Origin of the sequence: Blautia faecis (genome assembly GCF_027662325.1) — a bacterium.
GTDB lineage: Bacteria > Bacillota > Clostridia > Lachnospirales > Lachnospiraceae > Blautia_A > Blautia_A faecis.
Genome location: NZ_JAQDKY010000004.1, coordinates 1 through 115,343, shown reverse-complemented (window position 1 = coordinate 115,343; position 115,343 = coordinate 1). Strand labels below are relative to the sequence as shown.

Sequence of the window (115,343 nt, the reverse complement as noted above, 5' to 3'; positions counted from 1 at the left end):
TTCTTATATTATGAATGAGCGTAACAACCTGGTTTCTGCTTCTAGTGATTCTCTCGCCGGAATTTACTGGCTGGATTACGACAAGATCATGGAGTCCTACATGTCCTCCAACAGTTTCGTGGAGCAGGATATTCTGGGGAAAACCGTTTACGTTGGTTTCTACCGGATCAAACAGCCAGGCTGGTTTATGGTGACGGTACTTCCCTCCCAACCCCTGATCAATCAGAGTAATATCCTGGTTCTGCAGTTTTTGTCCATTTATATTGCGGTACTGGCGCTTGCCTTTTTGCTCGCAAGTACCTTGTCCAAATCCATTACAGGGCGAATTTCCTCAGTTATCAGTCAGATGCGAACAGTCCGTCACGGTCCTCCGGTCCCTATGGACAGCCCAAGTGCGCACGATGAAATTGGTGATCTTATTGATACTTACAACTATATGACACGCAAAATGAACCAGCTTATGGAAAAACAGGCCCAGGCTGCTGAGGATCTGCGAATTGCCGAGTTTAATTCCCTGCAGGCTCAGATCAATCCCCATTTTCTTTATAATACCATGGATATGATCAACTGGATGGCCCAGCAGGGACGTACCTCTGAGGTCTGTAACGCAGTGCAAAGTCTTTCCAGATTCTACAAGCTGACACTTAGTCGCAAAAAGGGAATCAGTACTATCGCCAAGGAAGAAGAACATGTTTCCATCTATGTGCACCTGCAGAATATGCGCTATCATGACAGCATTTCCTTCATTTCCGATATTCCGGATGAACTGATGGAATACCAGATTCCAAAGCTGACCCTGCAGCCTGTTATAGAAAATTCCATACTTCACGGAATTCTGGAAAAACCTTCCAAGTCTGGAACTATTGTACTTACCGGATGGATGGAGGATGGGGATATTGTACTTCTGATTTCTGATGACGGAGTTGGAATCGCGCCGGATAAACTGCCCATGATTCTTTCCGGGGAGGGAACCAGTATTTCAGGTGGAACCAATATTGCGATCTATAATACTCACAGACGGCTTCAAGTGCTTTATGGCGCAGATTATGGATTGACTTATTCCAGCGATGTAGGAAAAGGAACCGAAGTACAAATCCGAATTCCGGCGAAGAAGGATGCGGAAAACAAATAGCAGTTTAATCTTATCATCTACAGCAAAAGAGAGAGTCTGACGACTCTCTCTTTTGCTGAATATGAATATGTGTACAAACCATATAGATGGTCTTATTCTTGCTATTATTTGCACAACTTTGAAAATTATCTTGTTACGATATCAACCGGTACATTGAAGATCTTTGCAACCTTCAGAATGGTATCAATATGTCTGCCTGTTGCAGCTGCCATATGATGTGTCGGGCCAGCTTCGCTCCAGCGGTTTACAAACTCTCTTGCACCACATGTAAAACGGGTTCTCATGTTCGTATCGCCAAAGGAAAGGATTGGTCCTTCCTCGTTGATTCCCTCAGCAACAACGAATTTGAAGCGTCCGTCGCCATCCTGTGTGATTGCAAGATAAGTAACCGGACCGGTGTATGGATAGAACTGTGTCAGATATCCACCGCCTGTTTTGCCATGGAACACTGGTACGATCTTCATGGTAGGTTTCTTATCAGAAATATCAGCATCACCACTTCCGGAATGACCGATAATGCAGATGTCATCATTGAAATCAATGGAATACATCTCGGAAAGCTGGCCTGTGCCGGAAATTGTCTTCAGAATACTCATTGCCATGGCAACCTTCATATCACCCTCAACAGCACATGCAGTACCCTGTTTGATCAGCATAGAGAATGCCGGAATCAGCATACTGTCAAGGACACCAGCCTTGCCCTGTGCAAATCCGTCATAATGGGAAGCGATCATTCCAAGATGCTCATCCTTTACCCATTTCTCAAATGCTACAACATATTTTGCCATATCCCATACTTTCTCAATTGTTCCGCCGCCCTCAATATCAAAGGTGTCCAGAATATCCTGAGCTTTTGCACGAATTGCATCCTCATCTGTGATATCATCCGCAATTGCCCACATTTTTTCCCAGTCAAACTGTTTGGTATAAAGGAACATTCTGTTGTACAGGTTGGTCTCATCAATGTAAAGATCCATCATACCTGGGTAAGGTCTTCCAATCTGGGCAATATTTGTGTCACGGAATCTTCTTCTTACCTGAGCAGCTTTACACCAGTCTTCAATCTCAGCCTGAACGCCTGGATCTCCGCCTTCGACAACACCAGTGATAACAGCATGTCTCTTTCCGGCTCTCTCAAGGTCAGCAACAGCTTCTCCAACAGCACCGCATGCATATCCTTCGCCGAGCCATGTAGCAATGTCTGTGTGATCGTAATCCAGAGCTTTCAGCTTCTGAACATTTACCAGAACAACCGGAACATTCAGGTCACGAATTGCAGGAAGCATGTTGTAGGATGTAGCGTAGGTTAACATTTGAAGGAAAACGAGATCAACGTCTGCTGCACGGAATTTATCCCCAGCAGCCATAGACTGCTCTTTTGTTGTTACCATTCCTCCATCGATGATCTCTACGGTATCCGGAATTGTTTTCTTAAATGCCTCGTACTGAGCCTCAAACTCTGGTACCAGTGAAGGGAACTGAGGCAGATATGCGCCTAAAGCAATAGAAAATACACCAACTTTTGCTTTTGTGTTTACTAACATAGTAGTACCTCCTGTTTAATTTGATATATTATGCAAATGATCGTATATCCCGGCTGTTTTAACTTTTCATTAAGCCTGATATACCTTAATGCCAAAGGACTCATGAATGGTAGTACGAGCCTCTTCGATTGATTTAAACTCTTCTGCTTTTAACATCTGAGCGGTAATATTACCGATTGCAGTTGCCTCTCCAGGACCTGCATGAACCTCTTTGCCTGTTGCTCTCGCAGTCAGCTCATTAAGATAGCCTGCGTTGGAACCACCGCCAACTACATGGATACGGCTGAAGGTTCTTCCTGTCATCTCTTCCAGTTCCTTTGCTGTCTTTGCATAGCACTCAGCAAGACTGGTATAAATAACAGTAGCAATTTCTCCTAAAGTTTCCGGAACCTTCTGTCCGGTTCTTCTGCAGTAATCTTTAACCTCTTCGATCATGCTTTCCGGAGAAAGGAAGCACTCATCATTTGCATCTACTCTGGATGGGAAATCTTTCGCTTCCTCTGCCATCTGACAGATTTCTGCAAATCCATATTTATCATCATATTCATGACGAACAGACTGGATCATCCAAAGTCCCATGATATTCTTCAGATAACGGAATCTTCCTGCATAGCCGCCCTCATTCGTAAAGTTCATCTCGCAACTCTTCTTGGAGCAGTCAGCTTTTTCTCTTTCAATTCCCATCAATGACCATGTTCCGGAGCTGATATAAATAAAATCGTCGTCGTTTGCAGGAACTGCAAGAACTGCGGATCCGGTATCATGTGTAGCCGGTGCTACAACTTCCACATCAAACCCAACTTCTGCTTTTACCTCTTCTGTAAAGTGTCCAACACTGGTACCAGGCATGATCAATTTCTGGAACATTTTTCTTGGATATCCAAGTTTATCAATCAGTTCGTAATCCCAGTCCTTTGTTTCTGCATTTACCAGCTGACCTGTTGTTGCCTCTGTATACTCACAGGTTTTCTTGCCTGTAAGAAGATAATGGAAGTAATCCGGTACATGAAGCATAGTTTCAGCCTGTTCCAGATATTCCGGATGTTTTGTCTTCACAGCCATCAGCTGATATACCGTGTTAAAAATTGCTTTCTGAATACCGGTACGTGCATAAAGATCCTCAAGAGAAATTGTCTTATATACTTCCTCATCCATACCTTCATTTCTGTGATCACGATATCCAACTGTATTTCCAAGGACCTTATCGTCCTTATCCATCAGTACAAAGTCAACGCCCCAGGTATCAACGCCCATGCTTACCGGAATCTTGCCGATCTCTTTACATTTCTTAAGACCATTCTTAATTTCCTGGAAAAGTCTGTCAAACTCCCAGCAAAGCTCGCCGTCTTTCTTTACCATTCCGTTCTCAAAACGATGAACTTCCTCAAGCTCCATTTTTCCATTCTCAAGATGTCCAAGGATCAGACGTCCGCTGGAAGCACCGATATCAACTGCTAAATAATACTTTGTCATTTTCTGAAACCTCCTCAATTGTAAAATTACGCTGTATGTATCAAGGTTCCTGTCTTATTGTCCTACACAAATGTCTCATCAAACATTTTCCATAAACAATAACGTTACTGTTCACTCCGTTCACAGTAACGCGCTTCGCGATGCACAGAAATCATGCATTCGCATGATTTTGCCACGCAATTCTCGGGTTTTCTGTGAACTTTGTTCACAAAAAACGCCTCGCGGAACGTTACCAGTGAACAGTAACACAATAACGTACCAATCCTGATATTCCTTATACAGCGGCTTTTCTAATTGATGATATCATAGTACTATAATATTCATCAATAAATAAGAACCTTGTTTGTCTAAAAAAGTGTCCTTATTTGCAAACAGAATGTTCTGCCCACTATATTCACAAAAACCTCTTACATAAAGTATCCGGAAGATAGTGACAATATTTCCGTGCTGCAATAATTCCTCTTTCACCCAGAAAACCCCCGGGGCAATGCCCCAGGGGTCTGTTTCATTCACAGTTTATAAACCTGCAAACATTGGACGTTGTGTCGTCTCTTTACTTTTTAATTAGTCGTAAAGGTTTGGAGCGATGTTTTCATCGTCGATGTTTGTAGAATCATACCAATAACCAGCTGTAGGAACATCCTCAAGCTCAGCTCCGTTAGCAGCTGCTGTCAGAGCGTAGATTGCATAATATCCCATCATCAGAGGAGACTGTGTAACTGCACCAAGGAATGTGCCATCTGTTACAGCTGCTTTAATGATAGAACCAGCGTCGAAACCAACACCGATAACGTCGCCGTTAGCTGCGTCAGAACCAAGAACGTTCAGGTTAGCGTTAGCTGCAAGAACACCCTCTGCAGAAACCTGGTTGGAACCGAAGATTGCGATACAGTTTTCCTGGGAAAGGATAGCCTGAGCCTCTGTGGAGCAAAGCTCTACAGTTGTCTGTGCCGGAACTGCAACCTGGATAACAACGTCTGCGTCAGCTTCTTCTGCGTCAGCACCCTCTGCTGCGTTTACATAGAACTCATTACCTTTAACTGCTACTGTTTTTCCATCAGCTTTAATCAGCTCGATCATCTTATTGATGAATCCTGTACCACGCTGCTGGATGTTAAGAGCTGTAGCATCCTGGTTAACCTCACCGATGATAACCTGTCCGTCAGCGTTAGCGATAACGTCTTTGATTGCCGGATACATGTTCTCAGCTGCTACAGAACCAGCCTGATTGTTGTCTGTGCAGACTTCGCAAACTACAGATCCTTCCGGAGCATCAGCGATACCTGTATCAAATGTAACAACCGGGATTCCTTTGTCAACACATGTCTGAAGAGCTTTCTGAACAGAAGATGTATCACAAGCTGCAAGTCCTAATCCAACAGGATTAGCTGCGATAGCTGTATTGATCATGTTAACCTGATCAGCGATATCGGACTCACTGTTTGGTCCCTGTGCTGTATAGGTAACACCTAATTCTTCAGCAGCTTTGTCCATACCTTTCATAGCTGCTTCCCAGTATGTAGACTGGAAGGATTTAACCATCATAGGGAACTCATAAGCTTCGTTAGCTGTAAGTCCTTCAAACTGATCTTCCGGAGCTGCCATAACAGTTGTTGCTGCTAAACCAGATACCATTGCTGCACAGAGTACCAATGCCATAACTTTCTTTGCTTTCATTTACTACTTCCTCCTTGAAATAAAAATTATATAGTTTTTATGATGATACGTCGCTACACTCTCCGACGCTTCACATCCGTTATGAAATTGTTGCTGTTTACCAGCTGTTCTGCTTATAAACAGAATTCTGCTTTTCTTCAGGCTGACTGTCTGTAAGCCAGCCTGTATGTTTCAGTTATTAGTGTGCACTTTTTTTCTCTTTCAGGATATCGATCAATACTGCAACGATCAATACAACACCTGTGATGATCTGCTGCCAGTTTGCCTGCAGACCGACATATGGAAGACCGGTCTTTAACAGCATGATTACGAAAATACCTACCAGAGTTCCTACTACAGATCCATAACCACCGGAAGCTGCAACACCACCAACGAATACACCGCCGATTGCGTCCATCTCAAGTCCGGCACCAGTACCAGGCTGTACAGTAGGAGTTACTGCTGCGTATGCGATAGCTGCAAGTCCGGTAAACAGACCGCAAACTACGTATACCATTACATGGTAAAACTTAACATTGATTCCGGAAAGAGCAGCTGCTTCTTTGTTGGAACCGATTGCGATGGTGTAACGTCCGAATTTTGTATGATTCAGAACAAACTCCATCAGGATTACCAGAAGGATCATCCAAAGGAAACCGAGCGGGTAACGGGAAGCGCTTCTTCCCTGTCCGATTGTCAGTTTAAAGATGGAATGGAACCATCCGCCTGGCTGATTCAGTGTTGGCCATGGTGTAGCACTGCAAAGAGAACCAGCACCACGGGTAATCATACAGGTACAAAGAGTAGCAAGGAATGGCGGCAGGTTCATGATACCAATGAGAACACCGTTCAATGCGCCGATTGCAATTCCAAGCACTACACAGAGCAGCATTGCTGCTACTACTGGAACATTGTTGCTTCTTACAAGTGTTCCGCCGATCAATGCGTAACATACCATACCAGTTCCGATTGACAGGTCTACACCGCCTGTGATAAGCGGGAATGTAACACCGATTGCCATCAGAAGGTCATAATATGAGAAATCCAGCATACTCAGGATTGTGGTGTACTGTCTGAACTCCTTACTCATAAAGGAGAAAACAGCAGACAGTGCAATGATAACCAGCAAAACAATAAATCTCTGATCACTTAAAATACTTTTTTTCTTCTTAGTCATGACGTCCTCCTTAATCGATATTCCGTGTCGCCTTATTCATGATGTGTTCCTGTGTAGCTTCAGAAATATCAATATTTCCTGTCACCTTACCTTCACACATAACGATGATTCGGTCACTCATTCGGAGAATCTCGGTCATTTCAGAGGAAATCATAATAATAGATTTTCCTTCTGCTGCAAGCTTGCTCATTAACTTGTAGATCTCGTTCTTCGCACCAACGTCGATACCTCTTGTAGGCTCATCGAAGATCAGGATCTCACTGTCACGAGTAAGCCATTTTGCAATAACTACCTTCTGCTGGTTACCACCGGAAAGATTCACTACCAGCTGGTCTGTAGAAGGAGTCTTGGTTGCAAGCTCTTTTACATATCTCTCTGTAACTTTTTTCTCTTTGGCTTTGTTGATGAATAAACCGTTGCAATATTCTTCCATGGTAGCCAGGGTTGTATTCTCTGTTACAGATTTCTGAACAACAACTCCATATCTTCTTCTGTCCTCAGACAGATAACCGATACCATATTTAACAGCATCCTGTGGGCTGTTGATGGTTACTTCATGGAGCTGTCCATCTTTACCCATAATGGAAATCTTACCGCTCTGTTTCGGATCTGCCCCAAACAGTGCTCTGGCTGTCTCGGTACGTCCTGCTCCCATCAATCCTGAGAAGCCAAGGATTTCACCTTTACGAAGCTCGAAGCTTACATCCTGAACCATCTTGCCTGCGTTCAGATGCTCTACCTTCAAAACAACCGGGGCATCTGGGGCAACCATGCTATGATCCTTCGGATCTTCGTAAATAACACGACCAACCATCATGTTGATAATATCTTCTTTTGTACTGTCTGCTGTAATCAGGGTTCCAACATAGCCACCATCTCGCATGACAGTTACACGGTCTGTGATGACCTTGATCTCATCCATACGGTGTGAGATGTATACAATACCCAGATTCTTCTTACGAAGGTCTTTAATGATTTCAAATAAATCCGCAATCTCCTTCTCAGTAAGAGCAGCTGACGGCTCATCAAAAATGATCACCTCAGCTTTGTGGGAAATAGCCTTTGCAATCTCACACATCTGCTGCTTACCAACAGTAAGATTACTCATTTTTTCTCTCGGATTGATCTCAATATTCAGATCCTGAAATAATTTCTTGGAATCTTCGATCATCTTCTTGTCGTCTACACGGATTCCCTTCTTCGGTTCACGTCCGATAAAGATATTCTGTGCAACAGTCAGATCTCCGATCATATTTAATTCCTGATGTACGATTACCACTCCGGCATCCTGAGCTTCACGGGTATTGTGAAATTCTGTCTCTTTGCCTTTATATGTAATTGTTCCGGAATCCTTCTGGTAAATACCGGTAAGCACCTTCATCAGTGTGGACTTTCCGGCTCCGTTCTCTCCCATAAGTGCATGTACTTCACCGCGTTTCACTTCGAAATTAACATGATCCAGGGCATGAACTCCAGGAAAGGACTTATCAATATCCTTCATAGTTAAAATAACTTCACCCATTGTCGAATCCTCCCTTATGATCAGTTCTTTCTGCGTCTTGCAGAAACGTCAGCGTAAACTGCTACAATAACAATGATACCTGTAATTATCATCTGCTGTCCTTTGCCAAGACCAAATGCCATGATTCCCTGCTGAAGAAGAGAGATGATAAATACACCGATTACAGTACCGCCGATGGAAGCAAGTCCACCAACCATGGATGTACCACCCATTACGCAGCCTGCAATTGCCTCGTTGTTATACTGATCGCCATATCCTGGCTGAACGGTTGTATAAGTAGCTACAAAGAACAGTGCTCCGATTCCTACCAGGAATCCACAGATCACATATGCAAGCATTCTCCATTTTCTGGTATTGACACCAGAAAGACGAACTGCCTCGCTGTTAGATCCAAGACAAAGGATATAACGTCCTGGCTTTGTATTGTAAAGAACAATACCGCAAACCACTGCCATTCCAAGGAAGATCACAAGACCAACCGGGAATCCATTATAAGATGTGATATTACGGAACCATCCGTTTACCGGATCAGAACTCTGCGGCCAGCTGACTGACTGTGTCTTGGTAAATACAGAAGCAATACCTTTTGCAATGTTCATGGAAGCCATGGATACGATAAATGGCGGAACTGACATATAAGAAACCAGCCATCCATTAAATATACCAAATGCAAGACCAATGAGCACACACAGAACCATGGCAGCTGCACAAGGAACTCCATAAGAAGTCATGCAGTAACCGGAAACCAGTGCACAGCAGAACATAACCGGTCCGATGGAGAAATCAATTCCTCCCGTAGCAATTACAAATGTTACTCCAAGTGATAAAAAGCCCAGGAAGTATACATAGTTCAAAGTAGATTTGATACTGTCGCCAACAGGGAATTTACTTCCGAGTACTACCTTGAAAACTACGAACATAAGAACAAGAATACAGACAAGCATGATTCTGTTCAGGCCGAGCTTTTTCACAATTGGATTTTGTTTTAACTTTTCCAACTTTTCACCCTCCTTGATTTTTTGTTATTGTCCAGGTTTACCTCACTCTTCCTGAGCAATAACTTTTTGCACTCTCTGCGTTTTCTATATAATACCTTGAATTCTGCACAATTGTAATAGAATATTTTCCAGAAAAAGGTTAAATATTTACGGTATGGTCATAAATTTTTAACCTTTTATGTGAAATATGCACTAACACTTTACCGTGTAAAATCAAAAAACCTCAAATTCAATCCTTTTCATACGTAAGAAACGCAAAAGGATCGAACCTGAGGTCTCATTTTATCTGACAGAGTATATTAAAAAGATCTGGTACAGCATAAATCGGGTAACTCTTCCGCAAAACGTGCAGCTGTGAAGATACAGAACAGCTACAAAGTCTGTTTTATGGTATTAAATGGGAAGATCAGCTTTTCGATTTCGCTGGAATACATATTCTCCGGAGTTACAAGCTGACAGCCGGAATTTACATTCTCATCGTAAGGTTTGCCCTGCAGCATACGCACAGTCTCCGTTACACCCAGATAGCCCATCTTAAACGCTTTCTGCACAACAATTCCCTTGAAGACACCCTTTTCCATAAGCTGAACTGCTTCCTGGGAGCTGTCTACCCCCACTACCTGGATTTGGTCTTCCATATCATGTTTCTGTACCGCCCGTGCTGCGCCTACAGAGGAATATTCATTCATTCCTGCAATCATTTCAAGATTCGGATATTTCTCCATCAGTTCTTCTGTAAGCTGGGAAGCCTTATCAAACTGGGAATTACAATATACTACGTCTACAACATTCTTATTATAATCCCCCAGACCTTCCCGAAAGCCCTGTTCTCTTTCGATTGCAGTGGAAACACCTTTTACATGGCTTACAATTGCAATCTGGGAATCCTTATTTAAAAAAGTTCTGGCATATTCCCCCAGTTGCTTTCCTGCTTCCAGGTTATCTGTGGCAACTGTCATATCCTGAATATTGCTTTCTGTATAGGAATCTATAAATGTGATCTTGATTCCCTTATCTTTTGCCTCCTGCAATAATTCATCGGAAGCATCAAAGCTGGAAGGGGAAAACAATATTGCATCCGGATTTTTCTCAATGGCCTCTTCCAGAAGTTTATTCTGTACCTCCACATCCTGTTCTCTCTCCGGTGCCAGCACTTCCAGTTCTGCACCGCATTCCTGCGCCGCCATTCTTGTCCCTGAAATCAGGGAGGTCCAGAAGTCATTGGTTCCATCCTCTGTTTTCGGTATGTAAATTAATGACCACTTTTTGTTATTATTTTTTTGACGAATATAAAGCATTCCTCCGGAAACCAGACACACCGCCAGCGCTATGCATACAAGCATAAGCCATTGTTTACGCTTTTTCATGATGTTCCTCCTGCTCGATCGGAATTACCACTGTAACAGTCGTACCTTTTCCTTTTTCACTTTTATAGCTCAGACCATATTCCTTTCCATAGTACATACTGAGACGTCTTTGAACATTGTATACACCAACACCATTAGAACGATAATTGACTTTATGCTTCTCAAAAATCCGGTTCAGGGTCTCCTCATCCATTCCCACACCGTCATCTGCTATTTCGATAACTGCATTTCCATCTTTCTGGTATCCATTAACAGTAAGCATCCCTTTTGATTCCTTATATTTAAGACCATGATAAATTGCATTTTCCACAATTGGCTGAAGTACAAGTTTCACTATATGCACACTGTTAATAGATGGATCCACATTGATCTCAAATTCCAGTTTATCCTTATAGCGCATTTTCTGAATGGTGAGATAACTCTTTACATACTGGATTTCCTGGCCGATGAGGACCGTTTCATCTTCGTTGCTGATACTTTGCCGCAAAAGTCGTGCCAGAGAAGCGGTCATCAATACTACATCTTCATATTTCTTCCCTTCCGCCATCCAGATAATGGAATCCAGCGTATTATAAAGAAAGTGGGGATTGATCTGGGACTGAAGAGCTTTCAGTTCGCTCTTTCGCTTCAGTTCCTGTTCATGGACATTCTGTGCCATCAGATCTTCAATCTTATGGGTCATCACATTGAATGATGTGGTAAGACTTCCAATTTCATTCTGGGAAGGTATAACCAGATCATCTGCTGCCTTGAAATCTCCTTCCTGAACCCTTTCCATAGAATCACGAAGCTTCTGAATCGGAAGAGTTATGCTTCTGGCAATAAAGCTGGAAATAAGCATGGCGATCACAACCAGTACAATGGCCGTCATTACATATATGTTATTGGCCTCTTTACTGCTCTTTAAAAGCTCTGCCATATTCATGCAGCCAACAATCGTCCAGCCAGTTATCTCAGAGCGGGCAAGTGTATAGATTTTTTCGTCATCTCCCTCTCCTGTTACTACCGTATCTGTGTCGGCATTCATAACAATATCAATGTTCTCCGTCTGAAGCTCATTATACAGCTGCTGCTGGCTTGGATGATAAACGATGTTCCCATTCTGATCCAGAATAAATACATAACCCTTATCCCCAATGCTGTTCTGGTCACAGAGCTCACTGATAGCGCTGTAATTCAAGTCAATAAATACAACACCGTCACTGTTTCCCGTGCCATAGAAATTGTGGACTTCGCGGCTTAATGTAATCACCCACGGACGCTGGTCCTTAATCACATGCTGGACATGGGAAGAACTGAGACAATACTGATTATAATTATCTACTGCATTGGTGTACCACTCCTGAGTGGAAAGATCCAGATCCGGATTGGTAGCCTGATATCCGCTGTTTATAAGCATAACTCCATCTTTTTGCACGATTCCAATGTTGCAGATGTCATCACGGCCTTTCAGTATCGTACTGAATTGTTCCAGGAGACGTTTCCTGTGTCCTTCTTTTACAGCCTCATCCTCACCGATGCGCTGGTACAATAGCTGATACGCATCCTGGCTTTTTGCAATAACTGAGGCAATATTATCCATATATGTAATATACGAATCAACATTCTGATTCAGCTGATGTATAATTGTCTGGGTATAAATGGCAGAGTTCTCATAAACTGTAGAATTCGTATATCTTACTGATACTGCAGTCGCTGCAAGCACCGCACAGAGAACCAGAGCAGAAACAGCCACAAATATAGTGCTTTGAATACTTTTAAAGCCTTTAAGAAATTTTCGCTCTCTTTTGTTTTCATTCATAGGCTGCTCTCCCTTGCATTTTTCTCATTCATTTCAACTTTTTATTTTTCATACCTTTCATTACTGATTTCTGCAGAAATAATTCACCTGCTGTCAACAACTCTTTTATAGCTGCAATTATTCACTTTCGGATTCAATCATTTCCAGATCACATTCTGTCTGAAAATTTTCCTTAAGATTCTCTGAAATATGAATCTTCCCATCATCTGTTACCAGGATCACATTGAATTCTTCCCTGTGCTGCCGCCAGAATTGACAAGCTTTCTCATAACCCATGATATAAAGAGCCGTGGACATTCCATCTGCAAGTGTACCATCCCTTGATACGATTGTCACAGACAGCAGATCTCCATCTGCCGGATATCCTGTCCTGGGATTGATGATATGAATATAGGTCTTCCCATCTTCTTCAAAATACCGCTCATAACCGCCAGAAGTAATTACGGCCTGATTTTCCACAGATAAAACACCAATATAATCCTGCTGTCCGCCTTTTGGATCACGTATTCCCACTTTCCAGCTGCTGCCGTCTGGCTTCGTCCCTATCGCCTGAATGTTTCCTCCAAGAGAAACCAATGCGGAAGAAACGCCATATTCCTGAAAAAGCTCTGCCAGCTTCTGACCTGTATATCCTTTTGCAATTCCTCCAAAATCAATCTGCTGATCTGCTCCAAGCGTTACAAACTTTGCTTTTTCTTTGCTGTCCCTGCCCTTTTCATCAGAGTCCCGGGTCTGTATTTCTACTTTATTTTCATCCACCAGTGCCAGTTTTTTTTGTACTTCTGCAGCTGTAGGCACATGATAATTACCTGTAGGAAATCCCCATAGCTTCATCACCGGATAAATCGTATCGTCAAAAAGTCCGTCTGTCTCCTGATAAATCTCTTTTCCCCGGAGGATCAGTTCTGCCAGATCATCTGTTGCCTGCAGATTTCCCTGTTCGTTTAAGGCATATACTTCACTTTTACTGTTTTCTGCTGATAACATCGCATCCAGTTTCTGTACTTCTTCTATAGCTGCATCTACAGCTTTTTCGCTGTTTTTACCATATGCGGTAAACTCCATATAGGTGTCCATCGCAAACAGCTGCTTCTGGCATTTCTGATTCTGAACAAAATACCTGCTGCCTTCTGTAAGAATCAAAATTCCAATACATATGCCGGCTGCCGTCAGTACTTTTCTTTTCATATGGATCTTTTTTCCCTCGCATACTCGGTAGGAGTCTTACCTGTCATTTTCTTAAAAGAAATTCCAAAATAATGGGGATCTGAAAAGCCCACCTTCTCCGCAATCTCATAGTTCTTAAGTGCAGTCTGTTCCAGGAGTTCCTTTGCCTTTTCCATACGGGTCTTACTGAGGAATTCCAGGAAAGTGCCTCCTGTGGCTTCCTTAAAAATAGTACTGAAATAGCTTGTACCAATATTCAGATAGGAGCAGATATCATTCAATCCTAATTCCGGCTCATTGTAATGCTGGCGAATATATTCCATAGCAAGTACCGCCTGCTTCTGACCGCTGGAGCTGTTCAGGGAAGAGCACCTTTCGAATACCTCGTGAACATAGTCCTCTGCCATTTTAAAAGCTTCCTTAAAAGTTTTCTGTTCGGTTACCCGTCCCATGAGAATTTCTCTTTTGTGGAACAGATCTTCATTCTCAGAAGAAAGAGCTTCCCAGCAGCTTCCTGCATGGCGCAGAATCATCTGAAGGCAGACACAGGCCTGACTTTTATCCACTCTGGCCTTTTTGATCTCAGATTTCATAACAGAAAGAGCCTGATTCATCTCAGCTTCATTGCCTTTCTTGATTCCATCTACCATATCGCTTAATGGCTGCTGCAAAGAAATACTTCTCTCCGGATTCAGTGTTTCTGTGTCAATGAGCAGATTTCCGCCCAGTAAATAGCGTAGTTCAATCGCCTTCTCAGCCTGGTTATGAGACTGGATCGTATCTCCGGGATTCCTTACCCAGCCCCCAATTCCTGCTGAAGCTTCAATGCCGATCACTTCTTTTACTTTTTTCTGGATTTCCTGACAGATTTCCTGTATTTCTCTGGAAAACTCCCTGCTGCGGTTTCCCATAAAGAGGATACACACCCGGTTATTTCCTTCCTGATAGGCAATTCCTGCATTACGGTCTGTCACGATCTCATCTGCAACATTAAATAAAACAAAAGCCATTAATGCGCTCTCCTGGCGTTTTTCCATATCAATCTGATGAATATCGGAAAACAGATCCATGTCAAATAACGCAACCCGATAAGATGCTGCCTCCAGATTAATTCCCATTCCAGACAATTCCTCCAGGCTCTCCTGCACATCCCGCGTACAGCTTACCAGAGATTCAATCGCTTTCGAACGAATCACCAGAGCATTTTTGTGATAATCCTGAGATGTCTTTGTGAGGGATTCTATTTTCTTCTTTTCTTTTCTCTGCAGATCTACTTTTTCTTTCATTTTGCCAATAACTTCTCTGAGCTCCATAGCAGTTACCGGCTTCAGCATGTATTCGCTTACATTATACTGAATTGCTTTCTTTGCATATTCAAATTCCCCGAAGCCACTGAAGATCACAATTACGATCTCCGGGTAATTATCATGCAGAAAATGGCTCAGTTCCATTCCATCCATATACGGCATCAAAATATCTGTGAGAACAATATCTACCGGATGGCTCTTCACAAAATCTGCTGCCTGCTTTCCGTTTTCGCAGTCTCCTACAAGCTGGCAATCCATGGACTTCCAGTCAATATTCTCCTTTATGGCGTCACGTACCAGGATCTCATCATCTACAAGTAAAATTCGATACATAGTTTTCGCTTTCCCTTTCTATACACAGCATGTACCTCATCGGCTCCCCCCCCCGGTGCCTGTTTGCACATGGTATTCTATTAATTTCAGCTAAATATTATATTATCACATACCATAAAATCATGCAAACTAAACAAACAATTCCAGAGTTTGTTTAAAAAACATTGGTTACTGTTTACTAGTACATCGAAAATTAAGTATCTGCTATATTGACGCAGGATGATTTCTTCATATGCAAGGCGGAGGAAAGAGGCGCAGCGGTGGCTACGGCGACCGACGACAACGCAGCAGATGAAGAAATCAGACAAGTCAATATGGCAGTTACTTAATATTCGATGTACTAGTAACAAAAAAAGCTGCAAAGTTATAAGCATTATAAACCCTGCAGCTTTTCTGCTGTGTAAGATATTCAAAGAATCTTTGAAATTATAACCATTATTTTACAATCACTCCATCCTCATCCCAGAGATCGTGCCAGTCCTTTGCACCTTCCCACAGGAATACATGGCCTTTGATCAGACGGTTATTCTTATCAAGGGAACGGATGGTTTCCATCTCTTCTTCTGTCAGAGGATCCTCCGTGACACATTTCAGGTTCATGGTGTAATTCTTCTCTTTCAAAGAGAATGGAATTGGGGAAGCACCTCTCTGTACAGCCCATTTAATGCAGATAACTGCTGGATGTACACCATGTGCCGCTGCAATTGCTTTCAGCTCTGGCAGTTCAATATCCGCAATATCTTCTGGCATTTTATCACGTTCCGGACGTTCAGGAGAACCAATTGGGCAGAATCCTACCACTTCAATACCATGCGCTCTGCAATAATCAAACAGCTCCGGCTGCTGGAAGCATGGATGAAGCTCCATCTCGATCGCAGCTGGTTTAATTCTGCAAAGTGGAAGTACTGCCTCCAGTTTCGGGATTGTCATATTAGACATACCGATATGTTTCGTCAGACCCATATCTACCAGGCGCTCCATCTGGCGCCAGGTTTTCATAAAGCGCTCTACTGTAAACGGTTTGGAATCAGGATTTCTGGAATCCACATCACAATGTGGTGCATGATAGTTCGGGAATGGCCAGTGAACATAATACATATCCAGATAGTCAAGCTTCAGATCCTTTAAGGTCTTCGCACAGGCAATCAGTACATCTCCGTCACCATGCATATCGTTCCATACTTTGGAGGCAATAAAAAGTTCTTCTCTTTTTACAATACCTTCTGCAAATGCATCTGCGAAAATCTTTCCGATCATATCTTCATTTCCGTAACATGCAGCACAATCAAAAGAACGGTAACCTACGCGAAGTGCACCTGCAACAGAAGCAGAAACTGCGTCTGCATCTGCATGGTCACTTCCAAAAGTACCCATTCCAACAGCTGGCATCTTAGCGCCAGTATAAAGTGTTCTCTGCGGAACAATTGCCGGATCAATCATTGTCATTTTCTTATCCTCCTTAACATTTCTTTTGCACTATGGCTTTCAATTACAACGCAATTTACTTTCGCTTAATATCTTTTACTACATTTTCTTATAATTTAGTAACCTCAATCTGTGGAAGCAGTTTTTCCATATCTTCCATCACAAAAAATCCAGTCTCCTCGCGCATGGCTGCTGCCGCTGAAATAGCACTTGCCAGTTTCATTGTCTCAGGAAGTGAAAGTCTCCTGGATAAACCCAGTGCGAATCCTGCGATCATAGAATCTCCACACCCAACTGTGTTCACTGCATTTATTCTCGGAACCAGTGCACGGAAAATTCCTTCATTACCTACTGCAAGAGAACCGTCAGCTCCCAGGGAAACAGCTACGATTTCCACACCTTTTGCATGAATCTCTTTCGCCGCATCTATAATATCCTGAATATTATCACATTTCTTGCCTGTGAGCATGCGGATTTCATCAATATTGGGTTTGATCATAGTAGGTGCTGCTTCAATTCCCATTTCAAGAAGTTTACCACTGGTATCCAGAATAACCGGAATTCCTGCCTCTTTTACAATCTTTATAAGTCGCTGATAAGCAGTTCCATCAAGTCCTTTCGGAACACTTCCTGACATTGCAACTACTTTCGCTTCTTTTACAAGATTACAGAATTTTCCCTCAAATCCGGCAAAATCCTCTTCTGTAAGGGTAAACCCAGGTTCCAGAAATTCTGTCTGAACTTTATTAACTTCATCCCAGATATTAATACAGGATCTGCTTTCTGCAGCTACATGATAAAAAGCACTTTTAATACCAAACGGTTTCAATGCATTCTCAATATAAGCTCCTGCATAACCACCTACAAAACCTGTGGCAGTCACCTCTGCTCCGTAAATTGAAGCCGGCTTGGATACATTCAGACCTTTTCCACCAGGAACATAAGTACATTCCTTTACACGATTCACTTCTCCAGTCTTAAAGTTATTTACCACATACCGCTTATCAATGGCTGCATTTAATGTTACTGTCAGTATCATATGCTCAATCCTCATTCATCAGAAGAATCTTCCCCTTTACAAGACCAGGTGTCTTATAGAGCTGGAATGCTTCCTGAGCCTGACTCATTGGCATTTTGCGATAAATAAATCCCGGATCAAATTTCAGCTGACCGGTTGCAAAATAATGAGCTGTAAGATCCCACTCTTTGCCTGGGAACGGGGAACTATAGGACATCCAGGAGCCTGTAAGTTTAAATTCTTTACGATTCATATTCTCCCACTGCTTTGGTGTAAATGTAAGATCTGCATGAGGTGTTCCAATGAAGCATACGTGTGCCTTATTCGCAGCAAGTTCAAATGCCATATGCATAGTGGGAACCTGTCCGGCTGTTTCAAACACATATTCATAGCCCTTACCACCGGTAATTGCCATAGCCTCTTCCATATAATTCTCTTTGGTTGTATTGATAACTGCATCTGCGCCCATTCTCATGGCAAGATCCAGGCGTTCCTCACTAATATCAAATACGACAACCTTCTTGGAACCAAAGATCTTTGCCCACTGCATTGTGAATATGCCAATTGTTCCACATCCTAAAATTGCTACGCAGCGACCGCCCTGATAATCATTCTGAAGGAGTCCATGAAGAGCAACTGTGGATGGCTCGAACATTGCACCCTGTTCATAGGAAATAGACGGATCAAAAGGAATCGCATTCTGCTCTGGAATTACTACATAATCCGCATTACTTCCCTGCTGCCTGGAACCGATAAAACTGTAATGCTTACATAAGGAGAAGTTTCCATTCTGACAATCATCACACTTCATGCACGGAAGAAGCGGAGCCCCGGAAACGCGGTCGCCAACTTTCACCTTAGTGACCCCTTCGCCAACTTCTACTACATCACCAGAAAACTCATGTCCAAGAACGATAGGATAAAAATGAACACCATGATTCAATACTCGCGGAACATCAGAGCCACAAATGCCGGAAGCTTTTACTTTAATCTTTACCCAGCCTGGTTTTGCCTGCGGTTCTTCGATTTCCTGGTACTGTACATCCTCGTTTGCAACTACAACTGCTGCTTTCATCTTGAAATACCTCCTTACTTCCGTACCATCATAGCTTTCAGAGATTCATATAAATCCCTATATGTACGGTATGTCTTATTATAAACTTCTTTATTCTCAGGATTGGGCTCATGGCGTCTTGTCTCTTTCACTGTCATGGAAACCGCTTCCTCGTAATCTTTATAAAATCCAACTCCTACGCCAGCCAGGATTGCAGCACCTAATGTGGTTGCTGTATCGGAAGCAGGGACCACCACTGCCTTGCCTGTCACATCAGCCTTAATCTGAGTCCAGAGAAGGGAATTGGCTGAACCTCCCATAGCACGAAGAACTTCTGCTTTAGCACCTGCTGCTTCAGCCACCTCCAGATTATGGCGCAGGGAAAATGCTACGCCCTCCATACAGGCTCTTACCATGTGTCCCTTGGTCTTAGCAAAATCAAGTCCATAGAAAACGCCTTTGGCGTATGGATTCCAGACAGGGGATCTCTCCCCGGACATATATGGAAGGAACACAACGCCTTCACTTCCGGCTGGTACTGCCTCGGCAATTTCATTCAGTTGTTCCAGAGAGGATTTCCCGGTATCCGCCTTGCGGCTCCTCTCATAAGCTGCAAATTCTCTCTCAAACCAGCGCATGACACCGCCGCCTCCGGTAGTTCCTCCCTGAAGAAGCCACTTGCCTGGCACTACGTGATATCCTAAGATCAGACTTGGATCTGCTTTGTATGTATCTGTGCAGATGCTCATGCCACCAGCCTGTCCACCCTGCTCCTGGGTCTCCCCCGGATGGATCACACCTGCACCAAGTGTCCCACAGGCTGCATCCAGACCGCCGGCCACTACAGGAGTTCCGACAGTCAGTCCACTCTGGGTTGCCGCCTCTTCCGTCACAGTTCCCACTACCTTATCGCACGCAACAATCTCCGGAAGAAAATCCACAGGAATTCCCAGTTTCTCACACATCACTTCATCCCAGGTACCAGTACGCATATCAAAGCAATGCAGGCCATATCCCTGTGAAAGATCCTGTGTGATGGCACCAGTCAGTCTGTAAGCAATAAAGCTGTTTGATTGAAGGATCTTGTAAATCTTATTATATACTTCAGGCATATTCTCCTTATACCAGAGAATCTTCGCTGTGGTATAAGAAGGCTGAAGAGAATTACCTGCAACATTGAAAATATTCTCACTGCCGATTTCATTATTGAGTCTGTCGCAGATTTCCTGGGCTCTTGTATCCATCCAGATAGGTGTATCTGTCAGAACATTTCCCTCATGGTCAATGGCAATAGCCGACCAGCTCTGCCCATCAATTCCCACTCCGGCAATCTGCTCTCCTGAAATATTACCTGTCTCCAGGCATTCGCAAATAGCGCCGCAAACCGCATGCCACCATTCATCCGGCTTCTGCTGCGCCCATCCCTCATGAGGATAATAAACAGGGTAATCCCCATTGGCGGAAGCCATCACCTTTCCGTTCTTGTTAAATATGGCAACCTTGCACGCGCTGGTTCCAATATCAATTCCTAATAAATAGTCTTTGCTCATCCTTGTCTCCTTATGGATTTCCCCATAAAAATATCAGTCTGAAGTTTCCGTACAATATGGTCAGGAAGCTCATCTCTTCCTTCAAGCCGTTCCAGCATGATCTGTGCTGTTTCCCTTGCAATTTTCTCTGTGGGCTGTGAAACAATGGTAAGTGCAGGTCTGCATGCACGGGCAAAAGGCAGATTGTCAAATCCCACCAGGGAAATCTCCTCTGGCATGGATACCCCCATCTCGTTAAGCCCGATCACTGCCCCCATAGTCATCTCATAGTTCGTCACAAAAACAGCTGTCATATCCGGATTCTCTTTCACCAGCTCTTCTACTGCCTGAACCCCTCCCTGGATCGTGTAATCACCATGACAGATCAGCTTTTCATCAACCGCAATTCCATGAGCCTTAAGTGCTTTCATATATCCTAACATACGCTGTCTGGCAGTGAATACCTCATCCGGTCCACCGATCAGACCAATCTTCTGATGCTGTTCTTCTACCAGCATGCCAACAGCCTTCTCAGCTGCATTTACATTATCCACCAGCACACAGTCGCAGGATATTCCCTGGATCATACGGTCGATAAGCACAATGGGTTTACCTGTTTTCTGAAATTCATTCAGATGGGCTCCAGTCATATCTACCGGCATATTGATAATTCCATCCACACGTTTCCGGGTAAGGAAATCCACTGCTTCTTTTTCAAGCTTCTTATCTGTTCTGCAGTCACAGACAATCGCTGCATATCCATGGCTTCGGAGGATATCCTCCATTCCACTGATGATTTCTGCGCAGAAAACATTGTTCAGCTCTGGAATCACAACCCCCACTGTCTTGGTCGCATTGGTCTTCAGACCGCGGGCAACTTCATTTACTTCGTAATGTAATTCTTCGATGGCTTCTTCGATCTTGATACGGTTCTTCTCTCTTACATTCCCCCCATTGAAATAAGAGGAAATCGTTGCCAGACCAAGTCCTGTCCGTCTGGCAATATCTTTCATCGTCGCTGCCATAAATCAGCCTCTTACTCAGCCTTTCCGTCACAGCCGCAAACTTTCATACGGGCCATTACAAGCTCTTTCACAGCTGCAATTCCAGCCTTGCCATATGCCTTAGGATCAAATACCTTCTCATCCTCAAGTGTCTCTCTGACAGCCTTGGAGTATGCTGCACGAAGCTCGGTGGCAAAATTAACCTTACAGATTCCTCTCTTTACGCAATCCATAACATCCTCATCGCTAAGGCCGGAAGCGCCATGAAGAACCAGAGGAATATCTACAACTTCACGAATTTCACTTAAACGCTCCTTATCAAGAACAGGAGTTCCCACATAGAAGCCATGTGCTGTGCCGATTGCTACCGCAAGAGAAGTAACGCCGGTGCGCTCTACAAATTCTCTGGCTTCCTGTGGATCGGTATTGGTATCTGCAACTGCAACCAGGTCGTCTTCCTTACCACCTACCTTACCAAGTTCTGCCTCGCATGGGATTCCCATAGAAGCTGCTACGTCAGCCACCTTCTTGCTCACCTCAATGTTTCCTTCATAATCCAGCTTAGAACCGTCAATCATCACGGAAGTATATCCAGCCTTCAGAGCCTTCATCGCGAGATCAAAGCTACTGCCGTGGTCAAGGTGCAGGCAAACCGGAACGGAAGCCTTTGCAGCTTCTGCTGCAACGATTGCCTGATAGGTCTCAAGAGTGCCATATTTAATAGTAGATGGAGTAGTCTGGATCATAACAGGTGCTTTCAACTCCTCAGCTGCCTGAATGATAGCTTTCACCATCTCCATATTCTCTGCATTAAATGCACCAACTGCGTAACCGCCCTGCTGAGCCTTCAACAACATTTCCTTAGATGTAACAAGTGGCATATTCTCCTCCTTCTGCCTGCTGATACAGGCCGTGAATCTTCTGTTTTTCGAGAAACCGAAACGTTTCTGTTTTAATTCATATTAACTCTTTTCCAAATTTCTGTCAACAGTAAATATTTCATCTTTTTGCGTAAAATTTTACCTTGAAAAATCCAGCAAAGAAAGGTAACTTATAGAGTAGAATACTTTCGGAACCGGTATCAGTTTTTATAGATTACTGTGCCAGATTTCTGAGAAAGAACGAAGGGAGAATATATTATGTTAAAAGGAATTCCAGAAATACTTTCACCACAGCTTTTAAAAGTTTTATGCGAGATGGGACACAGCGACCGCATCGTTATCGCGGACGGCAACTTCCCAGTAGAATCAATGGGTAAAGATGCAATTGTTGTTCGCTGCGACGGACATGGAGTTCCAGAACTTCTGGACGCTATCCTTACTGTTATCCCTCTTGATTCTTATGTAGAGAAACCAGTTACCCTGATGGAAGTTATGCCTGGCGATCCGGTAAAAACTCCAATCTGGGATACATACAAAGAGATTGTTTCCAAACATGATGAACGTGGCGCCGAGGCAGTTGGAAATATCGAGCGTTTCGCATTTTATGAAGAGGCAAAGAAAGCATATTGTATTATCGCTACAGGTGAGAAAGCTGTTTACGCAAACGTTATGCTTCAGAAAGGTGTTGTTATCAACAAATAATTTTTTATTTCAGCTAAAAAGCTCCGTCGGATTCCCGGCGGAGCTTTTATTATTCATGTTTATTATGATTCACTATTTTTTCCTTTTTTCTTAAGGAGCCAGATTACCACTGCGATGCCAATGATAATAACTACAACCAGAATCCAGATAACAGAATTCATTCCTTTATCTGTGCTCTCCACATTTTCGCTGGACGCTTCCTGTTCTGCACTTTCTGAAGGAGCAACTGTTACTGCTGCCTCTTCTGTAGGCGCCATAGTCTCACTTGGCTCCGGGGTGGGAGTACTTGTCTCAGTTGGTTCCGGAGTAGGAGTACTTGTCTCAGTTGGCTCTGAAGCTGCTGTTGCTTTCTTAGTCGGTTCCGGAGCAGGAGTACTCGTCCCGGTCGGCTTCGGAGCAGGAGTACTTGTCTTCTCAGGCTTCGGGGTAGGAGTGCCTGTTGGCTCTGCCTCCACATCACTGCTGTCTTTGCCTTCGGTACCTGCTTTTCCAACTTCAGAAGTATTCTCTCCATCCTGAACAGATTGGGAACTGTCTTCCGCTTCTTTCTCAGTTTCAGGAACAAGTTCTACTGTACTCTCTTCCGTATTGGTGGCTTCTGCAATATTTACCCAGCCAGAAACATCACCAGCCTCTGTGTGTCCCCAGATACCGTCTTTACCAGTATCTACTTCTGTATCAATATATAATTTCTCACCATTCGCTATATTACAGCCTCCGGAAACTGTGCCGTACTTTTTTCCAGGTCCTTTATACAGGCAAACGGAACCGTCTTCCTTAGCATTCACTGTAATACTGTAATTCTCATCCTTACTTCCGTATAAGGCAAGCTCTGATGCCACTGCCTCGGCAAGAGTAGCCGGCTTCAGATAATTCTCTTCCAGGAAACCAAACATGCCATGAAGCTGAGCATATACCCATACCTTTCCAGCTTCATCTGTGGTCTCTCCTTCTACATGGATCGCAGTTCCATTAGGAATCAGCTCATCATTCAGCTTCGGGCTGGAAGCATCTGCCTCTGAATACATGTCAACACCGCCATCAGGCGATTCTACAATCATATAGTAATCTGTTTTATAATCAACCTGCTGTGTCTTTCCTGCATCTGCAAAAACTCCCACAGTCATGCAAAAAGTAAGAAGCACAGCCAGCAACATTCCCAGCTTTTTCTTCATATATATCCTCTTTTCCCTCTTATATACATTTTCTGTTTTTCATTGTAACACACCAGGAAAAACTTGCAACCATTTTTCTCATATTTTCCCATTATTTTACAGCAACAGTTACTATTCACCGGTAATGTTCCGCGAGGTGTTTTTATAAACAATTTCACAGAAAAATCGGGAATCCGGGCGTGAAATCATGCGAATGTATGTCCGATAAAGAGCCCCAGACAATAAAAGAGCGAGACAAAAGTCCCGCTCTCTCAGCTTTCCTTCATTGTCCTGGGGGAGTGAAAGAAAGCAGTTAAATTATAAAAAGCTAATTATTTATAAAGAGGTCCATAGTTCTTGCAAGCTCTGAAATCTGCACCTTCTTTATCCATTCCAAATGCATTCCAAGCTGCCGGACGATAGATATCTTTCTCCGGAACGTTATGCATGGATACCGGGATACGAAGCATAGAGCACATTGTGATCAGGTCAGCTCCGATATGTCCGTAGGAGATAGCACCGTGGTTAGCTCCCCAGTTGTTCATTACATCATAAGCTGTCTTGAACGGTCCCTCTTTGCCATCGCATCTTGGAGCAAACCATGTACATGGCCATGTGTAGTCTGTACGTTTCCAAAGTTTGTCAGATACTTCTGCTGGAAGAGCAACTGTCCATCCTTCAGCAATCTGCAGAACCGGTCCAAGTCCTTTAACAAGGTTCAAACGGATCATTGTTGCAGGCATCTGAGCTTTTGTTTCATAACGGCTGGAGTATCCGCCTCCACGGAAGTATCCGTTGTCAGCCATACACCATTCAGTGTTTTCCATGATAGCTTTCTGGTCTTCTTCTGTGATATCCCACCACTGTTTCATAACAGCATTGCCGTTTTCATCTTTAGCTTCGCCGTTAGCGTCAAGGCAAGCAGCACCGGAGTTGATCAGGTGAAGGAATCCGCCAGCTTCTTTAGCTACGCCTTCAAGGTCATATCCTGTAGCTTTCTTAACAGCCTCTGGGCTCCAGTATGTACGAACATCAGCGAAGATCTGAGCTCTGTTTGTAAGAAGTTTCATGAACATCATTCCAAGTCCGTTGAGAACGTCATTCTCTGTAGCGAGGATGTATGGCTCACGAGCTCCGTTCCAGTCGAAGGATGTGTTCAGCATAGCTTCTGCAAAGTCACCGTTTGGATAGAAATCTGTCCACTGTCTCTGTCCCTGGAAACCAGCTGCCAGAGCGTTGTGTCCGATTGCTTCCTCGGAGAATGCAGGATCAAGGTTATCGCAGCCGTTCATCAGCTCTTTGATGATAACTGCCATTTTAACTACGAACTCAAACTGCTCTTCTTTCTTCTCTGGGGAGAACTGCAGTTCTTCAGGGTTCTTGTCCCAACCAATCTTACAGGTCTCTTTCGCCCATTTGAGAGCTTTCTCAAATTCTGCGTGATCGTAGATGCCTTCTGTCATACGACGGATGATTTCTACCTCATCAACGGATTCAACACGCATTCCAAGATAGGATTCGATGAAATCGGAATCAATGATAGATCCGCCGATACCCATTGTAACGGAACCGATCTGCAGATAGGATTTGCCTCTCATGGAAGCAGCTGCAACTGCTGCACGTCCGAATCTGAGTAATTTCTCTTCAACGTCTGCCGGGATAGATGTGTCATCAGCTTCCTGAACATCATGTCCATAGATACCGAATGCCGGAAGACCTTTCTGTGCATGTGTAGCAAGAACGGATGCAAGGTAAACTGCTCCTGGTCTTTCTGTTCCGTTGAAGCCCCATACAGCTTTGATTGTCTGAGGATCCATATCCATTGTCTCTGCGCCATAGCACCAGCACGGTGTAACAGTAAGTGTGATGTCTACACCTTCTTTACGGAATTTGTCAGCACATGCAGCACTTTCACCTACACGTCCGATTGTTGTATCAGCGATAACAACTTTAACAGGCTCACCGTTGGAATATCTCAGGTTTTCTTCAAAAAGTTTCGCAGCGGATTTAGCCATATTCATTGTCTGCTCTTCAAGAGATCCTCTGACATCGAGTGCTCCTCTACGTCCGTCGATTGTTGGTCTGATACCGATAACCGGATAGCTACCTACTAATCTGCTCTTTGCCATGATTCATTACCTCCATAATAAATATATTCTTTTTAAGAGGTTTCACTAAAAAACCTCTCTGTTTCCTATAGTTCATAGTATACAATTGCCAAACCGTAATTACTTGTGATATAATGGCAAAAAATAGTACAATATTCACTTTTTTGATTATTTTGTAAAAAATCCATCAAATTAACCTAAGGAGGAATTTATTTTGCAGGATCTGGACCATAATGAAGACCGTTTAAGGGGAACATATGATTTTCCTTTTGAATTTCATCATATTGATCAGACTCATCCGCGCTATGTAATGTCCTATCACTGGCATGTAGAATATGAAATCATTCGTATTCTTGAGGGCTCTCTCACTGTCACTTTAGACGAAAAAAGTTTCATTGCAACTGCCGGAGACATCATTTTTGTACATAGTGGAATACTTCACAGTGGAATTCCTGATAATTGTCTTTATCAGTGCATTGTTTTCGACGGAAATGTTTTCCTCAAAAATAATTCTGTTTGTGCAGGATATATGCAGAAGATTATTCATCAGGAAATTCTGATCTATCATCATTTTACACCAAAGCATATGGAAGTCTACAATACAATAAACAGTCTTTTTGATTCTCTTTGGAAAAGAGAACCTGGCTACGAGCTCACTGTAATTGGACAATTTTACCACTTTTTTGGTATTGTTTTTAGTAATCATTACTATCTTGATAGTATAACACGCGCAAGACGTGATTATAAGAGAATTTTACAGCTGAAACAGGTACTTGATTTCATTGAGCACAACTATACGGGGGCTCTGACACTAAAACAGCTTTCGGCCTCCGTATCCATGTCACCCAAATACTTTTGCCGTTTTTTCTCCGAAATGACCCATCAGACTCCCATGGATTATCTGAACAGGCAGCGCATTGAGAGAGCCTGCTATGAAATCTCCACAACCGATGATTCTATTACAGATATTGCATATCGAAATGGATTTAATGATCTGAGCTATTTTATACGTACATTTAAAAAATACAAAGGAACTACACCAGGAAAATATAAGAAAAGCTGATTAGGAGGGCGAGCATTGGCCGGACGCCCGCCCACAAAAAAAGAATTGACTTCTTTTTCTCTTATTTCTCAGATATGCTAAAGATGTGATTTTTTTCGTCGTAAGAAAAACGACAGAGAATCATTCCTGTATTTTTTACAGGCTACGTTGACGCATTTTATGCGTTTTCTTTTGCTGTTAAGACTCGAAAAAAGCCATAGCTTATTCTTGTTTTCGCTATATATGCCATTTTTCCAGAATGGTCTCTTATTCCAGGACCCTTATGTAGCAGGTTTTCAAGTAACCGGATGATGGAATTGCTGCTGATCAGGCAGATTAGCCCATGGCAGAAAACTGTCCGCACATACTGCTGCAGAACGCCGCAGAAAATCAGAAATTGTTTTTCTCTTTCGTTTCTTTTATTCTAACAAAAGCCGGTTGCCATTACAACGAAATTCGGTCGTAAAATTCTCACATAATTCGACACTTAAATGATAAATTTTATCTGTAACTGAAGTTTTCTTTTTTCTGAAACGTGCTATAATATTTTCAATTAGAAGCAACTAACATAAGTATGACGAAAGGAAGCTGTTGAATCATGGGAAGATGTTATCATTTATCAAAAACTGTTACGGAAGACCTGGCAAATGAAATCATAAAAGAACTGACAGAGCGAGGCGATGTGAAACACGCCAGAATCTCCGCTGACGGACGTTATCTTCATGTGGATACTATTGACGGAGAATTTTCCGTGGTAATGTATTCAGCAGTAAATATCTGCAGCCGTATTGCAAACTGCGAGCTGTCCTTTGTGAAATTTGATTACACAGCTTAGAGCGTGTTTGAAAACATACCGCCAGGACATTTATGGCAAATCTATTAAAAAAGGGAGATTAAATTATGCAGCAGATTACATTAAAAATAGACGGAATGATGTGTGGAATGTGTGAATCCCACATTAACGAAAGTATTCGTAATAACTTTTCTGTAAAAAAAGTCACCTCATCCCATACAAAAGGAGAGACGATTATCCTTACAGAAAATGATCTTGATGAAGCAAAACTGAAAGAGACTATTGATAAAACAGGTTATAAACTGCTTTCTGTCTCAAAAGCTCCGTACGAAAAAAAGAAAGGCTTTTTCTCTTTCCTGAAAAAATAGCCTTTCCCTGTCATAATCCTTGTACTATATTCCAACTACAATATTTCCGGTAATACGGACAATGCATATTCTGCCAGGCTGTGATCTTCCTCTCCTGTGCCTCCGCTTATACCAAGACCTCCGATAATCGTATCTCCGGATTTCAACGGCACACCGCCTCCGAAAATCACGATTTTTCCACCATCCATCTTATCTACGCCATAAAAAGTTCCGCCTGGCTGAGCCAGTTTAGATAATTCCATGGTGGACATTTTCACCGCAACAGAAGTATAAGCTTTTTTCAAAGCGACATCAAAGCTTACCAGAAATGCTCCGTCCATTACATGAACGGCAATTGGATTTCCTTCCGGACCACAAACTGCAATCACCGCTTTCTTACCGCGACGAAGGGCTTCCTGTTCGATTTTCCCGATCAGCTTCTTCGCTCCATCCAGTGTAATCTTATTCTGCATACCCATGCGGCGCAGTACTGCCTGAATTACAGCTTCGTCTACAGAATCAGAGGTACCAGATATGAGAGAATTTTCAACTTTCGTATCCACGCTCACGCTTCCTCCTGCCACTTTCTCAGTTCCACTTGCATGTAGTTCCGTATTTTCAGAAGATGCGTCAGTTTCTACAAGCTTTGACGTTCCCGTCTTCTGACCTGCTGCCTCCGCTTCTTCGTAGCGTGCAAGCACATACAGATAGTCGGCCAGACGGTTCATATATTTCTTACTTCCTGTGTCAGAACCAAACTTTACACTTACAGCGGCAAGATCACGCTCCGCTCTTCTGGCCACAGCCCAAGTCACATCAATCTCAGCAGACAAGCGACAAGCCCCAGGTAATGAGGACTCCTTCGGCATATGAAAAAGCCCCGTCAAACGGTCAATCTCTTCCTCTAAAAGCTCTGTCTTGTCATCATTGATCTTATACTCTCTATTATATGGATCTGCCACTCCTGCATCAATTCTGGTCAGATTTTCCTGGATCTTTTCCAGGAAACGGATGGTATCTCCATCTCTGATCATGGTTTTCAACACTCCAATATGGCAGGAAAGTTCATCTATGGTTCCCTCCAGCTGGATTCGGTCATCCGCTTTGGAAACGTTTTTCGTATGGACAAGATTGGTAGTTCCCTTGTCACCATTCTTTGTATAAATACTCATACGACTTTCTCCTGACATTTTACCCATCCGGCAAAATGGATTTTATTATGCACCAATACACTGAATATAAGACAAGGTTCGTGCAAGAGCAGGAAATAATCCACATTATCTTACGTTCACTACATTAGTTATAAACAGACTCTGGACAAATACACGCAGTTCCACCGTATCTGTCCAAAGTCTCTTATATGTTACCGGGCACAAAGTGAACAGCAACTCTTAAATTCATTAAAATGACCACAATTTCCTGTAGATCTTCACAATATCCTCTTTTGTTGGGACTCTTGGGTTGGCAGTTGTGCAGGCATCAGCAAGCGCCAGGTTTGCCATTTTGTCAATTGCTGCAAAATACTCATCCTCAGAAATAGTTCCCATTTCTTTAATCGTAAGCGGAATATTCATTTCCTTCTGCATAAACTGAATCCAGTTTACAAGAGATCTTACAGACATTACTTTGTTGTAGTTACTCAGTCCAAGAATATGTGAAATATTGGCATATCGCTTTACTGCCGGAAGATATTCCTGCTGGCTTCTGCTATGTTTGTTGATATTTGCATTAAATTCTACAATATGCGGAAGCAGCATTGCATTGGCACGTCCATGCGGAATATGGAAAATAGCTCCCAGCTGATGTGCCATACTATGTGTGATTCCAAGTCCTGCAGCATTAAAAGACAGTCCGGCAAGACAGGAAGCTACATGCATTTTCTGACGGGCATGCATATCGCCGCCGTCAAGGTATGCTCTTAACAGAAAGACTCCGCAGATTTCAATTGACTTTTCAGCAAGAGCAGATGAAAATTCATTGTGATTGATACTTACATAAGACTCAATTGCATGAGTCAGTACGTCCATACCTGTATCTGCTGTGATAGAGGGCGGAACGCTCTTTACCAGTTCTGCATCCAGGATTGCCTCATCAGCTGTAAGGCTGTCTGAGATCAGCGGATACTTCACATGATTATCTGTATCATTTACAACTGCAAAAGAGGTAACCTCAGATCCGGTACCACTGGTAGTAGGAATTGCAATAAGACCTACTTTGCCGTAATTGTTGATCTTCAGGGCAAACTCACGGATTGCCTTGGATGAGTCAATTGCAGAGCCACCTCCGACAGCTACTACAACCTCCGGCTGATACTCCAGGAACTTCTTTACACCTTCTGCGATTTTTCCTACCGGTGCATCCGGCACAACATCACTGAATACTTCAAACTCCTTGCCACCGCGTCTCAATGGGTCTGTGATCAGCTCGATCATTTTCCCTTTTGCGATGAATGGATCTGTGATCACCAGAACTTTTTTGTATGGCAGTTCTGCCAGTCTATCCAGGGCATTGTCACCAAAATGGATGACTGTTTTCATTTCAAAAGTTTTCATAATTCAATGCTCCTTTATTGCAGCTTTCTTTTGTAAGCAGAAAGCTTCTATCGGACAGATTCCGGATATCTGCACTCCACGCCCTCTTCTTTAAAAAGCTTCAGCCATTTTTCAGAAGGCTTCGCATCTGTCACGACGATATCAACATCCCGCAATCTTCCGGCAACGGAAAATGCGGTCTGGTCAAATTTCGTATTGTCCACAACCAGGATTTTCTTACGTCCTGAATCCAGCATTGCTCTCTTTGCTGTTCCAAAAGCTTCCTGTGATTCCATTACTCCCCAGTTCTCATCAAGAGCCTTACAGGAAAAAATAACGGTATCTACAAAATAAGAGCGAATGACTTCTTCTGTCCGGGATCCAAGGAAAGCCAGATAGCCTTCCTTCATCATCCCACCTGTGGAAATAATATTCCATCCTGACACATCTGCCAGTTCCAGAAGGATCTCCATGGAATTGGTGATCACAGTCAGACGCTCCTTCTCTTTTAATGCCTTTGCCACAAACACTGCAGTAGTGCTGGCGTCCAGAAGCAGATGTTCCCCGTCATGCACAAGAGAGGCTACAATTTCCGCCATCTTCTGTTTCCCAACTACATTCTGATTCTTGCGCACATTAAAAGGGAGATCAATGCTCACATCTTCATTGATCACAGCTCCGCCATAGCTTTTAATGGCAAGCCCTTCCTTCTCCAGCTTGTCCAGATCCCGTCGGATGGTTTCCTCAGAGACTCCGTATAACTGGCTCAGTTCACTTACTACTACGCGCTTCTCATTCTGTAATTTCTCAAGGATCAGATTCCGTCTCTCTAACGCAAGCATGTTCAGGTCCCCTCCGCGTTCATTTTATTGGTCAGACCAGAATTACAGAAGGCTGTCGATCATTCTCTTATCCGGATGTGCAATAACAGAGGAATCCAGATACATGCCTTTTTCAGCAACAAGCTCTTTCGCTCTGTCGATTGATGCGGATACAGCAGAAACCTCACCAGTGATCATCATGTAAGATTTTCCGCACATACCTTTTGCAATACGAAGCTCGATAAGATCTACAATTGCAGTCTTTGCAGCCTGATCTGCAGCCTCAATAATGGAAGCTGCATCATATGTTTCAAGAATTCCCAGCGCACTGATCTCCTCAACCTGAGTAGTTCCATAAATAGCCGGGAAAAGAGACTCGTGCGGATTACCCAGTACAAAACTGTCAATGCACTTGTCCTCATATGTTGTTACAGCTGTATCTACGGCAGCTTTTACCGCACTGAGATCACCGGTAATAATTGCAATATATTTACCCGGACACACGGTCTGCGCCTCAACGATTTCTACATCAGATGTCTTAACCATTGCATCTGCTGCAGTAACGCCGGTAGCTGTAGTTTTGAATTCAATCATTCCGATTGCTTTACTCATTTTCTGCACGTCCTTTCTAATTCTTTGCAACTACGATCCAGCGGTCTGTCACCTCGGTAACTTTACCGGAGATGGTTGCATGGATACCAACACTTAAGCCCTGGGCAGGAGAAGCGATCATCTGACCTCTTGTCACCTGATCTCCAACTTTTACAATTGCCTGAGCAGGTGCTCCGATATGCTGGCTAAGAAGAATTTTAACCTTTGGAATATCAACCAGTGTCTCGTCCATCGGTGCGTCCTTGTCATATTTTGTAAGACCAAGACGTGCCATCAGGCGTTCTTCCGGAACCTTGCGGTATTCTCGGGATTCCTTAACTGGTACTGGCTGTACTCCCTGAGGAGGACGAATACCTGCCTTACGAAGTCCACCCTTCATGTCTGCAAGAAGTGTTCTTGGAGCAAGGCTCTGAGGACATGCATACATCTCACAAACGCCACAGGAGCTGCAGAAGCTTGCATTGATGTATGGATTAACATCTCTGAAATCCTGATTGGAAGCTGCACGCATGAAGCGGGCTGGATCAATCGGATGTCCCAGATTGTTACGTGGGCAAAGATCTGTACAAGTATTACACTGGCAGCAAATAGATGCTGCACGTTTTAAATCTATAGCAGAAGTCCGCATCTTCTTCTGTACGATTAAATGGTCTTTTGGCAGAACCAGAATCGCATTTGTTGTCTTCGTCACAGGGTCAGAACCTTTTCCGATTCTTCCCATCATCGGTCCACCAATAAAGTAAACCGGGTCTTTTACAGTAGTTCCGCCTGCCTGGGCAACAACATCATCCATAGTACATCCAAGAGGTACTTTTACAGTTACCGGATGATTTACCTCAGCTACAACAGACACATATTTGGCTGTTACAGGCTCTTTTTTCTCTACTGCCTGGTATATATTATACAATGTCTCTACGTTAAACACAGCAACTCCCTGCTCAATAGGAAGTCCGCCAGGTCTTACAACTCTACCAGTTGCTTCGTAGATCAGTACAACCTCATCTCCCATCGGATACACTTCATCCAGAAGGTGGATGCGCATTCCCGGGAACTCTTCGATATGCTGTTTCAGAGCATTTACTGTCTGAACATAAGATTTTTTGATTCCAATAATGGCCTCAGAAGCTCCAACTGTTTCCTGAACCATATGGAAGGTTTTCATTATTTCGTAAGCGTGCTTCTCTAATAACTGTCTGTGTAATTTCAGTAAAGGTTCGCACTCTGCACAGTTCATAAGAATGGTATTTGCTTTATCTGTCAGCTTCATGTATGTAGGGAATCCTGCACCGCCGGCACCAACTACACCATTCTCCTGTATAATATTCTGTAATTCTTTGATATCCATGGCGTTACTCCAATCCTGCACCGTCATCAACGATACCTACAATGGCGGCATCTACCGGTGCTGTTTCTACGCCGCAGCCAATTCTTGCCGCGCTTCCTTGTGCCACCAATACATATTCTCCGATTCCTGCACCGATAATATCGATCGCAACAATCTGACTGAGGTCACCTTTCATGTGATGAACCGGTTCCACGATCATAAACTTATTGCCGATCAGCTTTTCGTTTTTTCTTGTGGAAACAACGCTTCCTACTACCTTGCCAACTATCATGTGAACCTCCAAATTTTATATCAGTTCAGCCATGCATCTGTCATTTTCAGAACCAGCATGGCTGAACACTTTATTTTAGTAATGAGGAAATGATTTCCAAAACATTACTTTATAATTGTAACTGTATTGCCTGTGGCAATTTTTGCTGCATTTGCTTCATCTGTATCAATGTGCATCTCCAGTGTAAAGCTGTCGTCTACACGGATCTTCACCTGATTGAAAATGGTTCCTCTCTCATTGTCTGCTTTAACAGATACGATATCTCCATCCTTCACACCGGCTGCCTGAGCATCCTTCGGGGACATGTGAATGTGACGCATTGCTACGATACATCCCTCTTTCAGATAAATCGCACCTTTCGGTCCGACAATTGCAATAGGAGCACTTCCCTTAACATCTCCAGACTCACGCACCGGTACTTTCATACCAAGCTTGATTGCGTCTGTAGCTGATACTTCAACCTGTGAAGCCTTGCGGACCGGTCCGAGAATACGTACATTCTCAATTGCACGGAGCTTCAGTCCAACGATAGTTACTGTCTCATTGGAGGCAAACTGTCCGCCCATCAGCTCTTTCTTCTTGGTGAGCTGATATCCTGGTCCAAATAAAGCTTCAACATGTTCCTGCGTCAGGTGGATATGTCTTGCGGAAACTCCGATGGGCACCATGAAGCCATTGCCTTTTTCTTCTTTTTTATTGAGAGCATCCAGTACCATTCTGGTAATCAGCTCAACATTATTGGTTTCCAAAAGTACACCTGCTTTCTTCCTGAAATTCGGTAATGTCTGCCATAGCAGACATTATAAAAGTAAGGAGCATCCATGAATTCGCTCATGCAAGCACAGCTCATTCATGGCTGCTATCTGGGACTTTTATATTATTTCAGAACTGGAAGGATTTTCTCAACATCTGTATGAGGTCTCGGAATTACGTGTGTAGCTACAAGCTCTCCAAGTCTGGATGCTGCTGCGCTTCCGCTCTCTACTGCAGATTTAACTGCTCCAACATCTCCACGAACCATAACAGTTACAAGACCGGATCCGATCTTCTCTGTTCCAACTAATGCAACGTTAGCTGCTTTGCACATCTGGTCAGCTGCCTCGATAGCTGCTGTAAGTCCTCTGGTTTCTACCATTCCTAATGCTTCCTGTGTCATGATTTTTTCCTCCTTATGAATTGCTGGTTTCTCAGCTTCTGTATGTTTGGTTTCTGTAATCTCTTTGTCAGCTGCAGTGGTCTTCGGCTCTTCGGCCTTTACTTCTGCTGCTTTTGCTCTGGTTGTTCTGGCCGTTCTTCTCGGAGCGGCTGCCTTTTTAGGGGCTGTTTTTTTCGCTGTCTCTTTCTTTTCTTCGTCAGCCATTATTCATCCCCCTTTTTCTTTCTCCATCGACTTGCGCTAAGCTCCACCATTTTGACGATTTCCTCATGGGGATTGGCAATTACTGCATAGCTTGCCGGTTTCTTGATGGCATTTGTTGCTGCCGCTTCCACAGCTTCTGTAACAGCTGCCACATCGCCTTGTACAATAATGGTCACCAGTCGTCCGCCCAGCTTACGCTCCCATGACGCCAGCTCAACGTCTGCCGTTTTACACATAATGTCCAGGGCATCCATGGCCGCTACAACACCTGTGATTTCAATAAAACCATATGATTTACTCATGAGCGAACTCCTTATAGTTCATTAGATGCTTGGAAGGATTTTCTCCACATCTGTATGAGGTCTTGGGATTACGTGTGTAGCTACAAGCTCTCCAAGTCTGGATGCTGCTGCGCTTCCACTCTCAACTGCTGCCTTAACAGCTCCGACATCACCGCGAACCATAACAGTTACAAGACCGGATCCGATTTTCTCTGTACCAACCAGTGTAACCTCTGCTGCTTTTGTCATTGCATCTGCTGCCTCAATTGCAGCTGTAAGTCCTCTGGTTTCTACCATTCCTAAAGCTTCCTGTGCCATGATGAATTCCTCCTGATATATCTCGACTTTTCAAGTACGCTCCAGCGTACTTGCTGTGAGGTACCTGCCATGCTCCGCATGACTTTGTTCGTTTTTATTATAGACTTAAATTCACTGGTTAGCAATCATTAATCCTTATCCAGTGCGCTGATTTTCAGCATTTTTTGTGTACCGGGTTCCGGATTTGGTATTACGTAGTGCTGTACCACACCGGTCATACTCTCTGCTACTCTGATTCCAGCTTCCACAGCCTCTGTTACATCAGAAACGCTTCCGCGGAACTTGATGCAGACAAGGAGCGGTACCGGCAGACTGTCCGCATTTGCAGGTTTATTTTTATCAAAAACCTCCAGATGGACATTTGCTGCCTTGCAGCCGGCGTCGGCCGCCACAAACGCTGTTGCCAGTCCGAACACCTCCAAGATTCCTACAGCTTCTGCCATCTTGATTCTCCTTTATCCGGCAATTATTTATTTACAACTGCGATCTTAAGACCGGTCATTGCAAGGTTCTTCTTTAATGCTTCATTGATCTCCTCAAGCGGATACTTGTCTGTGATCAGCTCAGACATTGGAAGTCCGATTGCATTTGCTCTCTTAAGGAAATCAAATGTTGTAACGTAATCTCTTAAGGTGTATACCCAGGAGCCTACGATTGTGATCTCTTTGGAGCAGATGTCAAAGTGCGGGTTAATTGTAGCATCTCCACCATTGATGAAGAAACCAAGCTCGCAAAGGCCACCGCCGTTACGGATGAATTTGTAGATGTTTGCATGAGCAACAGGTGATCCTGTACACTGGAATGCAAAGTCTGCAAGATGTCCGCCAAACTGATCTTTAACAGCTTCAGAAAGTGCTTCGATTCCTTTGTGCTCCATGAAGTTTACACTCATGGTAGCGCCCATTCTCTTAGCGAAATCAAGACGCTGCTGATTTCCATCTACAGCACAGATGTTCTCGATACCCATGGTACGAAGAACTGCAATACAGATCAGACCGATTGGTCCGCATCCCTGTACAACAACTCTGCTGTTGAAACGAAGGATACCAGTTGTTTTTGCTCTCTCAACTGCATGTACAAGAACTGCACATGGCTCGATCAGGATACGGGAGTCCAGATCAAGATCACTTACGTTGAAGAATGTGCTTCCAAACTCTCCACCTCTGATAAAGATGTAATCAGAAAACCATCCGTTAAGATGAATGTCATCATCTGGAAGAAGTCCGTATACGTCAGCTCCTCCAACGTTTTTCTTGTTTAAGTCGAACATTGTGATTTCAGGATCATCCTTGAAGATCATACAGGTAACGACTTTGTCACCGATCTTAACCGGTTTTCCAGCTGTATCAGTCTTAACATTTTTACCCATGGCAACGATCTCACCAGTTCCCTCATGTCCAAGTGCAACCGGGATCAGGTTGAATGGGTCTCTCTTGAATTCGTGAGCATCAGTACCGCAAACGCCGCAGCCTTCTACTTTAACAAGGATGTCGTCATCGCCAATTGCCGGAATCGGGTACTCTTTAATATCAAAATGCTCTTTTTCAGTAAGTACTGCAACGTGTGCAGTTTTCGGAATTGCGCCTGCCGGTGCTGCAGCTGGTGCTGCCGGTGCTGCTGATGCAGAAGCTGCCGGTGCTGTTCCAGCCATTCCAGCAAGAACCTGTTTTACGATTTCTTCGATATTTACGTTATTCATATCCATTTTTATGTTTCCTCCTGTCAGCGAATGCAAAGGCTGTCTGCCATTACGCAGCGTCTTCTCTTGGTGAATGTACTTGCACTTGTAAGTCCTTCACCAGTACGGCTTGCGATTGTGAATGTACAGTAACCTTCTCCGCCGAATCCAAGTGCTGCATAGGAAGGTGCATTCTTAACAAGGATTGCGGTGTCGATTGCTTTCGCATATTTGGTGATATTGTCAATGTTCTTGGAATGAATGTGTGCAGAGTGGCGGTTGCCATGCTCAAGCCATACAGCCTGCTCTACTGCATCATCAAAATCTTTTGCCCTTACAACGCCAAGGATCGGCATCATAAGCTCTGTAGCGATAAGTGGATGTTCCTTCGGTCCTTCAAATACGATGCAGCGGATATTTGCAGGAGCATTTACTCCGATCATGGAAAGTAATGTTCTTGCGTCACGTCCAACGCATTTACGGTTCAGCTTGCCGCCTGCAAGAACAACTGCTGTAAGTTTATCCTGTTCTTCTTTGGAAGCAAGGTAACAGTCATTCTCACTTACCAGATAATGCATAAGCTCATCTGTAATAGAAGCAACTGCTACGATTTCCTTCTCTGCGATACACGGAAGGTTGTTATCGAATGTACATCCGTTTACGATATCCTGAGCAGCTTTTCTTACATCTGCTGTCTCATCTACAACTGCCGGAGGATTTCCTGCGCCAGCGCCGATTCCACGTTTTCCAGAGGAAAGGACTGCTGTTACAACGCCAGGACCGCCTGTTGCTGCGATAAGCGGGATATCTTTATGTTTCATCATAATATTGCTTGTCTCTAATGTAGGTTTCTCTACTGTTACTGCGATATTGTCCGGGCCACCTGCTTCCAGGGATGCCTCATTTAAAAGATTAATCGCATAAATAGAGGTTTTGATTGCTGCCGGATGTGGATTAAATACAACTGTATTTCCACCTGCCAGCATACCCATTGTGTTGCACAGAATGGTCTCACTTGGGTTCGTACACGGAGTGATTGCTCCGATTACGCCAAACGGTCCCATCTCGATCAGAGTAAGTCCTCTGTCGCCTGACCATGCTGTAGTGCTGAGATCTTCTGTACCAGGGGTCTTATCTGCTACCAGATGATGTTTCAGGATCTTATCTCCTACATTTCCCATTCCGGTCTCATCAACACCCATACGTGCAAGGATTTCTGCATTTTCTTTTGTTTTTCTTCGAATGCAGGTAATAATTTTTTCTCTCTGGTCCAAGGACATTTTCCGAACGATCTTCTGGGAAGCTTTCGCAGCCTCAATGGCCTCGTTCATATCTGTGAAAATTCCATGTTTACCGGCCGGAGCGTCTGCAATCTGCATTTTCGCCATAACTTCCTGTACAATATCCTGTACCATGCTCTCGCTGATTGGCATGAGATTGTTCCTCCTTAACAATTGCCCGCAGCTGCCTGATTCTCTCACAGCTGCGGCCTTTATATTTTCTGATTATTTCAGTCCTAACTGAGCCATAACCTGTTTGGTGATCTTAGCTACTAACTCTGCATCTGCATTAGCTGTATCTGCTGCCGGAGCATCGCAGTTGCCGCCAACGAAATCATACTGATATCCTGGGAACTGTTTATAGTCTTCGTTGTGACATGCACCACCGCAGTTATGGCAGTTCATGCCATCTTTGTTCTGGCAAAGGCTTGCCGGATGTTTTCCAGGCATACCGAATTTACGACGGATCTCATAAAGTTTCTTAATGTTCTCTTTATCAAATTCCTTCGGGCCTCCAAGAAGTTTGCTCTGATACAGAAGCTGTGCATAGAATTCTACGGACTCCATCTTCATGTATGCAGCGTTCAGGTCTGTGCTCCAGGTAAGAGCTCCGTGGTTCTCAAGAAGAACTGCATCGAAATATGGAAGATATTTCTCAAGGTTATCCGGAATCTCCATTGTAGAAGGTGTACCATACTCAGCGATCGGAACACATCCAAGAGCGATAACTGCCTCTGGCATGATTGGCTGTGTAAGCGGAATACCGGCAATAGCAAAAGATGTTGCATAAATTGGATGAGCATGTACAACAGATCCTACATCAGGTCTCTTCTCATATACTCTCATATGCATCTTGATCTCAGATGATGGTTTGAATCCCGGGTTAGCCTGAAGAACATTTCCTTTGGCATCTACTTTACAGATGAACTCTGGGGTCATGAAACCTTTGGATACACCAGTAGGTGTGCAAAGGAACTCGTTGTCATTCAGTTTTACAGAAATGTTTCCATCATTTGCTGCAACCATGTTGCGGTTATAGATTCTTCTTCCGATGTCGCAAATCTGTTTTTTGATTTCGTATTCGTTTACCATGCTTTTTTCCTCCTTAAGCACATTCAGGTGCGGTGGATTATGTAAGTTATAGTACCGCACCGGGTAACTTATCATGGCTAGGCATAGCTAGCCTGTTACTTTTTAGGTTATGTTGTAAGTTTACACCATTCCACATTATAAGTCAAGGTTTTTCCGTTGTTTTATGTTGTTTTATGTGGATTTTTTTCTGGATTGCTATGTTGTTTTTCGTGGTTTTACTGTTTTTCCCCATTTGGCAGGTATTTTCTAATTCACAGGATCAGAGGCATCTTTTTCCCATGGCATTACATCGCCATCTTCCCTAAGATATTCCAAAATCTCCGGAATGCCCTCCTGCTGCCTGGAGTCTACATAAAAGATTTTTTTACAGCCGGCAAGCTCCAGCCAGGACGTGGCAAGTTTTACATTTGCATCCGGATTGTGGATTTTGGTAACAATTCCAATTACTTCACGGTTGGCCATACAGGTAATGCAAGGTGGAAAAAGGCAATACGGTTCCGTGGCAGATACCAGCAGCCCTACCACATCTGATTCATATGTATACAACGCCAGGGCGTGTCCCAGACCTTTCGTCTGGGCATACTCTCCTGGCGTATCTACGATCACATCAAAATTATTTACATATTGTGTTTTATGATAATGTATTTTTTCACCACGCAGGGCCTGGGTCAAAGTAGTTTTTCCAGCCTCGCTGCGACCGATCAGAACAAGTTTCCTCATATTCTGTCAAGTCCTTGTAATGGGGCATAAAGTAAAGCCCAGTTTATTTCCCACATAGTCCAGAATTGCGCTAGTAGAAGCTTCTACTTCCGACACAGTACCTGTGATGATCAGGCTTCCGCTGAAACGATCAACAAACCCCAGTTCAACGCCAGATGATTTCATCGCAATATCTGCCATAATGATAGCAGTTTCTGCCGGACTTACAGTCATGATCCCAATGGCCGCTCTTGAGTAATCCAGAGATGGATCAAGACCCAGCTTGGTGTAAAGAATCTTATCCGGATTGGCAATGATATGTGCCAGGGAAATCTGCTTGCCTGGCACAAGCTCCTGTACAATTCTCTGTTTCATTTCCGGAGACATATTATCTGTGTATCCCATTTTCTCCTCCTGAATAAAGAGTTTTTATTTTCTGATTTGATTATACCTTTCTGATTTCCAAGTGTCAACAAAAAGCAACACTTCTCTGCATGCGATGTGTGGTTTTTCTTGTACTGTAATGTTGTTTTTATTTGTTTTCTCTGTTTTTTCTTATTTATGATTGACATGTTTTTTGCCCTCTGGCATACTAAAGTTAACTGTAAATGGCTTTTTAAAACACTTTTATAGTGAAATTACCAGCTGCATATATTCACGTAATCTTGATTAGGAGATGATTTTATGTATCTTTCTGATATACACACACATTCTATTGCCAGCGGACACGGCACGACCTGCACCATCAGTGACATGGCAAAGGCAGCTTCCCAAAAAGGGCTGAAGCTTCTTGGAATCACAGACCACGGACCAGCCACTCTGGCTGCCGGAACTTCTTCTTATTTCCGAAGCCTGATCTATTCGCCCAGGAAGCGTTTCGATGTGGAATTATTATATGGAATTGAACTGAACATTCTGGATACCGATGGAAAAACAGATCTGCCACAGGAGCTTCTTGATAAGCTGGACTACGCAATCGCCAGCATGCATTATCAGAATTTCCGGCCAAAGACCAGGGAAGAAAATACTGCTGCTTTTCTGAACGTAATGAAGAATCCGGTTATAAAGATCCTAGGACACATTGATAATCCCCAGTATGACATAGATTACGACGCAGTTGTAAAATCTGCCAGTGAAAACGGTGTTATCCTTGAAATCAACGAAGCTTCCCTGGCGCCTTACGGATATCGGGGCGATACCCATGCCAACTGCGCGCAGATCCTGTCCTGCTGCCGGAAGTATCTGGTTCCAATCGTGCTTTCCAGTGACAGTCATGGAACAGAGCATATTGGAGACTTCACTTATGCCGCTGATTTCGTTCATAATGCTATGTTTCCAGAGGGTCTGATTCTCAACAACCAGATTCCGAAATTAAAGATGCTGTTAAGCATACGATAAAAAGGATCCAGCTTGCAGAATTCCAATGGAATTTTGCATTACGCAAAAACTCTCCGAGAAATGTAAATACGTAAGCTTAACTTCGTATATATTCCGGAGAGTTTTTTATACTTATTTCTTTGATTACTCATTTTCATTTTTATGATCTGCTTCTCTTACTTTCTGCATCATCGCAGCAAGTTCCTGATATTTTCCTGTCACATAACCGTAGTTTTTCTTCTTATGAGGGAGCTGACAATTCGTACAATCTTTAAATCCCTTCTCATTATATTTGAAATTTCCGCCGCATTTGTCTCCAAGGGCATAAAGCGGGCAATAGCAGAACAGACAGTTAAAGTCCTCTGGATCAGCTCCTTTATGGCATGGAAAATACTCACATTTCTTATGACTGAAATAAGCGTATTCTTTGTCTTCCCAATATTTTTTCTCCATATTTCTCTCCTTATCTCATACAGCTCAAAACAAAATATTCTTTATATTCTATTTCGTAATGCCCCAAAATCAAATGCAAAAAAAGAATCCCGCTTACAGGAATAGAATACGGCCAGAGCGTGTTTAAAAAAGGCTTTCTGTAAGATGTGCGTCACACCCTGCAGGAGATTACGGGAATAATTCTACAAACAGGCTCAGGAAAAGTGTAAAAAAAATACCGCATATGCGGCTTCTGAATCATCATTATTTAAGAGGGAGCGATGCTACTCCGGGGTAGAATATGATCCGTTCATATATACGCGGAGGGAACGGTTTCATCCGAAGTAGTATCGCCTGCCATTTAATCTGTATAATTCTTCTGAACAGGCGATCATTCCATAAAAAATGTCCACTCACAAAAGCGGACAACATCTCAGGGCTGCGGATTCCCCAAAACTGGTTGTTACACTTTCATCGGAAGTTTAACCTCGCCATACCAAGCAGGTTTCCTGGCTCCAGGATCATCACATCCTCTCTCCTTCTCATGCGCAAGCACAATGGACTATGAGATTCGCTCCTCTGTTACAGTGACCGGATCGCTCAGGTTTCTCACCTGATTCCCTCTTTCTGCCAGCTTATAGCTGTCAGCACTTAATATGTTCACTATGGAATTATACTGACATCATATTACCACCGGTCACTGTCTTTGTCAACCATTTGAAAGGATTTTTTGTTATTTTTTTATCAACCTGATGGTGCTGTCACGGCGTGAACAGCAGCGTCAGCTTCTCCAGAATCTTCTCCATCAGGATTTTCGCTGTTTTTTCATGAGATCTGTGCCCAGGGTGCTGCCTTGATCCAAATTCTCCTTCCTGTGTATCCGGAAGCTTCACAAATTCCACGCGCTCATCCCCTGTTTTTCTTTTATAATTCCCCACCGCTTTCTCAAGCGTAGGCAAAATCTCAGCTCCAAGCATTCCATAACACCACAGAATATAGCTTTCCGGATTACATACGCGCAGTTTTCTCAAAAAGTCTTCCACAGCCTTTCCAACTCTGTCCATATTCTTCGTGCCGCTGCTGTCGTTTGTCCCCAGATTCACTACGATCACATCAGGCTGAAACTTCTGGAAATCCCATTTTTCCATAGCACCCAGTTGTTTGTTTCTTTCTCCATTTAAAAGACCGCACACCTGCTCATAATATAGCGGGATTGCCTGCTGCTCATTGCCTTCCCAGGAACAGAAAACGCCCCAGCCGCTCTGACTGATGCAATTGTACACCGCGCCCAGTTCTTTTGCTGCCATATATGCATAATTATCCACGGCATTGAAGCAAAAGGAATTCCATGTCATTTCTTCTCCTGCACCGCTGCCGCCCTCACCAGAGGTAATGCTGTCCCCTATTACCTCCAATCTGAGCTTTGGTGTTTCAAGAGGTAAAAACTCACCGTCAGTTTCAACCTCCAGAAGCTGAAGCAATGTTTTTTCATCTGTGGGAAACGCAGGGGTATCACGAAGAAGCTTTACATTTCTTACCTTATCCCTTTCCATATTACGGAAAAGACAGATTTCCTGTTCTCCCTTATTTACCATAAGCCGTTGGGACAATACGCCGTCTACGATCACATCCACCCATGGCTCAAAAACATCATAATCGGAGCGGATTTTCACCCATATTTCTGTTGCTTTTACATTCAGTTCAATTCCGGAAGCGGTCCAAAATAGTGTTACCGGTTCCAGACTGCCATTCGTTCTTCCTAATATTCTTAAATATGGAATTTCCTTCATCTGATAATGGCTAAGCATTTTTCTCCACCTCTCATCTGGCTATACGAAATATTTATGTTACGATTTTCAGACAATACTTTTATTCTTACTATACTTCTTTTTTCTTTGCTTTTCCACATTATTTTCAGTAAAAAGCCCCTTCCGGATTTTCATCTCCGGAAAGGGCTCACAAATTCATTTATTCAGATTACACAAGACGTCTTACAGAAGTAATCGTTCTGTATGCAGCATTATCGCTGACCTTGATGCCATCTCTGGCATTGGATGCATGGACAATCTGTCCATTTCCCATATAAATTGCAACATGTCCGCCATAGCAGATCAGGTCGCCTGGCTGAGCATCCGCATAGGATACTTCATATCCGGCATTCTGCTGCTCATAAGATGTTCTTGGAAGACTTACGCCAAAGTTTGCATATACACTCTGCACAAAGCCAGAGCAGTCAGCACCACTGGTAAGGCTTGTTCCACCCCATACATATGGGTTTCCAACAAACTGTGTTGCATAGGATACAACAGAAGAGCCGGAACCTGAAGAACTGCTGGCTGATGAACTGTCAGAAGAACTATCTGAGGAACTGTCGGAGCTGCTTGCCTCGGAATTGTAATCAACTGTATTGTCAGTATCAATTACATTACCATACTCATCGTATTCATAATCAGAAGATCCATCAGAAGAACCACTTACAACATTTCCATCTTCATCATACTGAACATCTTCTGAGGAATTATCTCCGTTCTGAGCTGCTTCCTGTGCTGCTGCAGCTGCTGCGGCCTCTGCCTCTGCCTGACGTCTTGCCTCTTCTTCTGCTGCAATACGTTCTGCCTCAAGCTGCTCAATTTCTGCCTGCTGCTGTTCCAGAAGGTTCGCATACTCAGTAGCCTGCTGCTGTGCGTATGCGATCTCATTCTCGCAATCAGCACTGTTCGCACGGGTTACATCCAACTGATACTGAAGGTTAGACTGCTGAGCCTCATATTCTTCCTTCATGGTCTCAAAATCAGCTTTCTCCTGCTCATACTGATCTTCTAATTTCTGAACCTCCTCAATCGTTCTTGCATATTTCTGAAGGCTCTCTCTGTCCTGCTCATACATCTGCTGTGTATACTCAGCTCTGGTAAGAAGGTCTGCAAGGTTATCTGCATTTAACATCATCTGGAACCATGCATTGTTTCCACCTTTTTCATAAAGATACTGAATACGTTTCTTCATGGCGCCGTACTGTTTATCCTTGGCATTCTGAGCCTTGGTCAGGTCACCCTGTGTTTTCTCAATTTCTGCTTCCTTGGAAGCGATATCACTTTCAAGAGTCTGAATGGAAACCATTACATTTACAAGATCAGAATTCAAAGATTCGATCTGGCTCTCAAGCTGCTGCTTCTGATCCCACAGGGCACTCATGCGTGCGTATGTAGCATCCAGCTGCTGGCTTGTCCAGGCCTGCTCTTCTCTTAAATCGCTCTCACGGTCAGCCATTACGCTTACAACCTGTGAGCCGCACATTAAAATTGCCAGTGTCAGACATACAATTCTTTTCTTCATGTTTCATCACCCTCGTTAATCTTTTTGATAATCTAAAAAGCTCAATTTGTAATATGTTTGCAACATTTCATTCAATCTTGCTACATATTAGCACACTCTCGCAAAGATTTCAACCCTAAATCGCAATAAATTTTAAAACTTTGTAACATTTCGTAATACATTTGTCTAAATAAGAGAACACAGAGCGTGTTTGTGCAACAGAGGGGGAATTCAAAGATTTCCGCTGTTACATAAAAAGAGAACCAGTATTTTCACTGATTCTCTCTTGTATATTACTTAACCATTATTTTCCAAACAGATCGTACAGAATCTGGTCTGCTGTCATATTGTAATAACCATCCGGATCAGAAAGTGTATCTCCATTCCATCTCAGATAGTTTCCATTTCGGATATAGTTTCCAACGGATGGATGATAGTTGAAGATGCTGTATCCGGAATACAAGGACATATATTTCTTCGCAAGGGCTGCCGCCTCACTGGAATAGCTTCCTGTAGGTGTGGTAGTTCCAGAAATCTGGACACCTGCCTGCGGAGTGGAATGAATGATAACAACACTCTTATCACTGCACTGTCCAAGAACGATCCATGTATGACCATCGTTGTATCCGATATCGCCAGGCTTCAGTTCCCAGCCATTCTGTGACAGATAAGACTGATTTACGATTGAGCCCCAGCCTTTCCCCTTGTAATAGCTTCCAATTTCACCTGAAACCACTGTGTATCCATATCCTACACCGGACTGTGTCTGCATTACCTGATAAGCAGACCAGCCTACAAAGCCTGAACAGTCAAATCCTTTCGCACGATTGGAAGTAGAAAGATCACGGTAATTATTGTAATCATAACTGGATGGATTCGCTGACCATTTATTATACCAGCTGGTCATGGTATCGCTGAGGCCCTTTCTTGTAGAATCATTCCATCCACCGCCCCATACGTAAAGTGCTTTTCCAACAGGTAAAAGTGCTCCTGCAAGATAATTCTTGATGGTCTTATTTCCTGTATTTCCATTCGGAGAAGGATCATCCTTCTTCTCTCCCTGGCATACACCAGTACTGGAAAATGTATATGTAACGCCATCAATAGTCTGTGTGCCTGTGTACATCGCGCCTGTAGTAGGATCAAAATAGTACTTTGTACCCTTGTCTGTATTCTCCACCCAGCCGGTCGCCATAGCTCCGGAGCCGCTGTAGAAATAATAGGTAACATTATTGATCGTCTTAAATCCAACTGCCATGATTCCATTGGTAGCAGTTTTCGATGTAGTGTCAAAATACCGCTTCACTCCTGATGAGCTAGTCAGCCAGCCTGTGGCCATAATTCCCGTTTTGGAAAAATAGCGGATATTTCCTTTGCTGTCCTTTACAAAACCGGTAGCTGCAACGCCTGATTTCGCGTAAAGGTAATAGGTCTTTCCGCCAAGCTTCAGCCACTTTTTCTTCATGTATCCGGTTGACGGTGCAAAGTAACGGCGCTGTCCCTTGGAATTGGAAAGCCATCCAGTTACCATAACACCTGCTTTGCTTGTGAAATAACGCTTTCTGCCCTTTTTATCTTTCACCCAGCCTTTCACCTGAACACCGGTAGATTTATTAAAATAATATTTCTTACCGTTCAGGGTAAGCCATCCTTTGACTTTCTTGCCGTTTTTATAGTAGTATGTTTTCCCTTTTACTGTACGGAATCCATTCTTCGTGGCAGCCTGTACATCTCTTGATGTACTCTGGCATGTAAAACCGGCTGCCATAAGCATTACCAGCAGCAGGATACTCCAAAGTCTGAATTTTTTACATTTGTTTTGCATACTTACCTTCCTTTTTAATTAATCTGTTGCTGTCCACAGGTAATACTGCTGTCCAGCAAACACAACCCCTGTTATTATCATCTTCAAGTTTTTACAAAGTTGTTACAGCTTTATGTAGCTCATTATATTACAGTTTCCATCTATCGTCAACCCGAAAGTAAAACTCTGTAAAGTTTTCACAATATTTTCGTATTATTTTCTCTTTAAAAGCAATGTTTTCAAAGGTATTTTCCATAAAAAAAGAACAGCCCCACACAATGTGAAAGAACTGTCCTTTTATAAATTCTGTAATATTTCTGTTATAAAGTAATTATAACAGATGTTTTCTTAATTCTTCTCCGCTCAGAGCGCTTAAGTAAGCAGGTGCTACATCAAATACCGTCTTGCAGCCATTCTGTCCTTCCTGGTTCATGCGGTATGCAGCTCTTGCATATGCAATGATTACAGAAGAAGTAAATTCCGGATTGGAATCCAGTTTCAGGCTATATTCGATCACATGGCTGTTCTCATCGTTCCAGCCTGTCTTGCCTGTGCGGATTACAAATCCACCGTGCGGAATTCCGCTGTGGTCACGTTTCAGTTCCTCTTCGGAAATAAAATGTACTGTGGTATCGTATTCATCAAAGTAGTTCGGCATAGTCTTGATCTCATTCTCAATCCTTGCAAGATCAGCGCCTTCTTCAGCTACTACGAAACACTCTCTGGTATGTTTCTCTCTTGTAGTAAGCTCCGGATTCTTTCCGCTTCTTACTGCTTCCAGAGCAGACTCAACTGGGATGGTGTACTGTTTGCCGTCTTTTACTCCTTTGATACGGCGGATTGCATCAGAATGTCCCTGACTTACGCCTTTTCCCCAGAATGTGTAATCCTTGCCGTTTGTCAGGATTGCATTTGCATACATGCGGTTCAGAGAAAACATTCCCGGATCCCAGCCTACAGAAATAATTCCAACATGACCGCTCTCAGAAGCTGCTTTGTCCACATTTGCAAAATGTTCCGGGATTCTCTTATGGGTATCAAAGCTGTCTACCACATTGAACCACTGGGCATACTTAGGTGTCTGCTCCGGCAGATCAGTAGCACTTCCGCCGCAAAGAATCATAACATCAATCTGGTCTTTCATCTTCTCAGCATCATCTACAGAATATACCTTCGCTGTCTCTGTCAGAATTTTAACACTTTCAGGAGCACGACGGGTAAAAACTCCCACCAGTTCCATATCAGGATTGTGTTTGATCGCACATTCTACGCCACGTCCCAGGTTACCATATCCCAGGATACCAATACGAATACTCATTATCTGATTCCTCCTATACTACCGCACGCCAGATGCACAATCCCCACAAATGGTCATGCAGCCCCCAAAAGCTGTATTATCCCATACGAACGTCAGATGCTTCACGTCTGCGGTATCTATATCTATTTCACGCTTTAACAGTTTAATACGTGCGAGTTTTCTTGTCAATTGATTTTTAACAAAATCTGTCATTCAAAGGTTACTGTTCTCTGGTAACATCAAAACACCTCAAAAAAGAATACTGTACAATGGCATCCTTCTCCACGGTACAGTATCATAAACTTCTACTTTATCAACAGCACAGCACTCCGCTTCCCGGACAGCACATTCCGCAAAGCGCATTCGCCAGACAAAGCTTCAGGCACATATCATCCCCTGCCACTGGCATTCCTCCAAACGGTCCCTGCTGTGTCTCATACCAGCTTCCGCCACCTTCCATCCGGTTCAGGAGCATACGGTACTGCTGATTATTCGGCTCCTGGCGCACAGCTTCACGAATATGCTCCAGCGCTTTTACATTATTCCCCATTCCCATGTTCGCCATGGAGGAAATATAATACCACTCTCCATTCTTCTGGGAAAGGGAATTCAACACATTCATAGCCTCCTGATAATGTCCGCTCTGAACAAAATTAGCTGCTGCACGTCTGCGCACACTTTCCTCATCTTCATAAGTGCTCTGGCGCTGCTGTCCTCCAAAGCCGCCAAATCCTCCATATCCATAACCACCGTATCCGCCGGAAGATCCACCACTGCTTCCATACTCGCGTTCTCTCATGATCTGCTCATATGCCTGCTGTACTTCCTTAAACTTCTCTTCTGCCTGATCCTTGTTCGGATTGTTAATATTCGCATCCGGATGGTACTTCCGGCTTAACTTTCTGTATGCCTTCTTTATTTCTTCATCTGTTGCATTTCTGGAAACTCCCAGTACGCTATATGGATCCAACATGTTCTTTCTCCCGTTCTTCCCTGCGTTTCCTGCTCACTTCCTCGAAGCGGCACCACACACCGGAATATAAAATGTTCCGAAGAATATCCCCATATTTAATAATAGGAAGCTTCTCGAATTCTCTGCAGGTTTCTGCCATCATCATCATAAGGATCTGGCGTACTTCCCCTTCAAACCCTTCCATTGTATATTTTTCTGCGAAAGGATTGTAATCTTTATTTTTCACATCTTCTTCCACATCATCATATGCATCCAGAAGATAGATGAATTTGCCAAGATAAAAGCCAATTCTTCGAAGGCTTTTCTCCCACTCATCCTGCCTGTAAGCAAGAATCTCCTCCATAATATGCCCAAAAATCCCGGACATTCTGTCTATATCTGTCTCTCCCTGTTTCTCCAAAGCGGAAAGCTCATCCAGAAGTTCGACGATCCGCTTCGCCTTATCTGGATAAAGTTTTAACAGACGGTTATTTTTCCCCTCGAGAAGCCTGGCGTAACCAAGCTTCACATATTTTCTGTCATCGTTCCAGTCATCCAGACATTTATAATAAGTTAAAAGTATATTCATGTCTGCACAGTATTCTGTCATCACATTCTTTCGAACTGGCTGTTTTCTCACAGGATGAAGAATGCATCTGGTAGTGCCCTTGTACGTCTTTGGCTCATAAAGGCCGGAAAGAAGCATGATCACAAAAGTCATATCATAGCTTAATGTAATCTGGCCGGATATCCCGTATTTCTCACGCAGTTCCCTGCAGAGTCCGCAGTAAAAGGTTCTGTACATGTCAAAATCCTTCATCTTGATCTCCGGCTTGTTCATTACAATATATCCAAACATATCAGCGCCTCTTTATAAATTTGGTATGACACTTGGGACATTCAATCTCCACTTTCTTAAATCCGCCTCTGGGAATACGGATTTTCTGACCGCAGCCAGGGCAGCTGTAAATATGATAGTCCTTGCGCTGGCTCATCATTCGCTTCTCTTTCTGGAAACGGGCTCTTAACTTATCTGTCATCTGAAGATACTTCTGATTCTCCTGATAACGTTTGGAAATATTTTTTGAAAAAATCCTGAAATAAGTATAAACAATGGCAGCCATCCCAAACAGATCCAGAAATGCGCCGATTCCACTTCTGGTCCCAGTAAATAAGGTGAGCACAATAGCAGCCAGTGCTACTCCCATAGTGAATCTTGCAAACTGATCCACTCCGTTGCGTCCCTGCATAAATCTCATAAATTTTTCTTTCAATAAAATACCTTCTTTCTTGTGAACTTATCTTCCTGGAATAAGTTTCTGTCGCTCTTTTGTTATTATATTATTTCCCTATCCCTGATTCTGTACATTCACTATTATGGTTCACAAAACAACCAGCAATCATTCCGTCTTTTCCTATCTGTCGCTGCAGACTTGAAAAATGTAAAATTTCAGATAATAAGATTCATCAGCAGACCATAAGATCGGATGATCTGGTGCCTGGGTGCGATATTCTACCTGACGGAGACGTTTATGCACATTTCTGGCAGCCTGCCCGATGGTCTGGGTAAAAAGCTGGTAATCCATAAAATGTGAACAGGAACAGGTTGCAAGGAAACCGCCGTCTTTCACCAGCTTCATGGCACGAAGATTGATCTCACGATAGCCTTTCACTGCATTCTTAACAGAGCTTCTTGACTTGGTAAATGCAGGTGGATCCAGAATTACCACGTCATATTTCTCGCCTTTCTCTTCCAGTTTCGGAAGAAGATCGAAGACGTCCTCACAGATAAATTTTACAGAATCAGAAAGTCCGTTTAAAGCTGCATTGGCTGTAGCCTGATCAACTGCAAGCTGTGAAGCATCCACACCAGTTACTTCTTTCGCTCCTGCATATCCTGCATTTAAAGCAAAAGAACCAGTATGGGTAAAACAGTCCAGAACTCTGGCATTCCTGCAAAGCTTCTGGATTGCCAGACGATTGTATTTCTGATCCAGGAAAAATCCTGTCTTCTGACCGTCTTTTACATCCACCTGATATTTTACACCATTTTCCACAATTTCAACCAAGGTAGGGAACTCTTCACCAATAAAGCCCTTATATGGCTCCATTCCCTCCTGCTTACGTACTTTCACGTCACTTCTCTCGTAAACGCCGCAGATCCGGATACCATCCTCTGCCAGAACTTTCTTCAGAAGTTCCACCAGCATCTCTTTATAACGGTCGATTCCAAGTGCAAGGGACTGTACCACCAGCACATCAGAAAACTTGTCCACAATAAAACCCGGCAGAAAATCTGCCTCTCCGAAGATCACGCGACAGCTTGAAGTATCCGTTACTTTCTTACGATACTCCCATGCATCCCGCACTCTTTTCTCAAAAAATTCCTCATTGATCACAGTATTCTCATCTCTTGAAAGAAGACGTACCACAATCCTGGAATTCGTATTGATAAATCCTCTTCCCAGAGGATATCCGTCAAAATCATGAACCAGTACAATATCTCCATTTACAAAGCTTCCCATAATAGAAGCTACTTCATTATCAAAAATCCACATTCCGCCGGATTTCAAAAGACGTCCTTCTCCCTTTTTCAGGGTTACTACTGCCAGACTCATAGCACTACTCCTTTGCTTTTGCGATTTAGGTAACATTGTAGCACACAATTTCTCAATTTGCCAGTGTTTCCAGGGGTTCTGAGAAAAAGTCATAAAAATTTCACTAATCTTAAAATTTTATAAACTGCCAGCCATTCATCTTCTTTTTTTAACAGACATCTCAGTCTCATTAACAACACAAAAAAACTCCGGACTGCCTGAACTCGCTTCCTATCGTCAGATTCTAAATCTGACTTTCAATGGCGGTACACGGTTCAGACATTCCAGAGCTTTCACTTATCTCATATTCTGACTTTTCCAGAAGGTTATTTTCTTCTTATTTCGCATTCGCTGCAGCTACATGTACGTGAATCAGATTTGCCTTAATAAGAGCCGGACGAACTGCATTGTAAATAATCACAACCAGGATTGTAGATACAATTGCATTTACAAATGTAGCACCGGCGCTTAATTTCGCAAGGATGCTCGCTACTTCCTGGGGCTGACCAAGAATGTACTGTTTGTAGAAATAGCCAACGATGGGATCTGCGATCACATTAAAAGCAAGACCTGCAATGGAAGCGATCAGACTCCATTTGAATACGTATTTCTTGTCGTTCGTCTCATTGATCTTTGCAATCTTGTGGGCTACAAGGCCTGTTATAAGACCGATGCAAAGCTTCAGTACAAAGGTCTTGGGTGCTCCTGTAATATAAACCGGATCCATAAGGTCTGCGATAGTCATTCCAATAGAACCTGCAAGACCGCCGTACCAACCGCCAAGAAGCAGAGCTCCAAGCACGCAGAAGGTATTTCCGATGTGAAGAGAAGTAGCATCTCCACCCGGTACCGGAATCTTAATCTGCAAAAATGTAAAAGATACATAGCAAAGTGCTGCAAGAAGTGCAGTCTCTGCAAGTTTCATAATGGTAGAATTCTGTTTGTTCATAGGTTTCTCTCTCTTTCCCGGAAACCTGGTACATATTGAAAAAACATTCTGCAAGATGTGCCTCACAAGTTGCAGGAATGATTTCTCAAACAAGCTCCAATGTTTCCTGTTTAATCACTGCTTTTTATACTGCAGTATCTAATTAGCACTTATCATAGCGAGATACTGGTATGTCTTCAATAGACAGTTTTGATTATTTTTAAGAGGACAGTTATTTTCTGCAAAAAAAGGTACAGTCCCCAATATCCCACTGGATATCAGTTTCTGTACCTTTTCCACCAGCAGACATGTCATCTCCTGGAGCATCAACACATACTATTCAACAGTATTCTTCCGAATTCAGGTCTGTTATTCTTCGTAGGACTCTTCATCAATAGTCTCGTCATAAGACTCATCGCCTACTTCATCTGTAGCACTTTCATCTGTTGTCACATTTTCAGAGCCGTCAGCTGAATCACTGGATTCTGAACTCTCACCATAAAGTTTCTCAAAGAACTTCATAGTATCTTTATACAGGGTATCTTTATCATCAGAAGATACTGCATCGCCAAGAACATCAATATCCTCAGAAGACTCACCATCATCGATCACATCAATGCCGAAAAGTTTCTTCATCTCTTTATCCAGCATATTCAGTTCTGGTGTAATGTATTTCTCAGTTCCATCCTCCTGATAGGAAACAGCACCATTTCCAAGGATACCAAGGTATTTCTGAAGAACCTTGATGGAAAGCTTGTTGGCTGTGTCGGAATCAAGTGTTACAGTAACTGCAGCATCATCTCCCATTACTTCGTAAAGAGCATCCTCATCACCGCTGTACTCTCCTTGACAGAAGGTCTTCGCTTTTTCAAATTTCGCTTTCGCATCATCGCCAAGGAAATCTGTATTCAGCTGGGATATATCTGTGATCTCTGCGGAAGAATCACTGCCATCACCAGTATCTGTTCCGCCAACTTCACTGATGTCACCATCAGCTGACTCATCTGTACTTCCATCTGTGTTCTCGCTGGAATCATCAGAAGCCGGAAATTCTTCCCAGGATTCTTCACCGGATTCGTCTGCAGCTCCAGTCTCCTCAGCAAGTCCCGGATCCTCTGTAGAACTCTCGATAACATTGTCACCAAGAGCACTCTGGTCTACATTATCCACAATACTGTCCTCATCATCTGATGAATCACTGCTCTCCTCTGCCTTTCCTGTTACATTGTCATTTACACGCTCCAGAGTTTCCTGCATCTCAGAGTAATCATAGTCCTGCTGGGAAATCTGCTGAAGCAGGTTTACGATGGTATTAATCTCATCATCTGTAAGAGTTACATTGTTATTATTGGAGATATTTACAACAATATTGTAGATATCGTCTGCATTCTGAACATTGTCTGCAATAACCTGCATTTTCGCCTGGTTGATAACAGTGGTAGCGTCATTCTTTCCTACAGAATCAGCAAGATTACCTGTAACTACCATCTCCTCAGTAGCAAGCTTCTTCTTGGTCTCATCAAGTTTCTGTCCACTGGCAGTCTCATATGCCATCTGGATACCGGTCAGTGCTCCTGTACCGGATACTTCAAACGGGCAGGCAGCAACAACCTCACAGTTGGTAACACCAGATGTGGAAAGGGAACTTGCGATCATATTGCAGGTAACCCAGTTCAAATTGGCGGTACGAACCTTGATACCACCGGATGTGGTAGGCTTCACATAAGCACAGCTCACTGTTCTTGTACCAATCTGCTCCAGCGGAACATAGGAACTTAAGTGATCCCTCTCATCCTGATTGGTAACGTAGATAATCTGTGCCTGGCTGGAATCTACTTTAAAATATTTCAGCATGGTGTTCTTCTGCTCATCTGAAAGATCTGCGCCAAGTGTAACAACCTTCATAGCATCTGCCATAGCCGGTACCGTGGGAACCAAGCTTCCCATAACCATTGATGCGCTGCAGAGCAGCGTAGCTAATAATTTACCTTTCTTCATAACTTTTCCTCCAACTTTCTGTCTGGGTTATAATCTGATCTGTAATGAAAGCCTCATACTCTGTAACAGCTTCCATGCACTGCACTTCTGTCTTTGCAGTTGTTTCATTTAGTACACTTATTATAACATACTTCTTATAGTTTTTGTAATTTTAATTGTTAATTCTCTCTTTGAACATGAAAATATGTTTTGGTAAAAAAATTATTATATCAGCAGCTTTTCCAGAGCCTGTTACCGTGCAGGCTGTAAACAGTAATCCAGAACCTCCTGCACGGTCTTAACTGGTGTAATCTCAAGCTTCTCTTTTACCTCATCGGCCACATCATCAAGATCATCCATATTCTCATATGGAATAAACACATGCTTTACGCCAGCTCTTTGGGCAGCCATCAGCTTCTCCGGCAATCCGCCAATAGGCATAACACCGCCGCGAAGGGAAACTTCTCCTGTCATTGCTATTTCTGCTGGTGCAGGCTTTCCTGTCACCAGAGAGGATAATGCAGTTACCAGCGTGATGCCTGCTGATGGGCCATCCTTGGGAACTGCTCCTGCCGGCACATGGATGTGAAGATCATTTTCCTTGAATTTATCTGCAAATTCCGGATAGAGGGACTTCACAAGAGTAATGGCAATCTGGGCGGACTCTTTCATCACATCTCCAAGCTGTCCGGTAATGATCACCTTTCCATCGCCTTTTGTAAAAGAAGTTTCGATAAAAAGAATTTCTCCACCAGCACTGGTCCAGGCAAGACCGGTTACAACTCCAGGCACTGGGTTTTCCAGAATCTTCTCATGATGAATTCCATGTCCCAAAAATTCTGCTACACGCTTCTCACTTACCGTAATGCTCTTCTGCTCACCCTTTACCAGCTTCACAGCTGCATATCTGCATAACACATCCATCTGCTTCTTCAGTCCGCGGACACCAGCCTCCGCTGTATACTCTTCAATAATGCGGCGGATTGCCTCATCTGTCACCTTCAGATTCTGGGCTTTGATTCCCATGCTCTTCATTGCTTTCGGCAAAAGATGACGTCTCGCGATCTGAAACTTCTCTACTGCAGTATATCCAGGAAACTGGATTACTTCCATACGATTGAGCAATGGCTCAGGAATGGTATCGGTGGAATTGGCTGTACACACAAAAAGCACATTGGAAAGATCATAAGGAACATTCATATAATGGTCTGTAAAGCTTCCGTTCTGCTCCGGATCCAGCACTTCCAGAAGAGCACTTGCCGGATCACCGCCGTAATCTTTGGCGAGCTTGTCCACCTCATCCAGTACCATAACCGGATTTGCAGCTCCGCTTCTCTTCATTCCTTCCATAATCCTGCCTGGCATAGCACCTATGTAGGTTCTTCTGTGTCCTCGAATTTCCGCTTCATCACGGATTCCACCAAGACTGATACGCACGTATTTACGGTGAAGCGCACGGGCAATACTCTGTCCGATACTGGTTTTTCCAGTTCCAGGCGCACCTACAAACAATAAAATGGAACCAGACTGTTTCTTATTAAGAGCCATAACAGCAAGCTGCTGGATAATTCGCTCTTTTACTTTTTTCAACCCATAATGGTCTTCATTCAGGATTTCTTCTGCCTCGTTCAAATCAATTTCAGCAGGTTCCTCTGTCTTCCAGGAAAGACTTGTAGCAAAGTCCAGATAATCATACAGCATACCATACTCATGGCTGTCTTTTCCTTCCTGCTTCATGCGGTTCAGCACCTTTTCAGCTTCTTTGCGTGCTTCCTCATTCATGCCGGATTCCTGGATTTTCTTCTGGAAACGGCGCACATCAGAAATATTCTCCGGATGCATTTCGTCCAGCTGCTGCTGAAGAAATTCGATCTGCTTCCGGATAGCGGACTCCCGGTAAACTTTCTCATTGGAGTTCTTCTGCGCAGTCTCAGCTTCCTCACTGACACGGAAAATCTCCATCAGCTCATAGACAGCCTCTTCCATCAGATGCATGCGTTCTTTCCTGGAATCCACCTCGATCATATGGTATTTTTCTTCCCAGGAAAGGCTCATGTAACCAGCCAGGGCACTGACGGCTTCCGGATAGCTTTTCCAATGGTAGATCATGCTGCGTACCCAGACGCCCAACTGAAAGCCTTTTGCAAAATCCATCAGTTCTTTCTTGATCTTATCAAATTTCTCCTTTTCTTCTTCCGGGGAGATATCCTGGATATCCGGAAGATCTACCGCTTCTGCCTGAACCATGCTGTCAGTATATTCTACATGAGTCACCTGCACTCTTCTTCTGGTAGTAATCTTGACGCTGCCTTCCTCGTCTATATTCTCAATGATTCCCATCACGCCCACTGGAAAAATATTTTCCATGGAAATTTCCTCTGGGGCTATTTCTTTCTTCTGTAAAACGAAGAGAATTTCTTCTCCGATATTCTGTTCTTTAATTCTGCCTTCCGGAAACATATCTTTTTTAAAGAAAAATGTAACTTCCGGTAAAAGAAGAAGTTCATAAACTGGTATTGTAATCATACATGTTTCCTCCTTGTATTGTTAGCACTCCTTTAATATGAGTGCCAGATTTATTCTATAGAAAATGGCGAACTCATATGAATTCGCCATCTGAATCTATGATAGTTCATTATAGCACTAAATTAAAATTTTGCAATAAGAATCGAACATTCTTTCTGGAACATGGTAGTTTTTTGAAACATTTATTTCGAAACGAAAGCTAATTTTGCATTCTGATCTGTTCCCCTTTTATGGGCGCATAGGTATAAAGCTTCTCACCATCCAAATCCGCCTTGTACATATCCACAGCACTGATCTGGTGATTGTCGTAAGTATTATAATAATAGATTCCCTTATCTGTATTACAGCAGGAAGTATATAGCGTAATCTCATACTTGTCTTCTCCCAGCTTGCAGCAGCCTCTCTGCTGGTCTACGCTGCCAAGAATGTGGAAAAACTGGCTTACACTTTCTTCTTCTGAATCCCCGGACAGAGAGTTCATTTTTACAAAGGCCACCCGCACAAATCTTGACTGGGAGGAGAGATCTCCCGGCAGTCCCATGCCACCCATTCCCCGGCTGTACTGATTCAGTTCCAGATTTTCTGAAAACGTGTTACTGCGGTTTTCCACAGCCAGCTGCATATAATTGTTCAGATTAAACATCTGATAGTTAAAGGGCGGATTGTTTGTGAGGACACCTACTGGATTATCATATATTTTCATTCCCTCTTCCAACGACTCCAGGGTAATACATTCCTCTTTGTCCGCAATAATCCAGTGCAGCTGCGCAACTGGCAGATCAGGAAGAAATGGGGTGTCAATCAGGTTCATATTCTTAAGAAGCTGGCGTGCTTCTTTCACTGTAGCACATTTTCCCAGAATCCATGGGATCAGTTCGAACTGAGTGATATTGTCTTTCCCCTCTACAGGCTTCTTGTAGCTGGCATTTCCAACGAAATTAAGGCCGGCGATTCCAAGACCTTTCTCATTGACCGCATCATAATACAGAGGATAGTTCTCCATAACACATGCCATTCCGATCATGGCATAATGATTTTTCAGCTGACCGCCTTCTCTTAAGTCAAATACATAATTTCTAGGCGTGATCACTACCTGGTCTCCATAGGAAATCTCATAATCCAGAGTTCTTCCAAAATAGAAATCCTTTGTTTTATAGGTTGCTGCTGTACACATATTCTGTTCCTCCATTCATCAGAGACTGTTTAAAAGTCAGTTCTGTATTACTGTTCACTGGTAACGTTCTGTAATCTGCATATTCCAAAAAGTTCCCAAGGCGTTGTATTTTCCAGTCTGTCATGTTATTATTTATAAAAATTGTGCATGAACGGTTCATCATTAGTGTTATATATTGTAGCACAAACTGTGAAAATTTAAACTCTTTTTTCCCGATTTCACACTTTTTTAAGAAAGGAACTTACCATGAATAAATCTATTGCAGTCGCAGGTACCGGATATGTAGGGCTTTCTATTTCTGTACTGCTGGCTCAGCATAATCATGTTGTTGCAGTTGACATAATTCCGGAGAAGATTGCTTTGATAAACCAGAAGAAATCTCCAATCCAAGATGAATATATCGAAAAATACCTGTCGGAAAAGGAACTGGATCTTACGGCCACCTCAGACGGAGAATCCGCCTACGCAGAGGCTGATTTTGTGGTAGTGGCCACCCCCACCAACTATGACAGCAGGAAAAATCATTTCGACACTTCCGCTGTTGAAGCTGTACTAAGCCTGGTCACAAGGGTGAATCCTGCTGCCACAATTGTGATCAAATCTACGATTCCTGTAGGCTACACAGAATCTATCCGAAAGAAGCTTCACAATAACAATATTATTTTCAGCCCGGAATTTCTCCGAGAGTCCAAGGCCCTGTACGACAATCTTTACCCAAGCAGGATCATTGTCTCCTGTGATGAACACACCAGAGAAGCAGCTCATACTTTTGCAGCACTCCTTCAGGAGGGTGCTCTTAAAGAAAATATCGACACCTTGTTCATGGGATATACGGAAGCAGAAGCTGTAAAACTTTTTGCCAACACCTATCTGGCACTTCGTGTTTCCTATTTTAATGAGCTGGATACTTACGCGGAAATGAAGGGGCTGAACACCCGCGATATTATCAATGGAGTCTGTCTGGATCCCCGGATCGGAACTCATTACAATAATCCTTCCTTTGGCTACGGCGGCTACTGCCTGCCTAAGGACACCAAACAGCTTCTTGCCAATTACAACGACGTTCCTCAGAATATGATGTCCGCAATCGTGGAAAGCAACCGTACCCGAAAGGATTTTATTGCTGATCAGGTACTGCAAAAAGCCGGCTATTACAACTACAATGAGGACAACCTTTATCAGTCAAGCCTGGAAAAAGAAGTGGTTATCGGCGTCTACCGCCTCACTATGAAGAGTAATTCCGATAATTTCCGGCAAAGCAGCATTCAGGGTGTTATGAAACGGATCAAGGCAAAAGGCGCCACTGTCATCATCTATGAGCCCAATTTGGAAAACGGTTCCACATTTTTTGGCAGCAAGGTTGTAAATAATCTGGAAGAGTTTAAAGAAAAAAGCCTGTGTATTCTGGCGAACCGTTATGACAAGGTCCTGGACGATGTGAAGAAAAAGGTTTATACAAGGGATCTGTTTTCCAGGGATTAAGAAACGAAAGCGTGTCTAAAAAAGGCTTTCCGCAAGATTTACATCACAATTTGTGGGAGATTTTGCCCGGATGAGGGCGCCGCAGCGGGCTGCGTAGGTCGAATTCGAGCAAAATATACCGCAATCTGCACCATACAAAAACAGGCAGGAAACATAGCGATCAAGAGAGCAATAGCTCCGTTTAATCACTGTGTTTCCTGCCTGTTGTCTATGAAATCCGTTTTTTATTCACCATACTGGCAATTGCTCTCTTTCAATTGCCGGATGACTTTATCCTGAAATAGTGATTATAAGCATCCAGCACATCCTTACGTCCTCTCACGCGAATGGGAACCCGTTCTCCATTTCGGAGTAAAAACTCCTCTTCTACATCTGTAATGTGATCCATATTTACCAGAAAGCTTTGGTGGCAACGCAAAAAACGGGGATCCTCTATCTTTTTCTCAAGATTCCCAAGTTTTTCCGCAGTTTCAAGCACCGAACCATCCAGCATATGTAAGGTTACTGTATGGCGGTCACTTTCCAGGTATAAAATTTCATCCACGAAAGGATAACGATACTGTCTTCTGCATTTCACGGAAATCCGCCTGCGAAGCTCAGACTTCAGCAGTCTGTTTAAAATTGCTGTGGTCTGCTTCTCTTCTGCAGGTTTCAGAAGATAGCCGGATGCTTCTACCTCATAACTTTCAAGCGCAAAATCAGGTGAAGCAGTCAGAAATACAATAGGCGCTTTTACTCCCAGGTCACGCAGCTTCCGTGCCGTGTCCATTCCATTCAGATCGCCCATATAAATATCAAGAAAAATCAGATCTGGCCATATATAGCCCTCTTCAATGTCTGCAAGGAGGCTCTCTCCAGATTCATATTCCTGGATCTGCGCCTCCCTGCCATTTGTCTGAAAGTACACCATCAACTGACGCTTCAGCACAAAACGCTCAACTTCCACGTCGTCACATATGGCAATTCTGTTTACCAAAGCTCTCCCAAAGCCTCCTTGTACTTGACTAGTTTATTATAACACAACGTTCCCTCTCGGGGAGAAATCTGCATAATCGTCACGTTTCAGAGCATAATCCTCAATTACCTGCACTCCCCACTTTGTGGGATCTTTCAAGGCTTGCAAAGATCCTTCACAACCTCTCCGGCAATGATCAGTCCTGCAACAGACGGCACAAATGCTACGCTTCCCGGAATATCACGACGCTCTGTACATTTGTGCTTGGCACCTGGCGGGCAGATACAGTGGGTTCTGCAGCTGATGGACATATCCTCTATCGGTCTTGTAGGGATTTCCTCGGAATAAACCACTTTCAGCTTACGGACGCCACGTTTCTTCAGTTCGCGGCGCATAACCTTGGCAAGAGGGCAGACCTTAGTCTTATAAATGTCCGCAACTTTAAACTGGCTTGCATCCAGTTTGTTTCCGGCACCCATAGAACTGATGATCGGAACCCCTTTCTCCTTCGCCTTCATGACAAGGGAGATTTTTGCAGTAACGGTATCTACTGCATCTACAATATAATCATATTCTTCAAATGGAAAATCGTCTGCATTCTCCGGCAGAAAAAAACACTTATGTGTCTCCACCTTCACGTCCGGATTGATTTCCAGCATACGCTCTTTCATAACATCCGTCTTGTATTTTCCCACTGTTTTTCGCGTTGCTATGATCTGGCGGTTCAGATTCGTAAGGCATACCTTGTCGTCATCGATCAGGTCAAAAGCACCTACCCCGCTTCTCACCAACGCCTCACACACATATCCGCCAACACCGCCGATTCCAAATACTGCCACTCTGGCACCGGCAAGCTTCTTCATCCCCTCTTCTCCAAGAAGAAGCTGGGTTCTTGAAAACTGATTTAACATAAATTTTTCTCTCCTCAATGAAAGACAGGCAACAGACTTTCAAACAGACATTTCTCTTTCAATAAGAAAACTGCGGTCTGTTCTATCTTCACATAAAAAGCCTGGGAAGCTTATCCACCCAGACTTTTGTCCACATTACCTTTCGGAAATATTTTATAATGACTGTGTTTTTCTGTCAATTATTTTTTCGCCTACACATAAATAAATTACAGCGTTCCTGTTCACTCCGTTCGCAGTATCATTACAGCCATTTTTTCAAAACATCACTCAGCTTATTCATATCCAGCGGCTTTGCGATATGTCCGTTCATACCTGTATTTTTTGCCAGCTGTACATCTTCTGCAAAAGCATTGGCAGTCATGGCAACAATTGGCAGTTCTCCTTTTTCACCGGGGAGGCTTCTAATTGCTGCGGTTGCCTGATAACCATTCAGAACAGGCATTTGGATATCCATAAAAATAAGGTCATACCGGTCTTTTGGAGAAACCTCCACTTTTTCAACTGCAATTTTTCCATTTTCGGCTGTCTCAACTTCTGCCCCTGTCATCTGCAGGATTTCCACTGCAATTTCTCTGTTTAACTCATTATCCTCGACCAGCAGAATCCTTTTTCCTGTGTAATCTGCTTCTGACAGATTCTCCAGATAATTCCTTGCTGTTTTTTCTTTTTTGTCAGAAACAAACTGCCGCAGTGTAGCGGTCAGCCTGGAACGGAATAACGGTTTTGCAATAAAAGCATCTACACCTGCTGCCTTTGCATCTTCTTCAATCTCGCTGAACTCATAAGATGTCAGTACAATGATGGTAATCTCCTTCCCTATCCGTTTCCGAATCTGTCTGGCAGTTTCTATGCCATCCATATCCGGCATCTTCCAGTCCAAAATAACAGCAAAGTAATCATTTTTTAGCTCATGACGTGTATAGCAGCGCTCAACGGCTTCTCTGCCGGAGAGGACCCATTCGCCTGTAATTCCAATCTCCTTCAATGTCGCAACTGTACTTTCACAGCATGTCTTATCATCATCCACAACCAGAACCGGCAAATTCATCAGATTTTCATCCTTTTCTTTCTCTTTTTCCTGAAGTTCAAGATAAATTGTTACCGTAATTTTAGTTCCCTTGTGTAAGGTGCTGTCCACTTTAATATTACCATTCATCAGATTTACAATATTTCTGCTGATTGCCATTCCCAGACCAGTTCCCTGAACTCTGGTTGTCCGATGGTCATCTGCGCGGCTGAATGGATCAAACATGATTTTCTGGAATTCCGGCGACATACCGATTCCATTATCCTCAATCGTGAATTCATAGCATCCAAGCTCCGAAAATCCATTTGGCTTTTCCTCTATGGAAAAAGTAATATTCCCGCCATCCGGTGTATACTTGATCGCATTACTCATCAGATTCACAAATACCTGCTGAATCCTCAGACTGTCACCGCAGACATCCTCATGTTCAATATGATTAATGTGTATATCAAAATTATGTTTATGTTCATCAAGCACCGGTCGCGTAAGTGTAATAAGATTATCCACCAACTCTGACAGATTGAAATCTTCCTGTGCCAGTGTCATTTTTCCACTTTCAATACGTGCCATATCCAGCACTTCATTGATCAACCCAAGCAGATGACGGCTTGATTCTGTAATCTTGCTGAGACATTCAATAACTCTGTCCTGACTCTCAATATTTGCTCCGGCGATTGCTGTCAGACCCACAATGGCATTCATCGGTGTTCGGATATCATGGGACATATTGGAAAGGAATTCTGTTTTTGCACGATTTGCATTTTCTGCGGACCGGTAAGCCTCTTTCAGTGCCTGACGGGATTCAATCTCTGCTTTCTTCTCCTGTGTCACATCCATGGATGCCAGCAATACCTTTTCCAGCTTTCCATTCTTCCATTCCAAGGGAATATAAGAAGCGATTTTATAAGTCTTTTCATCCAGGCTGCAATACTCAAACTTATAAATATCATTTTCGCTTTTCAGATTTTCCCGGATATTTTCCGGGGCTATCAGAATATCTATAGCTTCCAACGGTTCCAGTGTCTTATACTTTTCAAGAACCTGCATCTGAAAATCATGATAGAAGCCCAGAGGTTTATATATCATCTGTCCATTCAGATTGTAGAATTCATATCTGTCATTTTCCAGATCACAGACAACAAAACGGTCAACCAGACGCACTATGCTCTGAATCAGCTGCTCCATGGAAGCATTATCCGCTGCCATCTGCAGATGCCGTGCGCTCTCTACCTTTGCCTCCGTAATATCCCGCAGAAAAATCATGGCATATTCTGAATCCTCTATCTCGCCACGTATGATCACATTACGGACCCATCGTTCTTCTCCCTTCAGAGTGATTCGGCACTCCAAAGACAATTCGGTTTCCAGACCCTTCAGTTTTTCCGCAATATAGCCACGATCATAAAAAGCAGATACTGCCTTCTTATCTGTTTCCACAACATAGGAATCCACAAAATGCCGGATCAGTTCATCCCATGTATGACTCTGTTCAAAAACAGTCATTAGGGACGGTTCAACCTTAAAGGTATCAAATGTGTTTGCTTCCAGGTTAACATAATATTCGCACAGATCTGTTTTCGTAAAGGCACGGTGGAAAGCTGCTGACTTTTGTGCCTGCATAATTTCTTTTTTTTCCGCATCAATATTAATAAAAATCCCGGCAATCCTGCTGGCAGAACCATCCAGCCGGCGTATTACTTCTGCTGATGCCCGAAACCACTGGTACTGATGATCCTTCATTCTCATACGGTACTCTACCTGGTATTTTACCTGATTCGTCTTATCCGCAATTGCCGCCTGAAGCTGCATCATTACTCTTTCTTTATCCTGTGGATGCAGAAGATCTGACCAGGATTCCAGTTTATTCGGAAAATCCAGAGTATCATGATAGCCAAGCATTTTTCGGAACTCATGGCTCCAGTTTGCATTCACAATCTCACTGTTTTCGTCACAGTCAAAATACCAGAAGCCGGAACGGATAGCCTCATTGATCAGTGCCAGATTTACATGATCCCAGTTGACCTGTACGGACATAATCCAGATCTGTCTGCCTGCTTCATCTGTCGCATCCTCTTTATAAAGCCGTACATTATTCACTGTACCGTCCGCTGTAAGAATCTGCGCTTCCCCGGCTCCGTGGATCTGCAAAAAACGGTCTCGATCCAATATACTTATATCCTTGCCGTAAAAAAAATTCTTCAATGAGCCTTTTGTCTGCTTCATAAAAGAATCGAACGTATGTCCTATACTATGTAGCAGCAGATTACTCACAGACAGAATAGACAGATTTTGGTCATAATATCCGGTCAACATACCTACCCCGCCATTATTTTCCAGTGTTTTCTGTATTGCCTGTGATAAATCCTGTGTTTGTCCAGGTACAGTCTTGTTTAAAGAATATATTTTATCCTCATAATTTTCCTTATATAACATTTTATAAAAACCCTCACTCTGTTTGATGCGTGTTTGAAAAAGGCTTTCTGCAAAATGTGGCGCGCAGATTGTAGGAATGCTTTTTCAACCACGCTCCAGAACATGCTCCGGCAAGTTCTCGTACATATTTTGGCATATAAAAAGGACACCTGACAAACATCCTGCCAGTGTCCCTGCTACATCTTTTTAAACTCACACATCCATATACATATAGTATAAAAGGTATCGGAATCGCTTCCGTTCTCACGTCTTTTCTATATATGGAAACAGCAGCAACCGGCTGACATGGTCAGACTTTCTGACTTTAGCCCCTTCTGGCTTTGCGTCCCTGCCTTTCAGCAAGTTTGCCTTTAAATAAATCCCATTTTTCATCAAAAATAAAATACCATGAAGTTTCCGATGCGTCAATAATATTTTGATAGAAAATCTGTGTTTATGAACCATTCGCAAAGTCGAAGATGTCTCGCACAATCGTTACTCTGTCTTTGTCATATTCCCCGAAGTTCTGAATCATGCAGCCACCACCAACAACTACATATAAACGCATCAGCTCCGGATTTTATTCCCGTTCTCTCAGCTTATGAAAGATTTCTCTTGTGTAATCACTGGCAGCCTTACGGATTACAGCCAAATACTTTTCTCCGATGTCTGCTGTCCCGGTACGGATCACCTGTTCAATCTATAGAATGTCCAGACGGATGTGGAGTCTAAAAAAACTTCACGCAACTGACCGCCCGATGACCACACCCTTGTTTCTGCTTCGCTGCGTACAGCTCGGAATCTCCATCCGGGATCTGGATCTTCTTACGATTGGGATGGTGAACGACATGTACGCAGAAAGCAGCAATGATGAGTACAAAGGCTATGCGCAGATCGCTACGCAGATGGATTTTGATGCATTTTAGCAAATTTATGTATCTTATATAATGACAGTGTATTGACATTAGACACGCATTTGAATATACTATACTTGAATGGAGGTGTTCTGTATGGCAACAACTAATTTAAATATTCGTACAGAGAAGGCAATCAAGGATCAGGCGGAGGAAATCTTCAATGAGCTTGGTCTGAATATGACAACTGCTGTAAATATGTTCCTGAGAACCGCTATCCGTGAGCATGGTATTCCTTTTGAATTAAAACTGGAAGTACCGAATGATACGACAGCCGCTGCCATTGAGGATGGCAGAAAAATGATGAAGGATCCTTCTGCTCCGCGTTATTCCAGTATGGATGCGCTTAAGGCAGCTCTCGACGTATGAAATACGACATTCAGTTTACCAATCAGTTTAAAAAGGATTTGAAGCTTGCCAAAAAGCAAAATAAAAATCTTGATAAGCTGTTTGAGGTAATCGATATTCTGGCGAATGGCGGTACGCTGGATGCAAAATACAGGGATCATGACCTTACAGGAAACTATAAAGGCACGCGTGAGTGTCACATCGAACCGGACTGGTTGCTCATTTATGAGATTCAGAACAACGTTTTAGTACTCATGCTTTACAGGCTTGGTACGCACTCAGAACTATTCAAAAAATAGATTTAAAAAACAGAATAGCAATTCAGAAAGCATCTATCAGAAATGGTAGGTGCTTTTCTTATGCCCAAATCCAGGAAAGGAGGTGCGCTATGGCGGGAAGTAGAATCAAGGGTATCACGGTCGAGATCGGTGGCGATACTACCAAGCTTCAGAGTGCCTTAAAGGGTGTCAATTCAGAAATCAAGAATACGCAGTCACAACTTAAGGATGTCGAAAAGCTCCTGAAATATGATGCTCTTCAGAGGGAGATCATCGAAACGGAAGAATATCTCAAAAAGCTGTAAGCGCAGGCCAATCAGTCTGCCACTGCTGTGCAGAAGATTGCTACTGCTGGTGAAAACCTGAAGTCTGCAGGCGATAAGGTTTCCTCCACCGGCGAAAAGCTCCTTCCTGCCTCTGCTGCAGTTACAGCTCTTGGCGTTGCTGCTGTAAAAACAGACTCCGATTTTGATTCTTCTATGAGCCAGGTAGCCGCCGTGTCTGGTGCAACCGGAGATGATTTCGATAAGCTCCGTGCAAAGGCTCATGAGATGGGTGCGAAAACCAAGTTCTCAGCATCCGAGGCTGCGGATGCTATGAACTACATGGCGATGGCTGGATGGAAAACCTCCGACATGCTGGATGGTATCGAAGGTATCATGAACCTTACTGCGGCATCTGGTGAGGGCCTCGCCACCACATCGGATATCGTAACCGATGCACTGACTGCATTTGGTCTGACAGCCAAAGATTCTGGGCATTTCGCAGATATCCTTGCAGCGGCAAGCTCTAACGCAAATACAAAGGAAATGGATGATTGACGACTGCGAAGCCGAAAACATCGACATGATTATCACCAAGTCCATCAGCCGATTTGCCAGAAACACGCTGGACTGCCTGAAATACATCCGCCAGCTGAAGGATAAGAACATTCCCGTCTTCTTTGAAAAGGAAGCCATCAATACAATGGATGCCAAGGGTGAGGTCCTGATTACGATTATGGCTTCCCTGGCGCAGCAGGACTCACAATCCCTCAGCCAGAATGTGAAGCTGGGGCTCCAGTTTCGGTACCAGAATGGCCAGATACAGGTAAATCACAATCACTTCCTCGGCTACACCAAAGATGCAAATGGAAATCTCATCATCGATCCGGAACAGGCAGAGGTGGTAAAGCGCATCTACCGAGAATACCTGGAGGGCTATTCGATGGATCGGATTGCAAAAGGTCTGGAAGCAGACGGCATCCTCACCGGCGCTGGCAAAACAAAATGGTGGACCAGCACCATCAACAAAATCCTCCGAAACGAGAAATACATCGACGAGGCCCTGGTAAAGCGCTGGCTCGATAGAATCACCGTCTGGGAGGACCACTTCACTGTGGAGCTTAAGTCCGAACTAAAAATTGATATTGATGAATAATCCTAATAGATGCACAACACCCTCTCGACCATGATGGCCGGGAGGGTATTTTCTACATCCACAAACCAGAATTGTCTTAACACTGTGCTGTTTCTCTTTTCTTCCAACATATGAATCCATACATGTCATTAAGAAAAAATATCAAGAAATTTACAACCACTGGAATATACCCCGGGTCCTTAATTGATGCCAGTATCCATAAGATAATCAGCACGATGTCATTCGATGCATATCCCAAAGCATAATAGGAAGACCGTAACATAGTGAGTGATGCAGCAAAAAAACTTGTTACTACCGAAATGGTACTAAATATCAGATTCGGCGTGTTAAGTTTTTTTAGTAATATATAAAATGCAATTGTCACTGCCACATTGCAAAGAACAAGAACTCCTGCTCCTTTTCTTGTAATTTTTCGTATTTCTACTGTTCCATCACTACTGTTTCTCGCATTTTTCAGCCATGTCACAATCGACCAAACAGACATCGGAAGTGACATAAATAAGTAAGTAAACATCTCTCCCCAGTAGCGAAAACGGTATGATATTATCGCATACTGGATGCAGAAAATCGTCATCAATATCGGTGCCCATACATTTCCCTGTGCGGCAAATATCAGTGAAGTTACACCAATACAAGTTGCAGTAAGTGTCAAAGCATCTACTCTTCCTGCCATAATATTGGACATAACAACAATAGCAATAGACACGAACCAAAGTGCCCATTCTCTTTTGGTCATTCTTTTAAATGGATTATTCATTTTTCTAATTCCCTTCATACGTTGATTTGAGACAACAGGAAATTAGATATATTTTATACCTGTTGTCTCTTAAAATTGGATACCCTTTATATGCTTCTCTTGCGAAGCAATGGCACCCTTCTGCATATGAAGGATTGCATAATTACTTTCGTGAAATTGATAATATCCAAAAAACATAATTTTATCCTCTATAACGCTCTGACAAATCGCGATTCACCGAATTTTCCCTTGCCATCTAATCCACTGCCTCAAATCGTGACATCTAATCCGAGGTTACAACCTGACACACATTTTGCAGTAGATATGTTTCCATATAAAACAACCGAGCTTTTTCAGGAGTTAGGCTTCTATTCCCAACTTCCGAAAAAGCCCGGAAATACGCCGCTTTCTGGCACTTGATTTTATTTTCTTGACATCAAGACTACCGTCTCAACATGCGTTGAGACGTCTGAACTGCTCTCTTTTTTACTCGTTGGTTTGCGAAAATATGTCCAACGTCTCATCAGTTTGTGGAAACATATCAATGGATTACAGCTTCTCCATTGTATGTTTTTGGTACAGTTAACTTCTAGAATAACCTACTTACTTCAACGTATCATTTCAATGATAAATTGTTCTGTTCCCTCTTCCAATTGCCTTACTCCACTTGGAGTAAAACCGTGTTGCAAATAAAAGTGCTGCGCTTTTGTATTCTTCTCAAGAACCCATAGTGAATTACAATTCCTACTTACGGCAAAATCTAATAATTTACCTCCGATTCCCTGATCCACGAAAAACGTATCTACATACAATTCCAAGACTTGCGTTCCCTGAATATGAATGAACCCCTTAACAAAATCATCTTCATATACATAAAATTCCTTAAGTATCTCTGAGTGCTCGATGTATTCTTTTGCCAACGGATAAACTTGTATTTCACCAAATGAAACCATATCATCGTGAAAAATTTCTCTATAGTTCATCCGCTTGGAGAATACTGATATCTCAGCAATTCTCGATGCATCTCTATCTATTGCTCGTCTTATCATGACTAATTCTCCTTTTTGTAATAAACTGAAATTCATCAGCATCTCTGCCTTCCTCTTTTATTCCGCAGGGATTATTTCGCCTCGGTTAGATACGTCCCCCATCGCTGAAACCATCTCTACCAGACCATTCCATCAACTTCCGATTTAAACAATTCTCCACATATCTAATCCACTGTCTCAAATCGTGACATCTAATCCGGGGTTACAACCTGACACACATTTTGCAGCGGATATGTTTCCATATAAGAAAACCGAGCTTTTTCAAAAGTCTGGCTTCAAATCCAAACCTCCGAAAAAGCTCGGAATCTATGTTTTTTAATTTGTCTACGCCACGCCGGATGCGCTACGGAAGCAAAGCTTCCTACGCTTATCCGCGGCATTCGCCGCATACAGCCCATCGCATAATGGTGCCTTTGTGAGCAAGCTCCCACAGCACCTTATGCTCGGTCTGTGCGTGGCTCATTGCTAACGCGTGACATCAAGACTACCGTCTCAACGTGCACCGTCTCACAAAACTGATCCACGCTGCAGCTGCGCTGAACCTCATAACCAGCTGCCAGAAATGCAGGTAAATCTCTTGCAAGACTTGTTGGTTTGCAGGAGATATAGACGATGTTTTCTACTCCATATGCCAGGATCTTCGGCAGCGCTTTGGGGTGGATTCCATCGCGAGGGGGATCCAGAATGATCATATCTGGTTTTTCAGTAAGATCATCCAGGACTTTCAGGACGTCACCTGCGATGAAACGGCAATTGGTGAGACCATTTAAGGCGGCATTTACTTTTGCAGCTTCCACAGCTTCCTCAACAATTTCCACGCCGATAACCTCTTTCGCAACAGAAGCAAGAAGCTGGGCAATAGTTCCAGTACCGCTGTAGAGATCAAATACTTCTTTGTCCTTGGTGTCACCAATGTAATCACGCACAATAGAGTACAATACTTCGGCTGCCAGTGAGTTTGGCTGGAAGAAGGAAAATGTACTAATCTTAAATCGCAGACCCAGCAACGTTTCATAGAAGTAATCCTGTCCATAAAGCAATCTGGTTTCATCGCTCTGCACCACATCAGACAGAGAATCATTGATAATGTGCATAATTCCCACGATTTTTCCCTCCAGCGGAAGAGCCAGAAGCCTTGATACCAGCGGCGCATAGTCGTACTCTGCCTGGCTTGTGGTGATCACATGTACCAGAATTTCACCAGAGGTCACACCGCGGCGCAGAAGCAAGTGGCGCAGATAACCAGTATGCTGCATTTTCTTATAATGCACAGCCCCAAGCTCTGTAAAAAAGTCCAGCACACTGGAAAGGATCGCTGTCATATCCGGATGCACCAGCTTGCAGTCAGAAGCTGTCAGTACGTCGTAAGTGCTGCCTTTCTTGTGCAAACCAAGAGAAAGAGGACCATCTTTATATTCATCTCCAAAGGAAAATTCCATCTTATTACGGTAACCAAATTCAATAGGACTTCCGTGGATTCCTTCCCAGTGAAGGTCTGTATCACTACCTACTGCCTCCTGGAGAAGTCCTTTCACCTGAGTTTCCTTCATTTTTAACTGTTCTTCGTAGGACATTGTCTGGTACATGCAGCCACCGCATGCCGGAAAAATCTTACATACAGGCTCTCTTACCTCAAGGGGAGAATCCTCCAGAACCTCCAAAAGCCTGCCTTCTGACCTACCCGAGCGCTTCTTATTGATCATAAAGCGAACTTTCTGACCTGGAATTCCATTTTTTACAATTACTTTTTCTCCATCTATGTTCACATATCCCTTGTTGGGGAAATCAACTTTCTCGATAATTCCTTCGTAAATCTCTCCTTTTTTCATAAATCCTCCATAAAATAATTATATATAGATCGTAACTATTCCGCAGCTATCTTTTATATATAATGCTGTCGCTAATGGATTACTGTTCACTGGTAACGTTCCGCGAGGTGTTTTTTTGTGAACAAAGTTCACAGAAAACCCGAAAATTGCGGCGCGAAATCATGTAAATGCATGATTTCTATGCATCGCGAAGCGTATTACTATGAAGATACAGAACAATTACCTTAAATCAAAAATAAGGTATACGGGGGAGCATAACTGCTATATGCCCGTATACCTTTTCATTTAATATGCACTCACTTATAAAAAATCCCCGAAATTATCCACATCCAAACCAGATTTGTATTCCAAAAATTGTGGACGACCGTGGATATCCGCTAAACGCCTTACTTATTTCTCCTCATCCTCGAAATAATCGTCATAATCATCATCAAAGTCTTCCTCGAAGTCTTCAAGATAATCCGGTGCGAAGAAGCGATATACTGCAAATGCAATTCCTGCAACAGCAGCTACAGCGCCAATGATAGCCAGTACCCAGAGGACTGTATTCTTCTGCTTCTCATCTTCTTTTTTCTTAAGTAATGATAATAATTCCTCGAGCTTATCCATTTTAATGTTCATGTGATACCATCCTCTCTTTCAAAGTACTCATTAGGTTTATTTATTATACCACTTTTGCAATTATTTTACCATAGTTAATATATTAATTTTAAATTTTTCCAAACCCAATTTCCAATCAAATTTTCTTCAGCTTGGCAAAGCTTGCGAACATCTTCTTCACACCAACCTTATCAAACTCCACTGTAACCTCATAATCACGACCGCCTTCCACGATTTCTTTCACAATTCCAACGCCAAATTTAATATGGCGAACCGTATCTCCCACCTCATAATCCAGCGAATTGGCTTTTGTTACTTTAAATTCTCTTGGCTTGTAATTTCTGCCCTGGAGAATTTCTTTCATCTTGGAGTATTTCGCCGGTGTTGGGATTAGTTCCTCCACTTTCGGCTTCTTCTCCTGAATAGTGTGTCCCAGATCTACCAGTTCTCTTGGAATCTCTCTCACAAACCTGGAAACCCTGTTATACTGAGTCTCTCCACGGATCATCCTCTGCTGGGCGCAAGTCAAAGTAAGGTCTTTCATTGCACGGGTAATTCCCACGTAACAAAGTCTTCTCTCTTCTTCCATCTCCCCGTCATCGCCATAGCTGATGGTCATATGACTAGGGAAAATGCCGTCTTCCATTCCTACCATAAACACCTTCGGAAACTCCAGACCCTTGGCACTATGTAAAGTCATAAGGAGCACATAATCCTGATCCGGATCTACAGTATCAATATCTGCTATCAGTGCCACCTCTTCCAGAAAGCCAGAAAGCGTAGCCGGCTGATTCTGCTCCTCCATAGCCTCCTGATAAGCCACAGTCTTGGAAATCAACTCATCAATATTCTCAATTCTTGCTCTTGATTCTTCTGTATCCTCAGCTTCCAGCTCTGCCACATAACCTGTGGAATCAATTACCTCCTGCAGGATTTCCTCCACAGTCATCACATCTGCCTTGCTCTTCAGCATATGTATAAAAGTTACAAAGCCATCGATCTTTGACAAGCTTCTTCCAATAGAAGGAACCTCTTCAGCCACGCGCAATGCCTCATACAGACTGATTCCCATATTGTCCGCATAATCCTGAACACGTCCAAGTGTCGTTGCACCGATTCCACGCTTTGGCACATTTATGATTCTCTGCACAGCAAGATCATCTCTGGCATTATTAATCGTTTTCAGATAACAGAGAAGATCCTTGATTTCCTTACGTGCATAGAAATTAACGCCTCCTACCAGTTTATATGGAATATTGGCTGCAATAAATTTCTCCTCGAAAATACGGGACTGGGCATTGGTACGATAAAGAATAGCGCAATCACGGTAGTTCCCAAGACCGTTTCTTTTTAACTTGCCGATTTCCCCTGCCACATACTCTGCTTCCTCATAGGCATTCAAAAACTGGCGAAAATGCACCTTGCTGCCTTCTTCGTTCTCTGTCCACAGGGTTTTTGCCTTACGTTCTGTATTATTCGCGATCACCTGGTTCGCTGCATTCAGGATATTCCTTGTAGAGCGGTAGTTCTGCTCCAGACGGATTACCCTGGCATCTGGAAAAACATGCTCAAATCCAAGAATATTTCCAATATTAGCCCCACGGAATTTATAAATGGACTGGTCATCATCACCTACCACACAAAGATTCTGATATCGCTGAGCTAGAAGACTGATAAACTTAAACTGTGCAGTATTGGTATCCTGATACTCATCCACCATAATGTATTTAAACCGCTCCTGATAGTACTCCAGCACTGCAACGCATTTTTCAAAAAGCTCCACCGTCTTTACGATCAGATCATCAAAGTCCAGTGCATTATTCTTGCGAAGAGCAGCCTGGTATTCACGGTAAACAGAAGCCACTTTCTTCATATTGTAATCTCCAGCAGCCTTCATCTCCATATCATCTGGTGTAAGCAGCTCGTCCTTGGCATGGGAAATCTGGGCAAGAAGGGAACGCTCTTTATAAATCTTGGTGTCAATGTTCATCTTCCTGCACACATCTTTCATAAGAGACTTCTGGTCATCTGTATCATAGATTGTAAAATTCGTGTCATATCCCAGATTATCAATATGTCTCCGAAGGATTCTTACGCAGGCTGAGTGGAAAGTAGACACCCAGATACTCTCAGAACCAAAGCCCACCAGCTTATCCACACGCTCTCTCATCTCCTGAGCAGCCTTATTGGTAAAAGTAATAGCCAGAATATTCCACGGATTTACTCCCTTTTCATCCATCAGATAGGCAATCCTGTGTGTCAGCACTCTTGTCTTGCCGGAACCAGCTCCCGCCAGGATCAGGACTGGTCCCTCTGTCTGTGCTACCGCCTCGCGCTGAGGGGGATTTAATGTATCATATATGCTCATTTATGTTCTCCTTTTTTCGCTAACGCATGTTTGAAAAAAGCTTTCTGCAGGATGTGCGCCACAATTTGTAGGAGCTTCCGCCCTGATGAGGGCGTCACAGCGGACTGCGACAACTGAATTCGGACGAAATATACCGTCAAATGGGGCATGCAGATTGCGGGAATGATTTTTCAAATAGTTAAATCTCATTATACATGAAATCCTTATCTCCCACAACCCCGAACGTGCAGAAAATCCAAACATAGATTCGGGTTTTTACTGTTTACCAGTAACATTCCGCGAGGTGTTTTTTGTAAACAAAGTTCTGGTTTTTTTCTGTTTTTCACAAGATCTGAAAAAAACAGTTTACAAGTAGTTTTAAAAACTATATAATAAGGAGCAGAGGTGATAAAAATGACAGCTGATGATAAATCCATATTAAAGAGCATTCTGGAGCACATTTCCGGAATGGATTATATAAAACCAGAAGATCTTCCAAACATCGACCTGTACATGGATCAGGTCACCACGTTTATGGAGGATCAGCTTGCGTCCACAAAGCGTCACGATGATGACAAGATCCTGACAAAGACCATGATCAATAACTACGCCAAGAATAACCTGCTCCCTTCCCCTGAGAAGAAGCGCTATTCCAAAGATCATCTGCTCATGCTGATCTTCATTTATTATTTTAAGAATATTCTGTCCATCACAGACATCCAGAAGCTTCTCGGTCCCATCACAGCGAAATACTTTAAAGGTGAGCCAGGCAAGGACATGACCTATGTATATAATGAAGTTTTTGGAATGGAGAACCGCAAGATTGACCAGCTGATCAAGAATCTTCTGAAGGACTACCGTTTCTCCAGCGCCACTTTCCAGGATGCAGATGAGGAAGATCAGGAATTTCTGAAGCGATTCAGTTTTATCTGTCTCATGAGCTTTGATGTCTACATTAAGAAGATGATCATTGAGAAAATGATCGATGACATTTCCCCATCTGAGCCCAGGGACAAACATAAGAAGAATAAAGACAAATAACAGTACAAAACCCGCGAAATTATCTCATAGCACAATTTCGCGGGTTTTCTTTCGTATATTCTATTCTATTTCGGATTCAGATCCTCTGACGCTTATTCGTCCTTCTGATCCAGAGAACGGTTCTGCTCTTTTTTCTCTTCCATTCTTTTAAATACCATATCATAACCGTCATTGCCATAATTCAGAGAACGGTTTACGCGGCTGATCGTGGCTGTGGAAGCACCGGTCTTCTCAGAAATGTCAAGGTAAGTTCTCTTATCCATCAGCATTTTGGCCACTTCAAATCTCTGAGATAAAGAAAGAAGTTCGTTAATGGTACACACATCCTCAAAGAAAGTGTAGCACTCTTCCTTATCCTTCAGACAAAGTATGGCCTCAAAAAGATGGTCAACTGCCTCAGTTCTGATATTTTTACTCATTTCGCTACTCCTTTTTCTATATTTAATGTTTATTATTCTCTTTTCAATGATTACTATTTTAACACTCTGACGTGTGATAAGCAAGGACTTTCTATAAATATTTTTGTGAAGATTATATAGTTTTTATGTTCTTTTTTATTTTCAAATTGCTTTTTTTTCACAGATTCGTTATACTATGTGATAAGCTCATTAATGCTATATACAAAATAGAAAAGAGGAATTTTTGAATGGATCGTTTTTTCAACATGGATAACAAATTTTTCACCTTCATGAGCAGGGTGGCAGATCTTATCATTCTGAATCTGCTTTGCATTGTCTGCTGCATTCCGGTGGTGACCATTGGACCTTCCATTGCCGCCATGTTCTACGTCACTTTGAAAATGGTTCGTAATGAAGAGTCTTATATCGTCCGCGGATTTTTTAAATCCTTTAAACAGAATCTGAAACAGGGTATTGTGATCAATCTGATCATGCTTGCGGCTGCCCTTTTGCTGTACTTTGACATTAGCATCTGCCGCAGCACACCTGGCACCATCGGTAAGGTTCTTATGGTATTATTTATGATGATCCTGGTCGTTTACCTGATGATCTTCCTGTACATCTACCCGGTTCTTGCGAAATTTTACAATACCATCAAGAATACTTTTACCAACGCATTTTTGATGTCCATCCGCCATCTTCCATATACAGCACTTATGATTCTTGTCACTGCTGCCCCGGTTCTTGTATTTTTTATTCCAAGTGCCCAGGTACAGTCCATGGTCATCCTGCTGCTGGTGCTCATTGGATTTTCCGGAATTGCATACATCAATTCCCATTTCTTTGTGAAAATTTTTGACAAATATATTCCGGAAGAAACCTCTGAGCCGAATCCTGACAGTGTAGTAGACCACAGTCTTGATTCCGACAATAAGAATTTATGATCACCAGCTGGAATGGAAAGCCCTATCACTCCCTTGACTATATGCTAAAGGAGCGCTTCGGGGAAAAGGTTTATAAAGTCACCTTAAACGGCGGCATGAGCTGTCCCAACCGCGATGGTACAATAGGACACGGCGGCTGCATCTTCTGCAGCGAAGGTGGCAGCGGTGATTTTGCCGCCAGTGCAGCCCTCTCTATCCATGAACAGATAGACAGCCAAATTGCCATGCTTTCCGCCAAAAGACCTATTCACAAATACATCGCCTATTTTCAGGCTTACACCAATACTTATGCTCCTGTGCCTTATCTGGAAAAAATTTTTCAGGAAGCTATTTCCCATCCGGGGATTGTGGCACTTTCTATTGGTACAAGGCCGGATTGCCTGGAGGACGATGTAGTAGAACTTCTTTCCCGGCTAAACATGGTTAAACCAGTCTGGGTAGAACTGGGACTTCAAACCATTCATGAATCTACCGCAGCTTATATCAGGCGAGGTTACCCTCTATCCTGCTTTGAAGACTCCCTTAAGAGACTCCGCACAGCTGGTCTGGAAGTAGTAGTTCATACCATTCTCGGGCTTCCCGGCGAATCCAGGGAAGATATGCTGGCTACTATGGATTATTTAAATGCCCGGGATATTCAGGGAATCAAGCTTCAGCTGCTCCACGTTCTGAAAGGCACTGACCTTGCATATGATTATCTTGCCGGGAAATTTAAAGTGCTGGAACGCGCCGAATATATTGACCTTGTAGCAGACTGCCTGGAACATCTGGATCCATCCATTGTGATCCACCGGGTTACCGGCGATGGGCCGAAAGATCTGCTGATCGCCCCTCTATGGGCCAGCAGAAAAAGAGAAGTGCTGAATCTGCTCCACCACCGTTTGAAAGAGCGTCAGAGTTTTCAGGGCAAAGCATCAGAGTCTGTTTGAATATTATTCCCGCAATCTCCCGCAAAGTGTAATACGCATCTTGCAGAAAGCCTTTTTCAAACACGCTCGAATTTAGAACTTACGCAATATTTCACCAGAAGGGAGGCTGGAAAATGGCTACACCATTTACTGTTTACAAACTGATCATCCTATATATGCTTCGGAATTCTTCGTCCCCCATCACTAATTCAGAAATTTCAGAATTTATTCTGGACCACGAGTACACGAATTATTTCCATTTGCAACAGGCCCTTTCCGAGCTTGAGGAAACAGAGCTGATTGAGAAGCGTACCATTTCCAATACTTCCTACTATTATCTTACTGAAGATGGAAAAAACACGCTCACCTATTTCGAGAATGATATTTCCCAGGACATCCGTACTGAAGTGCTCCAGTACCTTGCAGCCAGAGGTGCCTCCACAAAGAATCAGGTGAAAGCTCAAGCCGATTATTACATTAATAATCAGGGAGAATATGTGGTTCACCTTCAGCTTTTGCAGAAGGGTGCTTCTGTGATCGATCTTTCTCTTGCAGCGCCATCTCTTTCCGCTGCAAAGGCCATGTGCAGGCAGTGGCCCAAGAAATATGAAGAAATTTATGCAAAAATAATGGAGGGGCTTTTATAAAGCTCCTCCACTTTTTATTTCAGATTTTGTAATTGTTCAGTACCTTCACAGCTGCACGCTTGGCAAAATAGCACTTGCTGATAATTACTCAATATTTATTCCAACGCGTGTTTGAAAAATCATTCCTTCAATCTGCATGCTCTTTTATAAACTTCATGTGTTCCTTCAGTTTCTTCTCATATCCCATATCTGACAGCTCATAGAATTTCTCTCCCTGGATCTCATCTGGCAGATACTGCTGCTTTACATAATGATTTGGATAATCGTGGGCATACTTATAGCCGATTCCATGTCCCAGCTTCTCATGCCCTCCATAATGGGCATCCTGAAGATGAGCCGGAACAGTCGTCCTGGTACGCTTCACACTGTCCATTGCTGCAAAAATAGCATTCACCGCTGCATTACTCTTAGGTGCACATGCCATATATGCGGCAGCCTGGGAAAGAATGATCTGGGATTCCGGCATTCCCACCCGCTCAACTGCCTGGGCTGCTGCGGTTGCCACTACCAGGGCCTGGGGATCTGCATTTCCAATATCTTCAGAAGCAAGGATCATCATACGTCTTGCAATAAATTTCACATCTTCACCTGCATACAGCATCTTCGCCAGATAATAAACTGCAGCATCCGGATCGGAGCCGCGCATACTCTTGATAAATGCAGAAATAATATCATAATGGTTATCTCCATCCTTATCATAGCGCACCACACGCTTCTGGATACACTCAGAAGCCACATCCAGAGTAATATGAATCTTGCCGTCTGAAGCTCTTGGCGTAGTAAGAATGCCAAGCTCTATGGCATTCAGAGCGCTTCTGGCATCTCCTCCTGCCATATCTGCCAGAAACTCCAGGGCATCTTCATCCAGAACCGCATTATAGCTTCCCATGCCCTTTTCCTTATCGTTCACTGCCCGCAGGAGCAGTTCTTTAATCTCCGGAATCTCCAGTGCCTTCAACTCAAACACAATAGAACGTGAAAGGAGAGCACCGTTTACCTCAAAATAGGGATTCTCTGTGGTGGCTCCAATAAGGATGATGGTTCCGTCCTCCACAAAAGGCAAAAGATAATCCTGCTGTCCTTTATTAAAGCGATGAATCTCATCAATAAATAAAATCGTCTTTCGCCCATACATTCCAAGGGCATTCTGAGCCTGTTTTACCACTTCTTCCATATCTTTCTTGCCTGCTACGGTGGCATTGATCTGGGTAAAGTCTGCGCTTGTAGTATTGGCAATGACTTTAGCCAAGGTGGTCTTTCCGGTTCCTGGAGGACCGTAAAAAATAACGGAAGTCAGCTTATCTGCCTTGATGGCTCTGTAAAGTAATTTATCTTTTCCCACAATGTGCTGCTGTCCCACTACTTCCTCCAGTTTCGTAGGGCGAAGACGTGAGGCAAGTGGGGATTCATTCTCCATTGTCCTGGATTTCGCATATTCAAATAAATCCATGTATTTCTCTCCAATTCAAAAGTAATTTTCCGTACATTTGTTCTAATTATAATCTATATTTCTCATTTAGGCAAGTTTATAAAGCTATTTTTTAACTGTTCGCGGAGCATTACATTACTGTTCACTGGTAACGTTCCGCGAGGCGTTTTTTGTGAACAAAGTTCACAGCAAATCCGAGAATTGCGGCGCGAAATCATGCGAATGCATGATTTCTGTGCATCGCGAAGCGCGTTACTGTGAACGTAGTGAGCAGTAACACATTACCAATGAACATCTTTAACGATCTTTTACGGCAATATCAGCTCCTCTACAGTCACGAATTCATATTCTTCTGCCATCAGAAGATCCACAATCTGAAGCGCTGCATCTACTGAGCTTTGGTAAGCATCATGCATCAAGATCACTGCCCCGTCTGACACTTCCGACCGCACAATTTTCATAATCGAATCTACATTTTTACTCTTCCAGTCCAAAGTATCCACATCCCAGAGTACAGGAAACATCTCCACATAAAAATCCAGATTTTTTCGCCACTCCCCATAGGGCGGTCTTAACCATGCCGGGTACACACCTGTGATTTCAAAGATTTTCTGGTTGGTTGTCTCAATTTCTTCTTTTGCTGCCTCCTTTGAAATCTTATCCAGCTGTACATGATTGTATGTATGATTCCCGATCAGATGACCTTCCTCCTGTATTTGCTTCACCAAGGCCTCTTTTCCCTCAATATTCTTCCCCATGAGAAAAAAAGTAGCATGAACCCCTCTCTCCTTCAGCCCTTTCAGAAGCAGCGGCGTATATTTACTGTTAGGACCGTCATCAAAAGTCAGAGCTGCTTTTTTCTTTTCCGTCACATTCTTTTCCAAAGTATCTTCCAGCTTCTTTTCTGACCTTCTATTCCTAGCCCCTATCACTTTGTCACTGACAGTTTTTTCCTCTCTTTTTCCGTTCCCCTTCTGCGCACCTTCCTGTTCCCGCCCGGCACAGGTATATTCCTGCACTTCTTTTGCATTCTCCCGGATTCTCACAGTTTCCAGCCTTGCCAGCAGCACCGCCAACGCTATAACTTCTACCCACATCACCAGATGTCTTTTTTCCTTCATATCCCGCCGCCTGACATCTGTCTTTCCTGATAATATATGTTTATGAAATGTAAAAAAGAATCCTGCTTGCAGGATTCTCCGCCTGCGGCGGGTCGCCTCGAGCGACAACTACCTTTCCGCCGCAGTGCGATCCTGCCCGGTAGGGCTTTTAATGTAACAGGAAATCCAAACGGAATTTCCTGTTACATTAAAAAGCACTGGCAATCTCTTTCAAAATCACCAGTGCTCTTCCTTTTGTTTTCACATCATATGCTGCTATGTGACACAGCCTGTTATTATTTCAGCAGCTTCAGCTGATTTTCAATTTCTTCGATGCATTTCTCATATCCAAGCTTGCTGCTATCCAGACACAGGTCATACTGAGTGGCATCCTTCCATTCCTCACCTGTGAATCTGCGGTAATACTCATCCTTACGTTTGTCATCCTTCTGAAGGAATTTTTCGATCTCTTTCTGGCTCATGCTCAGCTTCTCAGCAGCCTTTTCCATTCGGAAATTCCAATCAGCGTGAATAAATACACGAAGCACATTTGGATAATCCTTCAAAATATAGTTGGAGCATCTTCCGATGATCACGCAGGACTCCTTCCCTGCCAGTTCACGGATGATCTTTGCCTGATAATTAAACAGGTTCTCATCAGAGGTGAAGTCCTTACTCTGAGGCGAGATCAGCTCACCGCTGTAAATTCCATTCTTCCCGAAAAGCGGTTTTTTTGCGCTGGAATACTCATCTACTCTTCCAAAAAGAGTTTCGTGAATTCCGCTGTCCTCAGATGCCATGCGGATAATATCCTTGTCGTAATATCCAATCCCTAATTTCTTCGCAAGCATTTCACCAACGGTACGTCCACCGCTTCCGTACTGTCTTGCAATTGTAATTACGAAATTGTCCATTTCTCTCCTCCTTATTACACTGGCCAGCTTCCTGAAGCGTTGTTTTTTCCATTCTTTCCGACAACAATAAAAATCACCTGACCAGATTATTTTCCCAAAGACCTTACTGTTCACGACCTGTCCAGTAACCGCTTCGTGATGCACCAGATTCCCGAAAGTTCTGTGAACTTTGTTCACAAAACGGACATGTCGCCTATCAGCTGTCAGATCTACAAATTTTATTCACCCAGGTAAGCCTTCTGTACCGCTTCATCGTTCAGCAGGTCGCTTGCATTTCCACTCATTGTGATCTTACCAGTCTCAAGAACGTATGCACGATCTGCGATAGAGAGGGCTTTCTTCGCATTCTGCTCTACAAGAAGTACCGTGGTACCACTTTCACTTACCACACGGATAATATCGAAGATCTCATTTACAAAGATTGGGGAAAGTCCCATGGATGGCTCATCCATTACGATCAGTCTGGGTTTACTCATAAGGGCACGCCCCATGGCAAGCATCTGCTGCTCACCACCAGAAAGTGTGCCGGCACGCTGTCCTTTACGCTCTTCCAGTCGCGGAAACCTTTTATAGACTCCTGCAAGGCTTTCCTGGATCTCAGCTTTATCTTTTCTCGTATAAGCACCCATGATCAGGTTCTCATATACACTTAAATCTGAAAAAACACGACGTCCCTCCGGAACATGCGCAATTCCCATTTCAACAATCTTATGGGCCGGAACCCTGGTAATATCTTTTCCTTCAAAAACAACGGAACCTTCTTTTGCTGAAAGAAGACCTGTAAGTGTCTGCAGTGTAGTGGTTTTTCCTGCACCATTGGCACCGATCAAAGCAATGACCTCGCCCTGGTTTACCTCAAAGGAGATTCCTTTTAATGCCTGGATTACACCATAATATACGTGTAAATCTTTTACTTCCAACATTGCCATTTCTTTTTCCTCCTTATTCGCCCAGATATGCAGTAACAACAGCAGGATCTTTCAGAACCTTTGCTGTCTCACCCTGACAGAGAACCTGTCCGAAGTTTAATACAGTCAGTTCCTCACAGATACCGCCAACCAGCTTCATATCGTGCTCAATCAGAAGGATCGTCATATTAAAATGATCTCTTACAAACCGAATGGTATCCATCAGCTCCTGTGTCTCATTTGGGTTCATACCGGCGGCCGGCTCATCCAGAAGGAGAAGCTTGGGATCTGTGGCAAGCGCTCTGGCAATTTCCAGCTTACGCTGTTTACCATAAGGAAGGTTTCCCGCAAGAAGACCAGCCTCCTGATCCAGATTAAACACCTTCAGGATCTCCATAGCACGCTCGTTCATCTCTTTTTCTACTTTAAAATACTTGGGAAGTCTTAAGATTCCGGTTAAAGTAGAATATTTATAATGATTATGCAGACCAGCCTTTACATTGTCCAGTACGGTCATATCTTTAAAGAGTCGAATATTCTGGAATGTTCGTGCGATTCCTGCTTTATTAATATCGATAATACTTTTTCCGGTGATATCCTGACCATCCAGCTTGATAATTCCCTCTGTTGGCTTATAAACACCTGTAAGAAGATTAAATACGGTTGTTTTTCCGGCACCGTTTGGTCCGATCAGGCCGTAAAGCTCGCCTTTTTCGATTTTCAGTTGAAAATTATCTACAGCATGAAGGCCGCCAAACTGTATGGAAAGATTATTTACCTCTAACATTGCCATAATTAAGCTGCCTCCTTTTCTTTCACGTGACCTTTGATTTTTTCAATAATACGGCTTCTGAAATCTCTAGCTGCAGGAGCCCAGTTGAAAAGCATCATTGTGATCATTACGATTGCATAAATCAGCATACGGTAGGTGGAGAATCCACGAAGCAGCTCGGGAAGTGCATAAAGCACAATCGTTGCCAGAATACTTCCGCGAAGATTTCCCATACCACCAAGAATTACATATACCAGAATGGTGATGGACATGTTGTAGTCAAAAATAGAAACCTTCAGCATGGAAAGGTTGTGGGCATAAAGTACACCTGCTACACCGGCAATTGCAGCGGAAATAGTAAATGCAAGCAGCTTATTCTTTGTTACGTTGATACCGATGGACTCAGCTGCAATACGGTTATCACGGGTAGATGTAATGGCACGTCCGCTTCTGGAGTTTACCAGATTCTGGATAATAAACAGAACGACCAGAACCAGAATCACACCGATCAGGAAGAAATAATCCTTAATATCTTTATATAAGGTTGCAGTACCGGAAACACCGAGAGCACCCTTGATGATCTGTTTTCCGCCTGGATCCAGCTTCAGGTTGGCTGCGCTTGTTGCAACGTGAAGCCCTTTATCATCCACACCAACATACAGAATATTGATCAGGTTCTTAATAATCTCACCAAATGCCAGGGTTACGATTGCCAGATAGTCTCCCCGAAGTCTCAGTACCGGGATACCGATCAGTACACCGAAGACAGCAGCCACGGCAGCACCTACCAGCAATGCAAGAATCAATCTTGGAACAGACGGAAGCACATCACTGGTAACATGGGAAAACAGAGCACTGGAATAGGCTCCAACGCACATAAATCCTGCGTGTCCAAGACTCAGCTCTCCGGAATAACCGACTACCAGATTCAGGGAAAGAGATGCGATAATGTACACACAGATGGGTACCAGAAGGCCGGTAAGCAGTCTGGACAGGTTTCCTGTGGAGGAAAGAATCTGTACCACAACGAAGATTGCGATTACCATGCCATATGTAATAAAGTTGTTTTTTGTTGTTTTGTTCATATTTTTTTTCATATCGGCCACCTCATACTTTCTCCTGGATGTTCTTGCCGAACAGACCAGATGGTTTTACAAGCAGCACGATGATCAAAACTGCAAATACAATTGCATCTGCAACCTGAGAGGAAATATAGGCCTTACTGAAAATCTCAATAACACCAAGGAGAATTCCTCCAACCATTGCTCCTGGGATAGAACCGATTCCACCGAATACTGCCGCTACGAAAGCCTTGATACCAGGCATTGCGCCTGTATAAGGAGTCAGTGTAGGATATGCGGAGCAAAGGAGAAGTCCTGCAATTGCAGCAAGTCCGGAACCGATTGCAAAGGTAAGGGAAATGGTTGCATTTACGTTGACACCCATCAGCTGTGCGGCGTCACGGTCCTCGGAAACAGCCTGCATGGCACGCCCCGGTTTTGTTTTCTTTACAAAAAGCTGAAGACCAACCATGATCACAATACAGGCAAGGATTGTTACGATCGTAACACCTTTAATCGTAAGCTGTCCGCCAAACAGCTCCAGAGACGGAACATTGATAACCGGAACAAAGCTCTTTGCATCTGCGCCAAAAATTAAAAGCGCCAGGTTCTGAAGCAGATAGCTGACACCGATTGCAGTGATCAGAACTGCCAGATTCGATGAAGCCTTACGAAGAGGTCTGTATGCAACTGCCTCAATGACAACACCGGCAACAGTACAGATCACAACAGAAAGAATGATTGCCAGGATTGGTGACATACTGGCTTTGGTAACTGCGGTAAGAATTACAAATGCTCCAACCATGATAACATCACCATGTGCAAAGTTCAGCATTTTTGCAATACCATATACCATTGTATAGCCGAGAGCGATGATCGCATAGATACTGCCCAGGCTGATACCATCTTTTAAATAGGATATAAAACTCATAATGCACCTCTTAACTGGATTTATTACTGTAGATAGTAACTGATTTTTCTTTTTCACGAGCGTGTTTGAAAATTCATTCCCGGCTTTTCCCACTGTAAAGCTTCCTGTCACTTTCTGACACGAAAAAGCGGAAGTAAATTTTCAGACACGCTCCAGTTATTTACTATGAATGTCCCGGACGGCAGCTGACTTTCCTATATCATGATGTCGCCGACAGGCCACCTGTCCGTTTGTTGTATCAGACTGAAACAACAATCATTTCTGTAATTGCAAAGAAGGAGACGGACCCACAGGTAACCGTCTCCCCCTTGCTAACGGCCATCCCCTGCGCAATCAGGGAAATGGTTAAAGCCTCTGCCGTATGACCGGCACAATGGCTCTATTCTTATAATTACTCCATAGAAGCGTAAACGCCATCTTTGATCACATAAGCCTTAGGTGCTTTATCGCACTCACCGTCTTCTGTCCATTTAGCTTCTCCTGTAAGACCATCAAGAGTAATATTCAGCATTGAAGCAGACATTGCTGCACTGATGTCTTCATTTGACATATCTGGTGTGATGCCAGCATCATTTGCTGCTGCCTGCATAGCGTAAAGTACATCATATGTATCTGCAGCAAACTGATTTGGTGTCTCACCATTGTTTGCATCGCCATATGCTTTAACAAATTTTACAGTTGCCTCATCATCGCCTGTAGCAGAGAATGGTGTCAGAAGCATAACGCCTTCTGCAAGAGATTTATCAAAGTTCTCAACATTCAGGATTCCATCCATACCATCAACACCAAAAATCTTCATGTCAAGACCAAGGTCATGAGCCTGCTGAAGGATCAGAGCGTTGTCAGAATAGTAGTTCGGAAGGAACAGGAGCTCAGCGCCACTGTCTTTGATCTTTCCAAGCTGTACGGAAAAGTCTGTGTTGTTATCTGTTGTGTATGCTTCATCAGCTACAACCTCAAGGCCGTAATCAGCGCAGGCTGCAACGAATGCATCATGTACACCTGAGTTGTAATCAGCCATGGAATCGTAGAGGGTAGCTACCTTCGTAGCAAGACCTTTCTCAGAAATATACTCAGCAGATTTCGTTCCCTGCATTGGGTCTGTAAAGCACATACGGAACTCATTGTCACCAGCGGTAATGCTGTCTACTGCTGTAGCAGACGGTGTGAAGAGGAATGTACTATCAGCTGCCTCTGCACCTACTGCGATACAAGCACCGGAGGTAACAGTACCGCAAAGCATCTGCATTCCTTTGTCAAGAAGGTCATTGTAAGCGTTAACTGCTTTCTCCGGATCTCCCTGATCGTCACCAGCGTCAAGGATTTCTACCTGATATCCATTGAATCCGCCGTTTGCATTGATCTCATCTGCTGCGATCTTAGCTGCATTATATACACCATTACCATACTGTGCATAATCTCCTGTCATAGGTCCGATGACACCAATCTTGAAGGTTTCCTCGCTCTCTGCAAATACAGATACAGGTGTTACTGTGGATACTGCCATTGCTGCGGCTGCAGTAATGCTGAGTACTTTTTTCAGATTTCTCATAATAAATCTCCTCCTTAATTTATGTAAGAGCGTCTGTCATCTCGCCTCTCATGGTGCCCAAGGCATATCCGAAAAACATGGCATGCAGATTGCAGGAATGATTTTGGGAACAGGTTCTGCAACACTGAGATAGTATAAAAGCCCACTGGTGGTTTCCCAGCCGGCTTTGGCTTCCATAACTTCTTCTCTTTACTACTTTAATGTTATGATTATAGCATTCTGTTTTTTTGATTGCAATAGAAAATTTTATAGTTTTTTTAGAATTGCAAAAGAAATTTCCGTTACAATGACCAATTTTTTCTGTTTATGTTGTTTCTGTGACGTACAAACGTACGTTGTAGGACATACTTTCATGCTGATTTCATATTTTGTATTATGCTCGTATTGGAATGTGTTTAAAAAATCAATTCGGACAAAATTAACCACAAGGTGAGACCTTCAGATTGCAGGAATGATTTTTTTGCAGACTCCGGGATAAAAAAAGGAGATGGTCACCCATCTCCCATTCAAATATCCTATTTATTTCAATTAAGCAATTGCTTTCTTAGCAATCTCAGCAAGTGCTGCGAATCCCTGAGCATCATTTACAGCCATCTCAGCAAGCATCTTTCTGTTAATGTCGATGTTTGCAACTTTAAGGCCGTGCATCATTTTGCTGTAGGATAATCCGTTCATTCTTGCAGCAGCGTTGATACGTGCGATCCAGAGCTGTCTGAACTGACGTTTCTTCTGCTTTCTTCCAGCGTAGGAGCTGGTAAGTGCACGCATAACAGACTGTTTTGCTACTCTATACTGTTTGGAACGAGCTCCTCTGTAGCCCTTTGCCAGTTTTAATACACGATTATGTTTCTTCTTTGCGTTTAATCCGCCTTTAATTCTTGCCATTTCTTATTTTCCTCCTGTTCGTCTTCTTCTATGCTATATCTTATAAATACGGTAATGCTTTCTTCATGCTCTTAACATTAGTAGAATCAACAACAGTAGCTTTTCTGAGATTTCTCTTTCTCTTCTGAGATTTCTTTGTTAAGATATGGCTCTTGTAAGCTTTATTTCTTACTAATTTTCCTGTTCCTGTTTTTTTGAAGCGCTTTGCTGCTGCTCTACAAGTTTTAATTTTTGGCATTGTAATTTCCTCCTTAATATCGTATCTATTTAATGTCCCTCATCCAGCCTGACACCCTCAGGGTGTCTCTCCAAATGAATGCAACATCCTAGTGTTTCTGTGCTAAAAACATTGTCATGCTTCTGCCTTCTACCTTAGGTGCCTTCTCAACTACAGCAATGTCCTTCAGCATATCGGCAAAATCATCCAGAACGTGCTTGCTGCTTGACATGTGTGCCATCTCTCTTCCGCGGAAACGAAGAGTAACCTTCACTCTGTCGCCCTTGGTAAGGAATTTGCGCGCTGCCCCAGCCTTTGTATTCAGGTCATTGGTATCAATATTTGGTGAAAGACGCACTTCTTTGACATCGATGGTCTTCTGCTTTTTCTTGGCTTCTTTCTCTTTTCTGGCAAGTTCGTAGCGATATTTACCATAATCAATGATCTTACATACCGGCGGCTTTGCCTGTGGGGCAATCTTTACTAAATCAAGCTCTGCCTCCTGAGCTTTGGCCATTGCTTCTCTTGCGGACATAATTCCAAGCTGCTCTCCGTCCGGTCCGATTAAGCGTACCTCTTTGTCTCTGATTTGTTCGTTAATCATTAAATTGCTAATTGTCGTGCACCTCCATACCTGATAGATGATCTGTTCTGATCCAGTTTTTAACTTCTGGACTCTCATTCCCCTTCGCAGGAAGAAATTCCTGCCTGATACCTGACACCGCAAATATAAAAAAAGTGCGGACAGAATCCACACTTCTCCTATTACACCCGCGAACTAAGTCACGCGCTGCTGTGCAATATGAACCCGAGCCGCATCTAAGTATGCGCTGAGGTGAGAGTGAACTCTGCTTTCTTTTCATCACGTACTGTCGTATGATATCATGCCTTATTGTGAAAGTCAAGATGTTTTTTTATTTTTTCTAATAATTTTTTTCTTATAAATTTGTGCATATTTTTTGCAGGCACAGGAAAAACTAAGACTGCTGCAGCGGTTTAGTGCCCTCATGAAATACGGTCTGCTGAACAACTGCAAATGTTTGCAAAATCAAGCATACAAAATCAGGAGGTAAAAAACATGACAATTTTAAAATGTTCCGCAACAACCTGTGCTTACAATGAAGATATGCTTTGTTCCAGAGGGGAAATCAACGTCATGGGTGACAGTGCAAAAAGTTCTGAAGAAACATCCTGCGGAAGCTTCCGGGAAAAGAGCCAGGGTGCCATGAACAGTGCCAAAAACAGCTGTGGATGTGAGACCATCCAGATTGACTGCAAAGCCCACAACTGTACCTATAACGAAAACTGTAAATGTACTGCAGCTGCTATTGATGTAGCCGGAAGCGGTGCAAAAGTATGTTCCGAAACAAAATGCGATACCTTTGAATGCCAGTGCTAGAGCGTGTTTGGAACAGGCTCTAGAACGTGTCTGAAAAAGGCTTTCTGCAAAAATTTTTCAAACAGATTCCAGAAAATAACCGCAAATTTAAAAACAGCCCCCGCACAAATGTGCGAGGGCCTTTTAATTTCCATTCATTATCTGTTTCTTAAGAAATCCGGGATCTGGATATCTTTCTTCTGAACCGTGCTGGATGGTGTCTTCGCTGTGAATGGTGTAGCATTCATAGTCGGCATGCTGAAAGACGGCATGTTCAGATTCACACCAGCAGACGCTGTAGTGGAAGCAGGTCTCTTATTGGCAAATACAGAGTTGCTTGCCTTATTTCCAAATGGATTGGATGCCTGTGCATTATCAGAAAGGCCTGTAGCAATAACAGTGATTCTCGCATAATCAGCAACAGAGTCATCATACATAGCACCAAAGATGATATTTGCATCTTCACCTGTAAGCTCCTGTACATAGCTTGCAGCATCATTTGCGTCCATAAGGGAAATATCACCGGAAATGTTGATGATAACGTGTGTAGCACCCTTGATGGTAGTCTCAAGAAGCGGAGAGGATACAGCCTGCTGTACAGCCTCCATAGCCTTGTCATCGCCTCTTGCCTCACCGATACCAATGTGTGCAATACCTTTATCTGTCATAACAGTCTGAACATCAGCAAAGTCAAGGTTGATAAGAGCCGGCAGATTAATCAGATCTGTGATGCCCTGAACTGCCTGCTGCAGAACCTCGTCTGCTTTACGAAGTGCTTCCGGCATAGTTGTGCGGCGATCTACAATCTCCAGTAATTTGTCATTCGGAATTACAATTAATGTATCAACAGCTTTCTTCAGGTTCTCAATACCTGCAAGTGCGTTGTTCATACGTGTCTTAGCTTCAAAACGGAAAGGTTTGGTCACAACACCTACAGTGAGGATCCCCATTTCCTTAGCTGCTGCTGCGATAACCGGTGCAGCACCTGTACCAGTTCCACCGCCCATACCGCAGGTAACAAATACCATGTCAGCACCTTCGATGATCTGTTTTACTTCCTCAATGCTCTCTTCTGCTGCTTTCTGTCCAACCTCAGGCTGTGCTCCTGCACCAAGACCTTTGGTAATTTTCTCACCGATCTGAAGTACAGTTGGAGCTTTACACAGAGTCAGAGCCTGCTTATCTGTATTCACTCCTACAAACTCTACCCCGCCGATGGCTTCTTCAACCATTCTGTTAACTGCGTTATTTCCGGCGCCGCCTACTCCGATTACAATAATCTTAGCAGAGGATTCCGCCTCATTTGACATTATCTCTAACAATGTACTTCCTCCTTTATTTCTACCTTATATCCTTTATCTTTAATTTCAGCAAATATATATACCAAGCTGCATATAGCTATATCATATATTTTTTTTGTGAATTTATCAACCACTAATTTTGTTTTTTTATACTTTTTTCGCGAAATACGCGATATTTTCCTCAGAGTGTGTTTGAAAAAGACTTTCTGCAAAATGTGCATCACCTTTACAGGAGATTTTCAGACACTCTCTAATATTCTTCATCGTACCCGTCATAACCGCTGTCATTATAGTCTTCGCTGTAGTCCTCACTGTAATCTTCAAGCTCCTCTTCGCTTCCATCTTCACTGGTTTCATTGGGATTGGGGCCTACGTAATTTCCATCTTTATCCAGCTGTCCATAACCAGTATAGCTTCCATCTTCCATATATCCGCCAAGCCAGCTGCCATTTGCAGCAATGCTCTCCTCAGTAGGTCTGGAGCCTACATAGTTTCCGTTCTGGTCATATTCCCCTTCACCGGTATAGTCACCCTCCAGGTCATATCCTCCATGCCAGTTAGCCACTGCATTCTCGTAAGCAGCCGCAGTATCCACATCCTCAATCACGCCATCCTCGCCCAGATCCTGCTCGAAGGTAATCGTCTTGGAATTGTCATTTACATTTTCCAGATGAAGGATTCCCTTTTTGCCGGAAAGCTTGGGCAAAATTGCGCTGACACGTGTCATCTTGTCCTCAAGATACTCGTCCTTTCCCAGCATCACCCGGATATCTCCATAAGTCAAGGTAATCTGATAACTAGTGTCAAATTCAATATGATCCGGTATGGCATCGTTCTTCTGGAAAATAGTTGACAGCGCCACCGCAGTGGTAAGCACCGAGCTTCCCTTAATTGGAAGCTTCTCCCCTTCGATCACATGACTTACTTCAATGCCGTCAAAAAAAGGCACCAGTTCATCCCTTGTATGGGAACTTTCAATAAAAATACCGTTTCTGTCAAAATAAATATAGCTGTCCAGATAAGGAATGCAGCCTACCGCCTTCTTTTCCCGGACACTGATGCAGATACTGTTATGAGAAAGCCTGGTAATATAAAAGCCTTCCACAAAAGGCACACCCTCTACGTCCACCCTGGAATGGAGCAAAACTGCAAGAACGGAATTATCCGTAAAAGCCCCCTGCAAAGCCATCTCCTTCACCTGTTCATCCGTGTAACGGGAGGTTCCCATTACCTCCACCTTTGTCACATGAAAATAGGAAAAGAAAAAGACAAGTCCTGCCAGCAGAACTGCCCCCAGGGTACCCAGAATCGCTTTCTTATGTTTTCTATAGATCAACTTCATTTTCAGTGATTTCATATATTGTTATTCCTGTATCCTTTTTACTGCTGCTCCCAGCGCATTAAGATCCTGGCAAATATGCTCATACCCCCGCTGTACAAAAGAATATCCTTCCAGTACGGTAACTCCCTTAGCCCCAAGTGCTGCCAGGATCAGGGACGCACCGCCTCTTAATTCCTGCGCCTGCACAGCTGCTCCATGTAAAGTCTTTACACCGCAGATTACAGCCTCATTTCCCTGTACGCGGATCCTGGCTCCCATTTTCCGCAACTGGTCAGCTGCTTTATAACGGTCTTCAAAAACCATTTCACGAATGCAGCTTTCCCCCTCTATGGTGGAAAGAACTGCCATTACGGGAGACTGCAGATCTGTTGGAAATCCTGGATAAACACTCGTTTCCAGCAGTTTAACAGGGCTTTGAACATTTTTTCCATTGACTAATAGTTTACCACTGTTACCTTTATATTGTCCACCCATTTTCCTATATACTTCCAGAAAGGCCTTCAGTTCTCCTTCCGGAGGGTTTTCAAGAACGATCTGGCTTCTTGTTATAGCTGCCGCACAGATATAGGTTCCTGACACAATGCGGTCTGGCGGCACCTGAATGCACCCGGCACTCAGGCTTTTAACTCCCTGGATTCTTATTTCAGAAGTTCCATCCCCCTGTATTTTTGCTCCCATGGAACGCATATACCTGCAAAGCCACTGTATTTCCGGCTCACAGGCACAATTTTCCAATACAGTCTCTCCCTCTGCAAGCACGGCTCCTAAAATGCCTTGCTGGGTAGCTCCCACACTTCTTTTTGAAAAAGAGACCAATGCCCCTTGCAGATGAGGTGCTTCTGCCATCAAAACTCCCTGTTCCTCTGTGACCACTGCGCCAAGCTTCCGAAGCACGAAAAGATGCATATCAATAGGTCTTTTCCCGATCACGCATCCACCTGGATAACCAAGGCTTCCTTTCCCATTTCTTGCGAGAAGCGCTCCAAGAAGAATCACGGAAGACCTCATCCTCCCTGTAAATTCAAAAGGGACTGACCATTTACCGGCATTTTCGCAGTCCATATACAGATCATGGTCTTCCCACCAGGTCACTGCCCCAAGCTTCTGAAGAATTTCCTCCATACAAAAAACATCCGCGATCCGCGGACAGCCTTTGAGCACACTGACTCCCCGATGTAAAAGAGACGCCGCCATCATAGGAAGCGCTGCATTTTTTGAGCCCTGTATCCGAATACTTCCCTTCAGCTGGTGTCCTCCCTCAATGTAAATCCGGTCATTCAAGCCATTCACTCCTAAAGGGCCTCTTACCTTTTATTGTATGCGAATATTTCTGACTGGTGATAAAATTTCATTTTCTGCTTACGCTCAAAGCCAGCCCCATCTCGCCCAGAAGAAACACCACTGAGGTTCCGCCATAGCTGATAAAGGGAAGCGTGATTCCTGTATTTGGAATGGTGTTTGTCACCACCGCAATATTCAGGATCACCTGAATGGCCATATGGCTCATAATGCCAACGCATAAAAGTGTTCCCTGCAGTTCCCGGCAGTGAAGGGCAATCACCATCAGTCTCCACATAAGAAGCCCAAATATGCCAATGAGAAAAAAAGCTCCGGTCAGTCCCAGTTCTTCGCAGATAATGGAAAAGATCATATCATTCTGGGCTTCCGGCACAAATCCCAGTTTCTGCAGGCTGCTGCCAAATCCTCTTCCGAAAAGCCCGCCGCTTCCAATAGCATAAAGTCCCTGAATGGTCTGAAAACCCTTTTCATACTTCTCCGGATTCCGCCATATGGCAAGCCTTTCCAGACGGTAGCTCTCTGCTGCCAGAAACACTGCGATCACTGCTGCACCAGTCACTCCCATTCCAATAAATCTGGCATATCCCGGATCTGATATAAAAATCAGGATTACACCGATTCCAAGGATTATGATTGCCGTACTTAGGTTATTGGAGCCTACCAGTCCTACAATTGGAAGAAGTGTCAGCATTGTCCTGCACATAAACCAGAAGCCAGCTGTAGTCCTTTTGCTTCCCTGGATCTGCCAGGTGAGAAAAAGGATCACTGCTGCTTTTGCAAATTCCGAAGGCTGAAAAGACAACGGTCCAAAATTCAGCCACCTTCTGGAGCCATTGATTTCCTGTCCTACAAATAAAACTGCTGTAGAAAGTCCCATAGATAAGAGATAAGCAGCCGGTGCCAGCCGAACAAAGAATCTGTAATCTGTCTCTGCTACTATGTACATGGTCATAAGGCCCAGAGCTGTTGCAAAAAGCTGCTTTTTAAAATAATAGGCAGAGTCGCCGAAACGTACTCTGCCATTATATTCACTGATGGAAAACAGCATGACCAGTCCGAATACTGCCAGAAGCAGCACAAGGATCAGTAAGACCGTGTCTGTTTTCGTTTCTTTCTTTCGCTCCCGGATCATAGAGATCTGCTCCTGACGTCCCATGCCTTGGTTAAAGCATATGCCAGATCCGGGTATTCTATGAAATAAATCATAAGTTTCTGTACCTGCCGCCAATCACATTCTATGGCTACGACAACCGAGTTCGAGTGAAATATACTGCAAAACGGAACGTGCAGATTACAGGAATGATTTTTCAAACAAGCTCCAGAGCATGCCTCCAAAAGGCTTTCTTCAAGATGTACGCTGCAATTTGCGGTATATTACAGTGCTCTCACATACTCCTTAAACATCTGGCCTCTCTGCTCATAATTGTCAAACTGACCCCAGCTTGCGCATGCAGGAGATAAAAGGACCGCGTCCCCGGCGTTTGCCTTATCCGCACACACCTGCACAGCTTCTTTCAGATCCTCACAGAGAATAACATCATGAAAGCCATTCTTCTCAGCCGCAGCCTTAATTTTCTCTTTCGTCTGACCAATAAGTACCAGATACCTTACTTTGCCGTCAAATGCCTGGATCCACTCATCATAGCTGGATTCCTTATCATATCCGCCGCCGATCAGAAGAGTCGGACGGTTCATTGCCTGGATTCCCTTAATAGCCGCATCCGGGTTGGTTCCCTTTGAATCGTTATAATATGCCACACCGTTTTTCTCAGTTACATACTCAATTCTGTGCTCCACGGCTGTAAACTCACAGATACTCCTACGGATGCTATCCATATCAACACCTGCGTAGTAAGCCATGGCCACTGCTGCCATTACATTCTCAAAATTGTGTGTACCAAGAAGCTTCAGCTCTCCTGTTCTCACAACCGGAATCGCCTCTTTCTCTGTACGAAGAATAATCTGGTCTCCTCTCAGGAAAATACCCTGTTCAAGTTCTCTTGCACTGGAAAAATATACAGCCTTTGGCACAATGCTTTTGCCAAATTCACGAAGGATTTCATCCTCATAATTCAGCACACATACATCCTCCGGACCCTGGTTGCTTGTGATCAGCTCTTTCACGCGGATATACTCAGCCATTGTATGATGACGGTTCAGATGATCCTCTGTGATATTCAAAATGGCGCTTACCCTTGGAGCAAATTTCCAGATAGTCTCAAGCTGGAAGCTGCTGATCTCTGCAACTGTGACCGTCTCATCTGTCATCTCCAGTGACTTGGAAGTATACGGAGTTCCAATATTTCCAACAACAAATACAGATGGGCGTGCATCTGACATGATTTTCCCAAGAAGGGCTGTTGTTGTAGTTTTTCCGTTTGTTCCGGTAATTGCAAGAACTTCACCCTTTCCAGTCTGATAAGCCAGTTCAACCTCGCCCCACACAGGAAGTCCCTGATCATAAAAACCTTTTACAATTGGAAGATCTGTGGGAACTCCAGGACTTAATACCACAAGATCCAGGCTTTCCTGAACTTCCTTCGGCAGCTCTCCTGCATAGATGGGAAGTTCATAATTTCCACTGATTTTATGTAATACGCTTTCTTTATCCAGATCTGCTTTTCCATCGTAGAGAACCGGGCAGGCACCAACTGCATTCAGAAGATCAGCTGCGCCGATACCGCTTTTTCCGGCTCCGAAAACCAGAACTTTTTTTCCTTTTAATTCCATGATTTATTTCCTCCTTAATGCCTTGCAATGGATGCCCCGGAATTCTCCCTTTTCAGGCAGCTCTTACAGGGCTAAAAGTCCGATCAGGCACATAATTGCAGTCACAATAGTAAACACTGCAACTACTCTGGCTTCTGACCATCCGCAAAGCTCAAAATGATGATGGATAGGCGCCATTTTGAAAATACGTTTGCCATGTGTTGCTTTGAAATAGGTTACCTGGATCATAACGGACAATACCTCAACCAGATAGATCAGTCCCACGATCAGTATAAACAGAGGCATCTGCAGCATATAAGCCACACCTGCCACAAATCCACCAAGCGCCAGAGATCCTGTATCTCCCATGAACACACTTGCCGGGTATACATTGTAAAGTAAAAATCCCATCAGTCCGCCGATAACAGCACAGGTGACAGGCTCGATACCTGACTGGGTTCCAATGGATACAACCGTGAAAAATACGGCTACGATCAGGGTAACGCTGGTAGCAAGACCATCTACACCGTCAGTAAAGTTTACGCCATTTACCGTTCCGATCACTGCAAAGAACAGCACCGGTACAGCCAGCCAGCCAAGATTCAGATAATGTCCCCCCCAGAATGGAATACGCATGGTCAGAGACACATCTGTATACCGCAGCAGGTAGAAAGTAAAAATACCTGTTACCACTACCTGAAGCAGAAATTTCTGCCATGGAAGAAGTCCGTCAGATCTTCTAAGGACTACCTTCAGATAATCATCCAGAAAACCGATCAGTCCGAATCCCAGAGTCAGGAACAGAACCGGGATAATCTTGGGATAATCTTTTACATAAAACAATGAAGTAATAATCGTGGATATCAGAAAGATCACGCCGCCCATAGTCGGGGTTCCGGCCTTTTTCAGATGCGACTGTACGCCCTCTGTTCTCTCTGTCTGTCCCATTTTCAGCTTACGCAGAAAAGGAATAATAACAGGTCCTAATACTGCACTGATTGCGAAGGAAATCAGTACCGGGATCACAATATGAAATTCCATCCTCACACCTCTTTAATTCTTTCGTTTTTTTCGTTCCAGAGTCTGTTTAAAAAAGCATTCCGCAATCTTCCTCAAATTGTGACACACATCTTGCAGAAACCATTTTCAAACACGCTCTAAACTTTTTAAAGCATCTTATAGTATAAAGCTTTTCCCCTTATTTATCAACCCATAGCTTGGTTTTTGCAAGATAATATCCCCACATTGTTTACTGCTTACTTCGTGACCGGTAACATACTTCTCCTTGCTCACAGCCTGACCGATCACCGAAGCTTATCTTTCTTTTTTCTGATTTAGAGCGTGTTTGAAAAAGGCTTTCTGCAAGATGTGCGTCACAATTTGTGGGAGATTTTGCCCGGATGAGGGCGCCGTAGCGGGCTACGGCAACCGAATTCGGGTGAAATCTCCCGCAAAGTGGGGCGTGCAGATTGCGGGAATGATTTTTCAAACACGCTCTAGCACCGCCTCAAAAATATTCTTTATCACAGGTGCCGCAATGGTTCCTCCGTAATACACGCCCTGCGGGTCATGTATAATGCAAAGCCCCAGGATCTGTGGATCTTCCGCAGGCATAAAACCAAGAAAGGAAGAAATATACCGGTTGGCACTTCTTGGCAAAGTCTGGGAAGTAGCCGTCTTGCCCCCCACTGTGCATCCCTCGATCCGGGCATTTCTTCCGGAACCTTCTGACACTACTTTCTCCAGAATTCCTCTTACTGTCTCTGATGTTTTTTCCGAAATAATCCCCGTTTCCACCGGATATTCCAGCTTTCTTCCGCTGGTGCCATCTGAGCTCAGAACGGATACCCCAAAATGAGGTGTGATCCGCCTCCCCCCATTGATCAGAGAACTGACTGTGGTCGCCAGCTGAATTGGCGTAATCTGAAAAGACTGGCCAAAAGCAACTGTTGCCAGCTCCACATTCCCCATATTTTCCATTTTATGCATGATCGTTCCAGCCTCTCCCGGCAGATCTACACCTGTCTTCTTCAAAAGTCCAAACTCCTTGAAATAATGATAATAGTTTTCCACCCCAAGTCTCAGACCCACTTCAATAAAAACCGGATTGCAGGAATTCTGGGCACCTTCCACAAAGCTCTGGGAACCGTGTCCTGTTCTCCTTGCACAGTGAATCCGCCTGTCATCCACCAGCTTATACCCCGGACAGAAAAATCTGTCATTTACGGAAACCACGCCAGCCTCCAGACCTGCAGACATGGTAATGATCTTAAAGGTAGAACCGGGCTCATATGTATCGTTCAGGCAGGGATTTCTCCACATCTGGTTCAGAAGATCCTGTTTTTCCTGTTCATTCAGTCCTGAAGTGTCCACGTCCGTATTCAATATAAAAGGATCGTTCAGATCAAATTCCGGCACATTAACACATACATAAATTTCTCCGTTCTGCGGATTCATAAGAAGTATGGAAACACGCGCAGCCTGTTTTTCTTCCATTACTTTCAGGGCCGCCTGCTGAGCATACTGCTGCAGATCCACATCCAGACTGATTTTCAGGTTTTCCCCTGCCACCGGATCTTCCCTGCTTTCTCCGATCTGGTCGATTTCCACGCCTCTGGCATCTGTTGTGGTCAGGATTTTTCCCGCCTGTCCCTTTAAAATTTCCTCATATTTCACTTCCAGGCCAATTATCCCCTGATTGTCACCGCCTGTAAATCCCAGAACCTTGGAAGCCAGAGATCCGTAAGGATAATACCGCTTATAATCCTCATCCACTTTCACACCATCCAGTTCATACCCACGTATCACATCTCCCACAGATTTTTCCACATTTGTCTTAATTCGTTCAATTGAAGATATTTTTTCAACTTTTTTACGCACTGTGTCAGTATCTATTTCCAACTCTTTTGACAAGACCTCAATAACCTTCTGTGGGTCCTTAATCTGACTGTGAATAACGGAAATAGTACATACAGTTTTATTATCTGCCAGAATCCTCCCTTTTGCATCCAGTATCTGTCCTCTTGCAGCCTTAATGACTCGTTCTCTTTCATGAAGTTCTTCTGCTTTCTGGTAATAGTAATCCGACCGAATCCCCATCAGGTAAACAAGCCTTCCCACAAGTCCCAGAAGCATAAGTGCACATACAAGAAAAACCATCCATATTTTTTTCCTGTGAAAGGTCATAGTTTTTTTCATAAAAAAATCCCCATCTGAAATCATCATAACTAATATATGATAATTTCAGATGGAGGTATGTGTTGTATTATGGTGAACAGTCTGTTTTTTTATTTCCTGCCAATACTATGCCACCTATGGACAGTATTTCTAATCCAGTCCGGCTTCCTCGTTAGTCAGGCCTTCACTCTCCATATTGTTATCCTCAATGGGATCCGTGTTATCTTCCGGAGGTCCCGGAACATTGGTATCAGAAACAGCCTCCGGCAGAGTTTCCCTGGCTGAACCAGTGTAGGAATCGCTGATTCCATCAAGGTTAGCAGATTTTATATACTCTCCGTTTGCATTGATCTGATAACTTCCGTCACTATTCAGCAGGTAACCATTTTCGTCAATCCGATTGCCATCCCAGTCAATGAGGTTGCCCTCTTCATCCACCAGATTTCCATTTTCATCAATCTGACTGTCAGATATAGTATTTACATGACCATTAAATTTCTCCCAAAGCTCTGTCTCCGGAACAGTTCCGTCTGTAGACTGATCGGGCTGAATATTCATGTATGGCAGAAGCTCGGAAAGAATTGCCTGTGCCACATACTGTGGATAAATACTGCTGGCCTGATCCTCTACATTTGGCTCGTCAATTACCACATAGATCAGAACCTGCGGGTCATCAACCGGGGCAAATCCGATAAAGGAAACCACGTATTTACCATTTCCACGGGGGAATTTCTCCGCAGTTCCTGTTTTACCGCCTGAGCTGTAACCCTGTACCTTTGACGTCATACTGGTACCCTGCTCTACACTGGCCTGCATATAGCTTCTGATATCAGCGGAAATGCTGGAAGAAATAGTCTGCTTCTGAAGAAGCGGGCTGATTGTCTTCACAGTTGCACCGCTGGCGTCTTTGACTTTTGTCACAAGATGTGGCTGATAATAGTAGCCGCCATTGATAACCGAACACATTGCATTGATTTCCTGGATCATAGTACAGCTGAATCCCTGACCAAATGCAGAACACGCAAGCTCTGTCTCATGCATGGTATCAACAGTATGCATAATACCATATCCCTCATTTGGAAGATCGATTCCTGTCCTGCTTCCGAAATTGAAAGTACTCTGTGCTTTCAGGAAATTCTCAACGCCCATCTTTGCACCAATCTGCATCATGGCATCGTTACAGGAGTTTGCGATTACTTCCGCAAGGGTTTCCATTCCGTGTCCGTAAATATTTGCACATTTGATGGTGGTCATATTTCCTGGCACACCAAAATTCTGGTAACCATCACAATAGAAGGTATCACTGGTGGATATTTTTCCCTGTTCCAGAGCAGCTGCCATAACAATGGGCTTCACAACGGAACCAGGTTCGTAAATGTCGGTTACACAAAAGTTATTCCACATGGCGCTTAGAGCATCCATGGTCTCACTGTCGTTCATAGCAGCAATCTCATCTGCTGAATATAAGGAAGACAGATTACGTGGATCATTAAGATCATATCGGTCGCCCCCATCCATGGCAAGGATTTCACCACTTGAAGGGTCTTCCACGATCACTCCTATATTTTTGGCGCCAGTAGATTCCTTAAAGGCATTTACCCATTTTTCCACAATCTGCTGTGTTCCAAGATCGAGGCTAAGCTCCAGACTGTTTCCGTCAGAAGCTTCGATAATGGTTTGCTCCACATTAGAATCATCACTGAAATATCCGTACTGGCGGCCATCAATTCCTGTCAGGCTGCTATTGTAGTAGCCCTCAATTCCATAGTCCGCAGTATCTCGGGAAAAAGTAAATCCCAACGTATCACAGGCCAGCTCATTATATGGATAGACTCTCAGGTAATCTTCTTCAAACCATACACCCTGGATATTGTTTTTCTCCTGAATTTCTTCCCTGGTCATTTCCGTATCATCTGGTATGCTGCAGTAATCCTCGAATGCTTTCTTATCATCCATGGAGACCTGCTTTTTCACGATCTGATACTGACTCTCCCTGGTCTTATCAGAAGTAAGCCTGGTACGGAGTTCTCCTTCATCAAGGCCAAATATGGTAACCAGAGCATTCACCGTAGGATCCAGATAATCCTCATCTGAATTTACAGCTTTACAGTCCAGTACAACATTATACACCTTGTTGCTCGTTGCCAGAATGTTGCCATTTCGATCATAGATTGTCCCTCGTTTCGCTGGCATTGTGCGATTCTGGTATTTTTGCTGAGCCTGACTCAGCACCTGTTTCTTATACTTGTCACCACTTTGAAAATTAATATAAGTGATAACTCCCAATAAAACGATTAAAGCTCCCAATACGCAAAAGAGCAGTATTGACAGCTTTTTTTTCATACTGTGATTTATTTTTTTTATAGGTTTTCTTTTTGTTTTTCTTCTCAGAGTAGTCAATCAAACACCTGCCTTCATTCCCATTACTTCCCGGTCACGTCCTGATACTGTCTTACGTAGCTGCCGCCTTCAGTCGCATAGGTTTCTGTCTGCTGGTTGCTTGGATATTTCATGCCCAGACGTCCGATGGCGATTTTCCGGATTCTTTCAAGGTCAACACTTGAAGTCACCTGGCTCTCATATGCATCGTTGTCTTCTTTCAGCTCGGCCAGTTGGGATTCAAGAGTGGCCAGCTGGCTTCTTTTACTGGTGCATTCTGTTTTCAATTTCAGATAATTAATACTGCAAAACACAATAAGGATACCAAGTGCAGCCAGAAATATGGCAAAATTACGGTTCATATTATTGGCTTTCGCACGGTTTCTCCTGGCTGCCTTACTAAGCGGCTTGTTTCCCCGGACCTGCTGCTCTGGTGTGGTCAGCTCTGGTTTTGCCTTATTTTTACGAACAGAATGCTCTGGCTGACGGTACTCTCTCCGCCCAGGAACTTCCTGGACTTTTCGGACAGTGTTGCCATCAACATACACATTTTGTGGACGTCTTTTACCTGACACAGTATTCGTATGTCTGCCTGTCTCCGCCATTTTTTACCCTTCTTTTAAACTTTTTTTTCAAAAATTCTAAGCTTAGCACTCTTAGAACGCGGGTTTTCTTCCATTTCTTCATCACTTGGAAGAATTGGCTTCCTTGTGATAACTCTCCCCTTGGATTTCTTTCCGCACACACATACCGGAAAATCCGGTGGACAGGTACACGGGTTCTCATTTTTTCGAAAAATTGTTTTTACAATTCTGTCTTCCAGTGAATGGAACGTAATAATGCAAAGCCTTCCGCCATCATCCAGAAGATCAATCATCCCATCAAGTGAATCACGAAGAACATCCAGTTCCTTATTCAGCTCAATTCTGATTGCCTGGAACGTACGCTTAGCCGGATGACCTCCTGCTGCCTGTATCTTCATAGGTATGGATTCCCGGATGATCTGTGTAAGCTGACCCGTTGTCATAATGGGGCTCTGCTGTCTTGCTGCTACTATATGTTTCGCGATATTTTTCGCAAATTTATCTTCACCGTAATCGCGGATAATGCGATACAGTTCTCTTTCTTCATAACCGTTAACAATGTCACTGGCAGTCTGTGTCTGTCTCTGATCCATGCGCATGTCAAGAGGTGCATCTACCCGATAGGTAAATCCACGTTCCTCATTGTCCAGCTGATAGGAGGATACTCCCAAATCCAGAACAATACCATCAACCTTGTGAATTCCCCTTGCGGCAAGCTCCTGTACCATGTAACAATAATTGCTGCGAATGATTGTCACCTGATCAAAGGCGGCAAGCCGTTCACTCGCAGCAATTATCGCATCCTGGTCTTGATCTATACCAATAAATCTCCCCTTGGCAGAAAGTTTCCTGCATACCTCAATGGCATGTCCTGCGCCGCCCAAAGTGCCATCCACATAGATTCCATCCGGCTTAATATTCAGCCCGCCAACGGTCTCGTCCAGTAATACAGATTTGTGTTTAAATTCCATTTCCGTCTCCTGTTGGATTTCTCGCTTATTTTATGCTCAGATGACGATTCCCATGTTCTCCATGTCGGCAGCAATGCTGTCCATATCGTCATAATTGCAATTCTCGCTCCATTTCTCCTTGCTCCAGACTTCTACTCTGCTTAAGTTTCCAGCCAGAATAACATCTTTCTCCAGACCAGCGAACTCACGTAACGTCTGTGGTACGAGAATTCTCCCCTGCTTGTCCAGTTCACATGTTGTTGCACCTGCAACAAAGAAGCGCGAAAAGGCTCTAGCGTCTTTATTTGTAAGTGGTAATGCACGGAGTTTCTCTTCAAAGGCTTCCCATTCATCCATAGGATAAATATAAAGACAACCATCAAGTCCTCTGGTAAGAACAAATTCCTCACCTAAAGGTTCCCGAAATTTCGCCGGGATGATCAAACGCCCCTTCGCGTCGATTGTGTGATTGTACTCGCCCATGAACATAAAAACTCACCTACTCTCGTGAAATACGAGTCTCCCCCTCGTATCTCATGACGGGAAACAAATGGAAGTTCTGCCACTTCGTCCCCATTTGTCACCACTTTTCTCCACTTCCTACCACTTATGAACCCATTCTAACCCATTTGCCCCTAAATTACAAGTGGGAAATTATGAAATCTATTACATAATTCTGTTACAAAGTCCTTACAAACAGCGAAAATGCAGTCAAAAAATTTTTATATACAAATAAATCCTGCCCTGCAGGACTTTTTATATTGCCGGAAATTCCAGCGAAATTACCTATTACACACAAAAAAACGCCACTTCAGTGGGATTCGCTCCCACCAAAATAACGTTTTGTTTAGTCCAGATTCAGGTATCTGACAATCATATGATCAATCTTTCTGCTCATGGGCAGGTTTTTTCGCAAATCTGCGCGGCTGGCTATACAACCATTCATCTTCTTCTGAAGCTGTCGGACCCTTCGCAGCAACAGTTTCTTCTTCAGAAATCCCGGCATTTTCTTCCACATAATTTTCTGTACCGGAAGCTTCTGGCAAAGCTTCCTCCTCAGAAATTTCTTCTGTATCTTTCTCTGAGTCCTCCTCATAGAAATCCTCAGCAACTGAATTTTCCTCTTCCACGATTTTCTCTGTGTTCTTTTCATCCTGAGGATCTTCTTCCGGATGCTCTTCTTCCACAGACGAAGTTTCTTCTGATTCTTCGGAATCATGTTCATAAGCAGATGCTGTTCCGTTATAGACTTCCGGAACACCTGCGGCATCTCCATCTGCAAAAGCTCTCTCCAGTCTGAGCCGGTCTCTGTATTCTTCTGCTTCAGCTTCTCTGGCTGCTCTTTCCTGCGCTTCATAGTCCTGTTCTCTCCTGCGTCTGCGCCTTGCCGCCCTCTTTTTCGCCATGGTTTCTTCCACAACTGCGATCATAGCACAGATTACAAACAGTGCTGCTGAGATCAGCTGGGAAATTCCAACAGAAGTTCCCGGAATCATAAGCTTGTCTGTTCGAAGAAGTTCTATGCAAAATCGTCCGAGACCATATCCTGCCAGATATTTCAGAAATACTTCTCCGTGGAAATGTTTTTTGCGCTTCCACACAAGCATCAGGAGAAACAAAAGCAGACACCAAAGACTCTCGTATAAGAAAACCGGATGTACTTGAATATAAGAAGTTCCACCTATTGTCTCCAGGTTTTCCCTCATTGCAGATGTCACTTCGCTGGAACGCACAGCAGATAAAGGGAGCTGCATTGCAAATATGCTGTTGGTATACTCACCGAAAGATTCCCTGTTAAAGAAATCTCCCCACCTTCCTATTATCTGCGCAATAACGATTCCCATGCTGGCAGTATCTGCCATCTGCATAAAAGATTTTCTGCGCGCGCCGCAGTAAATGGCTGCTCCCAGCATTCCTCCAAACAGACCGCCGTAGAATGTAAGTCCGCCATTTCTCACATTAAAGATCTCAATAATATTGCCCTTATAAAGATTCCAGGAACATAAAACATAAAGCATTCTGGATCCGACCACCCCCAGAAGCAGGGATATGATCATCATTTCCAGATAATCGTCTTTATTCTCGCCGCAGCGCTTCGCTTCCAGAATCACAAATCCCATTCCCAGAAGCATTCCCAGAGCTATTACAAGGCCAAAAAATGTAATCTCAAATCCAAATATTTGAATGGATTTCCCCACATAACCCAGGTTTATTCCCAGATTCGGAAACTGAATTGACATTTATGCTATCCCTCTGTTTCTATTACTTATCAGACATTGAAACGGAATAAGATCACATCTCCATCCTGTACTACGTAATCCTTACCTTCCATTCTTACAAGACCTTTTTCTCTTGCGCCTGCATAGGAGCCACAGTCAAGAAGGTCCTGATAGTTTACTACCTCAGCTTTAATGAATCCACGCTCAAAATCAGAATGAATCTTACCTGCTGCCTGCGGAGCCTTGGTTCCAATCTTGATGGTCCATGCTCTGGTCTCATCTTCTCCGGAGGTCAGGAAGCTCATAAGTCCAAGAAGATGATAACTTGCCTTAACCAGCTTCTCAAGTCCTGATTCCTTGAGTCCAAGATCCTCCAGGAACATTTTTCTCTCATCCTCATCCAGTTCGGAAATCTCTTCCTCGATCTGAGCACAGATTACGAAAATCTCACTGTTCTGCTCTGCAGCATATTTTCTTACAGCCTGTACATGCGCATTGTCAGCACCATCATTTGCAAGATCGTCTTCTGCAACATTTGCAGCGTAAATAACCGGTTTCTGAGTGAGCAGATTGTATGTTCCCATCCATGCTTCCTCATCCTCATTCTCCAGTTCCATAGTGATGGCCATTTTGCCGTCTTCCAGCCATTTCTTGATTTTCTGAAGGAAATCAAGCTCTTTTGCAGCTTCTTTGTCCATACGGGCAGTCTTGGTAACCTTTGCAATTCTTCTCTCCAGGATCTCAAGATCAGAGAAAATGAGCTCCAGGTTGATAGTCTCAATATCACGGATCGGGTCGATGCTTCCATCTACGTGAATTACATTGGTATCCTCAAAACAGCGTACTACATGAACGATTGCATCAACTTCACGGATGTTTGCAAGGAACTGGTTTCCAAGACCTTCTCCCTTAGAAGCGCCCTTTACAAGTCCTGCAATGTCAACAAATTCTATAACGGCCGGTGTCACTTTCTTGGAATGATAAAAATCACCAAGCAGTGCAAGTCTTTCATCCGGCACAGTAACAACTCCCACATTCGGGTCAATGGTACAGAAGGGATAGTTCGCAGATTCTGCACCAGCCTTTGTCAGGGAATTAAAAAGTGTACTTTTTCCTACATTTGGAAGTCCAACGATACCTAATTTCATTTTACTCTATATCTCCTTTAAATGTATTGATTTTACAGCATTTTCAGACACATTCTGTAAACAGGTGGGCCATTTAGTGGGCCATTCTGGTCCAAACATGACTTAAATCACCTTCAGAGCGTCTGCCACCAGGTCGATTTCCCTCTGTTTTTCTTCCTCGGTGGTGTGGACATATAAATTCATTGTAATCCCAATATTGGAATGCCCCAGTAACGTCTGCAAGGTCTTCGGCTTCATTCCTGCTTCAATACATCTGGTGGCAAATGTGTGCCGCAATATGTGCATCGAAAAATGCGAGATACCTGCCTTATCACAGATCTTGGACAATGCTGTATCATATGTACTGTTTTTTACAGGCGTTCCCTTTCTGCAAAGAAAAACAAACTCGTTCCATTCCATAGGTATTACTTTAATCTTTTTATTTTTTATTTTCTGGTCTTTTAAAATAGAGATGGCTTCATCGGTCAGTGGAACAACTCGATAGCCGGACTTGCTTTTCGGTTCACCAACTCTCCACTCACCTGTGGAATGACGATATTCCATACTACGCTGAATATTCATAGTCTTCTTGGAGAAGTCTATGTCTTCCCATTTCAGACCTACTAATTCCCCAGTTCTAAGACCAGTCTGTAGCACAAAACGGTATTGATTCTCACAACTCTGCCCAGTAGCATATTCCAGAAAGACCTTCTGTACCTCCTTGGTCAGAGCTTCTTTCTTCTGCGAGGGCTTTCCCATATCGCTTTTGACAGATCGTTTGCAGGGATTTCTGCAAATTACATCATTCTCCCTGGCAAACTCAAGCATATTGAATAGTGCGATTCTCGTCTGGTATATGGTACTTGTGCGATACCCCTTTTCTGCCATCTGATTAAAAATCAGCTGACAATGCAAAGGCTTCACTTCCGACAACACCATCTTTCCAATCACAGGCTGGATATTGTGTTTATATCTTTCCCGGTAATTTCTCACAGTATTGTAACGTACCGTCTTCTTTTTAATACTGATCCAATATTCAAACCAGCTATCTACCAGCATCTCTGCCGGAGCAGAAATATCGCTATGCTCATTTATATAAGTAGAATCTGCAATCCATTTCCTGCATTCCTGCAACTTTTTGAACCGTTTATGTCTTCTTGTGCCCAATTTATCCACATATCGGGCTGAATATAAACCATTTTTTTCCTGAGAAATTCCTTTCCCAAGCTCTCGTCCTTTTAAATCTTTTCCCATTATGATCGCGCTCCTTTTCACGCAAAAGAGCCCCGATACGCATTAGATTATAGCACACCGGAACTCTTTTGTATAGCATTTATCGTGGTATCAGTCGTTAAATCTGGATGCTCTGAGATATGAACTGGTCAAATTCCCGGCGTTTTACCAGCTTTTTCTTACCTACATAGAGTACAAATGTACAGCGCGGCTGCTTCAGTAATTCGCTAAGGCGATTCTGCCCGATATTGCTGTACTCCGCTGCTTCTTCGATGGTAAGTGCTGCTTTTTCGCAGATTGGAACGTTAATTTCTCTCATGAAAGTGTCCTCCTTATATTTATTTCATTTCAATAATATATTTTTTTATTTTTATAGGTTTACTTCTCTACATTTCTTTTAACCTCTTATAATTTTGAATCACGTCAAACCGTATTACATAATGACGTTTTTCCATAAATTTTTTTGTTCTTTTATCCGTATCCTCTTCTAAAACTGCTTTTTCATCCAAATCATCAACAATTTTTTTCCAGGACACGACTTGATCATAATATTTTCCCATACCATAGACCAAAGCCTCTCTGGTGACATATGCTGTACTATTTTCGAAATAATAGTTCGTATTAGATCTTGGATCGTACTGGAACCGATCCGTCTTTGCGATCAGATATTTATCATTGCTCGTCAGCATATCATAAACATCAAGCGTATAATCAATGTCACATTCTCTTTGAAGATCCTTTTGCTGAATTCGACAATTTTTCTCTATAGCTACATTCAGCACCGCAGTTTCACTCCAATTCGATAATCCACCGCACATATATTTCCGAAACAGAGCTTCCGTCAGTTTAATAAACACACCATGATGATATGTCCGGGTATCATATGTACCGACAGTTTTATTTAGGTTCTGCTCTAAGAAATCCTTGATGATAACTTTTACTTCATCATAGTTCTTCATCAATTTTTTCAAAAATACAGCCGCCAGATTTCCCATATATCCGTTTGGCAACATACCCATTTTCTGTTTCAATTCCCTCAAATTTTCCGATTTCATTCTGGGGACTGCTATTTGCAGGATTCTATCCTTACAACTGAAAATCCCCATCTTCTTCATCGTTTCTCCAGTAATAAAAACATTGGCTGAATTTTTATGCATTCCTACATGACGAACCCATAAATCCAGCTTTTCTTGCTGTCTGGATACCACATCAGAAGCTTTTGCTTCATGCAAATCGTCTATCAGAAAATTTTGACCAGGGATTTCATCTATCATGGCTGTAATACTACTATTTCTCCTGGAATCCCGAAAGGATACCTCCTGCCTTTCAGAATCTTCCAGCCACAAAGCATACTTTCTTACCATGCTCGTTTTCAAATGCCCTGACGGTCCCACAAGTGATATAACAAAATCGGGATTAATCCCCATATCACACAAAATCGGTTTTATGGCACCAAACAGAGAACCATAAAACAACATTTCGGATACTCCTGGAAGAAAATTTATGTAATCCTTTAATAAAGGTGCCCACTCTGTGACTGAATTTCCTTCCAAGGGAATTTCTGGCTTGTTTATAATGGAAACTCTAGTTTCTAACTCGCTGCTAGTAAATACCTTATTGCCAAAGCTGTAAATATAAGAGTTCCTATAATAATACAGTCCTTGCCCAGCTTCTATGACATATTCTGTCTGTTCTTTTGCAAGCTCAGACACGTCCTGTTGAAGCTTATATTGTAAGATTTTCTTTTGTTTAGCAGATAGCATACAGTCCGGAATGCCCCACATATCAAAATACGATATGTGGAGTAAACTATCTACTTCCTTTACTGCGGTTTCAGAGCCATCACTCTTTCGAACCATCACCTGGTACATCCTTTTTTCCATTCCATCAGACAAACTAATATGCTGCTGGATTCCGATCACCTTGGGTTCAAAATCTGTAATCAGTTCTTCATCCGCATACAGGCCTTGATTTTCAACAAAAAATACTTTCATCGTTTGTTGCCCCCTCTCAGTGTCCCTTGTCCACTGGCAGCCCCATCTGGCTAAGCTGTCTAATCTTCCTTATTCTTCGCTTTGCCTGTTTTTGGGTCTCTCTCCATAAGTCTTTCTTCTTAATGTAGATGTCGTCAAACAGGCCGCCAGCAATTCCCATATTTCGGATTATCTCCAAGATGGTATTAATTTTGGTATTTGTCTGCTCTGTTCTTTTGGCAATCTGATTCTCCAACAGTTCCATCTGAGCCTTTTGTTTCTTTATTTTGTTCTTTTGCTTCTTATCAGTATCATTTAAATCGACAATCATATCTGCCATTTTTCCGACCTCAGTTTCCAGGTCCTCAATTCTTTTTACCAGATTAATAAATGCCTCTCTGCTGTACATGCTCTCTGCATTTTTCTGCTGGATAAAGGCATCTGAATTATACACTGTATTTTCAGTGACTCCCTCTTCCTGTGGCAGTAGGTTGTTTTTCTGGCTGTAATAGTTTTCATTTTGAGATAGGTTCCGCATATTTTCTCCTTTCTGGTGACCTTGTCTGATTTGACGAGCTACTTTTTTTACTTCTTTAGTTTTCACATCTACATCCTCCTTTGTAAATTTGGACAACATCACGTATGCGCATCTTTCAAAAGCCTCGATTCATTAGAGTTCCAACGGAATTTTTTCTGTACAAAGCATCAAAGCGACTTACATTCCAAAGTTTATACTCTCATATCGATTCCTAGCTTCTAATATACTGAGCATCAGAAGTTGTCATTTTTCCGACAACCTTATTCTACTATAGATTAGTCCTTTTAATTACGGACGTTAAACAAGACATTTTGGCGTTACCCCCCTTTTACTGCACTCATGATATAAAAAGTTCTTGATGAAAACCGAATGCTTTTATGGTAAAATAAAAGTATCTTTTGGGGATGACTCCAGTATGAACTGTAATCAGGATTTTTTTCAATTGCATTGTTAGTCAGTAAATTAACATTACAAGAAAGGCATTAAGATGAATAAACGTCGCTCAATTATAACTTTAGAAAACTACGTCGGAACTTATTCTATTGGCATTCTCGATAAAGACTCCGGCTCCATCAATATAAAACACCCCTGTACTTCCTCTCAAAGTGCCGTACAGTATATTATTTCAGAAGAACTTCATCCTGGATTCAAAGACTTTGAAGGGTTCAAAGAGAAAAGTACTTTACCAAAAAAGAATGTATTTGATAATGATTTTCAGAAAAAACAATTCACCATACACAAGTTTGCTAATATCAAAATTGGAGATTCTGAAGCTGCTATAAATTTTTGTAAGTGCTACGGGCTTCCTATATCTTTTTTACTTCAAGTTGTTGATCATGAATCACTTGACTCATTTTATTTGGTTCCAGACAACAAAAATTTCAATAATTACCTCCATAACCATGACTGTATGTTACTTGATGATTTCTATCTGTTATCATCATTCTGTAGGAATCTTCTTATTGCAAGCAACAACAGTGCTAATTTAAATCCTCCCTTAAAACGTTTTGCCGCACTCTTATCATTACTCTTATGCTCACCTAAACATAATGAGCATGTTTATTTCACAGAAAGCGAACCACTTACACCAACAGGTCACATTTGTTCTGCTTTTAATCAAAACATCACTTTAAGGTTATCTTCCACATTTTTGTTGTTGGATAAATTTTCCTTCTATGACATGTACCTCATACTATGTCGGTTACGTAATGAATATAGTGCTGCCAAGATAGATTCCACTTTTTCAATAAAAATGGTAGAATTATGCCAAAAACTTAAAGCATTAACTTTTTATTTTTGTTCAAATGAAGCCGTGCCTGTGGAAATTGCACAAAAAGATAGTTATGGAAATATTAGTTTTCTTGAACATCGAAACAGTTCCGGAGATATTATGATTTCTAAAAATATTGAACTTCCACTAGAATTAAGAATTATTATAGATGAAGTTGCCCCCATAATAGTAAGTGATCTTATTACTGAATACATAACAAAATTATCTATTTCTTTAAATTTTGATACAAAAAAAGCAGAATATTATACAGAATGGAAACCAGACAGTCTCTTTACTGGCATGTTGTTTGAATTATCAGTTCTATGCTCGCAAGATGCACTTACCCGTAAATGTGCCAATAAAAATTGTAATAACTTATTTATCCCTTCTAGATCTGACGATAATTTCTGTTGTCCTCGATGTGGAGATGCAACTAGGCGCCGCAATGCAAGAGCTAAACAACAAAAATCAGCTAAGAGAATTACAAATTAGCTCTTTGAAAGTGGGATATTTCCCACCTTTCCCACAAAAAAATAGTGCATTTGCTTTCTTGATAAGCAAATGCACTATTTTTAGCTATTTTGAATGAATGTCTCCACATCCTCTTTAAAAAACAACCACTTTCCACCAACACGGTGTCCAGGCAAAATACCAGTATGTACAAGCCGCAAAGCAGTATTCTTTCCTATCTGAAGAACTTCTTGTATTTCCGCAAGCGTAAGCGTGTCAGGAATATTATCTAACATTATCATCACCTCACAAATTCTATACCTGTTACAAAACTGTTCCGATCTCTGGTTGATCTCGGCGCTTGATGGTTTACCCCAGTTTACATCAGCACCACTTTAGTATAGAATCCCTACAAGCTCTGCAAACCTTCATTTTGCCTTTTCCACCAAAAATAAAACAGGAGCAGAACCCTTTACAGATTCTGCCCCACACATACTTCTGGTTATATTGATTCCTACCAATATTTCTCCACGTAATCTTTTGCCTCGTCCTCTGACAGTGAAAATTCTTTCGCAACGTTCTTAATTGTATCTGACTTGCTGATCTTAAACGTTTTGCAAGTACGAATATTGGCTTGGATTCCCTCCAGTTGTCCTTTCAGAATTCCCTCCTGGAGGCCTTCGATTCTTCCTTCCTGTCTGCCGCGCTGAACGCCCTCGTTTACCAATTCTTCTAATGCACCACACATATAAATCTGCCCTCCTTTTTTCTCTGATTGCAAAGCATGGTTAATCAGGCTCTGGGATTCTGTGATTGCTCCGATCACGACTCCGAGTTCTGCCGGGATTGCCTTTTCTTTATACACAGTATTGATCTTCTGAAAATCCTTTTCATAAATGGAACGGCTTACATCAAATACTGTATCCACATCTACATTATGGAACCGCAGTGATCCGCTTTTCCTTAACTGAAGCAGGTTCATTTTATAATCGGATACCAATGGTTTCAGTTTCTCTGGGATTTCCAGCATATCTGCCAGACAGAACGGGCCGTCCCATTCTTTTTCCCCATAATATACGCACAGGCTTATCACTGGATGAAGCCTGTCTGTCCTCTTTAAGTTGGAAAGGAATTCGTCAGAAGACTCAAACCCTTTCTCAGCCTTGTTCCTGGCTGCAATTTCGTTGTACTCCTTCAGATACGAAAAGGAATCCCCGATCATATGCCGTAAAGGCATTGCATAGTGAATTTTACTCTGGTTCTCCAGCCCCCAGATTACAAAATCCACACCATATGCTGTTTTCTTCACCACGTCCAGGACTTTCTGAACCGTCTCTGCATGGTTGTTAAATTTCACCATGGAGGAAACATCTGTATCTACTTCCATGAGATCAGCAGGGTTCAGTACCTGTTCTCCATCAAATAACGCTGCATTAAATAAATCTGCGAAATGATCATTATCCCGCCAAAATGTCTTTAGTATGGTATCCGGTTTTATGTTGTTTTTCTCAGCCGTTTTCGACACCTCCTATATCCGTTTCTTCTATACTTAATATATCATAATCCATACGGTATTTCCATGAAAAGAAATTACCTAAATCTGAAAATTTTATAAACCTCATTGCTACATCTGTATCAAAACTGACGTTATCAAAAAAAGTATCAAAAGTGAACCGTTTCGCTGGTTTTGCCACAATATATACCGTTCCAGGGCTGACGGTCGTTAGATTTGATACCATTTCGTTCTGATAGTTCCTGCTGGTGATCCCGGTCATCCCAAAATCACCAGCCAGAAACGAATTCACAACACTATGCCGCCATCATCTCAATCTGGTCTGATTTCAGATCGTAGTGATAGATATGTCTGGTAAGCACATCCTCTTCCGGGATTGCTTCTTCTATTGTCTCTTCCAGAATTGTTTTCAAATTTTCAGGCTCCACACTTTCCTCATCATGAATCATCACCTCATGAACACTTGTAAATACCAGATACAAGCCATCTGCCCCAAGCTTATGACAGAATGTCTTTGCAACTCCTGGATAAAAGATTGCCACTGCCCCATTTGTTTTTGAACTTGTACTCATACAGTTTCCTATCCCGCCTTTTTCCGGAATATAGTCAGAAGCATAGATATCCTCTCCCTCATAAGCCGGATTCAGAACCAATTTCAATAATTCGCATACTCTTGGCGGCATCATCGA

114 protein-coding genes, 4 pseudogenes and 2 riboswitches (1 of these 120 running past the window's edge) are annotated in these 115,343 nt (G+C 43.1%); of the genes and pseudogenes, 26 read left to right on the top strand and 92 right to left on the bottom strand.

Annotated elements, in window-relative coordinates:
- A protein-coding gene (locus PGQ38_RS03745; RefSeq protein ID WP_173770684.1) for a sensor histidine kinase crosses the window boundary here: on the top strand, positions 1-1,132 show its 3' portion. Its footprint begins 698 nt before the window's first position; only the last 1,132 of its 1,830 coding nucleotides appear in the window; the start codon falls outside the window, past its left edge; it ends in the stop codon at positions 1,130-1,132.
- 125 nt (positions 1,133-1,257) lie between these two features.
- Here the strand turns inward: PGQ38_RS03745 and PGQ38_RS03740 are convergent, their stop codons facing one another.
- The 16 genes from PGQ38_RS03740 to PGQ38_RS03665 form a co-directional block, all read right to left on the bottom strand.
- On the bottom strand, positions 1,258-2,676 hold the full coding sequence (locus tag PGQ38_RS03740) for an arabinose isomerase (RefSeq protein WP_148461189.1): 1,419 nt from the start codon (positions 2,674-2,676) through the stop codon (positions 1,258-1,260).
- A gap of 69 nt (positions 2,677-2,745) precedes the next feature.
- Positions 2,746-4,149, bottom strand: a complete 1,404-nt coding sequence (rhaB, locus tag PGQ38_RS03735; RefSeq protein WP_118577746.1) for a rhamnulokinase — start codon at positions 4,147-4,149, stop codon at positions 2,746-2,748.
- A 564-nt stretch (positions 4,150-4,713) separates the two neighbouring features.
- Entirely contained in the window at positions 4,714-5,826 is a 1,113-nt protein-coding gene (locus PGQ38_RS03730; RefSeq protein ID WP_204452936.1) for a substrate-binding domain-containing protein, read from the bottom strand.
- Between the two features lie 178 nt (positions 5,827-6,004).
- The gene (locus tag PGQ38_RS03725; RefSeq protein ID WP_204452938.1) at positions 6,005-6,982 is read right to left on the bottom strand and encodes an ABC transporter permease; all 978 of its coding nucleotides are present in this window, start codon (positions 6,980-6,982) and stop codon (positions 6,005-6,007) included.
- Positions 6,983-6,992: 10 nt separating this feature from the next.
- Positions 6,993-8,504, bottom strand: a complete 1,512-nt coding sequence (locus PGQ38_RS03720; protein WP_204452939.1) for a sugar ABC transporter ATP-binding protein — start codon at positions 8,502-8,504, stop codon at positions 6,993-6,995.
- Positions 8,505-8,524: 20 nt separating this feature from the next.
- Positions 8,525-9,502, bottom strand: coding sequence for an ABC transporter permease (locus PGQ38_RS03715; RefSeq protein ID WP_204452942.1), 978 nt, complete (start codon positions 9,500-9,502; stop codon positions 8,525-8,527).
- Positions 9,503-9,873: 371 nt separating this feature from the next.
- Positions 9,874-10,869: a substrate-binding domain-containing protein gene (locus tag PGQ38_RS03710; RefSeq protein ID WP_195379218.1), complete on the bottom strand. Its 996-nt coding sequence runs from the start codon at positions 10,867-10,869 to the stop codon at positions 9,874-9,876.
- Complete coding sequence (locus PGQ38_RS03705; protein WP_204452943.1) at positions 10,856-12,670, bottom strand: sensor histidine kinase; 1,815 nt, start codon at positions 12,668-12,670, stop codon at positions 10,856-10,858. The genes PGQ38_RS03710 and PGQ38_RS03705 overlap by 14 nt, the downstream gene beginning before the upstream one ends.
- Positions 12,671-12,787: 117 nt before the next feature.
- Positions 12,788-13,858 carry an FAD:protein FMN transferase gene (locus PGQ38_RS03700; RefSeq protein WP_204452945.1) on the bottom strand — a complete coding sequence of 357 codons (1,071 nt, stop codon included), beginning with the start codon at positions 13,856-13,858 and terminating at the stop codon, positions 12,788-12,790.
- Positions 13,855-15,477 (bottom strand): response regulator, encoded by a 1,623-nt coding sequence (locus PGQ38_RS03695; protein WP_173770688.1) that lies wholly within the window; start codon positions 15,475-15,477, stop codon positions 13,855-13,857. Before PGQ38_RS03695 ends, PGQ38_RS03700 begins: the two co-directional genes overlap by 4 nt.
- A 435-nt stretch (positions 15,478-15,912) precedes the next feature.
- Positions 15,913-16,923: an aldo/keto reductase gene (locus tag PGQ38_RS03690; RefSeq protein ID WP_118577756.1), complete on the bottom strand. Its 1,011-nt coding sequence runs from the start codon at positions 16,921-16,923 to the stop codon at positions 15,913-15,915.
- An 88-nt stretch (positions 16,924-17,011) separates the two neighbouring features.
- Entirely contained in the window at positions 17,012-17,941 is a 930-nt protein-coding gene (pfkB, locus tag PGQ38_RS03685; RefSeq protein ID WP_204452947.1) for a 1-phosphofructokinase, read from the bottom strand.
- 4 nt (positions 17,942-17,945) lie between these two features.
- On the bottom strand, positions 17,946-18,995 hold the full coding sequence (locus PGQ38_RS03680) for a galactitol-1-phosphate 5-dehydrogenase (RefSeq protein WP_118577758.1): 1,050 nt from the start codon (positions 18,993-18,995) through the stop codon (positions 17,946-17,948).
- Between the two features lie 14 nt (positions 18,996-19,009).
- The gene (xylB, locus tag PGQ38_RS03675; protein ID WP_173770691.1) at positions 19,010-20,524 is read right to left on the bottom strand and encodes a xylulokinase; all 1,515 of its coding nucleotides are present in this window, start codon (positions 20,522-20,524) and stop codon (positions 19,010-19,012) included.
- A complete protein-coding gene (locus tag PGQ38_RS03670) occupies positions 20,521-21,528 on the bottom strand; it encodes a LacI family DNA-binding transcriptional regulator (RefSeq protein WP_173734870.1) in 1,008 nt (335 codons plus the stop codon). The genes xylB and PGQ38_RS03670 overlap by 4 nt, the downstream gene beginning before the upstream one ends.
- 11 nt (positions 21,529-21,539) lie before the next feature.
- Positions 21,540-22,388, bottom strand: a complete 849-nt coding sequence (locus PGQ38_RS03665; RefSeq protein ID WP_173717930.1) for a class II fructose-bisphosphate aldolase — start codon at positions 22,386-22,388, stop codon at positions 21,540-21,542.
- A gap of 258 nt (positions 22,389-22,646) precedes the next feature.
- Between PGQ38_RS03665 and PGQ38_RS03660 the strand changes: the two genes are divergently transcribed.
- The gene (locus tag PGQ38_RS03660; protein WP_118577760.1) at positions 22,647-23,090 is read left to right on the top strand and encodes an RbsD/FucU family protein; all 444 of its coding nucleotides are present in this window, start codon (positions 22,647-22,649) and stop codon (positions 23,088-23,090) included.
- Between the two features lie 62 nt (positions 23,091-23,152).
- On the opposite strand, the gene PGQ38_RS03655 is transcribed toward PGQ38_RS03660, so the two are convergent.
- Positions 23,153-24,265, bottom strand: coding sequence for a hypothetical protein (locus tag PGQ38_RS03655; RefSeq protein ID WP_270430828.1), 1,113 nt, complete (start codon positions 24,263-24,265; stop codon positions 23,153-23,155).
- 311 nt (positions 24,266-24,576) lie between these two features.
- A complete protein-coding gene (locus PGQ38_RS03650) occupies positions 24,577-26,373 on the bottom strand; it encodes an L-fucose isomerase (RefSeq protein ID WP_118577763.1) in 1,797 nt (598 codons plus the stop codon).
- A gap of 193 nt (positions 26,374-26,566) precedes the next feature.
- Between PGQ38_RS03650 and PGQ38_RS03645 the strand changes: the two genes are divergently transcribed.
- The 3 genes from PGQ38_RS03645 to PGQ38_RS03635 all read left to right on the top strand — a co-directional run bounded on the left by PGQ38_RS03645 (position 26,567) and on the right by PGQ38_RS03635 (position 28,555).
- Positions 26,567-27,415, top strand: coding sequence for a helix-turn-helix transcriptional regulator (locus PGQ38_RS03645; RefSeq protein ID WP_204452950.1), 849 nt, complete (start codon positions 26,567-26,569; stop codon positions 27,413-27,415).
- Between the two features lie 577 nt (positions 27,416-27,992).
- The gene (locus PGQ38_RS03640; RefSeq protein ID WP_118577765.1) at positions 27,993-28,229 is read left to right on the top strand and encodes a hypothetical protein; all 237 of its coding nucleotides are present in this window, start codon (positions 27,993-27,995) and stop codon (positions 28,227-28,229) included.
- A gap of 65 nt (positions 28,230-28,294) precedes the next feature.
- Complete coding sequence (locus PGQ38_RS03635) at positions 28,295-28,555, top strand: heavy-metal-associated domain-containing protein (RefSeq protein WP_173734867.1); 261 nt, start codon at positions 28,295-28,297, stop codon at positions 28,553-28,555.
- Positions 28,556-28,590: 35 nt separating this feature from the next.
- Here PGQ38_RS03635 and PGQ38_RS03630 read toward each other — a convergent pair whose 3' ends face one another.
- The 16 genes from PGQ38_RS03630 to PGQ38_RS03555 form a co-directional block, all read right to left on the bottom strand.
- Positions 28,591-29,706 carry a cob(I)yrinic acid a,c-diamide adenosyltransferase gene (locus PGQ38_RS03630; protein ID WP_173717927.1) on the bottom strand — a complete coding sequence of 372 codons (1,116 nt, stop codon included), beginning with the start codon at positions 29,704-29,706 and terminating at the stop codon, positions 28,591-28,593.
- 228 nt (positions 29,707-29,934) lie between these two features.
- Positions 29,935-31,086 carry a 1-propanol dehydrogenase PduQ gene (locus PGQ38_RS03625; protein ID WP_118577768.1) on the bottom strand — a complete coding sequence of 384 codons (1,152 nt, stop codon included), beginning with the start codon at positions 31,084-31,086 and terminating at the stop codon, positions 29,935-29,937.
- 47 nt (positions 31,087-31,133) lie between these two features.
- Positions 31,134-31,907: a DeoR/GlpR family DNA-binding transcription regulator gene (locus PGQ38_RS03620; protein ID WP_118577769.1), complete on the bottom strand. Its 774-nt coding sequence runs from the start codon at positions 31,905-31,907 to the stop codon at positions 31,134-31,136.
- A gap of 42 nt (positions 31,908-31,949) precedes the next feature.
- Positions 31,950-32,498, bottom strand: coding sequence for a BMC domain-containing protein (locus PGQ38_RS03615; protein ID WP_118577770.1), 549 nt, complete (start codon positions 32,496-32,498; stop codon positions 31,950-31,952).
- Positions 32,499-32,514: 16 nt separating this feature from the next.
- Positions 32,515-33,843 (bottom strand): 4Fe-4S dicluster domain-containing protein, encoded by a 1,329-nt coding sequence (locus PGQ38_RS03610; RefSeq protein WP_118577771.1) that lies wholly within the window; start codon positions 33,841-33,843, stop codon positions 32,515-32,517.
- 4 nt (positions 33,844-33,847) lie between these two features.
- The gene (locus PGQ38_RS03605; RefSeq protein ID WP_117850917.1) at positions 33,848-34,114 is read right to left on the bottom strand and encodes a EutN/CcmL family microcompartment protein; all 267 of its coding nucleotides are present in this window, start codon (positions 34,112-34,114) and stop codon (positions 33,848-33,850) included.
- A gap of 104 nt (positions 34,115-34,218) precedes the next feature.
- On the bottom strand, positions 34,219-34,863 hold the full coding sequence (gene pduL, locus PGQ38_RS03600; protein ID WP_117850748.1) for a phosphate propanoyltransferase: 645 nt from the start codon (positions 34,861-34,863) through the stop codon (positions 34,219-34,221).
- A 128-nt stretch (positions 34,864-34,991) separates the two neighbouring features.
- The gene (locus tag PGQ38_RS03595; protein ID WP_005427721.1) at positions 34,992-35,270 is read right to left on the bottom strand and encodes a BMC domain-containing protein; all 279 of its coding nucleotides are present in this window, start codon (positions 35,268-35,270) and stop codon (positions 34,992-34,994) included.
- Positions 35,271-35,473: 203 nt separating this feature from the next.
- Positions 35,474-35,776 (bottom strand): BMC domain-containing protein, encoded by a 303-nt coding sequence (locus tag PGQ38_RS03590; RefSeq protein WP_118577772.1) that lies wholly within the window; start codon positions 35,774-35,776, stop codon positions 35,474-35,476.
- A gap of 21 nt (positions 35,777-35,797) precedes the next feature.
- Positions 35,798-36,073: a BMC domain-containing protein gene (locus PGQ38_RS03585; RefSeq protein WP_118577773.1), complete on the bottom strand. Its 276-nt coding sequence runs from the start codon at positions 36,071-36,073 to the stop codon at positions 35,798-35,800.
- 128 nt (positions 36,074-36,201) lie between these two features.
- Positions 36,202-36,516, bottom strand: coding sequence for a BMC domain-containing protein (locus PGQ38_RS03580; RefSeq protein WP_118577774.1), 315 nt, complete (start codon positions 36,514-36,516; stop codon positions 36,202-36,204).
- Positions 36,517-36,539: 23 nt separating this feature from the next.
- Complete coding sequence (locus PGQ38_RS03575; protein ID WP_173717926.1) at positions 36,540-37,778, bottom strand: zinc-binding dehydrogenase; 1,239 nt, start codon at positions 37,776-37,778, stop codon at positions 36,540-36,542.
- A gap of 17 nt (positions 37,779-37,795) precedes the next feature.
- Entirely contained in the window at positions 37,796-39,184 is a 1,389-nt protein-coding gene (locus PGQ38_RS03570; RefSeq protein WP_118577776.1) for an aldehyde dehydrogenase family protein, read from the bottom strand.
- Positions 39,185-39,256: 72 nt separating this feature from the next.
- The gene (locus PGQ38_RS03565) at positions 39,257-40,123 is read right to left on the bottom strand and encodes a class II aldolase/adducin family protein (RefSeq protein WP_118577777.1); all 867 of its coding nucleotides are present in this window, start codon (positions 40,121-40,123) and stop codon (positions 39,257-39,259) included.
- A gap of 246 nt (positions 40,124-40,369) precedes the next feature.
- Complete coding sequence (locus tag PGQ38_RS03560; protein WP_118577778.1) at positions 40,370-40,843, bottom strand: EutP/PduV family microcompartment system protein; 474 nt, start codon at positions 40,841-40,843, stop codon at positions 40,370-40,372.
- Between the two features lie 6 nt (positions 40,844-40,849).
- Entirely contained in the window at positions 40,850-41,227 is a 378-nt protein-coding gene (locus tag PGQ38_RS03555; RefSeq protein ID WP_173773174.1) for a BMC domain-containing protein, read from the bottom strand.
- 279 nt (positions 41,228-41,506) lie between these two features.
- Here PGQ38_RS03555 and PGQ38_RS03550 point away from each other — a divergent pair, with 279 nt between their 5' ends.
- A complete protein-coding gene (locus tag PGQ38_RS03550; protein WP_195699947.1) occupies positions 41,507-42,220 on the top strand; it encodes a phosphatase in 714 nt (237 codons plus the stop codon).
- Between the two features lie 123 nt (positions 42,221-42,343).
- Here PGQ38_RS03550 and PGQ38_RS03545 read toward each other — a convergent pair whose 3' ends face one another.
- The 13 genes from PGQ38_RS03545 to bsh all read right to left on the bottom strand — a co-directional run bounded on the left by PGQ38_RS03545 (position 42,344) and on the right by bsh (position 59,198).
- Positions 42,344-42,652, bottom strand: coding sequence for a cysteine-rich small domain-containing protein (locus PGQ38_RS03545; protein ID WP_118577780.1), 309 nt, complete (start codon positions 42,650-42,652; stop codon positions 42,344-42,346).
- A 461-nt stretch (positions 42,653-43,113) separates the two neighbouring features.
- A riboswitch (cobalamin riboswitch) is annotated at positions 43,114-43,301 on the bottom strand.
- 91 nt (positions 43,302-43,392) lie between these two features.
- On the bottom strand, positions 43,393-44,439 hold the full coding sequence (locus PGQ38_RS03540; protein WP_204452952.1) for a GDSL-type esterase/lipase family protein: 1,047 nt from the start codon (positions 44,437-44,439) through the stop codon (positions 43,393-43,395).
- Between the two features lie 169 nt (positions 44,440-44,608).
- A complete protein-coding gene (locus PGQ38_RS03535; RefSeq protein ID WP_173734864.1) occupies positions 44,609-45,964 on the bottom strand; it encodes a C40 family peptidase in 1,356 nt (451 codons plus the stop codon).
- Between the two features lie 283 nt (positions 45,965-46,247).
- Positions 46,248-47,768 carry an N-acetylmuramoyl-L-alanine amidase family protein gene (locus PGQ38_RS03530; RefSeq protein ID WP_204452954.1) on the bottom strand — a complete coding sequence of 507 codons (1,521 nt, stop codon included), beginning with the start codon at positions 47,766-47,768 and terminating at the stop codon, positions 46,248-46,250.
- 310 nt (positions 47,769-48,078) lie between these two features.
- On the bottom strand, positions 48,079-49,065 hold the full coding sequence (locus PGQ38_RS03525) for a diaminopimelate dehydrogenase (protein WP_148461163.1): 987 nt from the start codon (positions 49,063-49,065) through the stop codon (positions 48,079-48,081).
- 292 nt (positions 49,066-49,357) lie between these two features.
- Complete coding sequence (locus PGQ38_RS03520; protein ID WP_118577784.1) at positions 49,358-50,017, bottom strand: J domain-containing protein; 660 nt, start codon at positions 50,015-50,017, stop codon at positions 49,358-49,360.
- Positions 50,001-50,855 (bottom strand): DUF5685 family protein, encoded by an 855-nt coding sequence (locus tag PGQ38_RS03515; protein ID WP_118577785.1) that lies wholly within the window; start codon positions 50,853-50,855, stop codon positions 50,001-50,003. The genes PGQ38_RS03520 and PGQ38_RS03515 overlap by 17 nt, the downstream gene beginning before the upstream one ends.
- Before the next feature lies 1 nt (position 50,856).
- Positions 50,857-51,270, bottom strand: coding sequence for a TFIIB-type zinc ribbon-containing protein (locus tag PGQ38_RS03510; RefSeq protein WP_118577786.1), 414 nt, complete (start codon positions 51,268-51,270; stop codon positions 50,857-50,859).
- A 141-nt stretch (positions 51,271-51,411) separates the two neighbouring features.
- Positions 51,412-52,614 (bottom strand): class I SAM-dependent rRNA methyltransferase, encoded by a 1,203-nt coding sequence (locus PGQ38_RS03505; protein WP_270430825.1) that lies wholly within the window; start codon positions 52,612-52,614, stop codon positions 51,412-51,414.
- Positions 52,615-52,930: 316 nt separating this feature from the next.
- Positions 52,931-53,542 carry an ECF transporter S component gene (locus PGQ38_RS03500; RefSeq protein WP_173734859.1) on the bottom strand — a complete coding sequence of 204 codons (612 nt, stop codon included), beginning with the start codon at positions 53,540-53,542 and terminating at the stop codon, positions 52,931-52,933.
- Between the two features lie 348 nt (positions 53,543-53,890).
- Complete coding sequence (locus PGQ38_RS03495; protein WP_195991539.1) at positions 53,891-55,519, bottom strand: DUF1002 domain-containing protein; 1,629 nt, start codon at positions 55,517-55,519, stop codon at positions 53,891-53,893.
- 231 nt (positions 55,520-55,750) lie between these two features.
- Positions 55,751-58,024, bottom strand: coding sequence for an endopeptidase La (lon, locus tag PGQ38_RS03490; protein ID WP_270430824.1), 2,274 nt, complete (start codon positions 58,022-58,024; stop codon positions 55,751-55,753).
- Positions 58,025-58,223: 199 nt separating this feature from the next.
- Entirely contained in the window at positions 58,224-59,198 is a 975-nt protein-coding gene (gene bsh, locus PGQ38_RS03485) for a choloylglycine hydrolase (protein ID WP_195991537.1), read from the bottom strand.
- Positions 59,199-59,444: 246 nt separating this feature from the next.
- Between bsh and PGQ38_RS03480 the strand changes: the two genes are divergently transcribed.
- A complete protein-coding gene (locus PGQ38_RS03480; RefSeq protein ID WP_148461157.1) occupies positions 59,445-60,680 on the top strand; it encodes a nucleotide sugar dehydrogenase in 1,236 nt (411 codons plus the stop codon).
- A 15-nt stretch (positions 60,681-60,695) separates the two neighbouring features.
- Here PGQ38_RS03480 and PGQ38_RS20430 read toward each other — a convergent pair whose 3' ends face one another.
- Positions 60,696-60,797, bottom strand: coding sequence for a DUF6783 domain-containing protein (locus tag PGQ38_RS20430; protein WP_347708969.1), 102 nt, complete (start codon positions 60,795-60,797; stop codon positions 60,696-60,698).
- On the opposite strand from PGQ38_RS20430, the pseudogene PGQ38_RS20425 reads away from it, so the two are divergent.
- Positions 60,753-60,959, top strand: a pseudogene (locus PGQ38_RS20425) (hypothetical protein); the annotation flags it as partial. The gene PGQ38_RS20430 and the pseudogene PGQ38_RS20425 sit on opposite strands and share 45 nt — an antisense overlap.
- Here the strand turns inward: PGQ38_RS20425 and PGQ38_RS03475 are convergent.
- The 3 genes from PGQ38_RS03475 to PGQ38_RS03465 form a co-directional block, all read right to left on the bottom strand.
- Complete coding sequence (locus PGQ38_RS03475) at positions 60,934-61,656, bottom strand: LytR/AlgR family response regulator transcription factor (protein WP_226815623.1); 723 nt, start codon at positions 61,654-61,656, stop codon at positions 60,934-60,936. The pseudogene PGQ38_RS20425 and the gene PGQ38_RS03475 overlap by 26 nt on opposite strands.
- A 134-nt stretch (positions 61,657-61,790) precedes the next feature.
- On the bottom strand, positions 61,791-62,546 hold the full coding sequence (locus PGQ38_RS03470; protein WP_148461155.1) for a tRNA threonylcarbamoyladenosine dehydratase: 756 nt from the start codon (positions 62,544-62,546) through the stop codon (positions 61,791-61,793).
- 241 nt (positions 62,547-62,787) lie between these two features.
- Entirely contained in the window at positions 62,788-66,006 is a 3,219-nt protein-coding gene (locus PGQ38_RS03465) for a hybrid sensor histidine kinase/response regulator (RefSeq protein WP_204452957.1), read from the bottom strand.
- Between the two features lie 55 nt (positions 66,007-66,061).
- Here PGQ38_RS03465 and PGQ38_RS20420 point away from each other — a divergent pair.
- The 7 genes and pseudogenes from PGQ38_RS20420 to PGQ38_RS03440 form a co-directional block, all read left to right on the top strand.
- Positions 66,062-66,196 (top strand): annotated as a pseudogene (locus tag PGQ38_RS20420) (DUF6783 domain-containing protein); the annotation flags it as partial.
- A 78-nt stretch (positions 66,197-66,274) separates the two neighbouring features.
- Positions 66,275-66,365: riboswitch (cyclic di-GMP riboswitch) on the bottom strand.
- A gap of 339 nt (positions 66,366-66,704) precedes the next feature.
- On the top strand, positions 66,705-66,911 hold the full coding sequence (locus PGQ38_RS03460) for a hypothetical protein (RefSeq protein ID WP_204452972.1): 207 nt from the start codon (positions 66,705-66,707) through the stop codon (positions 66,909-66,911).
- A gap of 84 nt (positions 66,912-66,995) precedes the next feature.
- Positions 66,996-67,268: a type II toxin-antitoxin system RelB/DinJ family antitoxin gene (locus tag PGQ38_RS03455; RefSeq protein WP_118578232.1), complete on the top strand. Its 273-nt coding sequence runs from the start codon at positions 66,996-66,998 to the stop codon at positions 67,266-67,268.
- Positions 67,265-67,546, top strand: a complete 282-nt coding sequence (locus PGQ38_RS03450; protein WP_148461153.1) for a type II toxin-antitoxin system YafQ family toxin — start codon at positions 67,265-67,267, stop codon at positions 67,544-67,546. The genes PGQ38_RS03455 and PGQ38_RS03450 overlap by 4 nt, the downstream gene beginning before the upstream one ends.
- Positions 67,547-67,635: 89 nt before the next feature.
- Positions 67,636-67,830, top strand: a complete 195-nt coding sequence (locus tag PGQ38_RS20415; protein ID WP_330382816.1) for a hypothetical protein — start codon at positions 67,636-67,638, stop codon at positions 67,828-67,830.
- Between the two features lie 27 nt (positions 67,831-67,857).
- Positions 67,858-68,328 (top strand): annotated as a pseudogene (locus PGQ38_RS03445) (phage tail tape measure protein); the annotation flags it as partial.
- 10 nt (positions 68,329-68,338) lie between these two features.
- Positions 68,339-68,944: a recombinase family protein gene (locus tag PGQ38_RS03440; RefSeq protein WP_464146972.1), complete on the top strand. Its 606-nt coding sequence runs from the start codon at positions 68,339-68,341 to the stop codon at positions 68,942-68,944.
- Positions 68,945-69,020: 76 nt separating this feature from the next.
- On the opposite strand, the gene pnuC is transcribed toward PGQ38_RS03440, so the two are convergent.
- From pnuC to pcrA, 5 genes are all read right to left on the bottom strand, one after another.
- Entirely contained in the window at positions 69,021-69,701 is a 681-nt protein-coding gene (gene pnuC / locus PGQ38_RS03435; protein WP_148461152.1) for a nicotinamide riboside transporter PnuC, read from the bottom strand.
- 587 nt (positions 69,702-70,288) lie between these two features.
- Positions 70,289-70,729: a GNAT family N-acetyltransferase gene (locus PGQ38_RS03430; protein ID WP_204452959.1), complete on the bottom strand. Its 441-nt coding sequence runs from the start codon at positions 70,727-70,729 to the stop codon at positions 70,289-70,291.
- Between the two features lie 437 nt (positions 70,730-71,166).
- Positions 71,167-72,558 carry a 23S rRNA (uracil(1939)-C(5))-methyltransferase RlmD gene (gene rlmD, locus PGQ38_RS03425; RefSeq protein ID WP_204452961.1) on the bottom strand — a complete coding sequence of 464 codons (1,392 nt, stop codon included), beginning with the start codon at positions 72,556-72,558 and terminating at the stop codon, positions 71,167-71,169.
- Between the two features lie 390 nt (positions 72,559-72,948).
- The gene (locus PGQ38_RS03420; RefSeq protein WP_173716615.1) at positions 72,949-73,179 is read right to left on the bottom strand and encodes a hypothetical protein; all 231 of its coding nucleotides are present in this window, start codon (positions 73,177-73,179) and stop codon (positions 72,949-72,951) included.
- A gap of 115 nt (positions 73,180-73,294) precedes the next feature.
- Positions 73,295-75,526: a DNA helicase PcrA gene (gene pcrA / locus PGQ38_RS03415; RefSeq protein ID WP_270430819.1), complete on the bottom strand. Its 2,232-nt coding sequence runs from the start codon at positions 75,524-75,526 to the stop codon at positions 73,295-73,297.
- A gap of 51 nt (positions 75,527-75,577) precedes the next feature.
- Here pcrA and PGQ38_RS20410 point away from each other — a divergent pair, with 51 nt between their 5' ends.
- The 3 genes from PGQ38_RS20410 to PGQ38_RS03410 all read left to right on the top strand — a co-directional run bounded on the left by PGQ38_RS20410 (position 75,578) and on the right by PGQ38_RS03410 (position 76,546).
- Complete coding sequence (locus tag PGQ38_RS20410) at positions 75,578-75,643, top strand: hypothetical protein (RefSeq protein WP_408611561.1); 66 nt, start codon at positions 75,578-75,580, stop codon at positions 75,641-75,643.
- A gap of 30 nt (positions 75,644-75,673) precedes the next feature.
- Positions 75,674-75,724, top strand: a complete 51-nt coding sequence (locus PGQ38_RS20960; protein ID WP_464148042.1) for a hypothetical protein — start codon at positions 75,674-75,676, stop codon at positions 75,722-75,724.
- A 195-nt stretch (positions 75,725-75,919) separates the two neighbouring features.
- Positions 75,920-76,546: a DUF1836 domain-containing protein gene (locus tag PGQ38_RS03410; RefSeq protein ID WP_118578215.1), complete on the top strand. Its 627-nt coding sequence runs from the start codon at positions 75,920-75,922 to the stop codon at positions 76,544-76,546.
- A gap of 92 nt (positions 76,547-76,638) precedes the next feature.
- Here PGQ38_RS03410 and PGQ38_RS03405 read toward each other — a convergent pair whose 3' ends face one another.
- Complete coding sequence (locus PGQ38_RS03405) at positions 76,639-76,965, bottom strand: YerC/YecD family TrpR-related protein (protein WP_118578214.1); 327 nt, start codon at positions 76,963-76,965, stop codon at positions 76,639-76,641.
- Between the two features lie 227 nt (positions 76,966-77,192).
- Between PGQ38_RS03405 and PGQ38_RS03400 the strand changes: the two genes are divergently transcribed.
- The 4 genes from PGQ38_RS03400 to PGQ38_RS03390 are packed head-to-tail and all read left to right on the top strand — an operon-like array spanning position 77,193 to position 79,443.
- A complete protein-coding gene (locus tag PGQ38_RS03400) occupies positions 77,193-77,888 on the top strand; it encodes a YesL family protein (RefSeq protein ID WP_118578213.1) in 696 nt (231 codons plus the stop codon).
- Entirely contained in the window at positions 77,885-78,817 is a 933-nt protein-coding gene (mnmL, locus tag PGQ38_RS03395; protein ID WP_207748558.1) for a tRNA modification radical SAM protein MnmL/YtqA, read from the top strand. Before PGQ38_RS03400 ends, mnmL begins: the two co-directional genes overlap by 4 nt.
- Positions 78,818-78,961, top strand: a complete 144-nt coding sequence (locus PGQ38_RS20400; protein ID WP_308768439.1) for a DUF6783 domain-containing protein — start codon at positions 78,818-78,820, stop codon at positions 78,959-78,961.
- Entirely contained in the window at positions 78,931-79,443 is a 513-nt protein-coding gene (locus PGQ38_RS03390; protein ID WP_148461144.1) for a DUF4364 family protein, read from the top strand. The genes PGQ38_RS20400 and PGQ38_RS03390 overlap by 31 nt, the downstream gene beginning before the upstream one ends.
- A gap of 127 nt (positions 79,444-79,570) precedes the next feature.
- Here PGQ38_RS03390 and PGQ38_RS03385 read toward each other — a convergent pair whose 3' ends face one another.
- The 12 genes from PGQ38_RS03385 to infC all read right to left on the bottom strand — a co-directional run bounded on the left by PGQ38_RS03385 (position 79,571) and on the right by infC (position 89,816).
- The gene (locus tag PGQ38_RS03385) at positions 79,571-80,893 is read right to left on the bottom strand and encodes a replication-associated recombination protein A (RefSeq protein ID WP_148461143.1); all 1,323 of its coding nucleotides are present in this window, start codon (positions 80,891-80,893) and stop codon (positions 79,571-79,573) included.
- 287 nt (positions 80,894-81,180) lie between these two features.
- Positions 81,181-81,993 (bottom strand): polysaccharide deacetylase family protein, encoded by an 813-nt coding sequence (locus PGQ38_RS03380; RefSeq protein WP_226815908.1) that lies wholly within the window; start codon positions 81,991-81,993, stop codon positions 81,181-81,183.
- A gap of 275 nt (positions 81,994-82,268) precedes the next feature.
- Positions 82,269-82,886, bottom strand: a complete 618-nt coding sequence (locus PGQ38_RS03375; RefSeq protein ID WP_148461142.1) for a cytidylate kinase-like family protein — start codon at positions 82,884-82,886, stop codon at positions 82,269-82,271.
- Between the two features lie 218 nt (positions 82,887-83,104).
- The gene (locus PGQ38_RS03370) at positions 83,105-83,815 is read right to left on the bottom strand and encodes an ABC transporter ATP-binding protein (RefSeq protein ID WP_118578210.1); all 711 of its coding nucleotides are present in this window, start codon (positions 83,813-83,815) and stop codon (positions 83,105-83,107) included.
- A gap of 13 nt (positions 83,816-83,828) precedes the next feature.
- Positions 83,829-84,587, bottom strand: a complete 759-nt coding sequence (locus tag PGQ38_RS03365) for an ABC transporter ATP-binding protein (protein WP_148461141.1) — start codon at positions 84,585-84,587, stop codon at positions 83,829-83,831.
- Between the two features lie 2 nt (positions 84,588-84,589).
- Complete coding sequence (locus tag PGQ38_RS03360; RefSeq protein WP_118578244.1) at positions 84,590-85,663, bottom strand: branched-chain amino acid ABC transporter permease; 1,074 nt, start codon at positions 85,661-85,663, stop codon at positions 84,590-84,592.
- Between the two features lie 10 nt (positions 85,664-85,673).
- A complete protein-coding gene (locus tag PGQ38_RS03355) occupies positions 85,674-86,558 on the bottom strand; it encodes a branched-chain amino acid ABC transporter permease (protein ID WP_118578208.1) in 885 nt (294 codons plus the stop codon).
- A 391-nt stretch (positions 86,559-86,949) separates the two neighbouring features.
- Positions 86,950-88,110: an ABC transporter substrate-binding protein gene (locus tag PGQ38_RS03350; RefSeq protein ID WP_118578207.1), complete on the bottom strand. Its 1,161-nt coding sequence runs from the start codon at positions 88,108-88,110 to the stop codon at positions 86,950-86,952.
- Between the two features lie 48 nt (positions 88,111-88,158).
- Entirely contained in the window at positions 88,159-88,287 is a 129-nt protein-coding gene (locus PGQ38_RS03345; protein WP_255610517.1) for a hypothetical protein, read from the bottom strand.
- 351 nt (positions 88,288-88,638) lie between these two features.
- Positions 88,639-88,995: a 50S ribosomal protein L20 gene (gene rplT, locus PGQ38_RS03340; protein ID WP_117850812.1), complete on the bottom strand. Its 357-nt coding sequence runs from the start codon at positions 88,993-88,995 to the stop codon at positions 88,639-88,641.
- A 40-nt stretch (positions 88,996-89,035) separates the two neighbouring features.
- The gene (gene rpmI, locus PGQ38_RS03335) at positions 89,036-89,233 is read right to left on the bottom strand and encodes a 50S ribosomal protein L35 (protein WP_117850817.1); all 198 of its coding nucleotides are present in this window, start codon (positions 89,231-89,233) and stop codon (positions 89,036-89,038) included.
- Positions 89,234-89,321: 88 nt separating this feature from the next.
- Positions 89,322-89,816, bottom strand: a complete 495-nt coding sequence (infC, locus tag PGQ38_RS03330) for a translation initiation factor IF-3 (protein ID WP_118578206.1) — start codon at positions 89,814-89,816, stop codon at positions 89,322-89,324.
- A gap of 474 nt (positions 89,817-90,290) precedes the next feature.
- Here infC and PGQ38_RS03325 point away from each other — a divergent pair, with 474 nt between their 5' ends.
- On the top strand, positions 90,291-90,611 hold the full coding sequence (locus PGQ38_RS03325) for a DUF1540 domain-containing protein (protein ID WP_173718142.1): 321 nt from the start codon (positions 90,291-90,293) through the stop codon (positions 90,609-90,611).
- 137 nt (positions 90,612-90,748) lie between these two features.
- Here PGQ38_RS03325 and ftsZ read toward each other — a convergent pair whose 3' ends face one another.
- The 5 genes from ftsZ to PGQ38_RS20395 all read right to left on the bottom strand — a co-directional run bounded on the left by ftsZ (position 90,749) and on the right by PGQ38_RS20395 (position 95,843).
- On the bottom strand, positions 90,749-91,900 hold the full coding sequence (ftsZ, locus tag PGQ38_RS03320; protein ID WP_118578243.1) for a cell division protein FtsZ: 1,152 nt from the start codon (positions 91,898-91,900) through the stop codon (positions 90,749-90,751).
- Between the two features lie 241 nt (positions 91,901-92,141).
- Complete coding sequence (locus PGQ38_RS03315) at positions 92,142-93,248, bottom strand: cell division protein FtsQ/DivIB (protein WP_243243585.1); 1,107 nt, start codon at positions 93,246-93,248, stop codon at positions 92,142-92,144.
- Positions 93,249-93,254: 6 nt separating this feature from the next.
- Entirely contained in the window at positions 93,255-94,523 is a 1,269-nt protein-coding gene (gene murA, locus PGQ38_RS03310; protein WP_195991854.1) for a UDP-N-acetylglucosamine 1-carboxyvinyltransferase, read from the bottom strand.
- A gap of 58 nt (positions 94,524-94,581) precedes the next feature.
- Entirely contained in the window at positions 94,582-95,664 is a 1,083-nt protein-coding gene (locus tag PGQ38_RS03305; protein WP_195991852.1) for an FtsW/RodA/SpoVE family cell cycle protein, read from the bottom strand.
- The gene (locus tag PGQ38_RS20395) at positions 95,661-95,843 is read right to left on the bottom strand and encodes a DUF6783 domain-containing protein (RefSeq protein ID WP_368356764.1); all 183 of its coding nucleotides are present in this window, start codon (positions 95,841-95,843) and stop codon (positions 95,661-95,663) included. The genes PGQ38_RS03305 and PGQ38_RS20395 overlap by 4 nt, the downstream gene beginning before the upstream one ends.
- Here PGQ38_RS20395 and PGQ38_RS20390 point away from each other — a divergent pair.
- A complete protein-coding gene (locus tag PGQ38_RS20390) occupies positions 95,760-95,993 on the top strand; it encodes a DUF6783 domain-containing protein (protein ID WP_347708922.1) in 234 nt (77 codons plus the stop codon). The two genes, PGQ38_RS20395 and PGQ38_RS20390, sit on opposite strands and share 84 nt — an antisense overlap.
- Here the strand turns inward: PGQ38_RS20390 and murD are convergent.
- The 3 genes and pseudogenes from murD to PGQ38_RS19715 all read right to left on the bottom strand — a co-directional run.
- Positions 95,907-97,262, bottom strand: a complete 1,356-nt coding sequence (murD, locus tag PGQ38_RS03300) for a UDP-N-acetylmuramoyl-L-alanine--D-glutamate ligase (protein WP_195991850.1) — start codon at positions 97,260-97,262, stop codon at positions 95,907-95,909. The two genes, PGQ38_RS20390 and murD, sit on opposite strands and share 87 nt — an antisense overlap.
- Before the next feature lie 63 nt (positions 97,263-97,325).
- The gene (gene mraY / locus PGQ38_RS03295; protein WP_148461137.1) at positions 97,326-98,282 is read right to left on the bottom strand and encodes a phospho-N-acetylmuramoyl-pentapeptide-transferase; all 957 of its coding nucleotides are present in this window, start codon (positions 98,280-98,282) and stop codon (positions 97,326-97,328) included.
- Between the two features lie 208 nt (positions 98,283-98,490).
- Positions 98,491-98,670 (bottom strand): annotated as a pseudogene (locus tag PGQ38_RS19715) (DUF6783 domain-containing protein); the annotation flags it as partial.
- Between PGQ38_RS19715 and PGQ38_RS19710 the strand changes: the two are divergent.
- A complete protein-coding gene (locus tag PGQ38_RS19710) occupies positions 98,608-98,793 on the top strand; it encodes a DUF6783 domain-containing protein (protein WP_306467719.1) in 186 nt (61 codons plus the stop codon). The pseudogene PGQ38_RS19715 and the gene PGQ38_RS19710 overlap by 63 nt on opposite strands.
- Here the strand turns inward: PGQ38_RS19710 and PGQ38_RS03290 are convergent.
- The 11 genes from PGQ38_RS03290 to PGQ38_RS03240 form a co-directional block, all read right to left on the bottom strand.
- Positions 98,727-100,439, bottom strand: a complete 1,713-nt coding sequence (locus PGQ38_RS03290) for a peptidoglycan D,D-transpeptidase FtsI family protein (protein ID WP_195991848.1) — start codon at positions 100,437-100,439, stop codon at positions 98,727-98,729. The two genes, PGQ38_RS19710 and PGQ38_RS03290, sit on opposite strands and share 67 nt — an antisense overlap.
- A 129-nt stretch (positions 100,440-100,568) precedes the next feature.
- On the bottom strand, positions 100,569-102,611 hold the full coding sequence (locus PGQ38_RS03285; protein ID WP_270430817.1) for a peptidoglycan D,D-transpeptidase FtsI family protein: 2,043 nt from the start codon (positions 102,609-102,611) through the stop codon (positions 100,569-100,571).
- 230 nt (positions 102,612-102,841) lie between these two features.
- Positions 102,842-103,402 carry a septum formation initiator family protein gene (locus PGQ38_RS03280; RefSeq protein WP_270430816.1) on the bottom strand — a complete coding sequence of 187 codons (561 nt, stop codon included), beginning with the start codon at positions 103,400-103,402 and terminating at the stop codon, positions 102,842-102,844.
- Positions 103,403-103,416: 14 nt separating this feature from the next.
- Complete coding sequence (gene rsmH / locus PGQ38_RS03275; RefSeq protein ID WP_148461134.1) at positions 103,417-104,352, bottom strand: 16S rRNA (cytosine(1402)-N(4))-methyltransferase RsmH; 936 nt, start codon at positions 104,350-104,352, stop codon at positions 103,417-103,419.
- Positions 104,353-104,388: 36 nt separating this feature from the next.
- Positions 104,389-104,820: a division/cell wall cluster transcriptional repressor MraZ gene (mraZ, locus tag PGQ38_RS03270; RefSeq protein ID WP_118578197.1), complete on the bottom strand. Its 432-nt coding sequence runs from the start codon at positions 104,818-104,820 to the stop codon at positions 104,389-104,391.
- Positions 104,821-105,212: 392 nt separating this feature from the next.
- Complete coding sequence (gene lgt / locus PGQ38_RS03265) at positions 105,213-106,571, bottom strand: prolipoprotein diacylglyceryl transferase (protein ID WP_187565058.1); 1,359 nt, start codon at positions 106,569-106,571, stop codon at positions 105,213-105,215.
- 29 nt (positions 106,572-106,600) lie between these two features.
- The gene (gene ychF, locus PGQ38_RS03260; protein WP_021926448.1) at positions 106,601-107,698 is read right to left on the bottom strand and encodes a redox-regulated ATPase YchF; all 1,098 of its coding nucleotides are present in this window, start codon (positions 107,696-107,698) and stop codon (positions 106,601-106,603) included.
- Between the two features lie 102 nt (positions 107,699-107,800).
- Complete coding sequence (locus tag PGQ38_RS03255) at positions 107,801-108,931, bottom strand: tyrosine-type recombinase/integrase (protein ID WP_204454761.1); 1,131 nt, start codon at positions 108,929-108,931, stop codon at positions 107,801-107,803.
- A 97-nt stretch (positions 108,932-109,028) separates the two neighbouring features.
- The gene (locus PGQ38_RS03250; RefSeq protein ID WP_204454759.1) at positions 109,029-109,229 is read right to left on the bottom strand and encodes an excisionase; all 201 of its coding nucleotides are present in this window, start codon (positions 109,227-109,229) and stop codon (positions 109,029-109,031) included.
- Positions 109,230-109,296: 67 nt separating this feature from the next.
- The gene (locus tag PGQ38_RS03245; RefSeq protein ID WP_270430814.1) at positions 109,297-110,772 is read right to left on the bottom strand and encodes a hypothetical protein; all 1,476 of its coding nucleotides are present in this window, start codon (positions 110,770-110,772) and stop codon (positions 109,297-109,299) included.
- Positions 110,773-110,920: 148 nt separating this feature from the next.
- Positions 110,921-111,487 carry a hypothetical protein gene (locus tag PGQ38_RS03240; RefSeq protein ID WP_204454755.1) on the bottom strand — a complete coding sequence of 189 codons (567 nt, stop codon included), beginning with the start codon at positions 111,485-111,487 and terminating at the stop codon, positions 110,921-110,923.
- A 421-nt stretch (positions 111,488-111,908) separates the two neighbouring features.
- On the opposite strand from PGQ38_RS03240, the gene PGQ38_RS03235 reads away from it, so the two are divergent.
- Complete coding sequence (locus PGQ38_RS03235) at positions 111,909-113,183, top strand: hypothetical protein (protein ID WP_204454753.1); 1,275 nt, start codon at positions 111,909-111,911, stop codon at positions 113,181-113,183.
- 80 nt (positions 113,184-113,263) lie between these two features.
- On the opposite strand, the gene PGQ38_RS03230 is transcribed toward PGQ38_RS03235, so the two are convergent.
- The 4 genes from PGQ38_RS03230 to PGQ38_RS03215 all read right to left on the bottom strand — a co-directional run.
- Positions 113,264-113,437 carry a helix-turn-helix domain-containing protein gene (locus tag PGQ38_RS03230; protein ID WP_204454751.1) on the bottom strand — a complete coding sequence of 58 codons (174 nt, stop codon included), beginning with the start codon at positions 113,435-113,437 and terminating at the stop codon, positions 113,264-113,266.
- Positions 113,438-113,655: 218 nt separating this feature from the next.
- Positions 113,656-114,666, bottom strand: coding sequence for an Rpn family recombination-promoting nuclease/putative transposase (locus PGQ38_RS03225; RefSeq protein ID WP_204454749.1), 1,011 nt, complete (start codon positions 114,664-114,666; stop codon positions 113,656-113,658).
- Positions 114,650-114,946, bottom strand: coding sequence for a hypothetical protein (locus PGQ38_RS03220; RefSeq protein WP_204454747.1), 297 nt, complete (start codon positions 114,944-114,946; stop codon positions 114,650-114,652). The genes PGQ38_RS03225 and PGQ38_RS03220 overlap by 17 nt, the downstream gene beginning before the upstream one ends.
- Before the next feature lie 4 nt (positions 114,947-114,950).
- The coding region (locus tag PGQ38_RS03215; protein WP_270430812.1) for a DUF5688 family protein at positions 114,951-115,343 on the bottom strand (393 nt) is incomplete at its 5' end.

Excerpts from the sequence above, each read along its gene's own strand:
- PGQ38_RS03740 (WP_148461189.1), bottom strand. The coding sequence starts at position 2,676 with ATGTTAGTAAACACAAAAGCAAAAGTTGGTGTATTTTCTATTGCTTTA.
- rhaB (WP_118577746.1), bottom strand. The coding sequence starts at position 4,149 with ATGACAAAGTATTATTTAGCAGTTGATATCGGTGCTTCCAGCGGACGT.
- PGQ38_RS03730 (WP_204452936.1), bottom strand. The coding sequence starts at position 5,826 with ATGAAAGCAAAGAAAGTTATGGCATTGGTACTCTGTGCAGCAATGGTA.
- PGQ38_RS03725 (WP_204452938.1), bottom strand. The coding sequence starts at position 6,982 with ATGACTAAGAAGAAAAAAAGTATTTTAAGTGATCAGAGATTTATTGTT.
- PGQ38_RS03720 (WP_204452939.1), bottom strand. The coding sequence starts at position 8,504 with ATGGGTGAAGTTATTTTAACTATGAAGGATATTGATAAGTCCTTTCCT.
- PGQ38_RS03710 (WP_195379218.1), bottom strand. The coding sequence starts at position 10,869 with ATGAAAAAGCGTAAACAATGGCTTATGCTTGTATGCATAGCGCTGGCG.
- PGQ38_RS03705 (WP_204452943.1), bottom strand. The coding sequence starts at position 12,670 with ATGAATGAAAACAAAAGAGAGCGAAAATTTCTTAAAGGCTTTAAAAGT.
- PGQ38_RS03700 (WP_204452945.1), bottom strand. The coding sequence starts at position 13,858 with ATGAAAAGAAAAGTACTGACGGCAGCCGGCATATGTATTGGAATTTTG.
- PGQ38_RS03695 (WP_173770688.1), bottom strand. The coding sequence starts at position 15,477 with ATGTATCGAATTTTACTTGTAGATGATGAGATCCTGGTACGTGACGCC.
- PGQ38_RS03690 (WP_118577756.1), bottom strand. The coding sequence starts at position 16,923 with ATGACAATGATTGATCCGGCAATTGTTCCGCAGAGAACACTTTATACT.
- pfkB (WP_204452947.1), bottom strand. The coding sequence starts at position 17,941 with ATGATACTGACAGTAACATTAAATGCAGCCATTGATAAGCGGTATGTG.
- PGQ38_RS03680 (WP_118577758.1), bottom strand. The coding sequence starts at position 18,995 with ATGAAAGCAGCAGTTGTAGTTGCAAACGAGGATGTACAGTACCAGGAA.
- xylB (WP_173770691.1), bottom strand. The coding sequence starts at position 20,524 with ATGAGCAAAGACTATTTATTAGGAATTGATATTGGAACCAGCGCGTGC.
- PGQ38_RS03670 (WP_173734870.1), bottom strand. The coding sequence starts at position 21,528 with ATGGCAGCGACGATGAAAGATATTGCCAGACGGACAGGACTTGGTCTG.
- PGQ38_RS03665 (WP_173717930.1), bottom strand. The coding sequence starts at position 22,388 with ATGCCACTTGTTACATCTAAGGAAATGTTGTTGAAGGCTCAGCAGGGC.
- PGQ38_RS03660 (WP_118577760.1), top strand. The coding sequence starts at position 22,647 with ATGTTAAAAGGAATTCCAGAAATACTTTCACCACAGCTTTTAAAAGTT.
- PGQ38_RS03655 (WP_270430828.1), bottom strand. The coding sequence starts at position 24,265 with ATGAAGAAAAAGCTGGGAATGTTGCTGGCTGTGCTTCTTACTTTTTGC.
- PGQ38_RS03650 (WP_118577763.1), bottom strand. The coding sequence starts at position 26,373 with ATGGCAAAGAGCAGATTAGTAGGTAGCTATCCGGTTATCGGTATCAGA.
- PGQ38_RS03640 (WP_118577765.1), top strand. The coding sequence starts at position 27,993 with ATGGGAAGATGTTATCATTTATCAAAAACTGTTACGGAAGACCTGGCA.
- PGQ38_RS03635 (WP_173734867.1), top strand. The coding sequence starts at position 28,295 with ATGCAGCAGATTACATTAAAAATAGACGGAATGATGTGTGGAATGTGT.
- PGQ38_RS03630 (WP_173717927.1), bottom strand. The coding sequence starts at position 29,706 with ATGAGTATTTATACAAAGAATGGTGACAAGGGAACTACCAATCTTGTC.
- PGQ38_RS03625 (WP_118577768.1), bottom strand. The coding sequence starts at position 31,086 with ATGAAAACTTTTGAAATGAAAACAGTCATCCATTTTGGTGACAATGCC.
- PGQ38_RS03620 (WP_118577769.1), bottom strand. The coding sequence starts at position 31,907 with ATGCTTGCGTTAGAGAGACGGAATCTGATCCTTGAGAAATTACAGAAT.
- PGQ38_RS03615 (WP_118577770.1), bottom strand. The coding sequence starts at position 32,498 with ATGAGTAAAGCAATCGGAATGATTGAATTCAAAACTACAGCTACCGGC.
- PGQ38_RS03610 (WP_118577771.1), bottom strand. The coding sequence starts at position 33,843 with ATGGATATCAAAGAATTACAGAATATTATACAGGAGAATGGTGTAGTT.
- PGQ38_RS03605 (WP_117850917.1), bottom strand. The coding sequence starts at position 34,114 with ATGATAGTTGGCAAGGTAGTAGGAAGCGTTGTTTCCACAAGAAAAAAC.
- PGQ38_RS03595 (WP_005427721.1), bottom strand. The coding sequence starts at position 35,270 with ATGACACAGGAAGCATTAGGAATGGTAGAAACCAGAGGACTTACAGCA.
- PGQ38_RS03590 (WP_118577772.1), bottom strand. The coding sequence starts at position 35,776 with ATGAGTAAATCATATGGTTTTATTGAAATCACAGGTGTTGTAGCGGCC.
- PGQ38_RS03585 (WP_118577773.1), bottom strand. The coding sequence starts at position 36,073 with ATGGCACAGGAAGCTTTAGGAATGGTAGAAACCAGAGGACTTACAGCT.
- PGQ38_RS03580 (WP_118577774.1), bottom strand. The coding sequence starts at position 36,516 with ATGGCAGAAGCTGTAGGAATCTTGGAGGTGTTCGGACTGGCAACAGCG.
- PGQ38_RS03575 (WP_173717926.1), bottom strand. The coding sequence starts at position 37,778 with ATGGATATGAATAACGTAAATATCGAAGAAATCGTAAAACAGGTTCTT.
- PGQ38_RS03570 (WP_118577776.1), bottom strand. The coding sequence starts at position 39,184 with ATGCCAATCAGCGAGAGCATGGTACAGGATATTGTACAGGAAGTTATG.
- PGQ38_RS03565 (WP_118577777.1), bottom strand. The coding sequence starts at position 40,123 with ATGGTAAACGAATACGAAATCAAAAAACAGATTTGCGACATCGGAAGA.
- PGQ38_RS03560 (WP_118577778.1), bottom strand. The coding sequence starts at position 40,843 with ATGAGGAAACTTGTTCTGATCGGTCGCAGCGAGGCTGGAAAAACTACT.
- PGQ38_RS03555 (WP_173773174.1), bottom strand. The coding sequence starts at position 41,227 with ATGGGATACACAGATAATATGTCTCCGGAAATGAAACAGAGAATTGTA.
- PGQ38_RS03550 (WP_195699947.1), top strand. The coding sequence starts at position 41,507 with ATGTATCTTTCTGATATACACACACATTCTATTGCCAGCGGACACGGC.
- PGQ38_RS03545 (WP_118577780.1), bottom strand. The coding sequence starts at position 42,652 with ATGGAGAAAAAATATTGGGAAGACAAAGAATACGCTTATTTCAGTCAT.
- PGQ38_RS03540 (WP_204452952.1), bottom strand. The coding sequence starts at position 44,439 with ATGCTTAGCCATTATCAGATGAAGGAAATTCCATATTTAAGAATATTA.
- PGQ38_RS03535 (WP_173734864.1), bottom strand. The coding sequence starts at position 45,964 with ATGAAGAAAAGAATTGTATGTCTGACACTGGCAATTTTAATGTGCGGC.
- PGQ38_RS03530 (WP_204452954.1), bottom strand. The coding sequence starts at position 47,768 with ATGCAAAACAAATGTAAAAAATTCAGACTTTGGAGTATCCTGCTGCTG.
- PGQ38_RS03525 (WP_148461163.1), bottom strand. The coding sequence starts at position 49,065 with ATGAGTATTCGTATTGGTATCCTGGGATATGGTAACCTGGGACGTGGC.
- PGQ38_RS03520 (WP_118577784.1), bottom strand. The coding sequence starts at position 50,017 with ATGTTGGATCCATATAGCGTACTGGGAGTTTCCAGAAATGCAACAGAT.
- PGQ38_RS03515 (WP_118577785.1), bottom strand. The coding sequence starts at position 50,855 with ATGTTTGGATATATTGTAATGAACAAGCCGGAGATCAAGATGAAGGAT.
- PGQ38_RS03505 (WP_270430825.1), bottom strand. The coding sequence starts at position 52,614 with ATGAGTCTGGCAGTAGTAACCCTGAAAAAGGGAGAAGGACGTCTTTTG.
- PGQ38_RS03500 (WP_173734859.1), bottom strand. The coding sequence starts at position 53,542 with ATGAACAAACAGAATTCTACCATTATGAAACTTGCAGAGACTGCACTT.
- PGQ38_RS03495 (WP_195991539.1), bottom strand. The coding sequence starts at position 55,519 with ATGAAGAAAGGTAAATTATTAGCTACGCTGCTCTGCAGCGCATCAATG.
- lon (WP_270430824.1), bottom strand. The coding sequence starts at position 58,024 with ATGATTACAATACCAGTTTATGAACTTCTTCTTTTACCGGAAGTTACA.
- bsh (WP_195991537.1), bottom strand. The coding sequence starts at position 59,198 with ATGTGTACAGCAGCAACCTATAAAACAAAGGATTTCTATTTTGGAAGA.
- PGQ38_RS03480 (WP_148461157.1), top strand. The coding sequence starts at position 59,445 with ATGAATAAATCTATTGCAGTCGCAGGTACCGGATATGTAGGGCTTTCT.
- PGQ38_RS03470 (WP_148461155.1), bottom strand. The coding sequence starts at position 62,546 with ATGTTAAATCAGTTTTCAAGAACCCAGCTTCTTCTTGGAGAAGAGGGG.
- PGQ38_RS03465 (WP_204452957.1), bottom strand. The coding sequence starts at position 66,006 with ATGTTATATAAGGAAAATTATGAGGATAAAATATATTCTTTAAACAAG.
- PGQ38_RS03460 (WP_204452972.1), top strand. The coding sequence starts at position 66,705 with ATGTGGAGTCTAAAAAAACTTCACGCAACTGACCGCCCGATGACCACA.
- PGQ38_RS03455 (WP_118578232.1), top strand. The coding sequence starts at position 66,996 with ATGGCAACAACTAATTTAAATATTCGTACAGAGAAGGCAATCAAGGAT.
- PGQ38_RS03450 (WP_148461153.1), top strand. The coding sequence starts at position 67,265 with ATGAAATACGACATTCAGTTTACCAATCAGTTTAAAAAGGATTTGAAG.
- PGQ38_RS20415 (WP_330382816.1), top strand. The coding sequence starts at position 67,636 with ATGGCGGGAAGTAGAATCAAGGGTATCACGGTCGAGATCGGTGGCGAT.
- PGQ38_RS03440 (WP_464146972.1), top strand. The coding sequence starts at position 68,339 with ATGATTGACGACTGCGAAGCCGAAAACATCGACATGATTATCACCAAG.
- pnuC (WP_148461152.1), bottom strand. The coding sequence starts at position 69,701 with ATGAATAATCCATTTAAAAGAATGACCAAAAGAGAATGGGCACTTTGG.
- PGQ38_RS03430 (WP_204452959.1), bottom strand. The coding sequence starts at position 70,729 with ATGATAAGACGAGCAATAGATAGAGATGCATCGAGAATTGCTGAGATA.
- rlmD (WP_204452961.1), bottom strand. The coding sequence starts at position 72,558 with ATGAAAAAAGGAGAGATTTACGAAGGAATTATCGAGAAAGTTGATTTC.
- PGQ38_RS03420 (WP_173716615.1), bottom strand. The coding sequence starts at position 73,179 with ATGAACATTAAAATGGATAAGCTCGAGGAATTATTATCATTACTTAAG.
- pcrA (WP_270430819.1), bottom strand. The coding sequence starts at position 75,526 with ATGAGCATATATGATACATTAAATCCCCCTCAGCGCGAGGCGGTAGCA.
- PGQ38_RS03410 (WP_118578215.1), top strand. The coding sequence starts at position 75,920 with ATGACAGCTGATGATAAATCCATATTAAAGAGCATTCTGGAGCACATT.
- PGQ38_RS03405 (WP_118578214.1), bottom strand. The coding sequence starts at position 76,965 with ATGAGTAAAAATATCAGAACTGAGGCAGTTGACCATCTTTTTGAGGCC.
- PGQ38_RS03400 (WP_118578213.1), top strand. The coding sequence starts at position 77,193 with ATGGATCGTTTTTTCAACATGGATAACAAATTTTTCACCTTCATGAGC.
- mnmL (WP_207748558.1), top strand. The coding sequence starts at position 77,885 with ATGATCACCAGCTGGAATGGAAAGCCCTATCACTCCCTTGACTATATG.
- PGQ38_RS03390 (WP_148461144.1), top strand. The coding sequence starts at position 78,931 with ATGGCTACACCATTTACTGTTTACAAACTGATCATCCTATATATGCTT.
- PGQ38_RS03385 (WP_148461143.1), bottom strand. The coding sequence starts at position 80,893 with ATGGATTTATTTGAATATGCGAAATCCAGGACAATGGAGAATGAATCC.
- PGQ38_RS03380 (WP_226815908.1), bottom strand. The coding sequence starts at position 81,993 with ATGAAGGAAAAAAGACATCTGGTGATGTGGGTAGAAGTTATAGCGTTG.
- PGQ38_RS03375 (WP_148461142.1), bottom strand. The coding sequence starts at position 82,886 with ATGGACAATTTCGTAATTACAATTGCAAGACAGTACGGAAGCGGTGGA.
- PGQ38_RS03370 (WP_118578210.1), bottom strand. The coding sequence starts at position 83,815 with ATGGCAATGTTGGAAGTAAAAGATTTACACGTATATTATGGTGTAATC.
- PGQ38_RS03365 (WP_148461141.1), bottom strand. The coding sequence starts at position 84,587 with ATGGCAATGTTAGAGGTAAATAATCTTTCCATACAGTTTGGCGGCCTT.
- PGQ38_RS03360 (WP_118578244.1), bottom strand. The coding sequence starts at position 85,663 with ATGAAAAAAAATATGAACAAAACAACAAAAAACAACTTTATTACATAT.
- PGQ38_RS03355 (WP_118578208.1), bottom strand. The coding sequence starts at position 86,558 with ATGAGTTTTATATCCTATTTAAAAGATGGTATCAGCCTGGGCAGTATC.
- PGQ38_RS03350 (WP_118578207.1), bottom strand. The coding sequence starts at position 88,110 with ATGAGAAATCTGAAAAAAGTACTCAGCATTACTGCAGCCGCAGCAATG.
- PGQ38_RS03345 (WP_255610517.1), bottom strand. The coding sequence starts at position 88,287 with ATGGAAGCCAAAGCCGGCTGGGAAACCACCAGTGGGCTTTTATACTAT.
- rplT (WP_117850812.1), bottom strand. The coding sequence starts at position 88,995 with ATGGCAAGAATTAAAGGCGGATTAAACGCAAAGAAGAAACATAATCGT.
- rpmI (WP_117850817.1), bottom strand. The coding sequence starts at position 89,233 with ATGCCAAAAATTAAAACTTGTAGAGCAGCAGCAAAGCGCTTCAAAAAA.
- infC (WP_118578206.1), bottom strand. The coding sequence starts at position 89,816 with ATGATTAACGAACAAATCAGAGACAAAGAGGTACGCTTAATCGGACCG.
- PGQ38_RS03325 (WP_173718142.1), top strand. The coding sequence starts at position 90,291 with ATGACAATTTTAAAATGTTCCGCAACAACCTGTGCTTACAATGAAGAT.
- ftsZ (WP_118578243.1), bottom strand. The coding sequence starts at position 91,900 with ATGTCAAATGAGGCGGAATCCTCTGCTAAGATTATTGTAATCGGAGTA.
- PGQ38_RS03315 (WP_243243585.1), bottom strand. The coding sequence starts at position 93,248 with ATGAAATCACTGAAAATGAAGTTGATCTATAGAAAACATAAGAAAGCG.
- PGQ38_RS03305 (WP_195991852.1), bottom strand. The coding sequence starts at position 95,664 with ATGATCCGGGAGCGAAAGAAAGAAACGAAAACAGACACGGTCTTACTG.
- murD (WP_195991850.1), bottom strand. The coding sequence starts at position 97,262 with ATGGAATTAAAAGGAAAAAAAGTTCTGGTTTTCGGAGCCGGAAAAAGC.
- mraY (WP_148461137.1), bottom strand. The coding sequence starts at position 98,282 with ATGGAATTTCATATTGTGATCCCGGTACTGATTTCCTTCGCAATCAGT.
- PGQ38_RS19710 (WP_306467719.1), top strand. The coding sequence starts at position 98,608 with ATGTGCGTCACAATTTGTGGGAGATTTTGCCCGGATGAGGGCGCCGTA.
- PGQ38_RS03290 (WP_195991848.1), bottom strand. The coding sequence starts at position 100,439 with ATGAAAAAAACTATGACCTTTCACAGGAAAAAAATATGGATGGTTTTT.
- PGQ38_RS03285 (WP_270430817.1), bottom strand. The coding sequence starts at position 102,611 with ATGCCAGCGAAACGAGGGACAATCTATGATCGAAATGGCAACATTCTG.
- PGQ38_RS03280 (WP_270430816.1), bottom strand. The coding sequence starts at position 103,402 with ATGGCGGAGACAGGCAGACATACGAATACTGTGTCAGGTAAAAGACGT.
- rsmH (WP_148461134.1), bottom strand. The coding sequence starts at position 104,352 with ATGGAATTTAAACACAAATCTGTATTACTGGACGAGACCGTTGGCGGG.
- mraZ (WP_118578197.1), bottom strand. The coding sequence starts at position 104,820 with ATGTTCATGGGCGAGTACAATCACACAATCGACGCGAAGGGGCGTTTG.
- lgt (WP_187565058.1), bottom strand. The coding sequence starts at position 106,571 with ATGTCAATTCAGTTTCCGAATCTGGGAATAAACCTGGGTTATGTGGGG.
- ychF (WP_021926448.1), bottom strand. The coding sequence starts at position 107,698 with ATGAAATTAGGTATCGTTGGACTTCCAAATGTAGGAAAAAGTACACTT.
- PGQ38_RS03255 (WP_204454761.1), bottom strand. The coding sequence starts at position 108,931 with ATGGGAAAAGATTTAAAAGGACGAGAGCTTGGGAAAGGAATTTCTCAG.
- PGQ38_RS03250 (WP_204454759.1), bottom strand. The coding sequence starts at position 109,229 with ATGAGAGAAATTAACGTTCCAATCTGCGAAAAAGCAGCACTTACCATC.
- PGQ38_RS03235 (WP_204454753.1), top strand. The coding sequence starts at position 111,909 with ATGAATAAACGTCGCTCAATTATAACTTTAGAAAACTACGTCGGAACT.
- PGQ38_RS03230 (WP_204454751.1), bottom strand. The coding sequence starts at position 113,437 with ATGTTAGATAATATTCCTGACACGCTTACGCTTGCGGAAATACAAGAA.